This is a genomic window from Cellulomonas chitinilytica, from assembly GCF_016862675.1.
In the GTDB taxonomy this organism is placed as follows: domain Bacteria; phylum Actinomycetota; class Actinomycetes; order Actinomycetales; family Cellulomonadaceae; genus Cellulomonas; species Cellulomonas chitinilytica.
In genome coordinates, this window is record NZ_BONK01000009.1 from 113056 (window position 1) to 223173 (window position 110118).

At 74.3% G+C, this 110118-nt stretch carries 116 protein-coding genes (2 of these 116 cut by a window edge); 71 read left to right on the forward strand and 45 right to left on the reverse strand.

Annotated features, from left to right (window positions below; all coding sequences use genetic code 11):
• The 8 genes in view from Cch01nite_RS13755 to Cch01nite_RS22750 are tightly spaced (at most 49 nt apart) and all read left to right on the forward strand, a layout consistent with a single transcriptional unit that may run on beyond the window.
• Window positions 1–304, forward strand: partial view of a hypothetical protein gene (locus tag Cch01nite_RS13755; RefSeq protein ID WP_203755783.1) — the end only. It extends 3398 nt beyond the left edge of the window; only the last 304 of its 3702 coding nucleotides appear in the window; its start codon lies off the left edge, out of view; it ends in the stop codon at window positions 302–304.
• A 49-nt stretch (window positions 305–353) separates the two neighbouring features.
• Window positions 354–800 carry a phage tail protein gene (locus Cch01nite_RS13760; protein WP_203755786.1) on the forward strand — a complete coding sequence of 149 codons (447 nt, stop codon included), beginning with the start codon at window positions 354–356 and terminating at the stop codon, window positions 798–800.
• The gene (locus Cch01nite_RS13765) at window positions 797–1657 is read left to right on the forward strand and encodes a CIS tube protein (RefSeq protein WP_239070524.1); all 861 of its coding nucleotides are present in this window, start codon (window positions 797–799) and stop codon (window positions 1655–1657) included. Before Cch01nite_RS13760 ends, Cch01nite_RS13765 begins: the two co-directional genes overlap by 4 nt.
• Window positions 1644–3482 carry a VgrG-related protein gene (locus tag Cch01nite_RS13770; RefSeq protein WP_203755788.1) on the forward strand — a complete coding sequence of 613 codons (1839 nt, stop codon included), beginning with the start codon at window positions 1644–1646 and terminating at the stop codon, window positions 3480–3482. Before Cch01nite_RS13765 ends, Cch01nite_RS13770 begins: the two co-directional genes overlap by 14 nt.
• Before the next feature lie 9 nt (window positions 3483–3491).
• A complete protein-coding gene (locus Cch01nite_RS13775; RefSeq protein WP_203755790.1) occupies window positions 3492–3905 on the forward strand; it encodes a GPW/gp25 family protein in 414 nt (137 codons plus the stop codon).
• A 2-nt stretch (window positions 3906–3907) separates the two neighbouring features.
• Window positions 3908–5854, forward strand: coding sequence for a putative baseplate assembly protein (locus Cch01nite_RS13780; protein ID WP_203755792.1), 1947 nt, complete (start codon window positions 3908–3910; stop codon window positions 5852–5854).
• A gap of 10 nt (window positions 5855–5864) precedes the next feature.
• Window positions 5865–6395, forward strand: coding sequence for a phage tail protein (locus tag Cch01nite_RS13785; RefSeq protein ID WP_239070527.1), 531 nt, complete (start codon window positions 5865–5867; stop codon window positions 6393–6395).
• Window positions 6392–8233 (forward strand): zinc ribbon domain-containing protein, encoded by a 1842-nt coding sequence (locus Cch01nite_RS22750; protein ID WP_239070530.1) that lies wholly within the window; start codon window positions 6392–6394, stop codon window positions 8231–8233. Before Cch01nite_RS13785 ends, Cch01nite_RS22750 begins: the two co-directional genes overlap by 4 nt.
• A gap of 56 nt (window positions 8234–8289) precedes the next feature.
• Here the strand turns inward: Cch01nite_RS22750 and Cch01nite_RS13795 are convergent, their stop codons facing one another.
• On the reverse strand, window positions 8290–11244 hold the full coding sequence (locus Cch01nite_RS13795; RefSeq protein WP_203755806.1) for an AfsR/SARP family transcriptional regulator: 2955 nt from the start codon (window positions 11242–11244) through the stop codon (window positions 8290–8292).
• A 153-nt stretch (window positions 11245–11397) separates the two neighbouring features.
• Window positions 11398–11973 carry a dihydrofolate reductase family protein gene (locus Cch01nite_RS13800; RefSeq protein WP_203755809.1) on the reverse strand — a complete coding sequence of 192 codons (576 nt, stop codon included), beginning with the start codon at window positions 11971–11973 and terminating at the stop codon, window positions 11398–11400.
• A 268-nt stretch (window positions 11974–12241) separates the two neighbouring features.
• Here Cch01nite_RS13800 and Cch01nite_RS13805 point away from each other — a divergent pair, with 268 nt between their 5' ends.
• Both Cch01nite_RS13805 and Cch01nite_RS13810 read left to right on the forward strand, forming a co-directional pair.
• On the forward strand, window positions 12242–12583 hold the full coding sequence (locus Cch01nite_RS13805) for a YciI family protein (protein ID WP_203755813.1): 342 nt from the start codon (window positions 12242–12244) through the stop codon (window positions 12581–12583).
• On the forward strand, window positions 12580–13872 hold the full coding sequence (locus tag Cch01nite_RS13810) for an RNA polymerase sigma factor (RefSeq protein WP_203755815.1): 1293 nt from the start codon (window positions 12580–12582) through the stop codon (window positions 13870–13872). The genes Cch01nite_RS13805 and Cch01nite_RS13810 overlap by 4 nt, the downstream gene beginning before the upstream one ends.
• 66 nt (window positions 13873–13938) lie before the next feature.
• Here Cch01nite_RS13810 and Cch01nite_RS13815 read toward each other — a convergent pair whose 3' ends face one another.
• Entirely contained in the window at window positions 13939–14583 is a 645-nt protein-coding gene (locus tag Cch01nite_RS13815; protein WP_203755817.1) for a nitroreductase family protein, read from the reverse strand.
• A gap of 178 nt (window positions 14584–14761) precedes the next feature.
• Here Cch01nite_RS13815 and Cch01nite_RS13820 point away from each other — a divergent pair, with 178 nt between their 5' ends.
• The gene (locus Cch01nite_RS13820; protein ID WP_203755819.1) at window positions 14762–15139 is read left to right on the forward strand and encodes a DUF5655 domain-containing protein; all 378 of its coding nucleotides are present in this window, start codon (window positions 14762–14764) and stop codon (window positions 15137–15139) included.
• 72 nt (window positions 15140–15211) lie between these two features.
• Here Cch01nite_RS13820 and Cch01nite_RS13825 read toward each other — a convergent pair whose 3' ends face one another.
• Together Cch01nite_RS13825 and Cch01nite_RS13830 are read right to left on the reverse strand one after the other, a co-directional pair.
• Entirely contained in the window at window positions 15212–16459 is a 1248-nt protein-coding gene (locus tag Cch01nite_RS13825) for an RNA polymerase sigma factor (RefSeq protein WP_203755821.1), read from the reverse strand.
• A gap of 24 nt (window positions 16460–16483) precedes the next feature.
• Window positions 16484–16915, reverse strand: coding sequence for a YciI family protein (locus Cch01nite_RS13830; protein ID WP_203755822.1), 432 nt, complete (start codon window positions 16913–16915; stop codon window positions 16484–16486).
• Between the two features lie 139 nt (window positions 16916–17054).
• Here Cch01nite_RS13830 and Cch01nite_RS13835 point away from each other — a divergent pair, with 139 nt between their 5' ends.
• Entirely contained in the window at window positions 17055–18017 is a 963-nt protein-coding gene (locus Cch01nite_RS13835) for an EamA family transporter (RefSeq protein WP_203755824.1), read from the forward strand.
• A gap of 19 nt (window positions 18018–18036) precedes the next feature.
• On the opposite strand, the gene Cch01nite_RS13840 is transcribed toward Cch01nite_RS13835, so the two are convergent.
• From Cch01nite_RS13840 to Cch01nite_RS13860, 5 genes are all read right to left on the reverse strand, one after another.
• Window positions 18037–18579: a hypothetical protein gene (locus tag Cch01nite_RS13840; protein ID WP_203755826.1), complete on the reverse strand. Its 543-nt coding sequence runs from the start codon at window positions 18577–18579 to the stop codon at window positions 18037–18039.
• A 73-nt stretch (window positions 18580–18652) separates the two neighbouring features.
• Window positions 18653–19423: a class I SAM-dependent methyltransferase gene (locus Cch01nite_RS13845; RefSeq protein ID WP_203755828.1), complete on the reverse strand. Its 771-nt coding sequence runs from the start codon at window positions 19421–19423 to the stop codon at window positions 18653–18655.
• Window positions 19424–19693: 270 nt separating this feature from the next.
• A complete protein-coding gene (locus Cch01nite_RS13850) occupies window positions 19694–21508 on the reverse strand; it encodes a pectate lyase-like domain-containing protein (protein ID WP_308439281.1) in 1815 nt (604 codons plus the stop codon).
• A gap of 274 nt (window positions 21509–21782) precedes the next feature.
• On the reverse strand, window positions 21783–22622 hold the full coding sequence (locus tag Cch01nite_RS13855) for an LLM class flavin-dependent oxidoreductase (RefSeq protein WP_203755833.1): 840 nt from the start codon (window positions 22620–22622) through the stop codon (window positions 21783–21785).
• Window positions 22619–23035: a DUF3224 domain-containing protein gene (locus Cch01nite_RS13860; RefSeq protein ID WP_203755836.1), complete on the reverse strand. Its 417-nt coding sequence runs from the start codon at window positions 23033–23035 to the stop codon at window positions 22619–22621. Before Cch01nite_RS13860 ends, Cch01nite_RS13855 begins: the two co-directional genes overlap by 4 nt.
• 89 nt (window positions 23036–23124) lie before the next feature.
• Here Cch01nite_RS13860 and Cch01nite_RS13865 point away from each other — a divergent pair, with 89 nt between their 5' ends.
• The gene (locus tag Cch01nite_RS13865) at window positions 23125–23643 is read left to right on the forward strand and encodes a tetratricopeptide repeat protein (RefSeq protein WP_203755839.1); all 519 of its coding nucleotides are present in this window, start codon (window positions 23125–23127) and stop codon (window positions 23641–23643) included.
• Window positions 23644–23652: 9 nt separating this feature from the next.
• Here the strand turns inward: Cch01nite_RS13865 and Cch01nite_RS13870 are convergent, their stop codons facing one another.
• Window positions 23653–24510 (reverse strand): helix-turn-helix transcriptional regulator, encoded by an 858-nt coding sequence (locus Cch01nite_RS13870; RefSeq protein WP_203755851.1) that lies wholly within the window; start codon window positions 24508–24510, stop codon window positions 23653–23655.
• 112 nt (window positions 24511–24622) lie between these two features.
• Between Cch01nite_RS13870 and Cch01nite_RS13875 the strand changes: the two genes are divergently transcribed.
• Window positions 24623–25432: an SDR family NAD(P)-dependent oxidoreductase gene (locus Cch01nite_RS13875; RefSeq protein ID WP_203755860.1), complete on the forward strand. Its 810-nt coding sequence runs from the start codon at window positions 24623–24625 to the stop codon at window positions 25430–25432.
• A 102-nt stretch (window positions 25433–25534) separates the two neighbouring features.
• On the opposite strand, the gene Cch01nite_RS13880 is transcribed toward Cch01nite_RS13875, so the two are convergent.
• From Cch01nite_RS13880 to Cch01nite_RS13890, 3 genes are read right to left on the reverse strand one after another with little or no spacing between them, the layout of a single operon-like run.
• Window positions 25535–26131: a hydrolase gene (locus tag Cch01nite_RS13880; protein ID WP_203755862.1), complete on the reverse strand. Its 597-nt coding sequence runs from the start codon at window positions 26129–26131 to the stop codon at window positions 25535–25537.
• A complete protein-coding gene (locus tag Cch01nite_RS13885; protein ID WP_203755875.1) occupies window positions 26128–27573 on the reverse strand; it encodes an MFS transporter in 1446 nt (481 codons plus the stop codon). Before Cch01nite_RS13885 ends, Cch01nite_RS13880 begins: the two co-directional genes overlap by 4 nt.
• Window positions 27570–27998 carry a MarR family winged helix-turn-helix transcriptional regulator gene (locus tag Cch01nite_RS13890; RefSeq protein WP_203755878.1) on the reverse strand — a complete coding sequence of 143 codons (429 nt, stop codon included), beginning with the start codon at window positions 27996–27998 and terminating at the stop codon, window positions 27570–27572. The genes Cch01nite_RS13885 and Cch01nite_RS13890 overlap by 4 nt, the downstream gene beginning before the upstream one ends.
• A 109-nt stretch (window positions 27999–28107) precedes the next feature.
• On the opposite strand from Cch01nite_RS13890, the gene Cch01nite_RS13895 reads away from it, so the two are divergent.
• Window positions 28108–28629 (forward strand): GNAT family N-acetyltransferase, encoded by a 522-nt coding sequence (locus Cch01nite_RS13895; RefSeq protein WP_203755881.1) that lies wholly within the window; start codon window positions 28108–28110, stop codon window positions 28627–28629.
• A gap of 1566 nt (window positions 28630–30195) precedes the next feature.
• On the opposite strand, the gene Cch01nite_RS13900 is transcribed toward Cch01nite_RS13895, so the two are convergent.
• Both Cch01nite_RS13900 and Cch01nite_RS13905 read right to left on the reverse strand, forming a co-directional pair.
• Window positions 30196–31020, reverse strand: a complete 825-nt coding sequence (locus tag Cch01nite_RS13900) for an alpha/beta fold hydrolase (RefSeq protein WP_203755899.1) — start codon at window positions 31018–31020, stop codon at window positions 30196–30198.
• A 52-nt stretch (window positions 31021–31072) separates the two neighbouring features.
• Window positions 31073–31792 carry a hypothetical protein gene (locus tag Cch01nite_RS13905; protein ID WP_203755902.1) on the reverse strand — a complete coding sequence of 240 codons (720 nt, stop codon included), beginning with the start codon at window positions 31790–31792 and terminating at the stop codon, window positions 31073–31075.
• Between the two features lie 206 nt (window positions 31793–31998).
• On the opposite strand from Cch01nite_RS13905, the gene Cch01nite_RS13910 reads away from it, so the two are divergent.
• From Cch01nite_RS13910 to Cch01nite_RS13925, 4 genes are all read left to right on the forward strand, one after another.
• Window positions 31999–32484: a GNAT family N-acetyltransferase gene (locus Cch01nite_RS13910; protein WP_203755916.1), complete on the forward strand. Its 486-nt coding sequence runs from the start codon at window positions 31999–32001 to the stop codon at window positions 32482–32484.
• 41 nt (window positions 32485–32525) lie between these two features.
• The gene (locus Cch01nite_RS13915; protein WP_203755919.1) at window positions 32526–32969 is read left to right on the forward strand and encodes a YciI family protein; all 444 of its coding nucleotides are present in this window, start codon (window positions 32526–32528) and stop codon (window positions 32967–32969) included.
• On the forward strand, window positions 32939–34231 hold the full coding sequence (locus Cch01nite_RS13920; protein WP_239070532.1) for an RNA polymerase sigma factor: 1293 nt from the start codon (window positions 32939–32941) through the stop codon (window positions 34229–34231). Before Cch01nite_RS13915 ends, Cch01nite_RS13920 begins: the two co-directional genes overlap by 31 nt.
• 91 nt (window positions 34232–34322) lie before the next feature.
• Window positions 34323–34586: a hypothetical protein gene (locus Cch01nite_RS13925; protein WP_203755922.1), complete on the forward strand. Its 264-nt coding sequence runs from the start codon at window positions 34323–34325 to the stop codon at window positions 34584–34586.
• 44 nt (window positions 34587–34630) lie between these two features.
• Here Cch01nite_RS13925 and Cch01nite_RS13930 read toward each other — a convergent pair whose 3' ends face one another.
• Complete coding sequence (locus Cch01nite_RS13930; protein ID WP_203755925.1) at window positions 34631–35884, reverse strand: MFS transporter; 1254 nt, start codon at window positions 35882–35884, stop codon at window positions 34631–34633.
• Window positions 35885–35941: 57 nt separating this feature from the next.
• Between Cch01nite_RS13930 and Cch01nite_RS13935 the strand changes: the two genes are divergently transcribed.
• Entirely contained in the window at window positions 35942–36325 is a 384-nt protein-coding gene (locus Cch01nite_RS13935) for a MerR family transcriptional regulator (protein ID WP_203755928.1), read from the forward strand.
• Here Cch01nite_RS13935 and Cch01nite_RS13940 read toward each other — a convergent pair.
• Window positions 36322–38106 carry a lipase family protein gene (locus tag Cch01nite_RS13940; RefSeq protein WP_203755931.1) on the reverse strand — a complete coding sequence of 595 codons (1785 nt, stop codon included), beginning with the start codon at window positions 38104–38106 and terminating at the stop codon, window positions 36322–36324. The genes Cch01nite_RS13935 and Cch01nite_RS13940 overlap by 4 nt on opposite strands.
• A gap of 129 nt (window positions 38107–38235) precedes the next feature.
• Here Cch01nite_RS13940 and Cch01nite_RS13945 point away from each other — a divergent pair, with 129 nt between their 5' ends.
• The 6 genes from Cch01nite_RS13945 (at window position 38236) to Cch01nite_RS13970 (ending at window position 42286) form a co-directional block, all read left to right on the forward strand.
• A complete protein-coding gene (locus Cch01nite_RS13945; RefSeq protein WP_203755934.1) occupies window positions 38236–38751 on the forward strand; it encodes a hypothetical protein in 516 nt (171 codons plus the stop codon).
• 119 nt (window positions 38752–38870) lie between these two features.
• Complete coding sequence (locus tag Cch01nite_RS13950; RefSeq protein WP_203755936.1) at window positions 38871–39734, forward strand: DUF2510 domain-containing protein; 864 nt, start codon at window positions 38871–38873, stop codon at window positions 39732–39734.
• A 2-nt stretch (window positions 39735–39736) separates the two neighbouring features.
• Window positions 39737–40276, forward strand: a complete 540-nt coding sequence (locus Cch01nite_RS13955; RefSeq protein WP_203755939.1) for a DUF2510 domain-containing protein — start codon at window positions 39737–39739, stop codon at window positions 40274–40276.
• Between the two features lie 12 nt (window positions 40277–40288).
• Window positions 40289–41008, forward strand: coding sequence for a transmembrane-type terpene cyclase (locus Cch01nite_RS13960; protein ID WP_239070535.1), 720 nt, complete (start codon window positions 40289–40291; stop codon window positions 41006–41008).
• 11 nt (window positions 41009–41019) lie between these two features.
• On the forward strand, window positions 41020–41784 hold the full coding sequence (locus tag Cch01nite_RS13965) for a metallophosphoesterase family protein (RefSeq protein WP_239070538.1): 765 nt from the start codon (window positions 41020–41022) through the stop codon (window positions 41782–41784).
• 19 nt (window positions 41785–41803) lie between these two features.
• A complete protein-coding gene (locus Cch01nite_RS13970) occupies window positions 41804–42286 on the forward strand; it encodes a GNAT family N-acetyltransferase (RefSeq protein ID WP_203755945.1) in 483 nt (160 codons plus the stop codon).
• Window positions 42287–42317: 31 nt separating this feature from the next.
• Here the strand turns inward: Cch01nite_RS13970 and Cch01nite_RS13975 are convergent, their stop codons facing one another.
• Window positions 42318–44129: a threonine/serine exporter family protein gene (locus Cch01nite_RS13975; RefSeq protein WP_203755948.1), complete on the reverse strand. Its 1812-nt coding sequence runs from the start codon at window positions 44127–44129 to the stop codon at window positions 42318–42320.
• A 187-nt stretch (window positions 44130–44316) separates the two neighbouring features.
• On the opposite strand from Cch01nite_RS13975, the gene Cch01nite_RS13980 reads away from it, so the two are divergent.
• Window positions 44317–45828, forward strand: a complete 1512-nt coding sequence (locus Cch01nite_RS13980; RefSeq protein WP_239070540.1) for an MFS transporter — start codon at window positions 44317–44319, stop codon at window positions 45826–45828.
• A 75-nt stretch (window positions 45829–45903) separates the two neighbouring features.
• Window positions 45904–46557, forward strand: coding sequence for a TetR/AcrR family transcriptional regulator (locus Cch01nite_RS13985; protein ID WP_203755953.1), 654 nt, complete (start codon window positions 45904–45906; stop codon window positions 46555–46557).
• Between the two features lie 3 nt (window positions 46558–46560).
• On the opposite strand, the gene Cch01nite_RS13990 is transcribed toward Cch01nite_RS13985, so the two are convergent.
• Both Cch01nite_RS13990 and Cch01nite_RS13995 read right to left on the reverse strand, forming a co-directional pair.
• Window positions 46561–47265: an alpha/beta fold hydrolase gene (locus Cch01nite_RS13990; protein ID WP_203755955.1), complete on the reverse strand. Its 705-nt coding sequence runs from the start codon at window positions 47263–47265 to the stop codon at window positions 46561–46563.
• 155 nt (window positions 47266–47420) lie between these two features.
• Entirely contained in the window at window positions 47421–48368 is a 948-nt protein-coding gene (locus tag Cch01nite_RS13995) for a helix-turn-helix transcriptional regulator (RefSeq protein ID WP_203755957.1), read from the reverse strand.
• A 61-nt stretch (window positions 48369–48429) separates the two neighbouring features.
• Between Cch01nite_RS13995 and Cch01nite_RS14000 the strand changes: the two genes are divergently transcribed.
• Window positions 48430–48843: a VOC family protein gene (locus Cch01nite_RS14000; RefSeq protein WP_203755966.1), complete on the forward strand. Its 414-nt coding sequence runs from the start codon at window positions 48430–48432 to the stop codon at window positions 48841–48843.
• Window positions 48844–48848: 5 nt separating this feature from the next.
• Here the strand turns inward: Cch01nite_RS14000 and Cch01nite_RS14005 are convergent, their stop codons facing one another.
• Window positions 48849–49775, reverse strand: a complete 927-nt coding sequence (locus Cch01nite_RS14005) for a quinone oxidoreductase family protein (RefSeq protein WP_203755968.1) — start codon at window positions 49773–49775, stop codon at window positions 48849–48851.
• Window positions 49776–49856: 81 nt separating this feature from the next.
• Between Cch01nite_RS14005 and Cch01nite_RS14010 the strand changes: the two genes are divergently transcribed.
• Window positions 49857–50309 (forward strand): MarR family winged helix-turn-helix transcriptional regulator, encoded by a 453-nt coding sequence (locus tag Cch01nite_RS14010; RefSeq protein ID WP_203755977.1) that lies wholly within the window; start codon window positions 49857–49859, stop codon window positions 50307–50309.
• Between the two features lie 28 nt (window positions 50310–50337).
• On the opposite strand, the gene Cch01nite_RS14015 is transcribed toward Cch01nite_RS14010, so the two are convergent.
• Entirely contained in the window at window positions 50338–50898 is a 561-nt protein-coding gene (locus Cch01nite_RS14015) for a TetR/AcrR family transcriptional regulator (protein WP_203755979.1), read from the reverse strand.
• Between the two features lie 95 nt (window positions 50899–50993).
• Between Cch01nite_RS14015 and Cch01nite_RS14020 the strand changes: the two genes are divergently transcribed.
• Window positions 50994–51836: an alpha/beta fold hydrolase gene (locus tag Cch01nite_RS14020; RefSeq protein ID WP_203755981.1), complete on the forward strand. Its 843-nt coding sequence runs from the start codon at window positions 50994–50996 to the stop codon at window positions 51834–51836.
• A 72-nt stretch (window positions 51837–51908) separates the two neighbouring features.
• Here the strand turns inward: Cch01nite_RS14020 and Cch01nite_RS14025 are convergent, their stop codons facing one another.
• Window positions 51909–52253, reverse strand: coding sequence for a hypothetical protein (locus Cch01nite_RS14025; RefSeq protein ID WP_203755984.1), 345 nt, complete (start codon window positions 52251–52253; stop codon window positions 51909–51911).
• Window positions 52250–52525: a hypothetical protein gene (locus Cch01nite_RS14030; protein ID WP_203755997.1), complete on the reverse strand. Its 276-nt coding sequence runs from the start codon at window positions 52523–52525 to the stop codon at window positions 52250–52252. The genes Cch01nite_RS14025 and Cch01nite_RS14030 overlap by 4 nt, the downstream gene beginning before the upstream one ends.
• A 166-nt stretch (window positions 52526–52691) precedes the next feature.
• Between Cch01nite_RS14030 and Cch01nite_RS14035 the strand changes: the two genes are divergently transcribed.
• The 3 genes from Cch01nite_RS14035 to Cch01nite_RS14045 all read left to right on the forward strand — a co-directional run bounded on the left by Cch01nite_RS14035 (window position 52692) and on the right by Cch01nite_RS14045 (window position 54885).
• The gene (locus Cch01nite_RS14035; RefSeq protein ID WP_203756000.1) at window positions 52692–53825 is read left to right on the forward strand and encodes a sensor histidine kinase; all 1134 of its coding nucleotides are present in this window, start codon (window positions 52692–52694) and stop codon (window positions 53823–53825) included.
• A complete protein-coding gene (locus Cch01nite_RS14040) occupies window positions 53822–54487 on the forward strand; it encodes a response regulator (RefSeq protein ID WP_203756002.1) in 666 nt (221 codons plus the stop codon). The genes Cch01nite_RS14035 and Cch01nite_RS14040 overlap by 4 nt, the downstream gene beginning before the upstream one ends.
• Window positions 54488–54558: 71 nt before the next feature.
• Window positions 54559–54885 (forward strand): SHOCT domain-containing protein, encoded by a 327-nt coding sequence (locus Cch01nite_RS14045; protein WP_239070543.1) that lies wholly within the window; start codon window positions 54559–54561, stop codon window positions 54883–54885.
• A 19-nt stretch (window positions 54886–54904) separates the two neighbouring features.
• On the opposite strand, the gene Cch01nite_RS14050 is transcribed toward Cch01nite_RS14045, so the two are convergent.
• Complete coding sequence (locus tag Cch01nite_RS14050; RefSeq protein ID WP_203756004.1) at window positions 54905–55198, reverse strand: DUF1905 domain-containing protein; 294 nt, start codon at window positions 55196–55198, stop codon at window positions 54905–54907.
• A 53-nt stretch (window positions 55199–55251) separates the two neighbouring features.
• On the opposite strand from Cch01nite_RS14050, the gene ligD reads away from it, so the two are divergent.
• The 4 genes from ligD to Cch01nite_RS14070 all read left to right on the forward strand — a co-directional run bounded on the left by ligD (window position 55252) and on the right by Cch01nite_RS14070 (window position 60134).
• On the forward strand, window positions 55252–56724 hold the full coding sequence (gene ligD, locus Cch01nite_RS14055; RefSeq protein WP_203756006.1) for a non-homologous end-joining DNA ligase: 1473 nt from the start codon (window positions 55252–55254) through the stop codon (window positions 56722–56724).
• 123 nt (window positions 56725–56847) lie between these two features.
• Complete coding sequence (locus Cch01nite_RS14060; RefSeq protein ID WP_203756008.1) at window positions 56848–58461, forward strand: methyl-accepting chemotaxis protein; 1614 nt, start codon at window positions 56848–56850, stop codon at window positions 58459–58461.
• Between the two features lie 154 nt (window positions 58462–58615).
• Window positions 58616–59344: an alpha/beta fold hydrolase gene (locus Cch01nite_RS14065; protein ID WP_203756010.1), complete on the forward strand. Its 729-nt coding sequence runs from the start codon at window positions 58616–58618 to the stop codon at window positions 59342–59344.
• Window positions 59345–59417: 73 nt separating this feature from the next.
• On the forward strand, window positions 59418–60134 hold the full coding sequence (locus tag Cch01nite_RS14070) for a GNAT family N-acetyltransferase (RefSeq protein WP_203756011.1): 717 nt from the start codon (window positions 59418–59420) through the stop codon (window positions 60132–60134).
• A 46-nt stretch (window positions 60135–60180) separates the two neighbouring features.
• On the opposite strand, the gene Cch01nite_RS14075 is transcribed toward Cch01nite_RS14070, so the two are convergent.
• The 3 genes from Cch01nite_RS14075 to Cch01nite_RS14085 all read right to left on the reverse strand — a co-directional run bounded on the left by Cch01nite_RS14075 (window position 60181) and on the right by Cch01nite_RS14085 (window position 62481).
• On the reverse strand, window positions 60181–60696 hold the full coding sequence (locus Cch01nite_RS14075) for a GNAT family N-acetyltransferase (RefSeq protein ID WP_239070546.1): 516 nt from the start codon (window positions 60694–60696) through the stop codon (window positions 60181–60183).
• A complete protein-coding gene (locus tag Cch01nite_RS14080; protein ID WP_203756038.1) occupies window positions 60693–60968 on the reverse strand; it encodes a type II toxin-antitoxin system TacA family antitoxin in 276 nt (91 codons plus the stop codon). The genes Cch01nite_RS14075 and Cch01nite_RS14080 overlap by 4 nt, the downstream gene beginning before the upstream one ends.
• Window positions 60969–61029: 61 nt before the next feature.
• Entirely contained in the window at window positions 61030–62481 is a 1452-nt protein-coding gene (locus Cch01nite_RS14085; protein ID WP_373309938.1) for a lipase maturation factor family protein, read from the reverse strand.
• 216 nt (window positions 62482–62697) lie between these two features.
• On the opposite strand from Cch01nite_RS14085, the gene Cch01nite_RS14090 reads away from it, so the two are divergent.
• The 5 genes from Cch01nite_RS14090 to Cch01nite_RS14110 all read left to right on the forward strand — a co-directional run bounded on the left by Cch01nite_RS14090 (window position 62698) and on the right by Cch01nite_RS14110 (window position 68599).
• Complete coding sequence (locus tag Cch01nite_RS14090) at window positions 62698–64617, forward strand: ATP-binding cassette domain-containing protein (protein WP_203756044.1); 1920 nt, start codon at window positions 62698–62700, stop codon at window positions 64615–64617.
• Complete coding sequence (locus Cch01nite_RS14095; protein WP_203756046.1) at window positions 64614–66395, forward strand: ABC transporter ATP-binding protein; 1782 nt, start codon at window positions 64614–64616, stop codon at window positions 66393–66395. Before Cch01nite_RS14090 ends, Cch01nite_RS14095 begins: the two co-directional genes overlap by 4 nt.
• A 145-nt stretch (window positions 66396–66540) precedes the next feature.
• Complete coding sequence (locus tag Cch01nite_RS14100; protein WP_203756055.1) at window positions 66541–66930, forward strand: GntR family transcriptional regulator; 390 nt, start codon at window positions 66541–66543, stop codon at window positions 66928–66930.
• Window positions 66927–67838, forward strand: a complete 912-nt coding sequence (locus Cch01nite_RS14105) for an ATP-binding cassette domain-containing protein (protein WP_203756058.1) — start codon at window positions 66927–66929, stop codon at window positions 67836–67838. Before Cch01nite_RS14100 ends, Cch01nite_RS14105 begins: the two co-directional genes overlap by 4 nt.
• Window positions 67835–68599: a hypothetical protein gene (locus Cch01nite_RS14110; protein WP_203756061.1), complete on the forward strand. Its 765-nt coding sequence runs from the start codon at window positions 67835–67837 to the stop codon at window positions 68597–68599. The genes Cch01nite_RS14105 and Cch01nite_RS14110 overlap by 4 nt, the downstream gene beginning before the upstream one ends.
• 62 nt (window positions 68600–68661) lie before the next feature.
• Here Cch01nite_RS14110 and Cch01nite_RS14115 read toward each other — a convergent pair whose 3' ends face one another.
• A complete protein-coding gene (locus tag Cch01nite_RS14115; protein WP_203756074.1) occupies window positions 68662–70428 on the reverse strand; it encodes an alpha/beta hydrolase in 1767 nt (588 codons plus the stop codon).
• Window positions 70429–70933: 505 nt separating this feature from the next.
• Between Cch01nite_RS14115 and Cch01nite_RS14120 the strand changes: the two genes are divergently transcribed.
• Window positions 70934–71434 carry an FBP domain-containing protein gene (locus Cch01nite_RS14120; protein WP_203756077.1) on the forward strand — a complete coding sequence of 167 codons (501 nt, stop codon included), beginning with the start codon at window positions 70934–70936 and terminating at the stop codon, window positions 71432–71434.
• 24 nt (window positions 71435–71458) lie between these two features.
• Window positions 71459–72601, forward strand: a complete 1143-nt coding sequence (locus Cch01nite_RS14125; protein WP_203756086.1) for a hypothetical protein — start codon at window positions 71459–71461, stop codon at window positions 72599–72601.
• A gap of 20 nt (window positions 72602–72621) precedes the next feature.
• On the opposite strand, the gene Cch01nite_RS14130 is transcribed toward Cch01nite_RS14125, so the two are convergent.
• Window positions 72622–73035, reverse strand: a complete 414-nt coding sequence (locus Cch01nite_RS14130) for an NUDIX domain-containing protein (protein ID WP_203756089.1) — start codon at window positions 73033–73035, stop codon at window positions 72622–72624.
• A 207-nt stretch (window positions 73036–73242) separates the two neighbouring features.
• Between Cch01nite_RS14130 and Cch01nite_RS14135 the strand changes: the two genes are divergently transcribed.
• Window positions 73243–74913, forward strand: coding sequence for a glucuronyl esterase domain-containing protein (locus Cch01nite_RS14135; RefSeq protein WP_203756100.1), 1671 nt, complete (start codon window positions 73243–73245; stop codon window positions 74911–74913).
• 267 nt (window positions 74914–75180) lie between these two features.
• Window positions 75181–75828, forward strand: coding sequence for an Imm5 family immunity protein (locus Cch01nite_RS14140; RefSeq protein WP_203756102.1), 648 nt, complete (start codon window positions 75181–75183; stop codon window positions 75826–75828).
• An 8-nt stretch (window positions 75829–75836) separates the two neighbouring features.
• Here Cch01nite_RS14140 and Cch01nite_RS14145 read toward each other — a convergent pair whose 3' ends face one another.
• A complete protein-coding gene (locus Cch01nite_RS14145; RefSeq protein ID WP_203756104.1) occupies window positions 75837–76583 on the reverse strand; it encodes a hypothetical protein in 747 nt (248 codons plus the stop codon).
• A 106-nt stretch (window positions 76584–76689) separates the two neighbouring features.
• Between Cch01nite_RS14145 and Cch01nite_RS22935 the strand changes: the two genes are divergently transcribed.
• Genes Cch01nite_RS22935 through Cch01nite_RS14165 form a run of 4 tightly spaced genes read left to right on the forward strand, consistent with a single transcriptional unit; the run spans window position 76690 to window position 78848 of the window.
• On the forward strand, window positions 76690–77307 hold the full coding sequence (locus tag Cch01nite_RS22935) for a TM2 domain-containing protein (RefSeq protein WP_203756106.1): 618 nt from the start codon (window positions 76690–76692) through the stop codon (window positions 77305–77307).
• 42 nt (window positions 77308–77349) lie between these two features.
• On the forward strand, window positions 77350–78141 hold the full coding sequence (locus Cch01nite_RS14155; RefSeq protein WP_203756108.1) for a MerR family transcriptional regulator: 792 nt from the start codon (window positions 77350–77352) through the stop codon (window positions 78139–78141).
• A 46-nt stretch (window positions 78142–78187) separates the two neighbouring features.
• Window positions 78188–78496 (forward strand): hypothetical protein, encoded by a 309-nt coding sequence (locus Cch01nite_RS14160; RefSeq protein ID WP_203756110.1) that lies wholly within the window; start codon window positions 78188–78190, stop codon window positions 78494–78496.
• Between the two features lie 19 nt (window positions 78497–78515).
• Window positions 78516–78848: a YnfA family protein gene (locus Cch01nite_RS14165; RefSeq protein ID WP_203756113.1), complete on the forward strand. Its 333-nt coding sequence runs from the start codon at window positions 78516–78518 to the stop codon at window positions 78846–78848.
• Between the two features lie 3 nt (window positions 78849–78851).
• Here the strand turns inward: Cch01nite_RS14165 and Cch01nite_RS14170 are convergent, their stop codons facing one another.
• The 3 genes from Cch01nite_RS14170 to Cch01nite_RS14180 form a co-directional block, all read right to left on the reverse strand.
• On the reverse strand, window positions 78852–79121 hold the full coding sequence (locus Cch01nite_RS14170) for an HPr family phosphocarrier protein (protein WP_203756115.1): 270 nt from the start codon (window positions 79119–79121) through the stop codon (window positions 78852–78854).
• Window positions 79122–79201: 80 nt separating this feature from the next.
• The gene (gene ptsP, locus Cch01nite_RS14175) at window positions 79202–80884 is read right to left on the reverse strand and encodes a phosphoenolpyruvate--protein phosphotransferase (protein ID WP_203756117.1); all 1683 of its coding nucleotides are present in this window, start codon (window positions 80882–80884) and stop codon (window positions 79202–79204) included.
• Window positions 80881–82209: a PTS transporter subunit EIIC gene (locus Cch01nite_RS14180; RefSeq protein ID WP_203756119.1), complete on the reverse strand. Its 1329-nt coding sequence runs from the start codon at window positions 82207–82209 to the stop codon at window positions 80881–80883. The genes ptsP and Cch01nite_RS14180 overlap by 4 nt, the downstream gene beginning before the upstream one ends.
• Window positions 82210–82436: 227 nt before the next feature.
• Between Cch01nite_RS14180 and Cch01nite_RS14185 the strand changes: the two genes are divergently transcribed.
• The 11 genes from Cch01nite_RS14185 to Cch01nite_RS14235 all read left to right on the forward strand — a co-directional run bounded on the left by Cch01nite_RS14185 (window position 82437) and on the right by Cch01nite_RS14235 (window position 90294).
• A complete protein-coding gene (locus Cch01nite_RS14185; protein WP_239070553.1) occupies window positions 82437–83444 on the forward strand; it encodes a GntR family transcriptional regulator in 1008 nt (335 codons plus the stop codon).
• Entirely contained in the window at window positions 83441–83686 is a 246-nt protein-coding gene (locus Cch01nite_RS14190) for a PTS sugar transporter subunit IIB (RefSeq protein ID WP_203756121.1), read from the forward strand. The genes Cch01nite_RS14185 and Cch01nite_RS14190 overlap by 4 nt, the downstream gene beginning before the upstream one ends.
• A 37-nt stretch (window positions 83687–83723) precedes the next feature.
• Entirely contained in the window at window positions 83724–83954 is a 231-nt protein-coding gene (locus Cch01nite_RS14195; RefSeq protein ID WP_203756122.1) for a PTS sugar transporter subunit IIB, read from the forward strand.
• On the forward strand, window positions 83954–84412 hold the full coding sequence (locus tag Cch01nite_RS14200; RefSeq protein WP_203756124.1) for a PTS sugar transporter subunit IIA: 459 nt from the start codon (window positions 83954–83956) through the stop codon (window positions 84410–84412). Before Cch01nite_RS14195 ends, Cch01nite_RS14200 begins: the two co-directional genes overlap by 1 nt.
• A gap of 207 nt (window positions 84413–84619) precedes the next feature.
• Window positions 84620–86086, forward strand: a complete 1467-nt coding sequence (locus tag Cch01nite_RS14205) for a Tat pathway signal sequence domain protein (protein ID WP_239070556.1) — start codon at window positions 84620–84622, stop codon at window positions 86084–86086.
• A gap of 158 nt (window positions 86087–86244) precedes the next feature.
• Window positions 86245–86724, forward strand: coding sequence for a nucleoside deaminase (locus Cch01nite_RS14210; protein ID WP_203756126.1), 480 nt, complete (start codon window positions 86245–86247; stop codon window positions 86722–86724).
• Between the two features lie 34 nt (window positions 86725–86758).
• Entirely contained in the window at window positions 86759–87103 is a 345-nt protein-coding gene (locus tag Cch01nite_RS14215) for an HIT family protein (protein WP_203756134.1), read from the forward strand.
• A complete protein-coding gene (locus Cch01nite_RS14220; RefSeq protein WP_239070565.1) occupies window positions 87100–88053 on the forward strand; it encodes an NAD-dependent epimerase/dehydratase family protein in 954 nt (317 codons plus the stop codon). The genes Cch01nite_RS14215 and Cch01nite_RS14220 overlap by 4 nt, the downstream gene beginning before the upstream one ends.
• Window positions 88054–88082: 29 nt before the next feature.
• On the forward strand, window positions 88083–88721 hold the full coding sequence (locus Cch01nite_RS14225) for an RNA polymerase sigma factor (protein WP_239070569.1): 639 nt from the start codon (window positions 88083–88085) through the stop codon (window positions 88719–88721).
• Window positions 88722–88723: 2 nt separating this feature from the next.
• Window positions 88724–89623, forward strand: coding sequence for a hypothetical protein (locus Cch01nite_RS14230; protein WP_203756136.1), 900 nt, complete (start codon window positions 88724–88726; stop codon window positions 89621–89623).
• Between the two features lie 68 nt (window positions 89624–89691).
• The gene (locus Cch01nite_RS14235) at window positions 89692–90294 is read left to right on the forward strand and encodes a hypothetical protein (protein WP_203756138.1); all 603 of its coding nucleotides are present in this window, start codon (window positions 89692–89694) and stop codon (window positions 90292–90294) included.
• 39 nt (window positions 90295–90333) lie between these two features.
• Here the strand turns inward: Cch01nite_RS14235 and Cch01nite_RS14240 are convergent, their stop codons facing one another.
• The 3 genes from Cch01nite_RS14240 to Cch01nite_RS14250 all read right to left on the reverse strand — a co-directional run bounded on the left by Cch01nite_RS14240 (window position 90334) and on the right by Cch01nite_RS14250 (window position 93405).
• Window positions 90334–91440 (reverse strand): hypothetical protein, encoded by a 1107-nt coding sequence (locus Cch01nite_RS14240; RefSeq protein WP_203756152.1) that lies wholly within the window; start codon window positions 91438–91440, stop codon window positions 90334–90336.
• Window positions 91434–92351, reverse strand: a complete 918-nt coding sequence (locus Cch01nite_RS14245; protein WP_203756154.1) for a C40 family peptidase — start codon at window positions 92349–92351, stop codon at window positions 91434–91436. The genes Cch01nite_RS14240 and Cch01nite_RS14245 overlap by 7 nt, the downstream gene beginning before the upstream one ends.
• Before the next feature lie 82 nt (window positions 92352–92433).
• A complete protein-coding gene (locus Cch01nite_RS14250; RefSeq protein WP_203756156.1) occupies window positions 92434–93405 on the reverse strand; it encodes a prenyltransferase/squalene oxidase repeat-containing protein in 972 nt (323 codons plus the stop codon).
• A gap of 128 nt (window positions 93406–93533) precedes the next feature.
• On the opposite strand from Cch01nite_RS14250, the gene Cch01nite_RS14255 reads away from it, so the two are divergent.
• From Cch01nite_RS14255 to Cch01nite_RS14265, 3 genes are all read left to right on the forward strand, one after another.
• Complete coding sequence (locus tag Cch01nite_RS14255; RefSeq protein ID WP_203756158.1) at window positions 93534–97652, forward strand: hypothetical protein; 4119 nt, start codon at window positions 93534–93536, stop codon at window positions 97650–97652.
• Window positions 97653–97729: 77 nt separating this feature from the next.
• Window positions 97730–99715 (forward strand): SH3 domain-containing protein, encoded by a 1986-nt coding sequence (locus tag Cch01nite_RS14260; protein WP_203756160.1) that lies wholly within the window; start codon window positions 97730–97732, stop codon window positions 99713–99715.
• Window positions 99712–100143 (forward strand): hypothetical protein, encoded by a 432-nt coding sequence (locus Cch01nite_RS14265; protein WP_203756162.1) that lies wholly within the window; start codon window positions 99712–99714, stop codon window positions 100141–100143. The genes Cch01nite_RS14260 and Cch01nite_RS14265 overlap by 4 nt, the downstream gene beginning before the upstream one ends.
• Here Cch01nite_RS14265 and Cch01nite_RS14270 read toward each other — a convergent pair.
• A complete protein-coding gene (locus Cch01nite_RS14270) occupies window positions 100103–100870 on the reverse strand; it encodes a DUF899 family protein (RefSeq protein ID WP_203756164.1) in 768 nt (255 codons plus the stop codon). The two genes, Cch01nite_RS14265 and Cch01nite_RS14270, sit on opposite strands and share 41 nt — an antisense overlap.
• A 181-nt stretch (window positions 100871–101051) precedes the next feature.
• Here Cch01nite_RS14270 and Cch01nite_RS14275 point away from each other — a divergent pair, with 181 nt between their 5' ends.
• The 4 genes from Cch01nite_RS14275 to Cch01nite_RS14290 are packed head-to-tail and all read left to right on the forward strand — an operon-like array spanning window position 101052 to window position 103301.
• Window positions 101052–101594: a dihydrofolate reductase family protein gene (locus Cch01nite_RS14275; protein ID WP_203756166.1), complete on the forward strand. Its 543-nt coding sequence runs from the start codon at window positions 101052–101054 to the stop codon at window positions 101592–101594.
• A 1-nt stretch (window position 101595) separates the two neighbouring features.
• Window positions 101596–102207, forward strand: a complete 612-nt coding sequence (locus Cch01nite_RS14280) for a winged helix-turn-helix domain-containing protein (protein ID WP_203756168.1) — start codon at window positions 101596–101598, stop codon at window positions 102205–102207.
• A gap of 2 nt (window positions 102208–102209) precedes the next feature.
• The gene (locus Cch01nite_RS14285) at window positions 102210–102944 is read left to right on the forward strand and encodes an SRPBCC family protein (RefSeq protein WP_203756170.1); all 735 of its coding nucleotides are present in this window, start codon (window positions 102210–102212) and stop codon (window positions 102942–102944) included.
• 24 nt (window positions 102945–102968) lie between these two features.
• A complete protein-coding gene (locus Cch01nite_RS14290; RefSeq protein WP_203756172.1) occupies window positions 102969–103301 on the forward strand; it encodes a DUF1801 domain-containing protein in 333 nt (110 codons plus the stop codon).
• Here Cch01nite_RS14290 and Cch01nite_RS14295 read toward each other — a convergent pair.
• A complete protein-coding gene (locus Cch01nite_RS14295) occupies window positions 103282–104025 on the reverse strand; it encodes a class I SAM-dependent methyltransferase (RefSeq protein ID WP_203756174.1) in 744 nt (247 codons plus the stop codon). The two genes, Cch01nite_RS14290 and Cch01nite_RS14295, sit on opposite strands and share 20 nt — an antisense overlap.
• 256 nt (window positions 104026–104281) lie before the next feature.
• On the opposite strand from Cch01nite_RS14295, the gene Cch01nite_RS14300 reads away from it, so the two are divergent.
• Window positions 104282–104872, forward strand: coding sequence for a hypothetical protein (locus Cch01nite_RS14300; protein WP_203756176.1), 591 nt, complete (start codon window positions 104282–104284; stop codon window positions 104870–104872).
• Between the two features lie 383 nt (window positions 104873–105255).
• Here the strand turns inward: Cch01nite_RS14300 and Cch01nite_RS14305 are convergent, their stop codons facing one another.
• The 4 genes from Cch01nite_RS14305 to Cch01nite_RS14320 all read right to left on the reverse strand — a co-directional run bounded on the left by Cch01nite_RS14305 (window position 105256) and on the right by Cch01nite_RS14320 (window position 107957).
• A complete protein-coding gene (locus Cch01nite_RS14305) occupies window positions 105256–106065 on the reverse strand; it encodes a hypothetical protein (RefSeq protein WP_203756179.1) in 810 nt (269 codons plus the stop codon).
• Window positions 106062–106610, reverse strand: a complete 549-nt coding sequence (locus Cch01nite_RS14310; protein ID WP_203756182.1) for an RNA polymerase sigma factor — start codon at window positions 106608–106610, stop codon at window positions 106062–106064. Before Cch01nite_RS14310 ends, Cch01nite_RS14305 begins: the two co-directional genes overlap by 4 nt.
• A gap of 198 nt (window positions 106611–106808) precedes the next feature.
• Window positions 106809–107519, reverse strand: coding sequence for a VIT1/CCC1 transporter family protein (locus Cch01nite_RS14315; RefSeq protein ID WP_203756185.1), 711 nt, complete (start codon window positions 107517–107519; stop codon window positions 106809–106811).
• 27 nt (window positions 107520–107546) lie between these two features.
• A complete protein-coding gene (locus Cch01nite_RS14320) occupies window positions 107547–107957 on the reverse strand; it encodes a nitroreductase/quinone reductase family protein (protein ID WP_203756198.1) in 411 nt (136 codons plus the stop codon).
• A gap of 133 nt (window positions 107958–108090) precedes the next feature.
• On the opposite strand from Cch01nite_RS14320, the gene Cch01nite_RS14325 reads away from it, so the two are divergent.
• Window positions 108091–109068 (forward strand): LacI family DNA-binding transcriptional regulator, encoded by a 978-nt coding sequence (locus Cch01nite_RS14325; RefSeq protein ID WP_275407213.1) that lies wholly within the window; start codon window positions 108091–108093, stop codon window positions 109066–109068.
• A gap of 135 nt (window positions 109069–109203) precedes the next feature.
• Here the strand turns inward: Cch01nite_RS14325 and Cch01nite_RS14330 are convergent, their stop codons facing one another.
• Window positions 109204–110118 carry the final stretch of a glycosyl hydrolase gene (locus Cch01nite_RS14330; RefSeq protein WP_203756203.1) on the reverse strand. It continues 2454 nt past the right edge of the window, so only the last 915 of its 3369 coding nucleotides appear in the window; its start codon lies beyond the right edge, outside the window; the stop codon is at window positions 109204–109206.

Here is a 110118-nt window from a genome sequence, read left to right on the forward strand (position 1 = left end):
GTCGATGACCGTCGTCCAGCCGCCGCCACCGCCCGCCGCACCCGCACCTGCCCCGCCGAGCGAGCCGCCGGCCCCGGTGCAGCGCGTCGACGACGCACCACCGCCCCCGCCGGCCGCACCGGCGTCGGGCGGGGGCGGCGCGCCCGCAGCTCCCGGTGGGGCCGCGCACGGGGGGCCGTTCGCCGGCGCGTCCGCGGCCGACCTGGACGACCTCGCCCGCCGGCTCACGGTGCCGATGCTGCGCCGGATGCGCGGGCAGCTCCTCGTGGACCGCGAACGCCGCGGGATGAGGGCCGACGCATGACCCGCCGACGCACGACCCGCCGACGCACGACCGAGGGGAGGTGCTCGCGATGATCGACGAGGAGGCGGCCGTCGCGATCGGCATCCGCTACGAGGTGAAGATCGACAAGACCGACCTGGGCGAGTTCACGTCGTGCGAGGGCCTGGGCGCGGAGGTCGTCATGGAGACGCGCGAGGAGGGCGGCAACAACACGCTCGTCTGGCAGCTCCCGACGCGGATCAAGTACCCGAACATCAAGCTGACCCGGCCGCTGGGCAAGTCCACGGAGAAGGTCGCGGCGTGGATCTCGTCGATGGCGACGGGCTTCACGCGGCACACCGGGTCGATCGTCGCGAAGAACGCGCACGGCGACGTCATCGCGACGTGGTCGCTCGAAGGCATCGTGCCGGTGCGCTGGACGGGTCCGTCGATGCAGCCGGACAACTCGAAGATCGTCACGGAGACCGTCGAGATCGCGCACCACGGGTTCACGAAGGCGAAGGGGGGCCAGAATTGAGTCCGTCCCCGGTCGGGTTCAGCGCCGCCGGCGCGTCGAAGGGCGGCGGCAGCCTCGTGCACGCGTCGCTCAAGATGAACGAGCCGTCGACCGACGGCGCGCTCGACAAGGCCGGCCCGTCGCTCGGCGAGATCGCGTTCCAGTTCAACCCGAAGGAGCTGGCCCTCACCAAGACGGTCTCGTGGACCCGGCCGACGACGAAGGGCACCAACCGGGCCTCGCCGCCGCAGTTCCAGGGGCCGCAGCCGTCGAAGCTGACCATCGAGATGTTCTTCGACGCGTCGGACACGCACGACGACAGCGTGGTGAAGAACGTCGAGAAGCTGTTCGAGTGCTGCGTGCCGACGCCGACGTCGCTCGCCGCGAAGAAGGCCTCACCGCCGTGGGTGCAGTTCCGCTGGGGCGGCCTGACGAGCTTCCTCGCGTACGTGTCGACGGTGTCCGCGAAGTACACGTTGTTCACGGCGGAGGGGCTGCCCATCCGGGCCACGTGCTCGGTGACGCTCGAGGAGCTCGCGGGCGCGCCGCCGAAGACGAACCCGACGTCGGGCGGGCAGGCACCGCACCGCGAGCACGTGCTGGTGTCCGGCGACACCCTGCCGGCCATCGCGTACCGCGAGTACGGCGACCCGGGCCTGTGGCGTGCCGTCGCGGCGGCGAACGGGATCGACGACCCGACCCGCCTGCGGCCCGGCGGGCGGCTCCTGCTCCCGGCGCAGAGCGACCTGCTGCACGACCCGGGGCGCCGTTCCGGCCCGGTCGAGCAGGCACCGCCGTCGACACCGAGCGGGCCCGTCGAGCAGCCGACCGCGGGCCTGCCCGCGCGCACCCTGGAGGTGGCCGATGCCGTTCGGTGAGGAGCACGCCGCGACACCGCTCGTGCAGGTCGACGGCACGGCGCTGCCCGACGACATCGCACCGCTGCTGTCGAGCGTGATCGTCGACTCGAGCCGGAACGTGCCCGACATGTTCGTGCTGCGGTTCCTCGACGAGCAGGCGATGGTGCTGACGAAGGCGGGCCTCAAGATCGGTGCCGAGGTGGCGATCACCGTGCAGTCGAGCGGTCCGGGCGGTCCGGTGCCGCTGCTCAAGGGCGAGGTCACGGCCGTCGAGGCGGAGCTCGACCCGGACGGCTTCCACACGGTGGTGCGCGGGCTCGACAAGTCGCACCGGCTGTTCCGCGGCCGCCGGATGGAGGCGTACCTGAACATGACGCCCGGCGACATCGTCAGGAAGGTCGCGGGCCGGGCGGGCGTCGCTCTCGGGTCGGTGACCGCCGGGAGCGTGCTGGAGCACGTGGCGCAGGACAACGTGAACGACTGGGACTTCCTGCAGTCCCTCGCGGAGCAGATCGGCGCGACCGTCCGGGTCGTCGACGGCAAGCTCAACTTCGCGGTGCCGACCCTCGCGACGACAGCCCCGTCCGGCAGCGACGGGGCGCGCGAGAACCCGCTGGTGCTGGAGCGCGGGGTCAACCTGCTGTCACTGCGCGCGACCGTCACGGCCGCCGGGCAGGTGCCCGAGGTCGAGGTGCGCGGGTGGGACGTGAAGAGCAAGAAGGAGGTCGTCGTCGCCGTCCCCGCGAAGACGTCGAGCGCCGAGCTCGCGGACGTCACCCCCGTCAAGCTCGCGAACGCGTTCGGCAGCCCGAAGTTCGTCGAGGCCGCGCCCACCCTCGTCACGACCGCGCAGGTGAAGAGCCGGGCCGAGTCGCTCGCCGACCGGCTCGCGTCCGGGTTCGCCGAGCTGGAGGGCGTAGTGCACGGCAACCCGCAGATGAAGGCCGGCGAGGCCGTGACGCTGCGGCAGATGGGCAGCCCCTTCGACGGGAAGTACACGCTCAGCGCCGTCCGGCACGACTTCTCGGCCGACACCGGGTACGTCACGTCGTTCACCGTCGCGGGCGCCTCCGAACGGTCGCTGTTCGGCGCCGTCACCGGCGCGACCGTGAACGGGCACCGCGGCCAGCAGGGCGTGATGCAGGCGATCGTCACCGACATCAAGGACCCCGAGAACCTCGGCCGGGTCAAGATCAAGCTGCCGATGTACTCCGACACCTACCAGAGCGGCTGGGCGCGGGTCGTGGCGCTCGGCGCGGGGCAGACCCGTGGCACGTACGTGCTGCCGGAGGTCGGCGACGAGGTGCTCGTCGCGTTCGAGAACGGCGAGACCGACCGGCCGTACGTGCTGGGCGGGCTCTACAACGGCAAGGACAAGCCCGAGACCGGGCAGTACGGCAACCCCGACGGCAAGGTGCAGAAGCGGGTGTTCCTCTCGCGCACCGGCATGCGCCTCGAGTACATCGAGACGCCCAGCGCCGAGGAGCTCGTGATCTCCACCAGCAGCGGCGCGCAGAAGATCCGCATGGTGCAGAAGAGCCAGGCCCTCATCGAGATCCTCTCCGAGGGGCCGCTCAAGGTCGTCGCGAAGCAGGACGTCACGGTCGAGTCGAAGAAGAACGTCGCCGTGACGACCTCGGCCGGCAACGTCAGCGTCAAGGGGATCGACGTGTCCGTCGAGGGCACGAAGTCGCTCACGCTCAAGGCCCCACAGGTCACCGTGCAGGGCACGGCCACCACCGACATCAAGGGTGCCCAGGTCAAGGTCGCCGCCGACGCGCAGGTCGAGGTCTCCGGCAACGCCATGGCGACCATCCGCGGCGCCATCGTGAAGATCAACTAGGGGGCCGCCATGGGTCAGGAGTTCATCGGCGCCGGATGGTCGTTCCCCGTGCGGTCGGACGCCACCGGGCGCGTCGCGCTGTCCCGGGAGGGGCACGAGATCGAGGAGAGCATCCGGCTCATCCTCGCGACGGCCCCCGGGGAGCGGCCGATGCGCCCCGAGTTCGGGTGCGCGGTGCACGACTACGTGTTCGCCCCCGCGGACGCCACGACGGCCGGCGCGATCGCCTACGCCGTCCGGGTCGCGCTCGACCGGTGGGAGCCGCGCATCGAGCTGCAGGACGTGCAGGTCCGGTTCGACGACGTCGACCGGGGCGTCCTCTACATCGACGTGGGCTACTCGATCCGCGGCACGAACGACCCGCGCAACCTCGTCTTCCCCTTCTACACGATCCCCGACGAGCGACCCCTGACGGGAGCCTGACCGTGCTGCCCTCCCCCAACCTCGACGACCGCCGGTTCCAGGACCTGGTGGACGACGCGAAGCGCATGGTGCAGCGCCGCTGCCCCGAGTGGACGGACCACAACGTGTCCGACCCGGGCGTGACGCTCATCGAGACGGTCGCGTTCATGGCCGACGAGCTGTTCTACCGGCTCAACCGCGTGCCCGACCGCCTGTACGTGGCGTTCCTCGAGCTGCTCGGCGTCACCCTGCACCCGGCCGGGGCCGCCACGGTCGACGTCGTCATGTGGCTGTCCGCACCGCAGGACGAGGTCGTCGTCGTCCCCGAGGGCACCGAGGCCGCGACGAACCGCACCGAGCGCGACGAGGCCGTGGTGTTCACGACCGTGCGCCCGCTGGAGATCCCGCCGCGCAGGCTCGTCCACGTCGCGACCCAACGGCCCGGCGGCGACCTGGTGAACCGCGACGACCAGCTCGGCTCGGGCGACGCGTTCCCCGTGTTCGCCGACGTGCCGCAGGTCGACGACCTGCTGCTGCTCGGCCTCGACGACCCCGCACCGTCGTGCGTCGTCGCGCTGCGGTTCGACTGCAGCGTGCAGGGCGTCGGCGTGGACCCCCGCCGGCCGCCGCTCGCGTGGGAGGCGTGGGACGGCAAGACGTGGGTCGCGTGCGACGTCGACAGCGACGGCACCGGCGGCCTCAACCGCGCCGGCGACGTGGTGCTGCACGTACCGCCGACGCACACCGCGTCGGTCCTCGGCGGCACCCGGGCCGGGTGGCTGCGGTGCCGGGTGACCGAGCCCGACGAGGGCTACCCGACGTACGGGGCGTCCCCGACGGTCCGCGAGGCCGGGGCGTTCACCATCGGCGGCACCGTCGCCGCCGTGCACGCCGAGACGGTCCGCGACGAGGTCGTCGGCCTGTCGGAGGGGGTGCCCGGGCAGGCGTTCCCGCTGGAGCACCGGCCCGTGGTCGCCGGGCCGCCGACGATCCTCGAGGTCGCCACGGGGGCGGGCTGGGCGCAGTGGACCGAGGTCGAGTCGTTCGCGGGCCACGGGCCGGACGACGAGGTGTTCGTGCTGGACCGCGCCGCGGGCGAGATCCAGTTCGGGCCCGCCGTGCGCGAGCCCGACGGCACGCTGCGCGCGTACGGCGCGATCCCGCCGAAGGGCGCCCCGCTGCGGCTGCCGCGCTACCGGACCGGCGGCGGACCCGACGGCAACGTGGCCCCCGGCACCGTGCAGGTGCTGCGCGGCGGGCTGCCGTTCGTCGACCGGGTCTCCAACCGCCGGGCCGCCGCGGGCGGTGTCGCCGCCGAGACCGTCGACGAGGCCAAGGAACGCGGGCCCCTCGCGCTGCGCGTGCGCGACCGCGCCGTGACCGCGGAGGACTACGAGCACATCGCCCGGGCCGCCGCCGTGGACGTCGCCCGCGTCCGGGCCGTCGCCGCCGGCGACGGGGCCGACGCGGGCTGCATCCGGGTGCTCGTCGTGCCCGCTGCCCAGCCCGACGCCGAAGGGTCCCTGCGCTTCGAGGACCTCGTCCCGTCCCCCGACTCGCTCGCCGCCATCGCGGAGCACCTCGAGGAACGCCGCCCCGTCGGCGCCCGCGTCATCGTCGAGCCGCCGTTCTACCAGGGCGTCACCGTCGTCGCCCGGCTGTCACCCCGCCCGCGCGCGGCCGTCCCGATGCTCGAGGCGGAGGCCGTCCGCGCCCTCAACCGGTACTTCGACCCGCTGCGCGGCGGGCCCGACGGCGACGGGTGGCCGTTCGGGCGGCCCGTGCAGGCCGGCGAGGTGTACGCCGTGCTGCAGCGGCTGCCCGGCACCGAGATCGTCGAGGACGTCAAGATCTTCGCCGCCGACCCGCTCACCGGCCGCCGCGGCGACCCCGTGCAGCGCATCGACATCGACAAGCACGCCCTGTGCTTCTCGTTCCGGCACCAGGTGCGCGTCGTGGCGGCGAGCTGACGTGCGCGGCATGGTCGAGGGGCTCCAGTCGCCCGTCCCCGTCGCGGGACGGCTCCCGGTCGTGCTGCAGGACGACGACTTCCTGCAGCGCTTCACCGGCGCGCTCGACGACATGCTCGCGCCCGTCTACCTCACCCTCGACTCGCTCGCCTGCTACTTCGACCCCCAGCTCGCGCCCGACGACTTCCTCGAGTGGCTGTGCGGGTGGGTCGGCATCGAGCCCGACCAGACGTGGAGCACGCAGCGCCGACGCGACATCGTCGCGCGCGCGGCCGCCGTGCACCGCTGGCGCGGGACCGCCCGTGGGGTCGCGGAGGCGGTGGGGCTCGTCGTGGACGGCGAGGTCGAGGTCAAGGACAGCGGCGGATCGGCCTGGTCGCCCGCGCCCGGCGGGAACCTGCCCGGCTCCGCGACCCCGTCGATGACCGTGGTGGTACGGGCGTCGGGGCCCGTGGACAGAAGCCGCGTCGAACGCGTGATCGCGGCGGTCAAGGCGGCTCACGTGCCGCACACGCTCGAGGTGCAGGAGGTGGGCAAGTGATCGTGTGCCCGGAGTGCGGGACCCGGAACGAGGACGGCGAGCTGTTCTGCGGTCAGTGCGGCACGTACCTGGAGTGGGGCGAGGAGGGCGCACCGGTCGAGACGCCCGTCGAGGAGCCCGCCGCCGAGCCGGCCGCCGCCGAGCCCGCCCTCGCGGAGCCGGTACCCACCGAGCCGGTCGAGACCCCCACGGCGGGCGCCTCGCCGCTCACCGACGCGCCCGCGGGCCGGTGGGGGGTCGCGGCCGAACCCGCTGGTCCCGAACCCGCTGGTCCCGAGGTCGCTGCTCCTGACGTCGCTGCCGCCGAGCCGGTCCGCGCCGAACCGTTCGCCGCGCAGGCGGGCGGCCCCGACGCCGTCGGGGTGGCCGGCGCAGCAGCCGTCCCCGACCCCGTCGTCGCCCCGGTCGAGGACGGCACGTCCGACGCGGGGCTGGAGGTGCCGCACCCCCGCGTCGCGTCGCACCGCGCCGAGGCGGCCGGCGTCGCGCTCGCCGACGCCCCGCCCGCGGCCACGTCGGGCCCGACGACGTCGCGATCCGGACCGGACGCACCCACGGGCGCAACTCCCGCTGCCCCGGCCACCGCAGGCCCCGCCGGCGCTGGCCCCGCCGCTGCTGGCCCCGCCACGGCGAGCCCCGCGGCATCCACGACGGCGTCGGCACCTGCGTCGGCCCCGGCCTCAGCCTCGGACGCGGCGACGGCGGCCGCCGCCGCGGTGACCGCCGGCTCGCGCGCCGAGTCGGGCACGGGGCCGAGCTCGGGCGCGGGCTCCGGGCACGGCGGCGCGTCGACCCCGGTCGACCGTCCGCCCGTCACCGAGCGCCTGCGTCCGGCCGAGGAGACCGCAGCGATGGTCACGCCGTCCTCCGCGCCCCCGGCGACCCGCCCGGGCGACGCCCCCGCCCGCCCGACGACCCCGACACCACCCCCGCAGACCCCCGACGCACGGATCGCGGCCGCCGCGGCCCTGGTCGCCCCGCCGCCGCCCCCACCCGCACCGCGCACCCCGGCGGCCCGCCAGCCGGCCGCCGTCCGGCCGGGCGTGCCCAAGCCGCCCCCCGCCCCGAAGAAGGTCGCGGCCGACGAGCCGCCGCCGGCGCCCGGCGACCTGATCTGCGGGAGCTGCGGAGCGGGCAACACCCCGAACCGCAAGTTCTGCCGCCGCTGCGGCGCGAGCCTCGTCGACGCGAAGGTGCAGGCCCGGCGCTCCTGGTGGAGCCGCCTGTGGCGGCCGGAGCCGAAGCACGGCCCCGCCGCCGGGTACCGGCCGCGCGCTCGCCGCCGGTTCCCCACCCGGCCCGTCGTGTCGATCTTCATGATCGGTGCGCTCGTCGCGCTCGTGCTCTCGTTCCGGCCCGAGATCAACCAGGCCCGGATCACGGTGCTCGACCGGATCCAGGGCAACGTCACGGTCAACCCCACCGGCGAGATCGCGTCGAGCGAGGCGCCCGGCCACGAGGCCGACAAGATCCGCGACGGCGCGACCAACCTGGCGTGGAGCCCGGCGGCGCCCGGTGACGGGGTGGGCCAGTTCGTCGACTTCACGTTCGCCGAGCCGTTCCGGCTGACACGGCTGCTCGTGACCCCGGGCGCGTCCGACGTCGAGAAGGACTACCTCGCGGGGTCGAGCCCGAAGACGTTGTCGCTTGTCGTGACCACGTCGGCCGGTACCCAGCAGAGCGTCGACGTGCCGCTCCAGGACAAGGTGGGGCTGCAGAACACGTCGTTCGGGATCGACGACGTGGTCGCGATCCGCATGGCCATCGCCGCGACGTACCGGGCGACGCCGGACACGTTCGTCTCGATCGCGGAGGTGGAGTTCCGCGGCAGGACGTGACGGCGCGGCCGGACCGGACGGCAGGGCCGGACGGCGGGGCGCGGTGCGCCGAGCCGTCAGGCCGAGGGCGAGATCCTGCGGGTCACCCGGCCCCTCACCGGCGGCGCGGCGGTCGCGACCCGCGAGGTCAGCGTGACCGGGCCGCTGCGGCGCGCCACGTCGAGGACCCCGAGGTCGTCGAGCATCGCGGTGTAGCCGCGGTGCGCCCGGTGCGCCGCCGCCGTGTCGCCCGCGGCCGTGAGCGCCGCGACGAGCAGCCGCCACGCGTGGTCCCGGCACTCGTCGAGCTCGATGCTGCGGGTCGCGGCAGCGCCGGCCGCCTCGAACCGGCCCGCCTCGAGCTCGACCTCGGCGAGGTCCGCGGCCGCCTCGGCGGCGAGGGTCCGCACGCGGTCGCGCGGCCCGACGACCCAGTCGGCGGGCCCGTCCTCGGGGAGCAGGTCGCCGGCGTACAGGTCGAGCGCCTCCCGCCACCGGGCCGCCGCCACGTCGAGGTCGCCGCGGACGCGGGCCCGGGTGGCCTCCTTGCACGCGCGGTCGAACTCGACGTGGTCGCACACCGAGCCGGGGCTGAGGACGAGCGTGTACGTCTCGCCGTCACGGACGATGAGGCGGCTGGACCGGGTGGGCACCGACGGTTCGAGCGCGCGGCGGACCGCCGAGATGCTGACGTGCAGGTTGTGCATGGCCGCGGTCGGGTCGAGGTCCGGCCACAGCGCGTCGGCGAGCTGCTCGCGGTGCACGGGCCGGCCGGCGTGCAGCGCGAGGAACCGCAGCGCGCTCCGGGCCCGGGGGCGCACGCCCGACAGGTCCACGGGCACGTCGTCGACGACGACCCGGAACTCACCGAGGCACCGCAGGCTCGTCGTCGGCACCGCCGGGCGCTCGTCGTCCACCGGTCCGGTGTCGAGCGTGCCGCGCCGCGGACCGGGGAGCCGGGTGCGTCGCACGCTCGTCCCGGTCACGCCCAGGCGCAGCCGACGCAGGTCGACGCCGTGCTCCTCGGCGGTGGACCGTGCCAGCGCCGCGAGCTCCCCGGTGTCGGCGCCGTCCTGCGCCCCGGCCGCGAGCGCCGCGTACGCGACGGCGAGGGCACCCGGGACGGCCGCCGAGCGGGCGAACGCCTCGGCGGCGCGCGCGTCCTGGACGGCTTCGGGCAGCTGGTGCTCGGCGGCGGCGAGTGAGTAGAACGCCCGGGCCCACACGGCCGCGACGGGTGCGTCGAGCGCGTGCCAGCGCCGCACGAGCGCCTCCCACTCGTCCGGGTCGGCCACGCCCTGGCTGAGGGCGACGAGCCCGCTCCACGACGCGACGAGCGCGGCGCCCCACGGGTCGTCGATGCGGTCGCAGTGGGCGACGAGGGCCGCGACGTCGGCGCGCGCCCGCTCGGTGCCGTCGAGCGCGACGACGACGCCGTGGGCGAGCCGGGCGAGCCAGGTCAGGCCGCGGCGCTCGGCGTCGGCGTGCACGCGGTCCGCGGTGCTCAGCATGGCGGCGCGCGAGGTGCCGGTGAGGGTCGCGTCGACGAGCGTCGCGCCGAGCACGACGCCCGCGGAGCCGTCGGGGTCGGCGGCCGCCCGCCGCAGCGGTTCCCGCGCCGCGCGCTGGTCGCCGGCGAGCAGCAGGCACAGCCCGTCGGCGAGCGCTCGCTCCGCACCGGTCAGCCCGCTCGCGGCGGGCAGCGCGCCCAGGGGGTCCCTCCGGGTGGCGGCGCGGACGACGGGCTCCCACGACGACGCCGGCGCCTGCGGGTGCTCCGCGTCGGGGGCGGTCGGCGCCTGTGGCTGCTCTGCGTCGGGGGCGGTCGGCGCCTGCGGGTGCCCCCCGCCGTGCGACAGCGACGCGGTGGCCGCCCCGACCCACGCCTCGACCCGGCCGCCGGTGTCCGCGGTCGGCAAGGTGTCACGCAGCCGCTGCGCGTCCGCGTCGTCGCCCGCCCGCCGGTACGCCTCGGCCGCGGCGGCGAACGCGTGCTCGTCCTCCAGGATGTGCGCGGCCCGGCGCTGCCACGAGCTCGCCGCGCTGCCCAGGTGCTCGGTGTGCGCGGTCAGCAGGTGCCGGCGCAGCACGCGCGGCAGCGTGTAGTGCACCCCGTCGTCCGTGGCGGCGAGCGACCAGCGCACCTCGAGGTCGCGCAGGAGCTCGCGGCTGCCCGTCGCCGCCATGAGGGCGTCGCAGCGCGCGGCCGTCATCCGGTCGAACGCGGCGCCCCAGTGCAGGAGCTCGACGAGCGGGCGGTCCAGGCCCGCGAGGATCTCACCGGTCAGGTAGTCGTGCGCGTACCAGGAGTCGCCGCGCAGACCCCGGACGGCACGGCGCCGGTCGGCGGGCAGGAGCCCGGCCGTCGCCCGGTGGAACAGGTGCACCGCGACGGCCCACCCGTCCGTCTCGCGGGAGACCGTCTCGACGTCCTCCAGGGTCAGCGGCTCGTCGTAGACGTCGCGGAACAGCCGGTCGACCTCCCAGGGCCGCAGCCGCAGGTCGGCGGCCGTGAGCACCGTGGGCGGGCTGATCTCGGAGCGGGCGAGGTTGAACGTGGGGCGCACCCGGGAGCCGACGAGCACGTGGACCGCGGGCAGGACGTCCAGCAGGAGGTGCTCCAGGTCGCGTTCCGCGGGGCGGCCGATGAGCTCGTGCGCGTCGTCGAGCACCAGCAGCACCGACCGGTCCGTCGCGCGCCCGACGATCCGGTCCGGCCCGGTCGTCTGGAGCATCCGGCCGAGCTCCTCCGGTGTGAGGCACATCGCGGCGCCCGCCCCGGGTGTCCGCACGACGACCCCCGCCTTCGTGCACCGCCCCCACACCACGGGGAGACCGGTCGTGCGGGACCACTGCGTCATGACGGTCGTCTTGCCCGACCCCGGCGGGCCGACGACGAGGCCGAACCTGCTGGTCACGACGTCGTCGAGCCGCTGCATGAGTGCCCGGCGGACCACGCTGCCGTTCTGGGGCGCGCCGGACCGCGTGCGTGGCCCGTTCGCCAGCACGACGGCACGGCCCCCCTGCGCCATCACAGCCTCCGACCCCCTGAGCCCCCCGACCTCGACGGCGTGGGCGCCCTGGGGTCGATCCTGACAGCCGTACCGCGATGTGATCTACACCATAGTGGGCGAAAATGTGCGTATCGGGACGGGCCGTATCGATTCGGGCAGCGCGCCGGCCCCTCAGGAGCCCTCCGCGGCCCCCGGCGGACGCACCTCGTAGCGCAGCAGGACGGCACCGTTGCCGAACCGTCGCTCGTCGACCAGCCGCAGGTCCAGCCGGACGTCGCCGGGCAGGAACGCCGTGCCCCCGCCGACCACCACCGGGCTGACCAGCACCTGGAGCTCGTCGACCAGTCCCGCCCGCAACGCGTGCGCGGCCAGGCCGGGGCCGCCCACCGACAGGTCGCGCGCCGACGACGCCTTGAGCTCCGCCACCGCGACCGGGTCGAACGTGCGCTCCACGCGCGTCCGGCTCGTCACCGGGGCGTCGAGCGTCGTCGAGTACACGACCTTGTCGGCCGCCCGCCAGATCTGCGCGTAGTCACGCTCCACCGCGGGCGAGTCGTCGGGGGCGGTCTCCCAGTACGCCATCACCCGGTACATCCGCCGCCCGTACAGGTACGTGCCGATCGGGCGTTCCAGCTCGTTGACCGCCGCGTGCACCTCCGAGTCGGGCGCGGCCCAGTCGAACCGTCCGTCCTGGTCCGCGACGTAGCCGTCGAGCGAGGTGATCGCGGTGTACAGCAGCCGGGCCATGCAGGTCCCTCCGTCGTCGGTGCGGGGCGGTCGTCCCAGGATGTCGGGCCGGGACCGTCGGCGCACCTGTTTCGTCGTCGTTCCTGCGCTGGTCACGGGCACGACGCGTCGCGCCGGCCGACGTGCGGCGCGACCGGGACCCGACCGGGAGACTGGTCCGGTCCGTGCCGGTGGCGGCCGCTGCGCCGCCGGTGTCGATCCGGGCCCGCACCGTTCGTACAGAGGGTGAGGACCGGGACCCGCCCGGGACACGGCACCAGGAGGAGACATGGCCCAGTACCTGCTCAGCGTGATGGAACCCACGGGCGGCACCCCCGACCCCGACCTCCTGCGGCAGGTGGTGCAGGACGTCGAGGCGCTGGACCGGACGATGCACGACGAGGGCGTGTGGGTGTTCGCGGGCGGGCTGCACTCGCCGAGCACCGCGACCGTGCTGCGCGCCCAGGACGGGCAGGTCGTCGTGACCGACGGACCGTTCGCCGAGGGCAAGGAGCACCTCGGAGGGTTCTCGGTCATCGACGTCGACGACCTCGACGCCGCCCTCGAGTGGGGCAGGCGGCTCGCCGTCGCGACCACCCTGCCGATCGAGGTGCGACCGTTCCGGTCATGACCGCGCACGGGGCGCCGGACGGGCCGGGCGGCGGACCGACGGACGCCGAGCGGCAGGTCGCGGCCGTGTTCCGGGCGGAGCACGGCCGGGCCGTCGCGATCCTCACCCGGCAGCTCGGCGACCTCGGCGTCGCGGAGGAGGCGGTGCAGGAGGCGTTCGTCGTCGCACTGCGACGCTGGCCCACCGACGGCGTCCCCCCGAGCCCGGCCGGCTGGATCCTCACGACCGCGCGGCACCGGGCGATCGACCACCTGCGCCGCGAGTCCTCCCGGGCCGACCGGCACGCGCAGGCCGCCCTGCTGCACGCCCGCGACGAGCCGCCGGAGGTGGGACCCGTGCAGGACGACCGGCTCCGCCTCGTGTTCACGTGCTGCCACCCGGCGCTCGCCGTCCCCGCGCAGGTGGCGCTCACCCTGCGGCTGCTCGGTGGCCTCACGACGGCCGAGATCGCGCACGCGTTCCTCGTGCCCGAGCCGACGATGGCCCAGCGGATCGTGCGCGCCAAGGCGAAGATCCGCGACGCACGCATCCCGTACCGGGTGCCGCGCGACGAGGACCTGCCCGACCGGCTGACCGGGGTGCTCGCCGTCGTCTACCTCGTGTTCACCACGGGTCACACGGCCGTCGCGGGGGACTCGCTGGTCCGCGAGGACCTGTGCGCGGAGGCGATCCGGCTGGGACGGCTCCTCGTCGAGCTCATGCCCGACGAGCCCGAGGCGCTCGGCCTGCTCGCGCTCATGCTGCTCGTCGACTCCCGGCGCGCCACCCGGGTCGGCCCGGACGGGCTCGTGCTTCTCGCCGACCAGGACAGGTCACGCTGGGACACGGCCGAGATCGCCGAGGGCCAGGCGCTCGTGCGGCGGTGCCTGCGGCGGGGTCGGCCCGGGCCGTACCAGGTGCAGGCGGCGATCCAGGCGGTGCACGCGGACGCACCGACCGCGGCGGCCACGGACTGGCGGCAGGTCGTTGCCCTCTACGACCAGCTCCTCGTGCTCGCGCCGAGCCCGGTCGTCTCGCTCAACCGGGCGGTCGCCGTCGCCGAGGTGGACGGGCCCGCCGCGGGGCTCGCCCTGGTCGACGACCTCCCCCTCACCCGTTTCCACGTGTTCCACGCCGTGCGGGCCGACCTGCTGCGCCGGCTCGGCCGGTCCGCGGAGGCGGCCGACGAGTACGCCGCCGCGATCGCCGCCACGGACAACGCCGCCGAGCGCGCCCACCTGACCCGCACACGCGACACCCTGCCGCCACCCACCCCGGCGGCCGGTGCCGAGTCCGTCAGCTCGGGGTGAGAACGGCACGTCAGAGTCACGTTCTCGCCCCGAAGTCACGGTCTCGCGTGACCCCTCGGGCCGGGGTCACCAGCCGTCGACGTGGAGGACCTCGTCGAGCGGGAGGCGGGGGGCCGGACGGAACGTGTCGCCCGTGTAGTACGCCGTCGGGATGAGGACGCCCTGGCGGACGTCGTCGGGCAGCCCGAGCACGGTGGCGACCTCCTGCTCGTGCGCGAGGTGCAGCGTCGTCCAGGCCGTGCCGAGGCCGCGGGCACGCGCCGCGAGCATGTAGCTCCACGCCGCCGGCAGCAGCGACCCCCACAGACCGGCCTGGTTGCCCGCGCCCAGGTGCCGGACCGTGAGGCACGGGATGACCAGGACCGGGACCTCGCCCAGGTGCTCGCCGAGGTACGCGACACTGTCGCCGATCCGCTCCTGCACCGGCGCCCGGCCCGGGTCGTCGCTGAACAGCCTCCCCGCGTAGCCGGGGGACGCGACGTACGCCTCGACGGACCGCCGGTACACGTCACCGATCGCGGCGCGCTTCTCGGCGTCCGTCACGACCAGCCAGTGCCAGCCCTGCCGGTTCGAGCCCGACGGCGCCTGCAGCGCGACGTCCAGGCACTCCCGGACGAGGTCGAGCGGGACGTCACGGGTCAGGTCGAGGCGCTTGCGCACCGACCGGGTCGTGGTGAGCAGCTCGTCGGGCGTGAGGGGCAGCGTCGCCATCCCGCCAGGCTAGGTGGCCCGGACCAGCCGCGCCGGGTGCCGTCGACCAGGGGCCGAGACCGTGACTTCGGGGCGAGAACGTGACTCTGAAGTGCCGGTCTCACCCCGAACCGACGGTCTCGCCGTGGCTGCGGGGGCGGGGGTGGGGCGTGGGGTGCCGGACGACGATGATGGGGGGATGACCGACGCGCACGTGTGGACCGTCGACGACCATCTCCACGGGGCGTCCCCCGAGCACGTCGCGCTGTGGCGGGAGGTCGCCGGGCTCATCGAGGCGTGCGGGCCCGTCGAGGTCGTCGTGCACAAGACGACGATCACGTTCAAGGGGACGCGGCGCGGGTTCGCCGGGGCACGGCCGGACGCCGGCGGCGTCGTCGGGTTCCTCGACCTGATGCGCCCCGTCGACACCGACCCGCGGATCACGAGCGTCGCCCCGTACACCCACCGGCTGTTCGTCAACCACTTCCGGGTCCGGTCGACCACCGACCTCGACGACACGTTCGCCGAGTGGGTCCGGGAGGCCTACGCGGTCGGCGCCGGCGCCCACCTGGACTGACCGCCGGACGGGTCCGCCGGGCCGGTCAGCCGGGCCGGTCAGCCGAGCCGGTGAGCCGAGCCGATCGGCCGGTCAGCGGGCCGCGCCCGCCGCGTCGCGGGCCGTCGCCGCCCGGCCGCGCAGCAGGTCGCGCTCGTGCGGGGTCGGGGCGAGCAGGGCGGCGCGCTCGAGCTCGACCGCCGCCTCGCCGGGCCGGTCCAGGCGGAGCAGGACGTCGGCGCGGACGGCACCGAGCAGGTGGTAGCGGGCCATCCGGGGGTCGGCGCGCAGGGCGTCGACGGCGACGAGCGCGGCCTGCGGACCGTCCGCGTGCAGCACCGCGACGGCCCGGTTCAGCTCGACGACGGGTGAGGGTGCGACCTGCGCGAGCGCGTCGTACAGGGCGACGACGGCCTCCCAGTCGGTGTCCTCGAACCGGGCGGCGCGGCTGTGGCACGCGGCGATCGCCGCCTGCAGCGTGTACGGGCCGAGCGGGCGGCCCAGGGCGACGGCCCGGTCCAGCGACGCGATCCCGTGCATGATCAGCGTCCGGTCCCACCGGGAGCGGTCCTGGTCGGGCAGCAGCACGCCGTCACGTCGGGCGTCGAACCGGGACGCCTGCAGCTCCAGCAGGGCGACGAGGCCGTGCACCTCCGGCTCGGCCGGCAGCAGCGCGGCGAGCACCCGCGCCAGGCGCATCGCGTCCTCGGCGAGGTCGCGACGGACCCACGCGTCCCCGGTCGTCGCGTTGTGGCCCTCGGTGAAGATCGAGTAGACGACCTCGAGGACCGGCCCGAGGCGTGCGGGCAGCTCGTCGGCCTGCGGGACCTCGAACGGCACGTGCGCCTCGGCGAGCGTGCGCTTCGCCCGGGAGATGCGCTGCCCGATCGTCGCGGACGGCACGAGGTACTTGCGGGCGATCTCGTCCGTCGTGAGGCCGCCGAACAGGCGCAGCGTGAGCGCGATGCGGGACTCGCGTGGCAGCACCGGGTGGCAGGTGAGGAAGACCAGGGAGAGCAGGTCGTCGCCGACGGGGTCGTCGACGACGACGTCCGCCGCGGGTGCGTCGGGCAGCGTCCGGGCCAGGACGGCGTACTTCGCGTCGCGGTTCTGCTCACGACGGATCAGGTCGATCGCCCGGTGCCGTGCCGTCCCGAACAGCCACGCCCCCGGCTTGTCGGGGATCCCGACCGTCGGCCACTGCTCGAGAGCGGCGACGAACGCGTCCTGCGCGAGCTCCTCCGCGAGGCCGACGTCCCGGACCAGCCGGGTGAGCGAGGCGACGAGGCGCGGCGACTCGATGCGCCAGACGGCGTCGAGCGTGCGTCGTGCGTCCGTCATCGCCCCGCTCCCCCGGCGGTCGGGTCACTCGCCGTGCTGGTCGCGGATCGTCGCGGCGACCTTGTCCTCCTGCGCGGCGACCTCGGGCGTGTACGCGGCGCCGAAGTCCTCGACCGAGTACAGCGGCCGGATCTGCAGGGTGCTCGTGAGCTCGTCGCCGTGCGGGCACCGCTTGGCCCACTCGACGGCCTCCTCGAGCGAGCTGACCTCCCAGATCCAGTAGCCCGCGACGATCTCCTTCGCCTCCGTGAACGGGCCGTCGACGACCGTCGTCGCGCCGCGCTCGAAGACGACCTTCGCGCCCTTGCTCGTCGGCTGCAGACCCTCGCCGCCGAGCATGATGCCCGCCTCGGCGAGCTGCTGGTTGTACGCGTTCATCTCGACGAACATCTGCTCGGTCGGGGCGACCTTGTCCTCGTCCGCGCCGCTGCCCGTGATCATGACCAGGACCTTCATGGTGGTGCTCCCTCCAGGGTTCGCCCGCTCGACGCTAGTGCCGGAGCGGGGCCTTCACCACGTCGTCGAACGGGGACCGGCCGTCTTCGACACGGGCACGCGATCTCTTTCGGGCGGCTGGTCCGGTTACCGTGCCCGGGTGCAGCATCGCCTCCCCGCGCCGCTCGGCGTGCTCGCCGTCGTCGTCGGGGCGTTGCTGTTCGCCGTCAACGGGACCGTCGCGAAGCTCGCCATGGAGGCCGGGCTCACCCCGACCCGGCTCGTCGAGATCCGGTGCGTCGGGTCCGCGGTGGTGCTGGTCGCCGCGGTGCTCGTCGTCGGTGCGCGGCGGCTGCGGCTGCGCGACCGCCGCGAGCTCGTCTCGCTCGCCGTGCTCGGGGTCGTCGGGGTCGCGCTCGTCCAGTGGTGCTACCTGTCGGCGATCGCGCGGCTGCCCGTCGGGATCGCGCTGCTCATCGAGTACACCGCTCCCCTGCTCGTCGCGCTGTGGGCGCGGTTCGTGCTCCACGAGGCCGTGCACGCACGCGTGTGGTGGGCGCTCGCCGCGTGCCTCGGCGGGCTGACGCTCGTCGCGCACGTCGGCGAGGGGGTGGTGCTCGACGTCGTCGGGCTGCTGTTCGCGTGCGCCGCCGCCGTGTCGCTCGCCGCGTACTACCTGCTCGGCGACCGTCTCCTCGCCGAGCGTGACCCGCTGTCGACGCACGCGTGGACGATGACGTTCGCCGCCGTGTTCTGGGTCGTCCTGCAGCCCGTGTGGACGTACCCGTACGGGACGCTGACCGTGCCCGTCGCGGTGCCTGGCGCGGTCACGCCGCCGTTGTGGGTGCTCGTCGTGTGGATCGTCGTGCTCGGCACCGTCGTGCCGTACCTGCTGTTCCTCGTCGGCATCCGGTCCCTCGGGCCCGCCCGGGCCGGGCTGCTCGGGATGGTCGAGCCCGTCGCCGCGTCCGCCGCCGCGTGGGTCGTGCTCGACGAGGCGATGACGGCGGTGCAGCTCGTCGGCGGGGCCGTGGTGCTCGGCGGGGTGGTGCTCGCGGAGACGGCCCGACGACGGACGGTGGCCGCGCCCGGGGCCGTGCTGCCGGACGGGGTGGCCCCCTAGCCTCGCCTCGGCGCGCCGGTCAGGTCAGGCTCGCGCACGCGTCGCGGACGAACTCGTCCACGTCCGTCACGACGGGCGCCCAGTCGCCCAGCTCGCCGTCGTCCGTCCAGGCCTCGTACCGGACCTGGCCGGGCTCCATGCCCGCGAGGTCGTCGACCGTGAACGGGACGTCGATCGCTGACCAGCTGTTGTCGTTCGTCCAGCCGTACAGCGAGTACTCGACGCCCGGCTCGAGCGGGCTCAACGGCGTCTGCGTGCGCCAATCGTCCGGGGCCGCCAGCGACCAGGTCGCGGACTCGGAGACGGCGGACGGCGCGTCCCACGATCCGTCGCTCACGCTCGGGTTGCTCACCGAGTCGGCGTCGGGGTCCGGCTCGACGGAGTGATAGACCGTGGCGCCATCGATGTGCCCCTCGCAGACCTGGAGGTACCCGACGGGCCTTCCCTGGTCGTCCACGCCGACACCGGCGATGGCCCCGCCCTCCACCGTGCAACCGCTCAGCGCCAGGCAGCCCACGACGACCGCGCCGACGGGCGGGAGGGCGGAGGCTCGGCGGCGCATGGTGGTGACCGTAGGGGACGACGCCGCCCGCGGGGTCTCGGTGCAGTCACAGCTCGGTACCGACCCGCACACGTCAGGCCGGCTTGCGGGCCTCGATGAGGAACCGGGTCGAGTGGGCGACGAACGGGCCGTCCTGCAGCTGCTCGTGCAGGTCGTGGAGCTGCGGCAGGTAGGCCTCGACGGTGAAGCCGGGCACCATCCAGACGACCTTGCGCAGGAACCACACGACCGCGCCGATGTCGTGGAACTCGATGCGGAGCTCCTCGTCGCGCACGTCGGCGACCTCCAGCCCGGCGGCACCGGCTCGGGCGACGTCGCGGTCGGGGTGCCGGCCGTTGCGGGACGACTCCGGTTGTGGGCCGAGGAAGTGCTCGACGACCTCGAACACGCTGTGCGGGCCGACGTGCTGCGCGAGGTACGTGCCACCGGGTCGCAGGACGCGGGCGATCTCCTCCCACCAGACGGTCACGGGGTGGCGGCTCACGACGAGGTCGAACGCGGCGTCGCCGAAGGGCAGCGGGGGCTCGTCGGGGTCGACGACGAGCGCGACGCCGAGCGGGTGCAGCCGTGCGGTCGCCGTGACGACGTTGGGCGGCCACGACTCGGTCGCGACGACGAGCGCGGGCCGGGCGGAGGCCGCGCCGAGGGCCGTCGCGAGCACCTCGCCGCCGCCCGTCTGGATGTCGAGCACGGCCTCCGCACCGCCCAGCCGTCCGGCGAGTGTCCGGGCGTAGCCCCACGACGGGCGCTGCTCGGTGGCCCGGCCGTCCAGCCACGAGAAGTCCCAGCCCTCCATCGGCGCGGCGGCGGCCTCGGCCACCAGGTCGTCGAACGTCCTCGTCATGCCGGCCATCGTGCGCGACGGTCGCGACGCGACGCGAGCCGACACCCGGCGCGGGCCCTGACGCCGGGCTGCCAGACGGTGACGGCGAAGACGTCGTGGCGCCCGGTGCGACGAAGTCTTCGGTCTCGCGGCCGGACCGTCGGTCGGTGGCGGGCGCCCACGACGACGGCCCCGCGCTCGTCGTGCAGCGCGGGGCCGTCGTCCGTTCACCGGGACGGGAGGTGGAGGTCACCCGTCTCCGGCTTCGCCGTGGGGCCGGTCAGCGACGGCTCACGGGAACTCCGCCACCACCGCCGGGCCGAGGAAGTCGGGCGTCACGGCGTCGCCGGTGTCGTTCACGACGTGGTCGATCGTGCCCGCCTTGTTCAGCGAGATGGTGATCGCGTTGTGCAGCTTCACCCCGGACGTCACCGGCACCTCGAAGCCCCGGCGGGCGTGCAGGGTGGGGTTGACGTTCGTGTAGATGTAGCTGCCCAGCCCCCACGCCTCGTGCGTCTTGACGGTGTCGGCGACCTTGTACGCGGCCCAGCCGGGGATGCCGTCGTGCTGCCAGGCGGCCTGGTCGGGGGCGTCGTACGGGAGCTCGTTCTGGAACATGATCGTGCGGCCGCGCTCGCCGTTCCAGATGAGGTTGTACTTCTGGTAGTGCTCCGCGAACAGGCCCGTGGCCAGCACGTCGTTGCCGTTGACGACCACGCCCGTGTCGGCCGTGTTCACCGTCCAGCCGACGCCCGTGCCGTGGTCGGCCCGCCACGCCCAGGTGTGGTCGATGACCGCCTGGTTGACGTTGACGACGAGGCTGTTCGTGGCCCGGCCGACGTGCTCGCCGCCGATCCGGAAGAACACGTCCTGCACGGCCGTGGGGTTGTCCGGGCTGCTGAGCAGCGGCCGCTTGAGCTTCGCGTCGAGCGACGACAGCTTGGTGCCGAGCTGGAGCAGCGCCGGGCTGGTCTTCTCGCCCGCGTCGAACATGATCCCGGCGATGTCGATGCCGGGGACGTCGAGCGTCTGCATCGCGACCACGCCGTTGTCCGGGACGATCGTCGCCAGGCCGAGACCGAGGACCACCCCGTTCGGGTACAGCACGGTGAGCGGCTTGTTCACGTGGTAGACGCCGGGCGTGAGCAGCAGGTTCTTGCCGAGGGCGAGCGCCGTGTTGATCTTCGACGCGCTGTCGCCGGGCTTGGCGACGTAGAAGCTGCTCAGCGGCAGCGACTTCCCGGGCGTCGACCCGTCGGCCCACGTCACGCCACGTGCGTTCTTCTGCGTCGACGGGACGAAGACCTGGTACTTCCCCTTCGCGTCCACGTACAGGTACGGCCGCTCGCGGGTGACCGGGGTCGTGTCGAGGGTCGTGTACTTGTTCGTCACGAAGTCGGCGGCCGGGGCACCCTCGACGCCCGCGAACACCTGGTTCCAGACGCTGTTCGTCCAGCCCGTCACGCTGCTGTTGCGGACCAGGAACTGCTGCTGGCTGCCGTTGACGACGTTGCCGAACGTGGAGTCGGCGATGAACCCGCCGCTCGCGTACTGCGGGCCGGCCGAGCAGTAGTCCATGAGCGAGAGCTGCCCGCCGGTGATGTTCACGCGGCGCATCGGGGCGGCCTGCGACACGGCCCAGAAGTTGGTGCCGGAACGGCAGCCGGTCTGCCCCGCGACATTGATCGTCAGGTTCGACAGCGACCGCCAGAAGTTCACGAGCGCCGTGCAGTCGGTGGGGGCACCGGGCGCCGTCGGGAAGCACTGGTTGAAGACCTCGATGGACCCGTTGACGACGACGTCGCCGGGGTTCTGCCCGAGGCCCGCGACCTCGGTGTAATAGCCGACCTGGAACTTCAGCGGGTGCTCGGCGGTGCCGTACGTGCCGGGCTTGAACAGCAGGGCGTACCGGCCGTCGCCGAACTGGGACGGGACCTGCTGGGCGGCGACCGCGTCGACCGCGGCCTGGATCTGCTCGACCGGCATGCTCGGGTCGAAGACCTGCACGTTCGGGCCGAGGTCGACGCCCGGGGCCGTGGTGGCGAGCGGTGCCGCGGACGCCGCGGTGGCGGGGACGAGGGTCCCGGCGACCACGAGGCCGAGCACCGCCGCGACCGTGCGGCGACCCCTCGACCGTCGTGAGCTGATGTGCGTTTCGGGCATGACGATGGAACCCCTTTGTCCGCGTCCACTGCCGATGGCGGCGGCCGGCAAGAAAAAGGTGCACCGCCATTGGCGCCGATGCTCACCGGACAACTGTCCAGTGAGCAGGACAAAACGTACTCGTCGTTTGACACGTGTCAACCCTTACCGAGCGGTAAGTGTTCGGAAAGCGTGCGTCGCGCTCGGCACCGCCGAGCTGCGGACCGCACGGGCGGCGTCAGAGGATCGGCGGTCCCTGCCGGATGCGTGCCGTCAGCACGTCCGGCGTCGCCGTCTTCGGGTCCCACCGGGACTCGATGAACCACGTCGCCCCCGCCTCCGCCAGCGCCCGCGACGCCGCCACGGCCTCCTGCGGGTCCTCGGGCAGCACCCCCTGGATCACCACGTCGTACGGCACAGGCCCCGGCTCGCGGTGCGCGCGCACCCACCCGACGACCTCCGCCACGTCCGCAGGCGTCATCGGGTCCATCGCCCGGTCACCCCGCAGCTGCGGCACGACGCCGTCCCACCGGGCCGCCCGGCCCATCGACCGCTCGCTCGGGTACGACCCCACGACCCACACGGGGATCCGCGGCTGCTGCAACGGGCGCGGCAGGAGCCGCATGTCCGTGACCGTGTGGTGCTTGCCGCTGTACGAGAACGTCTCGCCTCTGAACGCGTGCTCGAGGATGGCGAGGTCCTCGTCGAGCAGCTCGGCGCGCTCACGGACGGTCGGCGCCTCGGCCGCGACGCCGGACACCGCACGGTCGTCGGGCACCCCCAGCCCGACGGGCAGCACCACCCGGCCGCCGGAGAGGTGGTCGACGGTCACCGCCTGCTTCGCGAACACCCACGGCCGCCGCCGGGGCAGCGCGAACACCAGCGCCCCGAGCCGGATCTTCGACGTGCGCACCGCCGCCGCGGCGAGCACCACCCACGGGTCCCACGCCTCCTCCAGGCCCTCCAGCGAGATCCCGTCCCACGTGAAGAACCCGTCCCAGCCGTGCGTCTCCGCCTCGACCGCCATGTCGACGACCTCGACGACCGACCCGAACGACCCGACGAACCCGAACCTCATGACGTCCTCCCAGGCAGGTCGTAGTCGAACCGCACGCGGTGCGTGCCGTCGTCGTCGATCCGCATGGACCCGGCGCCCGTGATCCCCTCGAGCCCGCCGGTCCCGCTGGACGGCACGATGGTGAACAGCAGGTCCACCCGGTCCGTGCCGCTCGTCGACGCCGCGTGGACGAAGTTGAACGTGCCGCCGGCCTCGCCGAGCGCCCCCTCGAAGGACTCCAGCGCGACGTACGTCCCGACCCCGGCGGCAGGGTCGAACGCCGAGGTGAACAGGGTCGTCGAGCGGCCCTGGACGGCCCCCGCGTACTCCTTGACCATCGTCGCCACCCCCACCCCGAGCGCCGTGACCACCTGCTCGGCCTCGACCGCCACCGGCGCGAAGCCGTCCACCTGGAACGTCCCGTCCGCGATCATCTCGGCACCGTACCGACGCCGTCCGACACCTGCTCCCTGAGCACGCGAGCCCGCCGCTCGCCACGACGTCCGGCTCTACCATCGCGCCCATGGCGCACACCGTGACACCCGAGCTCGAGGCCGCGATCGCACTCGGCTACGAGCGCCGTGACCGCGGCGACATGGCGCCGACGATCGCCTACTTCGAGGAGCTGCTGGCGCAGCACCCGGGTCATCCGGTCCTGACCTACGAGGTCGCAGGCGCCTACGACACCGCGGGGCAGGAAGCCGACGCGCGGGTGCGCTACGAGGAGGCGCTCCGCCTCGGGCTCGCGGGCGAGGACCTGCGGCGCTGCCTGTGCCAGTACGGCAGCACGCTGCGCTGGCTCGGTGAGCACGAGGCCTCGCTCGCGGTCCTGGACCGTGGCCGCTCCGAGTTCCCGGAGTCCGACTCCGTCCGGGTCTTCCGTGCCCTCACCCTCCGCGAGCTCGGGCGCGACGACGAGGCCGTCGCCGAGCTGCTCACCGTCGTCACGAACCACGCCGAGTTCACCGACCTGGGCCGCTACGCGCCCGGACTGGCGGGGCTCGCGGGCTGGTACGGCGAGGGCCGTCCGTCGGGCGAGTAGCGGCCCGACCTACGAGACGACGAGCGACTGCGTGCCGATCACCCGCAGCAGCGCGAGCGCCTCGGCCTCCGGGCTGCCGGCCGCGGCCGAGTACACGATCAGCGCCTGGTCGCTGGCCGGCACGTGCAGCGAGTCGCAGTCGAGGGTAAGCGGCCCGAGCGTCGGGTGCTCGATGGTCTTGCGGTGGCTCCGCCACGTCGACGCGCCGCCCGCCTGCCAGAGGCGCTCGAACTCCGCCGACTGCTGCCGCAGCTCGTCGACGAGGGCCGCCAGCGGCGCGTCCTTCGGGTAGCGGGCCGTCGCCGCGCGCAGGGCCGCCACCGACTGCACGGACGTCTCGTCGCGCTCCTGCGGCGTCATCGCGACGCGCGACCCGTTCCCGTACCGCGACGTGCCGAGGAACCGGATCCGGTTGATGTTGCGCTCCCGCTCCGGCACCGCCGACCAGTCGCCGAGCAGCGCCGACGCCATCGCGTTCCACGCGAGCACGTCGCCGCGGGCGCTGAGGAGCATGACGGGCAGGTCGACGAGCCGGTCCATGAGCCGCTGCACGCTCGGCCGCACGACGTCGTCGACCGTGCCGGGCAGCGGCGGCGCCGAGCCCGCGAGGTGGAACAGCTCGGCGCGCTCGTCGTCGTCCAGCCGCAGCGCCCGTGCGAGCGACCGGAGCACCTGCGCGGACGGCTGCGGACCGCGCCCCTGCTCGAGCCGCACCACGTAGTCGACGCTCACGCCGGCGAGCAGGGCGACCTCCTCGCGGCGCAGGCCCGCGACCCGGCGACGCTCCCCCGCGGCGAGCCCGACGTCCTGCGGGGAGAGGCGGCCGCGCGCACGACGCAGCACGTGGGCGAGCTCGGCACGGTCCATGCGGCCCAGCATGCTCCCCCGCGGTCGCGCGGCGGGGGCGTCAGCGTAGGACGGGCGGTCCCAGGCTCGGCCGGCCCTGTCGCCGCCGACGCCACGCACGGAGGCTGAGCGCATGGACACCACCACCGCCCTCGTCACGGGGGCCACCCAGGGAATCGGGCGGGAGACCGCCCGCCGCCTCGCCGAGCTCGGCTGGACCGTGTGGCTCGGCGCACGCGACGTCGACGCCGGGGAGAAGGTCGCCGCCGACCTCCGCGCCGAGATCGCCACCGCCGGCCCGGGCGCAGGCACTGGCACGGGCACGGGCACGGGCACGGGCACGGGCACGGGCGCGAGCTCCACCGTCACCGACGTGCGCACCGACGTCCGCGTCGTCCAGCTCGACGTCACCGACGACGACTCCGTCGCCGCCGCCGTCCGGACCGTCGACGGCGCGGGCGGCCGGCTCGACGTGCTCGTCAACAACGCGGGGATCGCGGGCCCGTGGATCGGCCCGCGCGAGACCGTGCCCGCCGACTTCCTGTCCGTGTACGGCGTCAACGTGCTCGGGCCCGTCCGGACCACGCACGCGTTCCTGCCGCTGCTCGACCGCTCCGCCCAGCCCCGCGTCGTCATGGTGTCGAGCGGGATGGGCTCGTTGGGCGTCACGACCGACCCCGCCCGGTTCGAGTCGACCCTGCACAACATCGTCTACACGTCGTCGAAGTCGGCGCTCAACATGGTCGCCAGCCAGTACGCGAAGGCGCTCGACGGATACCAGGTGCTGATCGTCGACCCGGGCTACACGTCCACGGCGTTCAACGGGTACAACGGCACCCAGACGGTCGAGCAGGGCGCCGAGGCCGTCGTCGCGGCGGCGACCTCCGCGCCGGACGCCCCGACCGGGACGTACCGCGACGCAGCGGGTCCGGTGCCCTGGTGACCGGGCACCCCTGACGGCCGCGGCCGACCCGACGGCCGTCGGGTCGGCCGTCGGATCGGCCGCCTGCCAGCCGGCCCGCAGGTCAGCCCGCCGGGCCGCTGGTCAGTCGAGTCCCGCGGCGGGATGCGAGCGCGTCAGGAGGTCGAGGATCTCCGCGGTCGTGCCGCGCTCGCCGAGGCGGGGGAACACCCGCTCCACGCTGTGCGTGTGCGACTCGGCGCTGAGGTCGGCCATCGCGTCCGTCGCGAGCGTCACGTGGTAGCCGTGCTCGTGGGCGGCGCGGGCGGTCGACTCGACGCCGATGCTCGTCGCGATGCCACCGAGGACGACCTGCGTGATGCCGCGCCGACGCAGCTGGACGTCGAGGTCCGTGCCGTAGAAGGCGCCCCAGTTGCGCTTGGTGACGACGACGTCCGACGGGTGCCCGGCGAGCTCGTCGACGATCTCGTCCCAGCCGGCCGGGCGGTTCGACGGGCGCTGCGCCTCGGTCCGGCCGGGCACCGCGTCGGACCCGTCGGGCCGCGTCGACACCCGGACGAGGACGACGAGCAGGCCGCGGGCGCGGAACGCGTCGGCGAGCGTGGCGGCCCGGGCGACGACTTCGGGGCCTGTGAACGGCTGGGTGGCGCCGCCGGCGATGCCGCGCTGCAGGTCGACGAGGACGAGGGCGGTGCGCTCGTCGAGGGTCGTGAGGGTCATGACGTGCCTTTCGGTGCGGACGGGACGCCGATCCGGCCGAGCGACTGGTCGACGAGGGTGAGGACGAGGAGCGCGGCGGCGCACGCCATGACGAACACGCTGAGCTCGTGCAGCCCGGCCGTGTCGGCACCGCCCGCGAAGAACGACGCGTTCGCCGCCGCGGCCGCGAGCGCACCGAGGTAGGTGAACGTCCGCAGCAGCCCGGCGGCGGACCCGATCCGGGCGGGATCGGCCTGGTGGTACAGCGCGTTCTGGTTCGCGAGCCCGTTGAGCCCTTGCGGGATCCCCGCCACGACGGCGACGAGCACCAGCACCCAGATCGGCGTGGCCGACCCGACGACGAGCAGCAGGACGAGGCACGCCGCGATCTGGGCGAGGCTCCCGACGACGAGCTTGCCGCGGACCTTCGGCCGCCGGCCGGCCGTGCTGGTCGCGACGATCCCGGTGACGAACATCGGCAGGAGCAGCAGCCCGGCGGCCGACGCGCTCAGCCCCCGGCCGGCCTCGAGCCACTGCGTGTACCCGTAGAGGAACGCGTACGACACCGTGAACGTCAGGACCTGCCGCAGGTACGTGGCGATGAGGGGGCGGTTGCCGCCGAGCAGCCGCAGGTCGATGAACGGGTCGGCCGCCCGGCGCTCCCGGAGCACGAAGCCGACGCCTGCCGCCGCGGCGACCACCAGCAGGTACGCGTGGGCGGCCTGCGGGTCCATCAGGAAGAGCATCGCCGAGGTGAGCGTGGCGGCGAACAGCACGACGCCGGGGACGTCGAGCCTCGCACCACGCGCGAGGGACGGCGCGCCGTCGGCATCGGACGGCTCGGCGTCGGCGGCGACGCGCGCCCGGGGCAGCCGTCGCCAGCCGAGCACCAGGCTCGCGGCGGCGAGCGGCACGTTGACCGTGAAGATCGTCCGCCAGCCGCCGACGCCGATGAGCAGCCCGCCGAGCGTCGGCCCGATCACCGCCGTGACCTGCGTGGCGACGGACAGCGCCGCGAGCACGCCGCTCGGGCTGTTCCGCCCGGTGCGCTGCCCCTCGCTGCGGATGAGGTACATCGCCGCCGGGTAGCCCGCGCACGTCCCGAGCCCGATGAGCACACGCGCGACGACCAGCACCGGCAGGTTGGGGGCGACCGCGCCGAGCGCCCCGGCGAGCCCGACGAGCGCAGCGCCCGTCAGGTAGAGGGGACGCGGGCCGTACGCGTCGACCAGCCGCCCGACGACCGGCTGCCCCACCGCCGTCGCGAGGTACAGCGCCGACACGAGCCAGACGGTGTCGGACGGCGGTGCCCCGAGCGCGAGCCCGATGGGGATGAGCGCGACCGCCAGCATCGACGAGTTCACGGGGTTGAGCAGCGACCCCAGGATCATCGGCGGGATCAGCCTGCGGTCGAACGCGCCGGCCGGGGCCGACGTGCGGGGCTCGCGGTGCAGCAACGTCACGACTGCGTCAGCTTGTCCAGCAGGGTCAGGGCGTCCGCGATGGTGCGCCGCTCGGCCTCGGTGTACTCCCCCAACGCCCGGGTCAGCCACTCCTCACGGGCCTGCCGGGTGCCCTCGGCCCGCTCCCGGCCGCTGTCGGTGAGCTGCACGAGCTGGCGGCGGCCGTCGTCCGGGTCCTGGTCGCGGCGGATGAACCCGCGCTGCTCGAGCGGCGCGAGCGTCGCGGCCATCGACTGCGGCCGGACCCCCTCGGCGCCGGCGAGCCCGCTCGCGGTGGCGGCACCGTCACGCAGCAGCCGGCTCAGGGCGGACGCCTGCGACGGGGTGAGGTCGTCGGCGTCGGCCACCTCGCGCAGCCGGCGGCGAAGGCGCCCGAACACCACCTTGAGGTCGCGGGCGACGTCGGCGGCATGGGCGGTGGACACCCCTTCACGGTAGATTCGACAGTTCAGACTGTCCAGTTGTGACTGTCGAACTCGTCGCGACGCGGAAACCGGTCATCGCGGGGACGACCCTTCTGCGAGCCTGAGACCTGTGACGGACCGACTCCTGCTGCGCCCGCTGACCACCGACGACGAAGCGCAGGCGTGGCAGGCGCACGACGAGCTCGCCCGGGAGGGGTTCGACTTCCTGCTCGGCGGGCGTCGCGACGACTGGGCCGGCTACCTGGCCCACCTGGACCGCGAGCGCGACGGCGTCGGTCTGCCCCCGGGCTGGGTGCCCGCCACGTTCCTCGTCGCCGACGTCGACGGCGTGATCGTCGGGCGCGTGTCCGTCCGGCACGAGCTCAACGAGTGGCTCACCCGTGTCGGCGGTCACATCGGCTACGCCGTGCGACCCGCGTTCCGCCGGCGCGGGTACGCCACCGAGATCCTGCGTCAGTCGCTCGCCGTCGCCCGGTCCGTCGGTGTGGCCGCCGCGCTGGTGACCTGCGACGACGACAACGTCGCCTCCGCCCGGACCATCGAGCGCTGCGGCGGTGTGCTGGAGGACGTCGCGCTCGTCGAGGGGGGTACACCGAAGCGCCGGTACTGGGTCGACACGGGTGGCGACTGACCCACCGCCTGCAGCACCCCCCGCGCCCGCGCGGAGCCCGGCGTCCGACCGAGCGGCACCTCGTCGGGCAGCTCACCGCGCGGCTCGGCCAGGATCCGCCCGTCGGGTGCGACGAAGCGGTAGAGCGCCGGTCCCGGATCGACGTGACGGCGACGTGGCCTCCGGGTCAATCGCTCGATCCGGGCGTCGTACCGGTGGACCTCGTGGTGGTGGAAGCTGCACAGGAGCACCCCGTTGGACACGTCGGTGCGTCCTCCGTCGCGGTCCCACCAGGCGATGTGGTGGATCTCGCCCCAGCGGGCGGCCCGGTCGCAGTCGCCCCACCGGCAGGAGCGGTCGCGGGCGATGACGGCCCGCCGCTGCACACCCGTGTAGAGCCGAGCGGTGCGCCCGAGGTTGACGGGCTCGTCCGCGGCGTCGACGACGATCCGGGTCAGCTCGCAGTCGCAGAGCACCCGGGCGATCTCCGACGTCGCGACCGGCGTCCCGTCCTCCAACGTCGCCGGAGGGACCTCGCCGGCCACACCCTCGCCGGCCGCTCCATCACCGGCCACACCCTCGCCGACCACACCCTCGCCGGCCGCTCCATCACCGGCCACACCCTCGGCGCGGGCGCCACCCCGGCGGCGCCGCAGCGCCGCGAACGTCTCCTCGCGCACGAGGAACGACACGTGCGGGCGCACCGCCGCCCCGGACGCGGTGCTCGGCAGCGACAGGACCGTCGAGGCGAGCGCATCGAGCGCGTCGGCCCGCGCCTGCTCGGGCGTCCTCCCGTCCGACGGCACCTCACCGGTCGACTCGAGCGCCCGGCGCAACCGTTCGCCCGCCACCGCGTCGACCAGGCCCGAGATCCGCGTCCCGTCCGGCCGGACCGTGACGTGCAGGTACCGCGCGTGACGCTGGGCCTGGTACTCGTCCTCGACGCGGTCGGGGTCGCGCTCCGCGACCCAGCGGGCAAGCGCTCGTCGAAACCCCGGCGCCGGATGCGCGCGTGCGAGGCGCAGGGCGGCTTGTTGACCGTCCGGCGACCTCAGCGCGTCGGCGACCCCGCCCGACGCGCCGGCGAGAGTCCGCCCGATCACCTCGAGGTGCTCGCCCGGCAACGCACCCGTGCGCACGGCGACCGCGATGGCGGGCAGCTCGGCCAACGCCTGCGCCTGCTCCACCCGCCGGGTCGCCGCACCCAGCCCGGTCCTGCCGTGCCGAGCCAGCGAGGCCTCGAACGACGGATCCCCCGCGACGACCGACGTCCCCGCGTCCCGCTCCGCCAGGAGCCAGGCCGACCGCGCCGCCGTCAGCGCGCCGCCGACCCGTTCGAGCGTCGCGAGGACCCCGCGCCGCTCAGCACCTGCGAGCCCCAGGGCGTCCCGCGCGAGCGTCTCGATGTGCGCCAGGCTCTCCACCGCACGGGCCGCCAGGACTTCCGCGCTCCCGACCGCACCGGCACAGCCGGCATCGCCGGCATCGCCAGGCGGCGCGAGCGCAGATTCGAACATGTGTTCGATTCTACGCGAACCGAGACATCCCGCACAACCCTGACCTGCACCGATGCGCGCACCGGCGCCCTCAGCGCAAGGCCAGCAACCAGTCCAGCCCCACCGGAACGGCGTCGAGCACCGCGACGTGCCCGTCGCGCGGCCGCAGCCACAGCTCCCCGAACGGCAGCTCCCGCACCAGGTGCTCGGCGTGCGCGGGCGGCACCACCCGGTCGCGCCCGCCCTGCACGACGAGGACCGGCACGCGCACGTCGCGCAGCGCGAACCCCCACGGCGACACGAAGGCGACGTCGTCGTCCACCAGCCCGTCGGCGCCGTCCGCCTCGGCCCGCTGCGCGTCCTGGCCGAGCGGTGCCCACGCGCCGGACAGCGCCGCCCAGTCGGGCTCGACGAAGATCGACGGGTCGAACTCGTCCGTCTCGGCGAACAGGGCCCGGGCGTCGCGCCCGTGCACGGCGGCCCGCAGCCCGCCGGGCGCCGCCATGCCGTCCCACCAGTCGTCCTCGTCGGTGAAGGGCGCGATGCCGGCGAGGACGACCGCACCGGAGACCCTGTCGGGCAGCAGCGCCGCGCAGGCGAGCGCGTGCGGCCCGCCCCCGGACGCCCCCATCACGCCGACCCGGTCGACGCCGCACGCGTCGAGCACGCGCTCCAGGTCGGTGCCGACCGAGGCGACGTCCCGCCCCGGCTGCGGCGACGACCCGCCGTAGCTGGGCCGGGCGGCGGACAGCACCCGCATCCCGCGCGCGGCGGCAGCCTCGACGACCGGTGCGAGCAGCGCACCCGTCTGCGGCGACCCGTGGTGCCACAGCACGGCGGGCGCCCCCGCCTCGCCGGTGTCGTGGACGACGACCACCCGGCCGTCCGAGAGGAGCACGTGCTGCTCGTGGGGCATGGCCGGGACTCTAGGCCGGACCACCGACGCGTGCCGGGAACCCGATGCTCGGCTACCCCAGGGCGGCGCACGCGGCGATGTTCGCGTCCGGGTTCTGCACCGCGTACTCACGGGTCTCGTCACCGACCCTGCGCTTGACCGTGCGGATCGGCTCCAGGCTCTCGAGGTCGTCCAGCTGGTACCCCATGCTCATCGACCCGTCGGGGAACTCGACGGTCCAGGAGGAGCCGTACCCGAACGTCTCCAGGGTGCACGTCGCCTTCACGGTGGCCGTCCAGCCGTCCGGCGGAAAGCTCCCTCCCCTGGAGCCAGCAGACGCGGGCGGCTCCTCGGCGGCCGACCCCGCGCTGTTGGCCTCGACGAGGGCCCGGGACACCTCCAGCTGGGCGGCGCGGACGGCGTCGGACGCGGCGTCGACCGCGGGCAGCGCCCCGCTCTCGATGGCGGCGCGCAGGGCGTCGACCGCGGCCGCCAGCGCCGTCGCGTCGACCTTCCCGGCCGCGGCGGCGGCGACCACGGCGGCAGCGTCGTCCGCGACCTTCGTCGCGGCCCCGAGCTTCGCGTCGCGAGCCGCCGTCGCGTCGGCCTCGGCGGCGGCGGCCTCCTGCTCCCGGAGCAGGTCCTGCGCGGCCACCGCAGCCGCGTGCGCGCGGGCCTCCGCCGCCGCGCCGGCGCGCACCCCGACGACGACGGAGGCGGCAGCGAGGGCGACGAGGAGGACCACCACGACGGCGGCGACCTTTCCCGAGGTGCTCGACACGATGCTGCTCATGCGTGGGCCCGCTCTCCGAGTCGTGAGGGTGGTGGGGGTCGCGAGAGGGAGCCCCGTCGAGTCCTCTTCGGTCGCGTGCGCCTGTGCCCTGAACCGGTCCCGAGCCGTTCACCTGCGTGCGCGCGGAGCGTGAGGACGACGCACGTGAGGACGACACGCGTGAGACCGCCCACGGCACGCGACCGCGCCCCGGCACTATGTCCGCCATGACCACCGTGCGACGTGCGACCCCGGCCGACCTCGACGCGGCGACCGCCCTGTTCGGCCAGTACCTGCGGTTCTACCGTCGCGAGCACGCACCCGCGGCGGTCCGTGCGTTCCTGGCCGCCCGGATGGACGCGACTGACGGCGTCCTGCTCGTCGCGGAGGTGGACGAGACGCCCGTCGGGCTGGCGCACTGCTACCCCACGTGGTCGTCGCTGAGCCTCGCGCGGGCGTGGGTGCTCAACGACCTGTTCGTCGACCCGTCCGCCCGCGGCACGGGGGCGGGACGCGCGCTGGTCCGGGCGGCGAAGGCCGAGGCGGCGGCGGCCGGGGCGGTGTACGTGGCGCTGGAGACCGAGCGGACGAACGTCGTCGGGCAGACGCTGTACGCGTCGGAGGGGTTCGTCCGGGACGACGAGAACCTGCACTATGCGGCTCCGGTCGGCGACGATGTCGAGACGGCGTCACCCGCTCCGTTCTCCGGGTGAGAGGCCCTCAGCCGAGGGCCGACGACGAAGGAGGCACGACGATGACCAGGTACCTGCTCACGGTGAACTTCCAGCCGGGCGTCGTGGACACGCCCATGGAGGAGTGGGCGCCCGAGGAGATCACGGCCCACCTCGACTACTACGCGGCGCTGCGGCGCGAGCTGCTCGCGAGCGGCGAGGTGGTCCAGTCGGAGGTGCTGGCCGGGCCGGACGTCGCGAAGATCGTGACGTCGGACGGGATCGGGGCGCCCGTCGTGACGGACGGGCCGTTCCAGGAGTTCAAGGAGTGGCTCGCGGGCTTCCAGGTCGTCGACGTGGAGTCGGAGGCCCGTGCCGTCGAGATCGCCGCGAAGCTGTCGGCCGTGCCGGGTCCGGGCGGCCGGGCGACGCAGCAGCCGATCCACGTGCGGCAGGTGCTGGACGACTCGCCGTCGGACGTGACGGAGATGGAGACGTGGCTGGAGCAGGCGGACGGGGTCCGCTGAACGTCCCGGCCGAGGTCGAGGGCCTGCTGCGCGAGCTCGCGCCGCAGGTCCTCGGCCTGCTGACCCGCCGGTACGGGGACTTCGCGTCGGCCGAGGACGCCGTGCAGGAGGCGCTGCTCGCGGCGGCGACGCACTGGCCGCGCGACGGCGTGCCGGGCAACCCGCGCGGGTGGCTCACGCAGACGGCGACCCGCCGGATGATCGACGCGTGGCGCGCGGACCAGGCGCGGGCGGCCCGGGAACGCCTCGTCGCGGGCGACCCGGTGCGGGGTGGATCGGGGCCGGGTGCGTCGGGGCCGGAGGGGTCGGACGGGTCGGATGCGCCGGGGCCGGACGCGTCGGAGCAGGACGACACGCTCGTCGTGCTGCTCCTGTGCTGCCACCCGTCGCTCACCCCGGCGTCCGCGATCGCGCTGACGTTGCGCGCGGTCGGCGGGCTGACGACCGCGGAGGTCGCCCGGGCGTTCCTCGTGCCCGAGCCGACGATGGCGCAGCGCATCAGCCGTGCGAAGCGGACGGTCTCCGGCGTCCGGTTCGAGCTCCCCACACCCGACGAGCTCCCCGCGCGGCTCCGCAGCGTCCGGCACGTGCTCTACCTGATGTTCAACGAGGGCTACGCCGCGACGGGCGGCCCGACGCTGCACCGGGCGGAGCTCTCGGACGAGGCGATCCGGCTCACGCGGGTGCTGCACGCCGTGCGGCCCGACGACGGCGAGACCGCCGGCCTGCTCGCCCTGATGCTGCTCGACGACGCCCGTCGCCCGGCCCGCACCGACGCGTCGGGCGCCCTGGTGCCGCTGCCCGACCAGGACCGGTCGCTGTGGGACCGCGCACTGATCGCGGAGGGGACGGCGCTGCTGGAGGCGAGCAGCGGGCACGGGGTGGTCGGCGAGTACCGGCTGCAGGCCGCGATCGCGTCGCTGCACGACCACGCGGCCCGCGCGCAGGACACGGACTGGCCGCAGATCGCCGCGCTGTACGGGCTGCTGGAGCAGGTCACGGCGAACCCGGTCGTCACGGTGAACCGGGCGGTGGCGACGGCCATGGTGGACGGCCCCCGGGCGGGGCTGGCCCTGCTCGACGGCGTGGACCTGCCCGGTCACCGGCTCGACGCGGTCCGTGCGCACCTGCACGAGATGGCCGGGGACGTCCCGGAGGCCCTCGCGCACTACGGCGCGGCGATCGCCCGGGCCACGAGCGTGCCGGAGCGGGAGCACCTGGTCGCCCGGGCGGCCCGGCTGCGCGCGTCGACGGCCGGCTGACCGTGCTGCGGGGACGAACGTCCTCGCGGATCCACAGGATGCGGACGTATCGTCAGGCCCGAGAACTTGGACAGGTGATCAGGAGGCGGCCGTGGCGGTCACGCTGCGCACGGAGCTGGAGACGCTGCGCGACCGGCAGTGGATGTGGTCGTTCCTCGCGCTCGTGCTGGTCATGCCGTGCGTGGCCGTCGGGCTGCTGCTGGACGGGTTCGTCGTGCGCTCCGTCGTGGTCGGCACGACCCTGCTGCTCCTGCTCGTCGGCACGGTCCTCGCCCGCTGCGCGCGGGAGCTCGAGCAGCTCCTCGGCGCGACCGCCTCCGTGCCACGACCTCGCCGGGGCCGCCTCGACGTCTGACGTCCCGGCTCACGACGGGCACGGCTCGGCGAGCGGGTCCCGGCTCACGACGGGCACGGCTCGGCGAGCGGCCGCGCGACGCGGGCCTGCGGGACCCCGGCGACGTCCCGCCGCGGCCGGATCCCCGCGACGAGCCCGACGGCGGCGACGGCGACGACGAGCGCGGACGGCACGGGCAGCGCCCCGGGCCCGGCCCGGTCGACGAGGAGGCTGCCGAGCGCGGCCCCGACGGCGATCCCTCCGTTGAACACCACCGGGATGACGGTCCCCGCGGTGGTGCGGTGCTCGGGACCGGCGACCCGCATGATCAGGGTCTGCGCGAGCGGCGGCAGGGTGCCGGAGGTGAGGCCCCAGACGACGAGCACGGCGAGCCCCGCCACGGGACGCCCGCCGACGACGGCGAACGCGAGCAGGGACGCCGCGACGAGCCCGGTCGCCGCGACGAGCACCGGGCCGGTCCACCCGTCGCGGACGCGCCCGACGAGGGCGAGCCCGACGGCCGACGACGTCCCGAGCACGAGCAGCGCGGTGCTCATGCCGCCGGGCAGCGCGGTGGCCGCGTCGGCGGCGAGCCGGGTGACGAACGTGAACGCGGCGAAGTGCCCGACGAGCACGAGGCCGACGAGCCCGGCGACCACGAGCACGGGGCGCAGCTGCCCGGCGGGGGCGGCGGCGCGCTCGTCGTCCGGCGCTGTGGTCGCGCCGCCCGCGGTCCCCGCGCCGACGACGACGGCCCGCACGAGCCCGGCCGCCACGACCCCGAGCACGGCGAGCGCCGCGAAGGCCGCACGCCAGTCCCAGGTGCGGGCGACGAGGCTCGCGAGCGGGACGCCGATGACGGTGCCGAGGGTCGCCCCGCCGAGCACGACGGACACGGCGGTGGCGAGCCGGCGCGGGTCGACGATGTCGGCGGTGTGCGCGTTGACGGTGGCCCACAGCAGCCCGCAGACGGCGGCGCCGAGCAGCCGCCCGGCGACGGCGACCTCGTAGCCGGGTGCGGCGGCGGTGAGCGCGGAGGCGAGGGCGAACACGACGAGCGCGCCGGTGACGACGGTGCGACGGTCCCAGCGGCGGGCGAGCCGGACGAGCGGGAACGTGGCGACGACGACGGTCGCGGCCCACAGGGAGACGAGCAGGCCGGTGCGCGCCTGGGTGACGCCGAGGTCGGCACTCATCTGCGGGAGCACGGCGGTGGGCAGCATCTCGCCGGTGACCATGACGAACGTCGCGCCGCCGAGCACGGCGAGGCTCGGCCAGGGCAGCCCGGTGCGGGCGGTGGAGGTCTGGGTGAGGGCCATGTCTGCGACGCTAGACTTTGACATCAGTGTGAAGGTCAAGCGGACCGGAGGACCGGCATGAAGATCGGTGAGCTGTCCCGTCGCACCGGCGTCTCGACCCGGCTGCTGCGGTACTACGAGGAGCAGGGGCTCATCGCCCCGGCCCGGTCCACGAACACCTACCGCACGTACGACGAGCAGGACGTCGCCCGCGTCGAGCAGGTCGTCGGGCTCGTCCGCGCCGGGGTCCCGACCCGGCTGGCCCGGGTGCTGCTCGACCTGGAGGACGTCCGCGCCGACGACCTCGCCCCGTCGTGCACCCGGCAGGTCGCCGAGATGCTCGCGGAGGAGCTCACCGGGCTCGACGAGCGCATCGCGTGCCTGACGAAGAGCCGGCGCACCCTCCTCGACTACCTGCAGCGCACCGAGCACGCGACGAGCGTCCTGGAGGGTGCGCGCTAGCTCCCCGCGCCGCACGTCGGCGTCGCCACCCGCCCGGCCAGCCGGTCCTCGGTCCACGCCACGAGCTCGGGCACGAACGGCGAGCCGCTCTCGACGATCGGCACGTGGTCGAGCCCCGGGTAGGTCCGGTAGTCGACGGCCTGCCCGGTCGCGCACCACTGCGCGACGAACGCGTCCTGCGGCCCCGGCAGCACGAGCCGGTCCGCCTCCCCCTGCCCGACGAGCACGGGCGCCGCGCTCGTGCCGTGCGGGGAGTTCTCCTCGAGCAGCCGGCCGGTCTCGCCCTCCAGCGCGGACGGCCGGATCACCGGTCCGGACAGCTGGGTGCTGAACAGCACGTTCGCCACGGCGTCCCGCCCCCACAGGCACCGGTCCGCGACCCGCCGGACGACCGGCACGTACCCGGGCGCGACGATCGAGGTCAGGTCGAGGTCGTACACGTCGCTCCACGCCTGGGCGAGGTACGCGCTGACGACCCGTCCGGCCGCGGTGTTCTTGACCCCGGCCGCGAGCGCCGCGAGGTCGGCGGCCGGTGCGGCGGCGGCGACCCCGAGCACGTGCACGTCGGGCGCGTACCGCGGGGCGACGATCCCCGTCCACAACGCGGCGCCGCCGCCCTGCGAGTGCCCCCACACCACCGTGTCGTCGCCGAGCTCCAGGTCGTCGAGCGCACGTGCGGCCCGGACGGCGTCGAGCACGTCGTACGCCTCGGCGGTCCCGACGAGATAGGGGTGCGGCCCGGCCGTCCCGAGGCCCTCGTAGTCGGTCATGACGCCCGCCCAGCCGTCGTCGACCATCGTCGACAGGGTGCGCTCCAGGCCGGTGGCGAACGGGTCGTCGAGCAGCGACGGCGCACAGCCCGGGACGACCCCGGTCGTGCCGTGCGCGAGCGAGAGCACCGGCAGCGGCTCGCCGGTCCGGTCGGCGGGGGCGAGCACGAGGGCGCTCGCCACGGTGGGCTCGTCGTGCGCGCCGGTGGTCGTGTAGAGGATGCGCCAGCCCTCCTGGCCCGCCCGCACGCCGTGCGTGAACGGCTCGCTGCGCACGAGGCTGCCGGGTTCGACGGGGACGTCGCGGGGCGGCGTGTAGAACGCGTCCGGGACGAGCGTCGGGTCGCCGGCGCGCAGCCACGCGCTGAGTCCGAGCACGAGCGCCGCGACGACGAGCGCCGCGACCGCGCCCAGGAGCTCTCGCCGGGGACGTCGTGGCGCGTCCCGGCGGCGGGTGCGCCCGCGCCCGACGAGCTGCCCGACACCCGCGAGGACGTCCCGGACGCCGAGCAGTACGAGCCACCCCCCGAGGGCGAGCCCCACGAGAAACACCGACAGCCGCGGCCACAGCAGCACCAGCAGCCCGACGAGCACCTGCGCGACCCCGAGGACCACCGCCGCCGCCCGGCGCTCGCGCGTGCCGACCAGGCCGCCGACCACGGCCGTCCCGCCGACGACGAACGACGCGACCGCGAGCGTGACCGCGAGGAACGGCACGGTCGTCCCCTGCCACACCAGCGACACCACCGCGAGGACGAGCAGCAGCGCCGCGAGCACCCGCTCCAGCCGTGGCAGCGGCGACCGGAACGACCACACCGCCCGGTCGGCGGCGACGAGCATCAGCCCGATGCCGACGAGCACCGACAGCACCGCGACCGACGCCGTCAGGTGCACCACGAGCACGACGCCGACGCCGACGAGCGCGGCCCCGACGAGCAGACGCCCCCACCACTGCAGCCGGGCGTCCCGCAGGCGCACCAGCGGCGTCGTCGCCTCCGAGGTCTCCGCCACGCGCCACCGCCTCGCCGGGCCGCCGCCGTCGGGCCCATTGTGGCGTCGCCGCCGGACCCGTGCCGGGTGTCGTGCGGCCTGCCCGTGCGCCACGATGGGCGCGACCCACCTCCGTCCCGGGAGCGGCCGATGTTCCTCCACCGCCAGCGCAAGCACCTGCACCGGTTCGACGCGTTCATGCGCTCCTCGGGGCCGGCCGAGGTCCTGTACGGCGCGGTCGTGTCCGGCGCGGTCCTCGCGGTGACGAGCGCGCACGTCGAGGCGGGCGAGAACGTCGTCGTCTCGACGGCGATCGTCGCGGTGACCTACTGGCTCGCGCACGTGTACGCGGAGGCGATCGGCGGACGGTTCGAGGACACCGAGCACAGCACCGGGCACCGGCTGCGGCACGCCCTCGGGAACAACCTCGGGGTGCTGTACGGGAGCGCGGCACCGCTGCTCGCGTTCGTGGTCGTGCGCCTGTTCGGGCAGGACGTGTCGACGGCGGCGCTGCGGGCGCTGCTGTTCACCGTCGTGCTGCTCATGGGCTCCGCCGCTGTCGCGGCCGGCAAGGCGGGGGCGCGCGGCTGGAAGCTCGTCGGCGAGACGGCCGTCGCGGGCGGGTTCGGGCTCGTCGTGATCCTGCTGAAGATCGTGCAGCACTGACTTCACCCGCGGGTCCGGGGGGACGTTCCCCGCCACACCGGGACGGATCGGACGCCGTCGCCGGACGTCCACCCCACGGGCCCTGCCGACCGCACCGCACCCGCCCCTACGGTGCGCTCGTGACCCAGCCCCAGCCTCCCGCCGGCTACTACCCGGACCCGTCCGGCGCCCCCCAGCAGCGCTTCTGGGACGGCACCGCGTGGACCGCGCAGACCCAGCCGTTCGGGCCACCCACGGCCGTCCCGACGCCGTCGGGCCCGGGCACGCCGCCCGGCTTCGCCACCCCGGGCGCGCCCGCCGCCGCGATCGGCTCGCTCGTCGGCACCCTCCTCACGGCCGCCGCCGAGCAGGCGGCGCACGGCCGCACCGCCGTCCAGGACCGGGGGGTGCTCGGCGCCGGCCAGGACTTCTACCGCGGCCACCAGCAGACCGTCGACACGGTCGCGGGCGGTGCGCTGCTGGCCGAGGGCCTGGTGGGCCTCGACAAGCCCGGGAGCGACAGCCGTCCGGGGATCTTCGGCGCGCTCAAGGGGGTCGGGTTCGGCCTGCTGCTCGCCGCCATCTCCCTGGGCATCGCCCTGCTGTCGATGCCGAAGGACATCCCGCACGCGGTCTCGACGTCGGCGAAGGTGATCGACGTGTACACGTCCTCGTCGACGTCGGGCGGTCGCTCCTGCGGCATCCGGGCGGAGTACGTCGTCGACGGGACGACCTACCAGGTCAGCCCCGGCTACACGTCCTCCTCTCTGTGCAGCAAGGGCCGAGGCTCGTACGTCGACGTCAAGTACGACCCCGCCGACCCCGGCAACGCCGAGGTGCCTGAGTCGCTCGGCATGCGGCTCATCCCGTGGGGGATGTTCGCGCTCGGCCTCGTCATCACGGTGGTCTCCGCGGTCCGGTTCGTCATGCGGGCCGCGGCGCTCGGCACGGGCGGCTGGCTGCTGTGGCGCGGGCTCCGCAGCCGGGCCACGCCGCAGGGCTGAGCATGACGGACGACGCCCGGCTGCCACCGAGCGGCTTCTACCCGGACCCGTCCGGCGCCTCCTTCGAGCGCTACTGGGACGGGTCCCGATGGACCGCCGACTCGCGGCCGTACCCGCCGCCGGCCGACGCGTGGCGAGCGCCCCACGAGCAGGGGCCAGGTCACAGGACGACGTTCGTCGGGCTCGCGACGGAGCCCGGTGACGCGGAGGCGGCCCGGCGGGCGCGGCTCCTGGCCCGGTACCGCAGGCCCACCGTCGGCAGGGGGCTGTACATGGTCCTCTTCGGGACCGTCTGGACGCTCGTGCTCTCCGCGGCCCTCACGGGCGAGCGCGCGCGCGACGACGGCCCGACGCTCTGGATGGCGGTCGCGCTCGGCGTGCTCATGGTGGTCAGCGGAGTGGCCCAGGTCATCGCCGCGACGGCTCGACGACGACGGCGGCGCGAGCGGGGCAGCGCCGGAACGACCCTGGCGGCGTACACCAGGGTGACCGCCCCCACGGAGACGCCCGGGCTCTGGGAGGGCCAGGTGCCCCGGGTCTGAGCGTCGCGCGGGGTGGCGGACCGGGCGAACGGCCCGGGAGACTGGCCGCACGGCCTCACCCACCTCCAGCCGTCCGGGAGCGCGATGGACCTGTTCCTCACCCTCGTCAGCGGCGTGGCCTGGACGGTCGTGTACGTCGCGGCGATCCGGATCGGGTTCCGGCAGCGGACGTACGCGATCCCCGTCGCCGCGCTCGCGCTGAACTTCGCGTGGGAGGTCGTCTACACGGTCCAGAGCCTGTCGGACGTGGACGTGCAGACGTTCGTCAACGCGACGTGGGCGCTCGCCGACGTGGTGATCGTCGTGACGTTCTTCCGGTTCGGCCGGTCGGAGCTGCCGGGGTTCGTCACCCGCGGCCTGTTCGTCGGGTGGAGCGTGCTGCTGTTCGTGACGGCGTTCGCGGTGCAGCTGCTGTTCCTCGACGAGTTCGGCGCGCACGACGCGGCCCGGTACTCGGCGTTCCTGCAGAACCTGCTCATGTCCGGGCTGTTCGTCGCGATGTTCGTGGCCCGCCGCGGCCTGCGGGGGCAGTCGCGGACGATCGCCGTCGCGAAGCTCGTCGGCACGGCCGCGCCCACGGTCCTGTTCGGGGCGATCGAGGGGTCGGCGTTCATCCTCGGCCTGGGCGTGCTGTGCGCGGTGCTCGACTCCGTGTACGTGTGGCTCGTCTGGCGCGCGCCCGCCGTGGTCCGCTCGCGGGAATCCGCTCCGGCCGTCCCGGCCGGGGTGTGAGGATGTCCGGCGTGGAGCGCATCGCGGTGCTGTCCGACGTGCACGGGAACCTGACGGCGTTCGAGGCGGTGCTGCGGGACGTCGACGCCCGCGGCATCACCACGGTCCTCAACCTCGGGGACGTCGCCGGGAAGGGTCCGCGGGGGTCCGCGGCGGTGGCCCTGAGCCGGGCGCGGTGCGCGGTGACGGTGCGCGGCAACTGGGACGACTTCCTGCCCGACGTGCCGCCCGACCACGAGAGCCCCGGGCTGGCGTGGTGGAACGCGGAGCTCACCGACGACGACCGCCTCTGGCTGCGGGGCCTGCCGCTGGTGCACGACCTCACGCTGAGCGGCCGGCGGCTCCGGTTCCTGCACGCCTCCGCGGCGAGCCTCTACACGAAGGTGTTCTTCCACCACACGGACGACGAGTTCGACGGGATGTTCGCGGCGACGGAGCTCACGGGGGACGGCCCGACCCCGGACCTCGTCGCGTACGGCGACGTCCACGACACGTACGTCGAGGTGCGCGACGGCCGGACGCTGCTCAACGTCGGCAGCGTCGGGAACCCCCTCGACGAGCCGACGGCCGCGTACGTGATCCTCGAGGGCACGCCGGGCGGGACCACGTCCGACGTGTTCGGCTACCAGGTCGTCCGCGTCCCGTACGACATCGAGGCGGAGATCGCCGTGGCGACCGCGGCCGGGATGCCGGAGCTCGCGGCGTACGCCGTCGAGCTGCGCACCGCCGTGTACCGGGGGCTGCACGCCGAACGAGGGCTGCTCACCGACGCCTGACACCCCTACGGTGGTCCCCGTGCACCTGCGAGACGCGACCGACGACGACCGCGACCTCCTGCTCGACGTGCTGCTGGAGGCCTACAACTGGACCGGCGAGCCCCGGTTCACGCGCGAGTGGCTCACCACCGACCCGCACACCGTCCGCTACCTCGGCGGCTGGAAGCGGCCCGACGACGTGGGCATCGTGGCGGTCGACGACGACGGCGTGGTGCTCGGCGCGATCTGGGCACGCCCGCTGCCCGCCACCGAACCGGGCTACGGCTGGGTCGCGGACGACGTGCCCGAGCTGACGATGGCCGTCCTGCCGGGTGCGCGGGGCCGCGGTGTCGGGTCGGCGCTCCTCGCCGGGATCCTCGACCGGGCCCGTGCGCTCGGCGTGACGGCGGTGAGCCTGAGCGTCGAGGACGGCAACACCGCCGCCCGGTCCCTGTACGTGCGGCACGGCTTCGTGGTGGTCGGCCGCAACGGCGGCTCGGACACGATGCTCCGCGAGCTCTGACCCGTCCGGGCGGCTGCCGAGCCCGGTGCCGTCAGAACTTCGCCAGGCCGGGGTTGCCCGGGCGGCCGATGGCGGAGCCGAGGGCGATGCCCGCCAGCACGCCGAGGGAGATCGCGACCATCGTGATGCCCGCGGTGACGACCGTGGAGAGCGCGTCGGCGCTGTCGCCCAGGATCGACGTGACTCCCACCAGCCCGAGCGCCCCGGGCACCAGCAGCCAGAAGCCGGGCAGGAACCCGACGAGCGTCGGCGGTCCCGTCGGGCGGGTCGCGGCGAACATCGCGACGGGTGTCATGAGCAGCGCCCCGACGAACGCGGAGAACGCCCCGCCGAAGAACAGCCCGCCGAGCACCTGGCCCGCGTAGGCGACGACGAGCACCAGCAGGATCCACGGCAGCGCCGGCCGCCGCGCGCAGTGGTGGAACACGACGCCGACGCCGAACACGAGCACCCCGAGCCACGGCCCGAACCACCCCAGCAGCGGCTCCGCGGCCGCGCCGAGCTCCGCCGCGGGGACCCCGACGAGGGCCGCGGCACCCGTGATGCCGAGCGCGAGCAGCACGAGCTGCATCCCGCCGGCGGCCAGCCGTGCGGACCCGGCGATCATCTGCCGGGTGGCGAGGTCGATCGCCGCGGTCGTGAGCAGCGCTCCCGGCAGGAACGTGACCAGCGGCGCGACGAGCGGGGCGAGCAGCCCGATCCCGAGACCCGTCCGCGCGAGCAGGAACACCGCGCCGGACGCGACGAACGCGCAGGTCAGCACCACGAGCGCCTGGTAGGCGGCGGGCATCCGGGCGGCCGCGAGCTGGATGCCCGCGATGACGGCGCCGAGCACGGCCGCGACGACCGCGTCGAGCACGCCGCCACCGAGGATCATCGCGAGCCCCGCGCACACCGCCACGTACCCGAGGACGCGGGTGCGGCCCCGGTACAGCGGCGGCGCCTCGACGGCCTCCCGGATGCGGGCCGTGCCCTCGACGGGTCCGATCGCCCCGCTCTCGGCGAGGTCCGCGACGGCGAGCACGTCCTGCACCTGGTGCAGCCGCAGCTGCCGCCAGCCCGCGGTCGACGCCGCCGTCTGCGTGGTCGTCCTGCCCGGCACCGAGACGAGCAGGGCGGTGGGCAGCGCGACGACCTCGGCGTCGGGTGCGCCGTTGATCGCGCCCACGCGCTCGAGGGTCTGGGTCACCTGGACGACGGGCGCGCTGGAGTCGACCATCGCCTCGCCGAGGACCAGCAGGAACCGGACCGTGTCGATCGCGGGGTCCCGGTCGGCGGGCACGGGCCCGGTCCTCGTGGGGTCGGCGACGGGCACCGCCCCCAGGACCGTCGTCGGTTCGTCCGACGAGGACCGCGGCAGGACGACGGTGGGCCGGGTGTCGGCGTCGAGCACGCCGATCGCCGTCGTGAGGGCCGCCGGCTCCCGGACCCCCACCCTCCCGGTGACCGCCCGGGCGGCCCGGGCGCGTCGCACCGCGAGCGTGAGCGCGACGGCGGCCCCGACGAGCACCAGGACCGCCACGACGATGGCGCCGAACGGGATGTCCGACTGCTGCACGGCGGGGTCGCTCGTCCACGGCACGTCGACGGTGGAGGTGGACGTCGGCGCGGGCTGCGACGGCTCCTGCGAGGCCGACTGCTCCGGGGTAGGCACGGGCTCCGGCGCGACGGCGGACTCGGTCGGGACGACCACCTCGGTGGGTTCGGGCGTGACGGTCGGCACCTCGGGAGTCGGCGTGGGCGTCGGCTCCTCCGGCCCGACCGTCGGCGTCACCGCGTCGGCCGTCGAGACGGGCGTGGGCACGACCTGCGCGCCGAGCACCCCGCCCGTGGACCGCGTCACGATGCCTCCGCCTGCCGGCAGCCGGACCCCGCCGGACCCGGTGCACCCGGCCCTTCGGACGGTACCGGTGGACGACGCGCCGCTCCTGGCGAGCGTGGTCCTCGGCGCAAGTAAACACACGTTGACATCGGCTCGGGCCGGACGTACCGTGCGTTGTAATCACTCGTTTACTTACCGGGAGTCCGCTGTGAGTTCCACCCTCGTGCAGGAGCCGGAGGCCGCCCCCACGCGCCCCGCACGCTCCGGTCGGCACGCGAACACGACGCTCGTCGTGCTGTTCCTGTCCCTCGGCGGCCTGTCCTTCGCGCTGCTGCAGTCGCTCGTCGCCCCGGCGCTGCCCGCGATCTCCGCCGACCTGCAGGCGTCCGTCACGGACATCAGCTGGATCATGACGGCCTACCTGCTGTCCGCGTCCGTCCTCACGCCGATCCTCGCGCGGCTCGGCGACATGGCCGGCAAGCGCAAGATCATGCTCGTCGTGCTCGTGCTCCTCGCCGCGGGCACCGTCGTCGCCGGCCTCGCGACCTCGCTCCCCGTGCTCGTCGCGGGCCGCGTGCTCCAGGGCGCCGCCGGTGCGATCCTGCCGCTGTCCATCGGCATCGTCCGCGACGAGCTGCCGAAGGAGCGTGTCAGCGTCACCGTCGGCATGCTGTCCGCCATCTCCGGGATCGGCGCGGGCCTCGGCATCGTGCTCGCCGGCCCGATCGTCGACCACCTCTCGTGGGAGTGGCTGTTCTGGCTGCCGCTCGTGCTCGTCGCCGCCGCGCTCGTCGGTGTCGCGGTCGGCGTCCCCGAGTCGCCCGTCCGCACCCCCGGCCGGCTCGACCTCGTCGGCACGTTCGTCCTGTCCGTGTCGCTCGTGTCGCTCCTGCTCGCCATCAGCAAGGGCCGCGCGTGGGGCTGGGACTCCGGGCAGACGCTCGCGCTGTTCGCCGTCGGGGTCGTCGGCCTCGTCGCGTTCGTGCTCGTCGAGCTCCGCGTCCGCGAGCCCCTCATCGACATGCGGCTCCTCGCGATCCGTGGCGTCTGGCCCGCGAACGCCGTCGGCCTCACCTTCGGGTTCCTCATGTTCGGCACGTTCCTCGTGATCCCCACGCTGCTCGAGCTCCCCGCGGCCACCGGGTACGGGTTCGGGAAGTCGATCACGCAGGCCGGGCTGTTCCTGCTCCCGACGACGCTCATGCTCATCGTGTTCGGTCCCGTCGCGGGCATCCTCGCCCGCAAGTACGGGGCGAAGCTCCCGATGGTCCTCGGGGCCGTCGCCGGCACCGCCGCCTACGCGCTGCCCGCCGTCGCGCACGACCAGCTCTGGCAGATCGTCGCGTCCGGCCTGCTCAGCGGTGCCGCGATCGGCCTCGTGTTCGCCGCCATGTCGAACGCGATCATCGCCGCCGTCCCCGCCACCCACACCGGGCAGGCGACCAGCGTCAACGCGATCGTCCGGACCGTCGGCGGCTCCATCGGCACCGCCGTCGTCGCCGCCGTCATCGCGTCCGACGTCACCCCGCAGGGCATCCCCACGGACCACGCGTTCACGCTCGGGTTCGCGGTCTGCGCCGCCGTCGGTGTCCTCGCGATCGCCGCCGCGCTCGCCATGCCGAGCCGTCGCGCCCGGGCCGGCGCGTCCGACGAGGCCGGTTCCGCCGGCTCGGCCGACGACGTCGACGCCGAGCTCGACGCCCTCACCGCCGGGCACTGACCCGGCGCACGCGGGTGGCCGGGCGACCCCGGCCACCCGCGTTACGGTGACGACGGCCGAGCACAGGAGGACGACGTGGCGCAGCGACACAGCACCGACGAGCCCACCGCGGCCGTGGCACCCCCGGCACCGGACACCGCTCGCCGCCGGGACGCCGCGGCCACCCGCCGCGACCTGCTCCAGGCCGCCCGCCGCCGCTTCGCCGACCAGGGCTACGCCGCCACGACGGTCCGCCAGGTGGCCGACGACGCCGGCGTGAACGTCGCCCTCATCAGCCGGTACTTCTCCTCCAAGGAAGGCCTGTTCGAGGCCTGCCTGCACAGCGCCGCCGAGTCCTTCGCGGACACCGGCCCTGACGTGTCGGGGCTCGACGACGTGGTCGCGGTGCTGAGCGGCCAGGTGACCCGGTCGCTGTGGGGCGAGGAGCCCGGCCACGTGCTGCGCCTGCTGCTGCGGACCTCCGGCGACGAGAACGCCGAGCGCATCCGCGTCGAGGCGCTGTCCCTCATGGGTCAGCGGCTCGCCGACGTCGCCGCACGGCAGGGCACCGAGCAGCACCCCGACCTGCTGCTGCGCTCGCAGCTCGTGGTCGCGACCGCGCTCGGCATCGCGATCCTCCGCAAGACCCCCGGCGTGCACCCCCTCGGCGACGCGACCGCCGCAGAGCTCGAGGCGCCCCTGCGCGACCTCGTCACGGGCCTCTTCGAGGTCCGCCCGACGACGGCCTGACGCCTACGACGTCCGGTCCACGGCCGCGACGATCGCCGCGGCGAGCTCGACGGGCTTGGTGAGCTGCGGCCAGTGGCCGGTGGGCAGGTCGACGATCTCGTAGTCCTTCATCCGCGACAGCTCACGCACGTACGGGTGGCCTCCCGCGATGAACTGACGCAGCAGGTCGCCGGGCGTGGACGTGGCGATGACCGTGGTCGGCACGTCGTACCGGCGCTCGTCGGTGAGGTGCAGCGGGTCCGTCGAGACGCGCTCCGGCGACGGGATCGCCATCGCACGGAACCGGGCGGTGAGCGCCTCGTCGAGGTCGCGCAGCTCGGGCTCCTCGAAAGCCCCCAGGTCGGGCAGCGGGATCTCGCCGTTCTCGGCGGGCAGCTCGTCGTTGACGATCCCGCCCTCCCCCGCCGGCCCGGCGTCCACGTAGATCGCGCGCGCGACGCGGTCCGGCCGTGCGTCGGCCGCGCCTGAGACCACCGACGCGCCCCCGGAGTGCCCGACGAGCACGACCGGCCGGTCGGCGGCGTCGACCCGGGCGACGAGCGCGTCCACGTGGTCCTGCAGCGTGATGCCCGAGCGGTCCGCGTCGCGCGACTCGAGACCGGGCGGCGTCACGGCCTCGGCGACGTGCCCCGCTGCTTCGATGCCCGGGACCACCTCCGCCCACGACGCACCGTCGAGCCACAGTCCGGGCACCAGGATGATCCGCATCCCCCGACGCTAGGCCGGCCCACCCACATCCCGACCCCCGCCCGCAGGCAACGCCCGCAGGCAGGTCACCGAGAACGTCATTTCGGGGCGAGAACGTCACTTCAAAGTCCCGTTCTCACCCCGAAGTCACGTTCTCAGCCGGCGGGAGCGAGCGGTCACCCCGGCGGCGCGTTGCGGGCCAGCAGCTCCGCGCCCAGTGCCGCCAGCTCGGACCGCACCTCGGGCGGCGAGACCACCTCGACGGCCGCCCCGAACCCGGCGAGCTGCTCGGCGACGGACCGCACGGTGTGCGACGAGACGCGCACGAGCACCCGCCCGTCGTCGGCGTCGCCGAGCACGCTCGCGTGCCGCCCGAGCCGGTCCCGCAGCACGCGGACGAGCGGCCCGGCCACGGCGACGGTCGCGGAGACCCGTCCGCGCCGCGCCTCCAGCTCGTCGACGACCTGCTCCCAGACGGCCGCGACGTCGAGGCCGTCGGGCCGCGCCGCCGGCGACCCGAGCACCGTCAGCGCCCGCACACGGTCCACCCGGAACGTGCGCCGCCCGGCGGGGGTCCCGGCGACGAGGTACCAGACGTCGTCCTTGTCGACGAGGCCCCACGGGTCGACCGTCCGCTCGGTGACCCCGGCTCGCCCGTCGTAGGTGAGCGTCACCTGGCGGCGCCGGACGACGGCGTCCTGCAGCTCGTCGACCCACGGCGGCCGCGGCCGCACGGCGGCACCCCAGCCGGCGGGGTCGACGACCACGGCCCGCCCGGCGGCCTCGGCGTCGGCCCGGAACGTCTCCGGGAGCGCCCGGACGAGCTTGCGCAGCGCGGACGTCGCCGCCGCGGACCGTCCCGACGTGGGCCCGACCAGCAGGAACAGCGCCTGCGCCTCCGACGCGGTCAGCCCGGTGAGGTCGGTGCGGGCGCCGCCGACGAGCGACCAGCCCCCGCCGCGGCCGGGCTGCGGGTAGACGGGCACGCCGGCCGACGAGAGCGCCTCCAGGTCACGTCGGGCGGTCGCGACGGACACCTCGAGCTCGCGCGCGACCTCGGCGGCGGTCACCCGACCGCGCTGCTGCATGAGCAGGAGGGTGGCCACGAGCCGGTCCGCGCGCATACGTCGAGAATCCCATCAGAAGTGCTCAGAGGGTGAGCACTTCACCGCGGAGAGTGGAGACATGGACACCACGACGCACACCACGACCCACTCGTTCCGCGGCCTCACGACCGTCTCGTTCTTCGCCGACGACCTCGCGGCCGCCCGCGCCTGGTACACCGAGCTGTTCGGCATCGAGCCGTACTTCGTCCTCGACGCGTACGTCGAGTTCCGGGTCGGCGACCACGAGGACGAGCTCGGGATCGTCGACCGCCGGTTCGCCCCGGCGTCCGGCGGCCCGTCCGGCGCGATCGTCTACTGGCACGTCGACGACCTCGCCGGCACCGTCGAGCGGCTGCTCGCCCTCGGCGCCACCGTGCACGACCCGGTCCGCGAGCGCGGGCACGGCTTCACGACGGCGTCGGTCGTCGACCCGTTCGGCAACGTCCTCGGCGTGATGACGAACCCGCACTGGGTGGAGGTCGCGTCCGCCTGACGCACCTACGGCACGAGCACGAGCCGCTCGTCGGTGTCCGCGGTCCACGCGGCCGCGACCTCGGCGAGCGGCACGGCCCGTGCCCGCACCTCGATCGCGCCCGCCGTGACGGCGGCGGCGAGGTCGGGGAGCTCGGCGACGATGTCCTCGGCCGGCACGGAGCCGATGCCGCTGCCGACGATCTGCAGCCGGGCGGACCGCAGCGCGACGGACGGGACGGGCGCGGTCGGGCCGGCCATGGAGCCGATCTGCACCCACGTCAGCGGGGCCTGCCGGTCGGCGCGCGCGGTCAGGATCGCGACCATGCCGTCGGCGGCGGGCTCGCCCCACACGTAGTCGAGGACGACGTCGACGTCCGCCGCCCGGTCGAGCTGGTCGAGGGTGCAGGTCTCGTCGGCGCCGAGGGCGGCCAGGGGGGCGAGGCGGCCCGTGTCCCGTCCGGCGGCGACGACGTGCGCGGCGCCGAGCAGCTTCGCCACCTGCACGGCCATGCGTCCGGCGTTGCCCGTCGCGCCGATCACCAGGACGCGCTGCCCCGCCGTGAAGCCGATGCGGCGGCGCAGCGCGACCCAGGACGACATGCCGGGGTTCATCGCGGCGGCGATCTGGACGGGGTCGACGCCGTCCGGCAGGAGCACGCTGCGCCGGACGTCGATCACGGTGCGCTCGGCGAACGTGCCGGCGGTGGTGTCGTCGAGCACCACGTACCGGAGGCGTCCGGACGGGTCGCGGACCACGGCGTCGACGCCGGGCACCCGGGGGAACGTGCCGGTGCTGCTGTAGTGCGCGCCCGTGGCCCGGGAACGGGTCAGGTGGTGCACGGCGGCGGCGAGGACCTCGACGACGACCTCGTCGTCCCGTGCCGTGACGGGCTCGGGCTGCTCGACGTAGCCGGGGACGGCGTCGGGGGCGGACAGGACGGCAGCACGCATGATGACCTCCGGAGATGGTGTGGATTACCAACCAATCCAGAATGGTGTGGATTACCAACCAATGTCAACTAGTCTGGGCGCATGAGCTCCGAGGACCCGGTCGACGCGCTGCTCGACGCCCTCGTCCGCACCACCTTCGAGGTGACCGGCGTCCTGACCCGGCTGGCGGCGACGCACGACCTGTCCCTCACGCAGGTCCGGGTGCTCGGCATCCTGCGCGACCGGCGGGCCCGCGTGACCGACCTGGCGGCCTACCTGGGCCTGGACAAGTCGACGATGTCCGGTCTCATCGACCGCGCCGAGCGCCGCGGGCTGCTGGCCCGGGACAGGAACCCGCACGACGGGCGCGCCGTCGACGTCGTCCTCACGCCCGCCGGCCACGCACTCACCCGGACCGCCTTCCTCGACGTCCGGGACGCGCTCACGCCCACCCTCGACCGGCTCCCGGGTCCGCAGCAGGCGCAGCTCCTCGACCTGCTCGGGACCCTCCTGGGCGACGCGCCCGACGGGTCCGACGGCCCACGGCCGACCTGACGCCCGTCGCGCGCGGCCCGGTGCAGGCTCAGGCGACCGCGGCGTCGATCAGCACCTCGGCCGCGGCGCGGGCCTGCGCGGCGGCGCGCGAGTCGCCCGAGATCGCGGCGGTGCTCTGCGCGCCCTCGGCGAGGATCGCGAGCTGCGCGGCGAGCTGCTCGGACGCGCCGACGTCGGTCACGAGCGCCGCCATGTACCGCTGGAACGCGGCCTTGTGGTCGCGGACGATCCGGGCCACCTCCGGGTTCGTCCCGCCGAGCTCGCCGAACGCGTTGATGAACGCGCAGCCACGGAAGCCGTCCGTGCAGAACCACTGCTCCAGGTAGGAGTAGACGGCCAGCAGCCGCCCGCGCGGGTCGTCGCCGGCGGCCCGCACCGCGTCGGCGAGGGTGGCTTCCCACTCGTCGTGCTTGCGCGTCAGGACGGCCTCGACGATGTCGTTCTTGGACGGGAACAGCGTGTACAGCCGTCGCAACGACACGCCGGCCGCCGCGCGCACCTCGTCGACGCCGACGGCCGCGAAACCCTTCGCGTAGTACAGGCCCTCCGCCGCCGCGAGGATCCGCTCGCGCGCCTCGGTCTCGTCCATGCCCGCAGTCTACTTGACGCGAGAACGACCGTTCTCTACGGTGGGCACATCAGGCGAGAACGTTCGTTCTCGCAGGTCGCAGAGGGGAACTGACCATGGGCTACATCACCGTCGGCACCGAGAACAGCACGCCGGTCGAGCTCTACTACGAGGACCACGGGACGGGGCAGCCGGTCCTCCTCATCCACGGCTACCCGCTCGACGGGCACAGCTGGGAGCGCCAGACGCGCGAGCTGCTCGCCGACGGCTACCGCGTCCTCACCTACGACCGCCGCGGCTTCGGCCGGTCGTCGAAGGTCGGCACCGGGTACGACTACGACACGTTCGCCGCCGACCTGAACACCGTCCTCGAGACGCTCGACCTGCGCGACGTCATCCTCGTCGGCTTCTCGATGGGCACCGGCGAGCTCGCCCGCTACGTCTCCACCTACGGGCACGAGCGGGTCGCGAAGCTCGCGTTCCTCGCGTCCGTCGAGCCCTTCCTCGTCGCACGCGACGACAACCCCGAGGGCGTCCCGCAGGAGGTGTTCGACGGCATCGCCGCCGCCGCGAAGGCCGACCGCTTCGCGTGGTTCACGCAGTTCTACAAGGACTTCTACAACCTCGACGAGAACCTCGGCACCCGCATCAGCGCCGAGGCCGTCGCCGCCAGCTGGAACACCGCGATCGGCAGCGCGCCCGTCGCCGCCTACGCCGTCGTGCCGTCGTGGATCGAGGACTTCCGCGCCGACGTCGACGCCGTGCGCGCGAGCGGCAAGCCCGCCCTCATCCTGCACGGCACGAAGGACGGCATCCTCCCGATCGACGTCACCGCGCGCCGCTTCCGTCAGGCGCTGCCCGACGCGCAGTACGTCGAGGTCGAGGGCGCGCCGCACGGCCTGCTGTGGACGCACGCCGACGAGGTCAACGCCGCGCTGACGTCCTTCCTGGCCGGCTGACCGGCCGTCGACCGGCGCGAAGCGCCCGGCGGTGTGCACATGTGCGCCGCCGGGCGCTCTGCCATCGCGGCGTCAGGCGCTCTGGCGAGCGGACAGGTCGCCGCCGTGCGAGGCATCGAGCTCCTCGACGTGCACCTCGACGAACTGGCGCACGAGCTGCCGCGCGAGCGCGGACGGCGTGGTCCCCCGATGCTTCGCCAGCTCTGCGAAGACCGCCTTCTCCACGGCGGTGAGCCTCACCTGCTGGGTCGCGGACAGCCGCTCCCCCTCGGGCAGCGGGGGCCGTCCCATCGACCGCTCGACGAGGTCGCGACCGAATGCAGCGGCTGCCTCCGCGCGCAGCGCGCTCGACGAGCGCTCCGGCAGCACCATGTCCCGTTCCGCCCAGTCGGCGGCTGCCTCGTAGTCCTTGCTCACGGCTGATCCTCCATCCGGTCGAGATGCTTCTGTCGTGCGTGCATCACGTGGAACACGAACAGGTCACGTGGCGGGCTGATCTCGACCATCACCTCCAGGAGCGGCGCCCCACGGCGCCGCTGAGGACCGATGAAGAGCGTGGGCCTGATCCGCCCCGGGATCCGGGGCTCGTCGAACTCCGTCTCGACGTACACGGCGTGCTGGATCGCGTGGAGCGTGTCCTCGTGGGCGATGCCGTGCCTATCGGCGCTGCCCGCCCAGGAGATCGCCACCAGACATACGGTACGACAAGAACTCGACTTTCTGTAGTGCGGAAAGACGCCATCGCTGTCCGAGCCGGCCGGACGCGGAGGCAGGTGTCTCCTCGTCCGGAAAGAGCGCCGGCGACGCTCCCCGCGGAGGACGCGCAGCTGCTCCGCGCGTGGCTACGGTCGACGGATGACGCCCGCGCCCGCTCCGTGGACCGGACCACCGTGGGGGCGACGCGGCCGGAGCGGCTGGATCGCGGTCCCCGCCGCCTTCCTCGGCATGTTCACCGTCCTCGGCTGCGCCGGGGCGAACGCGTGGCACCCGCAGGACCGTGCGTTCGACGGGCTCGCGGTCCTGCTCCTGCTGCTCGCGCCCGCGGCGCTCGTGCTCGTCGTCCGGCGTGGCGCACGGGCCGTCGTCGGGGCGTGCCTCGCCGTCGCGGGGCCGGTGACGTACCTGGCGCTGGGGTACGAGCCCGGGCCGGCCGTCGTCCCGCTCTGCTTCGTCGTCGTCGCCCTCGGGGCCACGCGGCGGCGCGCGCTCGCCTGGGCCGCGGGGACGGCGGGCGCGCTCGCGGTCGGGGTGCTGGCGGTCCGGCCCGACGGGCCCTCGCCGGTCTACGCGACGCTCACCGTCACCGGACTCCTGATCGCGATGCTCCTCGGCGAGGGCGCGCGGGGCCGTGGCGAGCGGATGCAGGCGCTGCGGGCCGCCCGCGTCTCACGTGAGGAGTCGGCCGTCGCGGCGGAGCGGCTGCGGATCGCGCGCGAGCTGCACGACGTGCTCGCGCACTCCCTGTCGGGCATCACGGTGCAGGCGGGGGTCGGGCTGCACCTGATGGACCGGGAGCCGGAGGCGGCCCGGCGCGCGCTGGTCGAGATCCGCGACGCGAGCCGTGACGCGCTCGACGAGGTCCGGGACGTGCTCGGCGTGCTGCGGGCCGACGGGGAGGCGCCGCGGAGCCCGGGCAGCGGCCTGTCGAGCCTCGTCGACCGGGCGCGGGCCGACGGGCTCGTCGTCGACGCCGAGGGACTCGACGCCGTCGTGCCGGCCGCCGCCGCACCCGTCGTCCACCGGGTGCTGCAGGAGGCGCTCACCAACGTCCGGCGTCACGCCCCGGGTGCGACCGTGCAGGTCAGGCTCACGGTCGGCGAGACGGTCGTCCTCGAGGTGCGCGACGACGGGCCGCCGGTCGACGAGCTCGTCGAGGGGTTCGGCCTGCGAGGGATGCGTGAGCGGGCGCAGTCCGTGGGCGGCGCCCTGACCGTGGACCACCGGGCCGAGTTCCTGGTCCGGCTCGAGATCCCGGGGGCGGCGCGATGATCCGCGTGCTGCTCGCCGACGACCAGGCGCTGGTCCGGGGCGGGTTCCGGGCGCTCGTCGACGCGGAGCCCGACATGACCGTCGTCGGCGAGGCGGCGACCGGGGACGACGCGGTCCGGCTCGCGCTCGACCTGCTGCCCGACGTCGTCCTCATGGACATCCGCATGCCCGGCACCGACGGGCTGGCCGCGACCCGGCGGATCGTCGAGGAGCCCCGCGCGCACGGCGTCCGCGTGGTCGTCGTGACGACGTTCGAGCTCGACGAGTACGTGGCCGAGGCGATCCGCGGCGGCGCGTCGGGGTTCCTCGTCAAGGACACCGAGCCCACCGACCTCCTGCGGGCCGTGCGGGTCGTCGCGGCCGGTGACGCGCTCCTGTCCCCCACGGTCACGCGCCGGCTGCTCGCGACCGTCGCGCGCGCGACCCGGGAGGTGCCCGAGCCGTCGGCGCTCGCGGACCTGACGGCACGCGAGCGGGAGGTCCTGGTGCTCGTCGCCGAAGGGCTCTCGAACGACGAGATCGGGGAACGGCTGTTCCTCAGCCCGCTCACCGTGAAGACCCACGTGCTGCGGGCGGCGACGAAGCTCGGCGCGCGCGACCGGGCGCAGCTGGTGGTCGTCGCGTACGAGTCGGGTCTGGTCCGCCCCGGCTGGGCGGGCTGAGGCGCTCCGGACGGAGCGGGCAGGACGGTCCGCACGGACGACGACCGCGAGGCCGGCCACGGGAGACGGTGGTGGTGCGGTCGACAGCCGGCCGCCACCCGCACCTGGAGGTCGTCATGCTCACCACGCTCGCGTCCCACCCCGTCGGCTGGGGCTGGGGTTGGGGTCCCGGACCCTGGTTCCTGCTCTTCCCCCTGTTCTGGTTCGGCCTGATCGTGCTGTTCTTCACGCTCATGAGCCGGCGTCGTCGACACTGGGGCGGCTGGGACGGCGACGGCCGCGGGACCAGCGGTGCGCGCTCCGTGCTCGCCGAGCGGTACGCGCGCGGCGAGATCGACGAGTCCGAGTACCGCGCCCGGCTCGAGGTCCTGCTCGCGTCGGAGGCGCCACGGTCCTGACGACGAGGGAGCGGACTCGTCACCGTCGCGGCCGGACCTCCAGCCCGACCGTCACCACGTCGCCGACGTCCAGGCCCTCGGCGGCCCGCACCTCGTCCTTGATCGGGACGACGTACAGGCCGTCCTTCGGGAACAGGGACGTCTCCCACGTGGTGCCGCCGATCTGCGCGACGACGGGGATCATCCCCCACCCGTACGTCACGTCGCGGGCGACGTCGTGGATGTCGTCGCTCTGCGGCTCCGGCACGGTGACGTAGTGGTACGGCGCAGGCCCGCGCCAGTACCAGATCTCGCCGCGCACCAGCAGGTCCATGCCGGCCAGGGTCCCGCATCGCCTCCGTCGTCGACCAGCGGCAGACTCGGCGGGTGCCCGAGCGTCGTGAGCGGCTGGCCGAGTACCGCGCGAAGCGCGACCTCGCGCGCACGCCCGAGCCCGTGCCCGCGGCCGACCAGGTGCTGCCGACCGGGGACGGCAGCACGTTCGTCGTCCAGGAGCACCACGCCCGCGCGCTGCACTGGGACGTCCGTCTGGAGCGCGACGGCGTGCTCGTCTCGTGGGCCGTCCCGAAGGGCCTCCCGCAGGACCCCGGCACCAACCACCTGGCCGTGCACACCGAGGACCACCCGCTGGAGTACGCGACGTTCGAGGGCCGGATCGGGGCCGGGGAGTACGGCGGCGGGCAGGTGACGATCTGGGACCGCGGCACGTACGAGACGCTGAAGTGGGAGGACCGCGAGGTGCAGGTCGTGCTGCACGGCGAGCGCGTCGAGGGCCGGTACGTGTTCTTCGCGACGAGCACGAAGGGCAGGCCCGACGACGGCCGGAGCTGGATGGTGCACCGCATGGACCCGCCGGCGCGCGACGACTGGACCCCGCTGCCCGACCTGGTGCGCCCGATGCTCGCCACCCCGGGCGAGCTGCCCGAGGACGACGACGGGTGGGCGTTCGAGATGAAGTGGGACGGCGTGCGGGCCGTCGCGTACGTGGACGGCGGGCGGGTGCGGCTGATGTCGCGCAACGACCTGGACGTCACCCGGTCGTACCCGGAGATCGCCGGGCTCGGCGAGCAGCTCGGGTCGGTGCAGGCGGTGCTGGACGGCGAGCTCGTCACGTTCGACGAGCGAGGCGCGCCGCACTTCGGGCGGCTGCAGCAGCGGATGCACGTGCAGGACCCGGCGGCGGCCCGGCGGCTCGCGAAGACGGTCCCCGTCGTCTACCTGGTGTTCGACGTGCTGCACCTCGACGGCCGTCCGACCGTGGACCTGCCGTACGACGAGCGCCGGGCGCTGCTCGACGGCCTGGGGCTCGCGGGCCGGTCGTGGCAGACGCCGCCGTCGTTCGACGGACCGGGCGCCGACGTGCTCGCGGCGAGCCGGGAGAACGGCCTGGAGGGTGTCGTCGCGAAGCGCCGCACCGGTCGCTACCGCCCGGGGAGCCGGTCGCCGGACTGGCGCAAGGTGAAGCACGTCCGGATGCAGGAGGTCGTGGTCGTCGGGTGGCGGCCCGGCAAGGGCGCCCGCGCAGAGACCCTCGGGGCGCTGGTGCTGGGCGTGCACGACGGCGGCGGGGTCCTGCGGCCGGCGGGGTCGGTCGGCACCGGTTTCACCCGACGGATGCTCGACGAGCTGCTCGCCCGGCTCCGTCCGCTCGAGGTGGCCGGGTCGCCGTTCGAGGAGCGGCTGCCGGGCGCCGAGACGCGCGACGTGCACTGGGTCCGGCCGCAGGTCGTGGGCGAGGTGGCCTTCGCGGAGTGGACGTCGGACGGCCGGCTCCGGCACCCGTCGTGGCGGGGGCTGCGGCCCGACAAGGCCGTCACGGACGTCGTCCGGGAGAGCTGAGCGGCACCTGGACGCCCGTTCAAAAACGATTCAAAACGGGTCCGACCTCTCAGCACGCCGATCACGGTGCCGAACGGACGGGTGCGCACACGGAGGCGCCCGAGCACCGACGAGAGGCGACCCATGGCCCGCAAGACGACTTCGCGACGCACGACGGGCTGGTTCGCCCGCCGCGGCCTGCAGGCGAAGATCCTGCTCACCTTCGCCGTCGCGGGCGCCGTCGCCCTGGCGTCCGCCGGGTTCGCCGCCACCGTGCTGCTCGGCGCGAAGGCCGACATGGCCACCATCGCCGCAGGTCAGCGGGACATCGTCGACGTCCGTGGCCTCGTCCACCAGGACCAGATCAAGGCGCGCATGATCGTCGCCCAGATCGCCGCGTCCGTCGACGCGAAGAGCAAGGCCGACTGGCAGGCGCGGCTCGTCGACAACGACGCCGAGCTCCAGGCGGGGATCGACGCGTACGGCACCACCGCCGCCGGCTCCGACCCGCGGTGGAAGCAGTTCCTCGCGGACTACGAGGCGTTCCTGACGATCCGCGACGGGCAGCTGGTCCCCGCCGCGACGAAGGGCGACCTCCTCGCCTACGGCCGGATCCGCGACAACGCCGCGCAGCCCGCGATCGAGACGTACGTCGCCGACCTCGACGCGGTCGCCGAGCAGAACACCGCGCTCGTCGCCGACGTCGCCGCGCAGTCCCAGCGCCAGGCGGGCACTGCCGTGATCGTGCTCGTCGGCAGCCTCGTCGTCGCGCTCGGGCTCGCGCTGGCGCTCACCTACCGCGTGACCCGCGGGATCCGCCGGTCCGTCGACGAGGTCAGGAACGCGCTGCAGGCCATGGCCCGCGGCGACTTCACCGTGACCGCGCAGGTCCGCTCGGGCGACGAGGTCGGCCAGACCGCCGAGGCGCTCGCCGTCGCGCAGGCGGCGGTCCGCGAGACCCTCGCAGGCGTCGTCGAGACGTCCCAGACCGTCGCCGCCGCCGCCGAGCAGCTCTCCGCGGCCTCCCAGCAGGTCGGCTCCGCCCAGGACGAGACCAGCGCGCAGGCCGGGGTCGTCGCCGCCGCCGCCGAGCAGGTCTCCCGCAACGTCCAGTCCGTCTCCCTCGGCTCCGAGGAGATGGGGTCCGCCATCCGCGAGGTCGCGCAGAGCGCGTCGGAGGCCGCCAAGGTCGCCGGCCGCGCCACGCAGATGGCCGTCGTGACCAACGAGCGGGTGCAGCGCCTCGGGCTGTCCAGCCAGGAGATCGGCAACGTCGTCAAGGTCATCACGTCCATCGCGGAGCAGACGAACCTGCTGGCCCTCAACGCGACGATCGAGGCGGCCCGCGCCGGGGAGGCCGGCAAGGGCTTCGCGGTCGTCGCCGGCGAGGTCAAGGAGCTCGCGTCCGAGACGGCCCGTGCCACCGAGGACATCGCCCGCCGGGTCGAGGCCATCCAGGCCGACACCACCGGCGCCGTCGACGCCATCGCGGAGATCTCGGCGATCATCGACTCGATCAACGACTTCCAGATGAGCATCGCGTCGGCCATCGAGGAGCAGACGGCCACCACCAACGAGATGTCCCGCGGAGTCGCGCAGGCCGCCGCCGGGTCCGGCGACATCGCGGACAACATCACGGGAGTCGCCACCGCGGCGGCCGTGGGTGCGAGTGCGCTGAACGAGATGGGGGCGTCGGTGGCGGAGCTCGCCAAGCTCGCCGCCGACCTGCGCGGCCGCGTGGAGACGTTCACGTACTGACGCGGCTCTCCCGCTGTGGCACTTCCGGACGGGTTCCGTCCGGAACGGTGCCTACCGTGGCGGTCGTCGGGAACGACGGACGAGGCCGGGGAGTGCACGCATGCGGGTCGACGCAGGACGGACGAGTGGTCGCCGAACGGCCCGACGCGGGCTGGTGATCGGCATCCTCGGTCTGGCGTCGTCGCTGGTCGCAGCCTGTTCGACCGGCGGCGACGCGGCGGGTCCGGCGGCGACCCGGGCGGTGCCCGTGACGTCCGCGGCAGCGGTCGAGCGCCCGGCGTGCGCCGCGGACGCCGGCGGTGAGCTCGTCACGGCCACGACCAGCACGGGCGACCCCGTCGGCATCCTCGTGATCGGCGCGGGCACCGGAGGTGTGGTGCTCGGACCGCACGACGACGGCGACATCTGCCAGTGGCTCCCGTACGCCACGCGCCTGGCGGCGCGGTACCGGGTCGCGCTGTACGACTGGGCGGACCCGAGGACCGACCTGCCGGCGCTCGCGGCCGCCGCGCTGCGCGACGCCGGTGCGCAGAAGGTCGTGCTCGGGGGCGCGTCGTACGGAGGCGCCGTCGCGCTGTCGGAGGCGTACCGGGTCCAGCCGGCGCCGTCCGGCGTGCTGACGCTGGGCGGCGAGATCACGCTGCCCGGCCTGGACGGCACCGCGGGGATCGCGCAGTGGACGGGTCCGCTGCTGCAGCTCGGCAGCACGGACGACGACTTCTTCGACAGCGACGACGCCGAGCAGCTCCGGTTGCTGCACCCGGGCGACGAGACGATCGTGATGTTCCCGGGGACGGCGCACGGCCTCGAGCTCCTGAGGGGGCACGACCGTGACGCCGCGTGGGACGCGATCGACCAGTTCCTCGCCGGCGTGCTCGGCTGATCCGCCGCGAGCGCGCACCGGGCGAGCGTGTCCGTCGTGGTGCTCCGCGTCCCGGTGCCGCCAGACTCCTCCCGTGCCCCGACCGCTGAGCGCCGCCGCCGAGCGGACCGTCCTCGACCTCTGGGCGGCCCGCCTCCGGGTTCCTCGGACCACGTTCGACGCCCCTGGCACCACCTTCGTCGAACGCCCGGCTGACTTCCCCGCGGTCGTGGTCGTGGAGCTCGGCGGAGCGGTCGTCGTCACCGGGCCGGGTCCCGCGCTCGCCGACCTCCGGCCGCTGCCCGACGGTGCGCTGCTCGACGGCTCCGCGCTGCTGCGAGCCCTCGCCGCACGCTCCCCGCACCTCGTCGGTCGCGCCCGGCTCGCCTACGCCGACGCCTCCTCGTTCGTCGAGCCGCACCTCGCACCCGGCCTGGCGGTCCGCCCCGCGCTCGGCCCCGACCTGGAGGACGTCCTCTCCCGCCTCACGCCCGAGGAGCGCGAGGAGTCCGGCCTCGACGACGCGACCGACGCCCAGGTGCTCACGGACGCCACCGGCCGACCCGCGGCGGCGTGCGGGTACGAGGTCTGGGACGACGTGATGGCGCACGTCGGCGTCGCCGTCGCGGCCGACCGCCGAGGTCAGGGGCTCGCCACGACGGTGGCAGCAGCCGTCACCCGGCAGGCGACGACCGCCGGTCTGGTCGCCCAGTGGCGCGCCCGCCCCGAGAACGTGGCTTCCGTCCGGGTCGCCGACCGACTGGGCTACGTCCGGCTCGGCACGCAGGTCGCGGTGAACCTGGGCGGCTGACCGCTCGCCTCCGGGCAGCCGCCGTCCCGCGGCGGCCGGCTCGTCGTCACGGCACCACCTCGCGGATGCTCTCATACACCGCCTTCATCGGGAGGAACAGGGTCTGCTCGTCGATGGGCGACGCGGCGAACCCGTGCCGCCGGTAGAACGAGGCGGCAGCGTCGTCGATCGCGTGCACCAGGACGGCCCGGACACCGACGACGTCGGCCGCGACCGCGATCCGTCTGATCGCGTCCTGCAGGAGGGACGCACCGAGGCCGGCTCCCTGGTGACGGTCGTCGACGGCGAGGCGGCCCAGGAGGATCACCGGGATCGGGTCGGGCATGTTCCGACGGACCGGTCCGGGCGCGTCGGACAGCTCGACGGACGACGAGGCGAGGCTGTAGTAGCCGACGACCGGCCCGTCGACGCCGTCGAGCGTGACGAACGTCCGAGACCCACCTGCGGCCTCGTTCTTCAGCGCCCGGTCGTGGAACCAGCCGTCGAGCGCTCCGACACCGCACCGGAACGCCGAGCGGTCGTGGTGCGCCAGCAGAGGAGCGGGTCGCGTGTACCTCGTCACTCGTCGAACACGGACTTGTGCTGCAGCAGCTCCACGAGGGCGGGGACCGGCCGCGCCGGAGCGTCGAGCGCGGCCACGAACTGCTCCCATGCCGCCTCGCCGACCGCGAACGTCCGACGGTCCGACAGGACCTCCTCGGCGCGTTCGGTGAGCACCTGGACGCTGAAATCGGTCGTGTTCCGGCCGAGGACCTCGGCGGCACGGTCGATCGTGCGCTTCTGGTGCCTGGTGACGCGCAGCGCGATCCGCTCGTCCTTCGGTGCCGCTCGCATGGGATCAGACTGTACGCCTGAGAGGCACACGAGGTCGAGGGGGCGCCCTCCGCTCCGGGAGTCACCGTGCCCGCGTCCGTCGGGCGAACGTCTCGAGGCTCAGCGCGTCCACCATCAGCCCCGCGTCCTGCCGCACCCACCGCGCCCCGGTGGCCCGCCGCTCGTCGGGCTTCGCGTACCGGTAGCGGTAGAGCCGCGCCCGCACCCACCGGGGCCGCTCGCCGCCGAACGGGTCGGACGCGAGCAGCCGCAGCGTCGGCGGGTCGGCCTCCAGGAGCCGCAGCAGGAACGGCAGGAACCAGCGCATCTGGATCGACGAGCCGAGCGCGAGGAACCACATCAGCCAGTCCAGGCGCAGGTGGTACGGCGCGAACTGCCGGGGCAGGCGGAGCACGTCGCCGGGCTTCCCGCGGAACCCGTACTCCTCCCACGCCGCGTCCAGGCTCGGCTCGGGGTCGAGGGTGCCCTCGACGACCACCTCGGTCCGCCTGCGCCCGATGGTGCCGAAGGCCCCGTACGCGTTGACGAGGTGCCACACGTTGAACGACGCGTTCATGAGCTGGTGCCGCGAGAAGAGGTTGCGCAGCGGCCACCAGCTCAGCACCACGCACAGCGCGGACACGGCGAGCACGACGGCGACGAACCACCCGGGCGAGGCGCCGGCCGGCCCGCCGGCGTGGACGCCGAGGACCGTCGACCACACCCGGTCGTCGACCGCGGAGAACGCGAGCACGATCGTCAGCCAGTTCAGCCAGGCGAAGTTCCCCGACAGGACGAGCCAGAGCTGGGTGGCGATCATCAGCCCCGCCGCGACGGCCTGGACGGGCCCGGGGACCAGCAGGAACAGCGGGACGACGAGCTGCACCACGTGGTTCGACGCGACCTCGACCCGGTGCATCGGCCGCGGCAGCAGGTGGAAGAGGCGGCTCAGCGGGCCGGGCATCGGCTGCGTCTCGTGGTGGTAGTAGAGGGCCGTGAGGTCCCGCCACGCCGGGTCCCCGCGCCACTTGATGAGGCCCGCCCCGAGCTCGACGCGCAGCACCAGCCACCACAGCAGCACGAGCACGGTGACCGGCGGCGCGACGTCGTCGGACCCGAGGAACGCCGCGAGGAACCCGGCCTCGAGCAGCAGCGACTCCCACCCGAACCCGTAGAACGTCTGCCCGACGTTCACCACCGACAGGTACAGCCCCCACAGCAGCAGGAACGCGGCCATCGGCACCCACGGCGCCGCCCGCTGCGGCAGCCCCGCGACGAGCGCGAGCCCGACGACGACCCCCACCCACCCGACGGCCACGACCAGCCCGTCGGAGTACCGCCACTGGAACAGGCTCGGCGCCCGCCGCCACGGCACGCGCGCGACGAACGCCGGCACCGGAAGCAGCCCGTGGGACCCGAGCAGCGGCCGGAACTGCCGCAGGACGACGACGAACCCGACGACGAACACGGCCGCGACCCCGCGCTGCACCACGGCACGCGCCACCGTGTACCGCTCGGCGTCGAACCACTCCACCGCGACCACCACCTGCACCCCGACCCGACCAGCGTCCCGGACCCCCCGCCGCCCCGCGAGCCCACCCGTGCCGCCCCACCCCACCGCCGCCCGCCAGACACCCGCCCGCCCGGCCCGTCACGTGGCGGCGCAGGTGGGGAAACTCCCTGTCGGAGCCGGCGTCTTTACCGGTAACGTCTCGCGCGGCCGGACGGGACGAACCAGACAGGAGACATCGTGACGGGAACCGCGAGCGTCGCGGACATGGACCAGCTCGGTGCGGACGTCGCCCGGCCCACGCTGCGCGGCCTGGGCGCTCGCTGGCGGCAGCGCCGCACGGCCGCCGCCCAGCTGCGCCACCTGACGACGTACGCGGGCCGGCCGCTCGTCGCGCTCACGACGACGGTGCACCTGCTCGCCGGCGCCGCCCCGGTCGTGTTCATGATCGGGACGGGCGCCGCGCTGCAGCACCTCGACGACGGCGGCGCGATGCCGTGGCTGGCCCTCGCGATCGGCGCGTTCCTCGGCCAGCAGCTCCTCGCGCCCGTCCAGCTCGTGCTGTCCAAGGCGGTCGCCCGCCGGGTGGACGCGGCGTGCCTGACGCGGTTCACGGCGTTCGCGCTGCAGCGGGCCGAGCTCGCGACGCTCGAGCGGCCGGAGGTCGCCGACCGGCTGGCGCAGGCGGACGAGGCGTTCGAGCAGTGGACGCTGACCCCGGGCGCAGCGGTCGAGGGCGGTCTCGCGCTCGTCGCCCGCTACACGCAGCTCGTCGGCGCGGTCGTCGTCCTCGGCGTCGTCGCAGGTCCGTGGGTGGCGCTCGCGGGGGCCGTCGTCGCGCTGGTCGCCCGGGCCGGGCAGACGGAGGCGTTCTTCCGCTGGGGCCAGCTCATCCGCGGGTTCCAGCCGCTGCGCCGGCGCGCGACGTACGTCCGCGAGCTCGCGACGAGCACCCGCGCCGCGAAGGAGATCCGCACCCTGGGCCTGGTCGACTGGCTCGACGAGCGGTACGCGGCGGAGAACCGGGCGGTGCTCGACCCGCTGTGGCGGTGGCGGCGGCGCGTGTACGGCGTCCCGTTCCTCACGTACGCGGCGGTCGCGCTGGCCGGGTCGGTCGCCGGGCTCGTCGCGATGGCGCGGTCCGCGGAGGCCGGGCAGGTCGGGGCCGCAGCGGTCGCGGTGCAGGGCCTCGTGCTGTGCGCGCGGTTCGGCGTGATGTTCCCCGAGTCCGACGTGAAGCTCGTCTACGGCCGCAGCGCGTGGGAGGCCCTGCTGGAGTTCGAGGCGCAGGCGCAGCACGACGCAGGCCCGCAGGCGGCGCCGACTGAGGGCAGGATCACGCCCGCGCAGGCGATCACCGCACGTGAGGTCCGGTTCGGCTACCGACCCGACCGTCCCGTGCTCGACGGGCTCGACCTGGACCTCCCGGTCGGCACGTCGACGGCGCTCGTCGGGGTCAACGGCGCGGGCAAGACGACGCTCGTCAAGCTCCTCACCGGCCTGTACCGGCCGGACGGCGGGACGGTCGCTGTGGACGGCGTCGACCTGCGCGACCTCGACGCGCACGCCTGGCAGCGGGCGTTCGCCATCACGTTCCAGGACTACCTGCGCTACGAGATGCCGTTGCGGGAGAACGTCGCGATGGGCGCGATCGAGCACCGGGACGACGACGACGGCATCGCGGCGGAGGTCCGCCGGGTCGGTCTCGGCGACCTGCTCGACGGGCTGCCGCTGGGCCTGGACACGCCGCTGACCCGGGCGCTGCCCGGCGGCCGGGACCTCTCCGGCGGCCAGTGGCAGCGGCTCGCGCTGGCCCGGTCGCTGTTCGCCGTCCGGCACGGGGCGTCGGTGCTGGTCCTCGACGAACCGACCGCGCAGCTCGACGCCCGCGGCGAGGCCGAGTTCTACGACCAGTTCCTCGACCTGACCCGCGGGGTCACGAGCCTCGTCATCTCGCACCGGTTCTCCTCCGTGCGTCGGGCCGACCGGATCGTCGTGCTGGACGGCGGCCGGGTCACCGAGTCGGGCAGCCACGACGAGCTCGTCGACCTCGGCGGCACGTACGCGCGGATGTTCGAGGTGCAGGCGAGGCGCTTCGGCGGGACGGACGGCAGCAGCACAGGCGCGGGCGACGACGAGATGCGGACGGTGCAGGCATGAGGGACGTGGTGTTCTGCCTCGGGCGGCTCTTCGCGATCGGGTGGCGGCTGGACCGGCGACGGCTGCTCGTCGGCGGTGGCCTGCTGCTCCTCGGCTCGGTCGCGACCCCGCTGGTCGCCGTCGGCGCGGGCCGGCTCGTCGACGCGGTCACGGCGGGGGCCGTCGGAGACGCGACGACGTGGGCGGTCGTCGTCGCCGTCGCGCTGACGGGCGAGCTCATGCTCGGCCACTTCGCGCACCTGTCGTACTTCGAGCTCGCGGAGCTCACCGAGGAGCGGTTCAACCGCGACCTGCTGCGGCTGGTGAACGGCCCGGAGGAGCTCGCGCACTCGGACGACCCGGCGTTCGCGGACCGTGTCGACCTGCTCCGCCAGGACGTCATGCAGCTGCGCTCGACCGTGCAGTTCGGCCTCCAGCTCGGCGCGCTCGTCGTCCAGGTGCTGCTCACCGCGGTGGTGCTGGGCGCGGTGTCGCCGTGGCTGCTCGCGCTCCCGTTCGCCGCCGTCGTGCCCGTCGTCCTCGGCCGTCGCGCGGAGGCGGGCCTGCAGGCCGTCCGCGAGGCGCAGTCGCCCACCACCCGCGGGATCCGGTACCTGCGTCGGCTGGCCGCGAGCCCCGCGTCCCAGAAGGAGGTGCGGCTCGCGGGCGGCGCGGGCTTCCTGCTCGACCGGCAGGCCGCGCTGCTCGACGCGTACGGCACGGCGATGGCGGCGGCCGACCGCCGGCACGCCCTCCTGCGGGCCGCGGGCCAGCTCGTGTTCGGGCTCGGCTACGTCGCCGCCGTGCTGTGGGTGTACGAGCTCGCGCGAACCGGCCGGGCCAGCGCGGGCGCGGTCGTCCTCACGGTCACGCTCGCGACGCAGCTCGGGTCGCAGATGTCGTCGGGCGTCGAGCTGCTCGGCTCGGTGCACCGCGCGGCCGCCGGCCTGCGCAGGTTCGTCACGTTCGACGACGAGGTCACGCGCGCCGCCGGCCCGGCGCGCACCGGCGAGGTCCCGGCGACGACGGGCGACGGCCTGCGTCTGGAAGGCGTCACGTTCCGGTACCCCGGGGCGGACGGCGACACGCTGCACGAGGTCGACCTGCACCTGCCCGCCGGCACGTCGGTCGCGCTCGTCGGCGAGAACGGCGCCGGCAAGAGCACCCTTCTCAAGCTGCTCACCGGCCTGTACCGGCCGACGGGCGGCCGCATCCTCGTCGAGGGCGTCGACCTGCGGGACGTCGCACCGGCCGCGTGGCGCTCCCGGACCGCGGCGCTGTTCCAGGACTTCGCGCGCGTCGAGCTCTCCCTGCAGCACAGCGTGGGGATCGGGCGGCTGACCGACGTCGACGAGCCCGGCGCGGTCACGGCCGCGGTCGCGCGCGCCGGGGCGACCGCGACGGTGGAGCGCGTCGGCCTGGACGGGGTGCTCGGCCTCGGGTACGCGGACGGCGAGGACCTGTCCGGGGGCCAGTGGCAGTCGGTCGGCTTCGCCCGGACCCTCATGCGCACGGACCCGTTGCTGCTCACGCTCGACGAGCCCGCGGCGGCCCTCGACGCCCTCGCCGAGCAGCGCCTGGTCGACGCGTACCAGGCGACGGCCGCCGAGGTCGCGGCGACGGTCGGCGGGGTGACGATCTTCGTCACGCACCGCATGTCGACCGTGCGGCTGGCCGACCGGATCGTCGTCCTGGACGGCGGCCGGGTCGTGGAGCAGGGCGCGCACGCCGACCTGCTGGCCGCGGGCGGCCGCTACTCGGCCCTCTGGACCCTCCAGGCAAGGGCCTACGCCGACTGACACGGCCACCCGCCGGCCCCAACCCCGCCAGCCCCGCCAGCCCCGCCAGCCCCGCCGAGACGATCCCTCTTGTCCCGATCGCTGGTTCTGTGGTTCATTAGTCGAGTAATGAACCACAGAACCTCACGACGGCAGGAGGCGGCAGATGTTCGACGGCCGTGAGCCCCTGTACGTCCAGATCGCCGACCAGATCCGCGACGACGTCCTCAGCGGCGCCCTCCAGGCCGAGGAGCAGGTCATGTCCACCACGCAGTACGCGACGACCTTCCGCATCAACCCGGCCACCGCCGCCAAGGCGTTCGCCGAGCTCGTCGACGAGGGCGTCCTCTACAAGCGCCGCGGCGTCGGCATGTTCGTCGCCCCCGGGGCTCGCGAGACGCTGCGCGCCGAGCGCCGCGAGTCGTTCTTCACCGACGTGGTCGACCCGGTGCTCGCGCAGGCCCGCGTGCTCGGCATCGACGTCGACGAGATCGTCGCCCGCCTGCGCGAGCACGCCGCCCACGACCACCCGACCCCCCAGGCAGGCACCCGATGACAGGCTTCGGCGTCCAGGTCCGCGACCTCACGGTCCGCTACGGCCCCACGACCGCGCTCGACCAGGTCTCCTTCGAGATCCGCCCCGGCGTCATCACCGGGCTGCTCGGCCGCAACGGCTCCGGCAAGACGACGTTCCTGTCGGTCGCCGCCGCGTTCCGCCGAGGCACGTCCGGCGCCGTGCTCGTCGACGGCGAGGACCCGTGGGAGAACGCGCGCGTCATGGGCGGCACGTGCCTGGTCCGGGAGAGCGGCGACGTCGTCGCCGACGAGCCGATCACGGAGAACCTGCGCTTCCTCGCCGAGCGCCGGCCGACCTTCGACCGGGCGACCGCCGAGTCGCTGCTCGACCGGTTGGAGATCGACCCGTCCAAGCGCCCCGACAAGCTGAGCCGGGGCCAGCGGTCGGCGTTCGGCGTCGTCGTCGGCGTCGCCACCCGCGCTCCGCTCACGCTGCTCGACGAGGTCCACCTCGGCATGGACGCCCCCGCCCGGTACGCGTTCTACGACGCGCTGCTCGCCGACTGGATGGCGCACCCCCGCACGATCGTCGTGTCGAGTCACCTGATCGACGAGGTGGAACGGCTCCTCGAGGACGTCGTGATCCTCGACCACGGCCGTGTCCTCGCCGCCGACGACGCGGCCACGCTCCGCGAGCAGGGCCTCACGGTCACCGGTCCGGCCGACGAGGTCGACGCGTTCGTCACGAGCCGCCGGGTCGTCGCCCGGCAGACCCTCGGCCGGACGGCGCAGGCCACCGTCATCGGCACTGCCCCCGATGACGAGGCCCGTGCGCGGGCCGCCGGGCTGGAGCTCGGTGCCGTCGGGCTGCAGGACCTGTTCGTCCACCTCACCGACCACGCGGGCGACCGCGCCGCCGCGCCCCTCACCCCGCAGGAGTCCCGATGACCGCCGCCGCGTCCTTCGCCGCCCCGACGACGGCCGGCCCGGGGTACCTCGTCGGCCAGGTGTGGCCGACCGCCCGCTGGTTGCTGGGCCGGTCGCTGTTCCTCGCGCTGTGGTTCTGGGGGCTGGTGGTCGTCGCCGTCACGGCCGCGACCGTCGTCGTCGCCGTCGTCGGCGAGCCGGCGATCAGCATCCTCGCGTTCGCCCGGCACGGTGCGATCTGGTTCCCGTTCGCGGTGTTCATCACCGTCTCGGGCGCCTACCTCCCGGTGCACGTCGCGGCCGGGCTGACCCGCCGCAGCATGGCCCTCGGCGCGATCCTGGCCGCGGCCGCCACCGCTGTCGTCTACGGGGTCGTGTTCTCGGTCCTGCTGGTCGTCGAGCGGGCGGTCTACAGCGCGGCGGGCTGGCAGTGGCAGTTCTTCGACGACCTGTCCGCGGGCGCCGGGCCGGGCACGTTCGTCCCGGCGTCGCTGGTCACCTCCCTCGTGGCCAACCTGTCCGGGCTGCTCGTCGGGATGGCGTTCCAGCGCGGCGGGGGCTGGTGGGGCACCGTGACGCTGCCCGTGACCGCGGGCCCGATCCTGCTCGTCTCCGCACTGTTCGCCGCCGACACCGGACCGATCGCGACGGACACCTGGTTCGGCGGCCGTGGCCTGTCGGTCCCGGTCGCCGTCACCGGGGGCCTGCTGGTCGCCGCCGCCATGGCGTTCGCGTTCGACCGGCTGGCCCGTGGCGCGACCGTGCCGGTCCGCGCCACCTGACCCGCCGGTCGGCCGGCCTGACCCGGGCAGGGGGACGACGTGTCGTCCCCCTGCCCGAGCTGTCAGGACCGGGGCAGCGCGCCGGGGAGCGGCGGCACCACGGGCGGCAGCGACCGCTCGGGAACGGCGGTCCGCGACCGGGCACCGGCGCCGAGCGGCTCGGTGAACGGCTGCGCGTCACCGGTGCAGAGCGCGCCCTTGGCCGGCGGCGTGCCGGTCAGCAGGTACGAGTCCACGGCGTCCGTCACGCACGCGGACGTCCCGTACGCGGTGTGACCCCAGCTGTCGCTCGACAGGAGCCGGCTGTTCGGCAGCAGGCTCGACGCCGCGACGGCGCCCTGGTAGTTCGTCGCCGGGTCCCAGTAGTTGCCGACGACGAGCACGGGTGCGGACGTCCGGTGGCTGTACGTGCCCCAGTAGGCGTCCTCGTCGCGCACCGTCCACGTGGACCGGGCGCACGGGGCCGACGCCCACGTCCACAGCGGTCCGAAACCCGGGGCGTCCGCGTCGGCGCGGGCGGCCGCGGGCACCCAGCTCTCGGCCTTGGCGGGGTTCTTGCCGTCCGTGCACAGCACGGACTGGAACGCCTCGGGCGAGTTGTCGTACGGGAACCCGAGGTTCGCGAACGCGTCGCTGCGGGCCGCGGGGGCCTGCAGCGCCTGGTACTTCGCGAGCAGCCCCGCGCGGGCGGCGGCCACGTCACCGGTCGCCGGGTGGAGCAGCGAGTACACGGTCGACAGGTCCAGGTCGACGTACGTGCTGCCCTCGGGGGCGTACAGGTCACCGAGCAGGAACGACGTGAGGATGGCGTACGTCAGCTCGAACACGGGCTCGCCGTTCTCGTCGGTGATGACGAGCGGCTGCTCCTTGAGCGACGCGACGATCTCGGCGTAGATCGTCGCCGGGTCGCCGAGGCCCGCCGTGACGCAGTAGTCCGGCCCCGCCGTGGCGCAGCGGGCGAGGATCTCGGTGAGGGCCTTCGACGCGCCCTGCCCCGACTTCAGCCGTTCCGTCTGCGGGATGCTCGCGGTGGCCGGGGTGCCCGCCCACGCGACCGGGTCGAGGACGCCGTCGATGACGACCGCCCGCACCCGGTCCGGGAACAGGTTGGCGTACACGTTGCCCAGGTAGGTGCCGTACGAGAAGCCCAGGTAGGTGAGCTTCTGGTCGCCGACGGTCCGGCGCAGCACGTCCATGTCCCGGGCGACCTCGGCCGTCGACATCGACCCGGACAGCGGCGTGCCGGTCGTCGAGCAGCCGACGCCGAACGCCTTCGACGACGCGATGTACGGACCCGTCTCGGCGTCGCCGACCGGGAACGGCACGTTCAGGCCGGCCAGCGCGTTCGCCTGCGCACCGAGGTCCTTGAAGCAGCGGACGTTGCTGCTGTAGTTCGTGCCACGCGGGTCGACGCCGACGACGTCGAACCGTTCCAGCAGCGCCGGCGAGAGGAACTGCGACGCCGCCGCGGCGATCTGCACGCCGGAGCCGCCCGGTCCGCCGGGGTTGACGAACAGGGAGCCGATCTTGTGGGCCTGGTCCGTCGCCGGGATCTTGAGCAGCGCGACCTCGGTGGTGGCGCCACCCGGCTCGTCGTAGTCGAGCGGGAGCTGGACGGTCCCGCACTGGGCGCCGTCGGCGAACGCCGCCGCACAGTCGAACCACTGCGGGTCGGGTGCGGGGACCCGGTCCACCCGGGCCGCCTCGTAGGGGCTCGTGCGGTCGGTCTTCGGTGCCGCGTTCGCGGCGGTGGCGCCGACGGTGACGGTCAGGCTCAGCGCGACGAGCGCGACGAGCGTGCTGCGGGCATGGCGATGTCTACGTGTCATGCGTTCCCCCTGCGTATGGACCCGCCGGCCGTGCGCCCTTGCGTCCGGTCCGACCTCTGGGCCGCTCCCACCCTCCCGAAGCCCGCGACGGCCGGACAAGGCACCAATTGTGAAGAATCGGGGGAAATGTGAGCGCTCACCGTTGCGGTTGCCATCCGTGGCACCGTCTACCCTGGACGAGCGCCCGCCGAGCCGGCGGCGCACCATCCCGGGGCCGAGCCCCGGACCGTCGACCACGGAGCGCATCACGATGCAGCGGGGAAGCGAGGCGGCCGTCCTGGCCTGCTCAGCCGCGGGCCGGACGCCCGCCGAGCACGCCTGACGCCTCACGGCACCGCCGCCGGACCCTCGGTCCCGCGGCCTCGTCGGCGCCCCTCGCCGGGCGGCACCGACCGGTCGGCCGCACCGACCGGTCCGTTCGCCACCGCCGTGCGCACGCGTCCCGACGACGACCGTCGGGCACGCCCGCGCGCGCACGGCACCCGTCGCACGAGAGCCGAGAACCATGGACCCCCTGACCGAGAAGCAGATCCGTTCGTCCTTCGTGAACTGCTCGCGCCGCGAGGCCGCGCAGCTCACCCTCCCCGCCGACCTCGCCGAGCTCCGGTGGGACCGCCTCGACTACCTGGGCTGGGTGGACCGCAAGGCACCCCTGCGTGCCTACGTGGTGCTCACCGTCGACGACACCCTCGTCGGCCTGACGCTGCGCTCCCCCGACGGCGTCGCGTCCCGGCGTCGTGCCGTGTGCGCGTGGTGCGAGGACGTCTACGCGACCGGTGACGTGTCGATGTACGTCGCCCGCCGCTCGGGGGCGGCCGGGCGGAACGGCGACACCGTCGGCACGCTCGTCTGCACCACGTTCGAGTGCTCGGCCAACGTGCGCCGCAAGCCCCGGATCGTCGAGGCGGGCGAGGACCCGGCCGGGCTGGTGCTCCAGCGGATCGCCGGCCTGCGCGAGCGGTCGCAGCGGTTCGCCCGGGAGATCCTCCGCGAGGTCAAGGTCTGACCTCGGCGGGCCGATGAACGCGAGGTGACCGGGACACGCCGCGCAGCCGGGCCGGCCCGACGTCTCCTGCTCGTCGCCGCCGTGGTCGTGGGCGCCACCGCCCTGCTGTCGTCCTGCACGAGCGCCGTCGGGGGACCCGCCGCCACGTCGGAGCCGCGACCCCACCGGTCGCGGGCGGCGGCCCCCCGCGCGCCCGCGACGGGCGACGGCGCACGGCAGGTCCCGGCCGTCTCGCTGGACCCTGCCACGCTCCCGACGCGTCCCGTCGAGCAGGCGCTGCTCGCGGCCACCCTGTTCGACACCGAGGCCGGGCGACGACTCCTCGTGGTCGTCGACGCGGCGACCGGTGAGTGGGTCCGCCCCGACGTCCCGGAGCCGGTGGCGCAGTCCGTGGGGGTGCTGCCGCTGCTCGCCCCGGACGGGCGGTCGTTCGTGCAGACCACGTGGGTCACAGACCACGTCGAGGTCGAGGTCGTCGACCTGCGGACCGGCTCGGTGCGCAAGGTCCCGGTCGTCCTGCCGGACGACTGCGTCGTCGACTCCGTCGCGTGGGCCCCGGACGCGCAGCACCTCGGGGTCGTCACGTACTGCTCGACGCCGAACGAGTACCCGACGGAACCCACGGGATGGGTCGTCGTCGAGGAGGTGGCGATCGGGACGGGCGCCTTCCGTCTCGTCGAGCACGTCTCGGACGCGGTACCCGTCGAGACGTATCCCAGCTACTCCCCCGACGGGAAGCTGTTCGCGTACGGCATCGCCCACCCGTCCGACTCCACGGACGACGACGAGGTGTGGGCGTCCGCGCGGGTGGTCGGGACCCGCGGCGGCGTCGACACGCACGAGTGGTCGATGACGCACATGGTCTACGGGGACCCCTGGCGTGACGCGCAGACGCTGCTCGGCTGGGACGAGAACGCGTCGGTGACCGGTCCCGACTCGCACGCGCTGCTCTCCGTCACAGGCTCCAAGGAGCAGTACGGGTTCGACGGCGCGACGAACCTGGACGGGTTCGTCGGGGGTGCGCTGGTGGGTGAGGTGCCCGGCCTCTGCCCGGCCGCCCTGTGCACCATCGACCTCGACACCCACGCGGTCGCCCCGTGGCTGACGCTGCCGGACGGCGTGCTGCCGGGGAGCATCAGCCCCGCACGCGCCCTGCTCGGAGGCTGACCGGCGCCGGACGTGCGCGCCTAGGACTCCGGCCGCGGCGCCAGCGCGGACCGGACCAGCCCGAGCAGCTCGGGGTGCGCCAGGTCGGCGGTCGCGGCCTGCGCGGCGGTGAACCAGCGGAGCTCGTCGTGCTCGTCGGGGCATCGGTTGGTCGGTTCGCCGACCCATGAGGTCACGCGCCAGACGTCGATCTCGACGGCGTCCTCGCCGGGCAGGTGGACGCGGACGCGCCAGTGGTCGTCGGCGGCGACGACGGCGACGTCGAGCTCCTCGTCGACCTCACGGACGAGCGCGTCCCAGCCGGACTCGCCGGGCTCGACGTGCCCGCCGGGCAGGTCCCAGACGTCCGGGTACCAGCGCCGGGTCGGGGTGCGGTGACCGAAAAGGACGCGGTCGCCGTCGACGAGCAGGGCGCCGACGACGTGGATCGTCATGGCGCGGCGGGTGCGCGCCGAGCGGCGACGCGGGTCGGGATCATGCGGTCATCGTCGTGCATCGATGGAGATGCCCTCCCGGCCCTTCATTAAAGGGTTCACATCTTGCCCATCGTCGAGGGCCCGCTCAACAGTGACGAATCCACAGGTAGCGCTCAGGTTTCCGAAAGTATCGAACGTCGCCTCATCACCCAACGGAGGGTTCTGATGATCAGCCCGGGCCGCCGCACGCTCCGCCCCGCCGTCGTCGGGATAGCCGTCGCGGCTCTCACCGCCACGGCGTCGCTCACCGCCATCCCGCTCGCGAGCAGCGCCCAGGCGGCCACGTACACGGCCGCCGTCGAGGACGAGGGCGCCGACTGCGCCGTCCCGACGCTGCCCGACGCCGGGTCGCTGGCGACCAACGCCAAGCTCCCCGACCCGTTCAAGCGGCTCGACGGCTCCCGGATCGCGACGAAGGCCGACTGGCGCTGCCAGCGCGAGCTCACCAAGCGCCTCGCCGAGAAGTTCGTCTACGGCGAGAAGCCCGGCAAGCCGTCGGTCACCGGGACCGTGTCGTCGTCCAGCATCTCGGTGACGTCCACGTACCAGGGCAAGAGCTCGACGTTCTCCGCGAGCGTGTCTCTGCCGAGCGGGACCGGCCCGTTCCCGGCGGTCATCGTGTACGGCGGCTTCGGCGCCGACACCGCCACCATCAAGGCCGCGGGCGCCGCCGTCATCAGCTACGACCCGTACACCGTCGGCAAGGAGGGGACCGCCCGGAACAACAAGCAGGGCGCCTTCTACACGCTGTACGGCGCGCAGAGCAGCACCGGCCTGCTCATGGCCTGGTCGTGGGGCGTCAGCCGGATCATCGACGTCATCGAGCAGTCCGGCGGGTCGATCCTCAAGGCCGACGCCACCGGCGTCACCGGATGCTCCCGGTTCGGCAAGGGCGCGTTCGTGGCTGGCGCGTTCGACCAGCGCATCGCCCTGTCGATGCCCATCGAGTCCGGCAGCGCCGGCGCCCCGATCTTCCGCGGCATCCCCGGCGAGGGCGCCCAGTCGCTGAGCAGCGCCTACGGCGAGCAGCCGTGGCTCGGCGACGCGTTCAGCACCTTCACGAGCAACCCGAACCGGCTGCCGATCGACACCCACCAGGTCGTCGCCCTGACGGCGCCGCGCGGCCTGTTCATCATGGACAACCCGCACATCGCGAACCTCGGCCCGAAGTCCGCCTCGGTCGCCGCCCTGGGCGGTGCGGAGGTCTACAAGGCGCTCGGCGCGGGCGACAACATCACGTACTGGTCGGACATCACCGACGGGAACCACTGCGCCATCCGGAACGAGTGGAAGACGCCGCTGCAGCAGAACATCCAGAAGTACCTGCTGAAGACGGGCAGCGCCGCGGGCACCATCCGGATCTCCAGCAAGGCGCAGGGCCGGCTGTCCGACTGGGCCGACTGGCAGACGCCGGTGCTGAGCGACGGACCCAACCCGACACCCACGCCCACGCCCACGCCCACCCCGACACCGACGCCCACCCCCACACCCACGCCGACCCCCACGCCGACGCCGACACCCACCCCGACCCCCACGCCGCAGCCGGGCGGCTGCACCGCCACGGTCTCCGTCAACCAGTGGTGGGGCGGCTTCGTCGCCACCGTCCGCGTCAACGCCGGCTCCTCGGCGGTCAGCCGGTGGAACGTCGGCCTGACGCTCCCGTCGGACGTGACGATCAGCAACGCGTGGAACGCGAACCGCAGCGCGAGCGCCGGGGCGGTCCAGCTGACGAACGTGGCCTGGAACGGGGCGCTCGGCGCCGGGCAGGCCACCGAGTTCGGCTTCCAGGCCACCGGCACCGCGGGCACGCTCACCCCGACCTGCAGCGCCGGCTGAACGGCCCCTCGACAGCGCCCGGTGCGGTGGGCGGAGCCGCCGCACCGGGCGCACGTCTGCGACGAGCGGGTCCGGCGCGGCGGCAGGCGTCCCGATGGGCCGTACCGGTGAGGTCCGGGCAAACCGGCCCGACGGTTCCGGGCATCTCGGTACAGTTCGGGCGCCGGCCCCACGGAAGGTGTCCCCCATGCCTGACCTGCACGTCTCCCCCGCTGCTGCCCCCGACCAATCTCTGCTCACCTCGCTCTCACCCGCCCCGGTCCGCGCATGACGGCCCCGGTGGACCTGCCCCCGACGCTCGTGTCCGGCCTCGTCCGTGCCGCCGCCGCGATCGACGCGGACGGCGAGCTCCCCGCCGCCGCCCGTGGCCGGCTGCACCGGCTGCTGGAGGACGCGGCCCGACGGACCCACCCCGAGGCCGGCCGGTACCTGCGCGCCAAGCTCGCCGTGACGTGCGCGTACGCCGCCCTCCCGGTGCTGCGCGAGCACCCCGGGCTGCACGCCGAGGCGGAGCGGCTGACCGCCGCGGCGGCCGCCGTGATGCGCGGCGAGCTCGGCACCGACGTGCTCGCAGACCTGCACGACGAGGCGTCCGCGCGGGCGAACGGCCTGTTCGGGACCGTCGACCCGCGCGCCGTGCACGCGCTGCTCGCGTGCGTGGCAGCCGTCGCGACGGTGCTGTACGACCCGCCGCTCGACGAGCTGTCCGTCCCCGAGAAGGAGGCCGACCCGACGGTGTGGGAGTCGTCCTTCTACGCGTCGCTCGCCTGGACGGGTGGCGCGACGTGGGAGGGGATCGGCGACCCGCAGGTCCGGGCACGGTTCTGGGAGTGGTACCTGCTCGTGGCGGTGCCCTTCGCGTGGGACGTCGACTCGCCGCTGGTCCCTTACCCGACGGAGCCGCCCCCGCTGTGACCGCGCGGCTACGCGTACGCGGCGATCTGCTGCTCCGGACCCACCTCGAAGCCCTCGAGGCCGCCGCAGCCTACGACGTCGCCCACCGCGGACTCCGTCCCGCCGACGACCGTGGAGTCGAGGTCGACCTCGGTCGAGATGCACCACTGACGGTCCTGCGGCCAGATGAGGCTGGGCGACCGGTACCAGCCGGCGTCCGCACCGTCGTCCCGGGCCGTCGCGACCGCTGACCTCAGCGCGCCCCGCACCACGTGGTACTCGCGCCCGGGGAGGTGCAGCGTCGGCGCGTCGCGCTCCTCGGCGGTCAGCGTCCGGACCTGGGGGCTCGACGCGCCGAGCGGGGCGACTGCCGGGCCGCCGCGCAGGTGCGCCCAACCCGCCCAGAACGCGAAGCAGCAGGCCTCGGGCGTCGCGGTGTGGTCCGCCAGCACGTCGACGAGCAGGGCCAGGGTCTCGGGCGGAAGGACTCCCAGATCGGGAGGTCCGATGCGCGGCGCGTCCGCGGGGGCCGCGAGGCCGGCGGCGCGCTCGACGTCGGACCAGTGGCTCGCCGCCGTGATCGTCGCGCCGACCTCCTGGGCGACGTCGGCCCACCGCGTCGGTCGACCGAGCACCGTCGCCGGGTGCAGCACGCGTGCGTACCGGGCGAAGCCCGCCGGCGCGTACGTGCTCGCGGACAACGGCGTGCGCGGCTCCCGGTCGAGCCACCGGCCCACCTGTGGTCCGTCGACCGGCACCGCCCATGCTTCCCACACCCGGCCAGTCTGTTGCGGGTGGGCCTCGCCGTCGACGCCGCGGACGCCCGGGCCTAGGCTCGGAGGATCCGCCGCCGCCCGCGGCGCACGACCCACGGGAGCCCCCGTGACCGACATCATCGACCGGCCCTCGCCCCTCGACCTCGACGACGTGCTCGAGCGGCCGGTCGTCACGCGCAGGCCCGTGCGTCGGCCCGCTCTCCCCGGCCCACCGATCTCCGCCACGTTCCGGTACCCGCCCGGTCCGGTGCCGGACGTCGAGGACGCACCGCGGGCCCCGGAGCCGCCGGACGTGTGGGCGTGGCCGTGGCAGGCGTGGTTGGTCCGCGGCGCGTCGGGCCTGTGGGGCTCGCGCGGGCAGTGGGGCCGGTGGGGCGCGTCCGGGCAGTGGCGTGGTGCGACGTCGTGGGGGCCGCCGCGGGCACCGGTTCCCACCGCGCCGCGTGCGTCGAGCGAGGTCAGGACCTGGTCCTGGCAGCGGTCGCGGGTCGCCGCGGGTCTGCTCGGGGTGTTCCTCGGCGCGTTCGGCCTGCACCGCATGTACCTCGGGTACTGGCGCCGCGGCCTGACGATGCTCGCCATCACCGTCGTCGGGGGGTTCTTCACGCTCGGGCTCGCGGCGCTCGTCATGGCCGTGTGGGGGTTCTTCGAGGGGCTGCTGTACCTGTCGGTGCGGCGCGGCCGGTTCGCCCGGGACGCACGCGGGCGGCCGTTGCGCGGCTGACCCCTTGACCTTCGAGTCGGGTCGAAGGTTTACGTTCGCTGCATGAGCTACCGCATCGCCGAGGCCGCAGGCCTGGTCGGCGTCGCACCGACGACGCTGCGCTACTACGAGGACATCGGGCTGCTCGAGAAGCCCGCCCGCGGCAGCAACGGGTACCGCGCGTACGACGAGGACGACGTGGCCCGCCTGCGGTTCGTGACGGCGGTGAAGAACCTGGGCATCCCGCTGTCGGACGTGCGCGAGCTCGTCGCGGCCTACGGCGTCGAGGACTGCTCGACGGTCGCGCACCACGTCGTCGAGACGGTCGCGGCCCGGCTCACCGAGACCCAGGAGCGGATCGGCGAGCTCGTCGCCCTGGCCGCGCAGCTGCAGACGGTCGCCGCCCGGCTGGCGGACGCCCCGACCGGCACGGCCTGCGGGGACGGCTGCCCGTGCGCGACGGTCGCGACCGCACCCCTGCCGGACACCCGGACGCTCGTGCCGCTGACCCGGCGACCCGGGCCGGACGTAGGTCGCCCCGACGGCTCTGCACCCGCCGACGTGCCCGTCGCCTGCTCGCTCGCCCCGGCCGCCGTACCGGGTCGGGTCACCGACTGGCAGGGGCTGATCGCGTCGGCCGTCCGCCGTGAGGCGGTCGACGGCGGCACCGCCCTCGTCTTCGACGCCGCCCCGGGCCTCGCCGCCGACGTGGCCCGCCTCGCCGCCGCCGAGCAGGAGTGCTGCCCGTTCTTCGACTTCACGGTGCGGCTGACCACGGGGCAGGTCCGCCTCGAGGTCCGCGCACCGGCCGACGCGGCCGACGTCGTCGCCGCGATGTTCGGCGCCCCCGCATGACACCCACGCCCGACCCCCGAACCCGACGGACGAACCGGAGCCGACCATGACCCTCACCCACGACCGCACCGAGCCCACGACGACGCACAGGACGACGCGCAGGACGACGCTCCTCGGGATCGGCGTCGCCACCGCGTGCGCGCTCGCCTGCTCGCTGCCGCTGCTCGTGGGCGCCGGCGTCGTCGCCTCCGGGGCGGCGTTCCTCGCCGGCTCCGGCGGGCTCGCGCTCGCCGTGCTGGCAGTCGCGGGCGCAGGCGTCGCTACGGCGCTCGTCGTCCGGCGTCGCCGTGCCGCGGCCGCTCCGGCATCGGCCGGTGCCGGGTCGTGCGGCTGCGGCGGTGCCTGCGCGGGCTGACGCCCGGCACACTCCCCTCATGACCACGCTGCGCTCCGTCGCGCTGTTCGTCCTGGCCGCCGTCGCGGAGATCGGGGGCGCCTGGCTCATCTGGCAGGGCGTGCGCGAGCACCGGGGCGTCCTGTGGATCGGCGCGGGCGTGCTCGCGCTCGGCGCCTACGGGTTCGTCGCGACCCTGCAGCCGGACGCGAGCTTCGGCCGCATCCTCGCCGCGTACGGCGGGGTGTTCGTCGCCGGGTCGCTCGCGTGGGGCATGGCCGTCGACAAGTTCCGCCCCGACCGGTGGGACCTGATCGGCGCCGCGGTGTGCCTGCTCGGCGTCGCGGTGATCATGTACGCCCCGCGGTCCTAGCCCCTACTCGACGGCCACCCGGTGCAGGAAGTCCTCGAGCGCGTCGAGCGACGCGAGCGCGCTGTCGTCGTCGGCCGGGGTCTCCAGGACGACCTCGTCGCCCGCGCCGATGCCGAGCGTGATGACCGACAGGATCGACCGGGTCGACGCGGGCCCGGAGCCGTTCTTGGCGATGGTCACGGGCGCGGGCTGCCGGGCGGCCTCCGCGACGAAGAGCGCGGCGGGTCGGGCGTGCAGCCCGTCCTGGATCGCGACGACGACGGAACGCTGCATGGTCTGCCTCCTGCTGGTCGACGATGACGAGACCAACCTACTGGTCTAGACCACATCCCACCAGAGGAAGCGGGGCCGGATCAGAGACCTAGGTCCTCCAGCACGGGCAGCATCGCCCGTACGGTGTCCCGTGCGGCCTCCGCACCGTCCGCCGCCAGCGCGGCGTCCGCCAGCTCCCGGCACCGGTCCGCCGTGACCGTCGCGAGGACCGCCGCCACGTCCGGCAGGGCCCGCGGCGTCATCGACAACGACGAGACCCCCAGCCCCACGAGCACGGGGGCGAGAGCGGGGTCCGCCGCGGCCTCGCCGCACACGCCCACCGGGCGCCCTCGGAGCGCACCGCCCGCGCACGTCGCCGCGACGAGGTCGAGCACGGCGGGCTGCCACGACGTCGACAGCCGCGCGAGCCGCGCCAGCTCCCGGTCGGCCGCCATCGCGTACTGCGTGAGGTCGTTCGTGCCGATGCTCGCGAACCGCGCGTGCACCAGCAGGTCCCGGGCCCGCAGCGCCGCCGACGGCACCTCGACCATGACGCCCGCCTGCGCGAGCCCGTGCGCGGCGCACCGCTCGACGAAGTCGCGGGCCTCCTCGGCGGTCGCGACCATCGGCGCCATCACCCACACGTCCGCGTCCTCGACGGCCGCCGCGCGGGCGATCGCCGCGAGCTGGTCGTCGAGCACCTGCGGGTGGTCCCACGCGGTCCGCAGGCCGCGCACGCCGAGGGCCGGGTTCGGCTCGTCGGGGGCGGTGACGAACGGGAGCGGCTTGTCCGCGCCCGCGTCGAGCGTGCGGACCACGACCTTGCGGCCGGGGAACGCCGCGAGGACCTGCCGGTAGGCGTCGACCTGCTCGTCGACGCCCGGCGCGACGGTCCGCCCGAGGAACCGGAACTCCGTCCGGAGCAGCCCGACACCCTCGGCGCCGGCGGCCGCAGCCGCGGCGGCACCGGCGGGGTCGGCGACGTTCGCGAGCAGCGCGACGGGCATCCCGTCGGCCGTCGCACCCGGCGCGCCGAGCCGGGCTGCGCGGCGCACGGTCCTGCCGGCACGCGCGACGGCGTCCTCGTCGGGGTCCGGCGTGACGGACCCGAGCGCGCCGTCGACGAGCACGGTGTCCCCGTCGCGCAGCGTGCCCGCCCCCGCGACGGCGACCACCGCGGGGATGCCGAGCGCTCGGGCGAGGATCGCGGTGTGGGACGTCGGGCCGCCGCCCTCGGTGACCAGCGCGAGCACGAGGTCCGGGTCGAGGCGGGCGGTGTCGGCCGGCGCGAGGTCGCGCGCGACCAGCACGAACGGTTCACCGGGGTCCGGCACGCCCGGCATCGGCGCACCCGTGAGCGTCGCGACGACGCGGTCCCGGACGTCGTCGACGTCCCGCGCACGCTCCGCGAACAGGCCCCCGAGCGCGAGGAGCTGGTCGACGACCACCGCCGCCGCGTCCCACACCGCGCGCTGCGGCGTCGACGCCTGCTCGACGACCCGGCGCCGCGCCTCGTCGACGAGCGTGGGGTCCGCCGCCATCTCGGCGGTGACGGCCAGCACGGCCGCACCCTCGCCGCGGGCGGTGGACGCCGCCGCGAGCAGCGCGTCGTGCACGACGGATGCCGCGGCGCCGATCCGGTCCGCCGCTGCCGCCAGGTCCGTGCCCGGCGGCAGCGGCTCGGTCGACGGAGCCGGGAGGGGGTCGGGCATCCGCGCGACCACGCCTGCGCGGCGCCCGGGACTGACCCCGACGCCGCGCAGGACAAGGGTGGTGGACGTCATCGGGCGCCGTCGGTCACGGGAGTCGGCACGCCGACCGGTCGCGACGGTGCGTCCACGACGTCGGCCGTCGGGTCCACCGCGGTGGCGCTGTCGTCGTCCTCACGCCCGGGGGTCCGCAGCTGCCACTTCGTGATGACCCACCGGAACAGGAAGTAGTAGACGACGGCGTAGCCGAGGCCGATGACGATGAGCAGCAGCGGCTTCTCCGCGATCCGGAAGTTCAGCGCGTAGTCGATCGCACCGGCGGAGAACCCGAACCCGTCACGGATGCCGAGCGCGTTGACCAGAGCGAGCGACGTGCCCGTGAGCACCGCGTGGATCGCGTACAGCGGGTACGCGACGTACACGAACGCGAACTCGAGGGGCTCGGTGACGCCCGTGACGAACGAGACGAGCGCGGCGGAGCCCATGATGCCCGCGATGACCTTGCGGTTCTTCGCCTTCGACGTGTGCACGATCGCGAGGGCGGCAGCCGGCAGGGCGAACATCATGATCGGGAAGAAGCCGGTCATGAACGTGCCGGCCGTCGGGTCGCCGTGCAGGAACCGGGCGATGTCGCCGTTCCAGACGTCGCCGTTCGCGTCGGTGTACTCACCGAACTGGAACCACGGCATCGAGTTGAGCAGGTGGTGCAGGCCGATCGGCACGAGCAGCCGGTTCGCGGTGCCGTAGACGAAGCCGCCGAGGATCGTCGAGCCCGTGACCCACTCGCCGACCGCGGTGAAGCCCGCGTCGAACACCGGGTAGATGAGCGAGGCGACGACGGCGATGAGGATGGCCGCACCGGCGGTGACGATCGGCACGAAGCGCCGGCCGCCGAAGAACGCCAGGTAGGGCGGGAGCTTGATCCGGTAGTACTTCTGGAACAGCAGCGCCGCGACGAGGCCGATGACGATGCCGCCGAGCACGCCGTAGTTGATGAGCTCCTGCGGCTTGCCCTCCGCGGGCTCGCCGAGGATGTACGGCGACAGCGCGTCCGTGACGCCCTTGAACACGAGGTAGCCGATCAGTGCGGCCAAGCCCGTCGAGCCGTCCGACTTGCGGGCGTACCCGACGGCGACGCCGAGCGCGAACAGGAGCGCGAGGTTGGCGAACAGGGCGTTGCCCGCGGCGGCGAGCACGGAGGCGACGGGGAGCATCCACTCCCAGGTGCCGCCGACGCCGGCCTTGCCGAGCATGTCGTCCTGCCCGAGCCGCAGCATGAGCGCCGCGGCGGGCAGGGAGGCGATGGGGAGCATGAGGGAGCGGCCGATGCGCTGCAGCTGCGCGAGGCCGGGGATGCCCTTGCGGGGTGTCTCGACGGGGTCGACGACGGCGGTGGTCATGGAGCACTCCTCGCTGAGGTTCGATGAGTAGCCGGGTGCGGGGGTGGTACGAAGACGGTCTGGGAGCGTTCCGGGGGGCCACGCTCTGTCCTGGTCTGGACCAGTTGCGCTCAGAGTGGTCTAGACCTCATCATGTGTCAAGGGTCACACCGCGACGACGCGGAGCCGCCTCCGGAACACCCGGGGCGGCACAGCCCGACGCCGTAACGAAGGAGTGGACCCTGGACGTGGACCAGCCGGCGCAGGACGACCCGACGGGCGTCCCCCTGGCAGCCGACGCGCCCCCGGACACCGGCGACAGCACCGGGACCGGCGACGGCGCCGCCAACGACACCCCCGTCGCGCACAAGTACCTCGCCGTCCGCGACCACCTCGTCGGCCTCGTCGCCCGCGAGCTGCGCGTCGGCGACGCGATCCCCTCCGAGCGCACCCTCACCCAGCAGTTCGGCCTGTCCCGGATGACCGTCCGGCAGGCCGTCGACGCCCTCGTCACCGAGGGCGTGCTCGTCCGGGAGCAGGGCCGCGGCACGTTCGTCGCCCCCCAGCGCATGGACTTCGAGATGCGCCTGACGACGTTCGGCGAGGAGATGCGCCGGCGCGGCATGGAGCCCACGACCGCGGTGCTCGCCGCCCAGACGGTCGCGGCGACCCCCGACGTGGCGGCCGCCCTCGAGATCGAGCCGCGCGCCAAGGTCCACTACCTGTACCGCGTGCGCAGCGCCGACGGCGACCCCATGTGCATCGAGCAGGTGTGGGTGCCCGTCGCGCTCGCCCCCGGCCTGCTCGCCGACGGCCCGCCGCCGAGCATGTACGACGCCCTGCGGGCCCTCGACCTCGGCCCCGAGTGGGGTGAGGACACGCTGTCCGCCGACGAGGCCACCGACACCGAGGCGTCCCTGCTCGGCCTCGGGGAGCGTCGTGCGGTGCTGCGGGCCGCCCGCCGGACCTACAGCGCGGCCGGCGCGACGATGTACTCGCGCTCCTGCTACCGCGCCGACCGCTACACCGTGTGGGTCCCGCTCAGCGCCCCCCGCCCGTCCCTCGTGCCGCGCCGCCGCACGCCCGACGGCCCGGACGCACCCGACCACGCCGCGGCACCGCACCCCGACGCCCCTGGCGGCGACCAGGACGGCACCCCGAGCACCGACGGACCGACCCCCGCCGGGGCCCCGGCGACGCCCACGACGACGAGGCGCGCACCCGCGGCCGCGGCAGCACGAGGAGAACGTCCATGAGACCGGAAGGCATGGAGCAGGCCGCGGCGATCCTCGCGGCGCTCGGCGGCGTCGACAACATCGACGAGATCGAGCCCTGCACCACACGGCTGCGCTCCCTCGTGCGGGACACGACCCGCGTCGACGCGGCGGCCCTGCGCGCCGCGGGTGCGTTCGGGGTGATGATCTCCGGCCGCGTCGTGCAGGTCGTCGTCGGCCCGAACGTGGACACGATCGCGAGCGACCTCGACGACCTGATGTGACCCCCGACCCCCTCTTCCCCCTGACAAGGAGCACGAGATGAGCAAGGCAGCACAGATCCTCGCGGCGCTCGGAGGCGACGCGAACGTCGTCGACCTGGAGCCGTGCATCACGCGGCTGCGCGTCGAGGTCGAGGACCCGTCGCGCGTCGACGAGGTCGCACTCAAGGCGGCCGGCGTGATCGCGGTCGTCCGCTCGGGGATCGCCCTGCAGGTCGTCGTCGGCCCGGAGGCGGACACGCTGGCGTCGGACATCGAGGACCTGCGCTGATGACGCTGCAGATCCTCGCGCCCGTGACGGGTGCGGTGCTGGCGCTCGCCGACGTGGACGACCCCGTGTTCGCGGGCGAGCTCGTGGGGCCGGGCCTCGCGGTCGACCCGTCGCTCGGCGGGACGTGCGACGTGATCGCCCCGGTCGACGGGACCGTCGCCAAGCTGCACGCGCACGCGTTCGTCATCGAGACCGCGGACGGGCGCGGGCTGCTGGTGCACCTGGGCATCAACACCGTGCAGCTCGGCGGCGAGGGCTTCACGCTGCACGTGTCCGAGGGCGACGCCGTGGCGGCCGGCCAGGTGCTGGTCACGTGGGACCCGGCGGCCGTGCAGGCCGGCGGACGCTCCCCGGTGTGCCCCGTCGTCGCGCTCGACGCAGCGCCCGGGGCGCTCACCCGACGGGCCAAGCCGGGCGACTCCGTGACCGCCGGGGAGCCGTTCCTGGAGTGGTCCTGACGCCGGTGGGAGGCCGTCCGGAAGCGGCGTGAGCGGACACGTGTCACCCACAATCGGGAAGCGCGGGTCGACGCGTGTCACCCTTCCGGGTGGGAGCGTGTCCATATCCGATCCGTCCAGATCTTCCGTTGTGCCCGTTGCGTCCCTACGGTGGTCACGGGCCGCACCGTCGCGGCCCGCTCGCCTGCCCTGGAGGGGGTCTCCGCGATGCCGGACACCACGATCGATCCCGTCACGACCGACCAGTCACACCGCACCCGTCCCGCCCTGCCGCCGCTCACCCGGCGGTCGTTCCTCGTCCTGACCGGTGCGGCCGCCGCCGTCGCCGCCGGGGCGACCAGTGCCGCCGCACGCCCCCTGCCCGCCACGGTCCCCGCCCACGGCCCGGCCACCCACGGGCACTCGCACGGCAACCCGAACGCCGCCCGCCGGGCCGCCGCCGACTTCATCCAGGCCGCCACGAACGCCTACCCCACGCTCAACACCGGCCCCCGCCTCCCCCAGAGCTACGCCGACGAGCTCGGCCTGTTCAGCACTGCGTTCGTGTACGACTCCGCCCTCGCCGTCATCGCGCTCCTCGCCGACGGCCGCCGCGCCTCCGAGCAGACCGCCCGCGTCATCGGGGACGGCCTGATCTACGCCCAGGAGCACGACCCGAACTACTCCGACGGCCGCCTGCGCCAGGGGTACAACGTGGGGCCGTACACGTTCTACGACGGCAACCCGCAGCCCAACGGGTTCATCCAGCCCGACGGCACCGCGAACATCGGCTGGCAGTTCGGGTTCCTCGGCACCGCCGTCGGCGACATGGCGTGGCCAGGCATCGCCCTGCTCCAGCTGTTCGACCGGACCCGCGACCGCCGCTACCTCGACGCCGCCGTCCGCATCGGCACCTGGATCACGACCAACACGTGGTCCACCCAGCCGCTGGGCGGGTTCTCGTTCGGCGTCAACGGGTCGAACGTGCCGATCCCGAACGGGTCGACCGAGCACAACATCGACTGCGTCGCGTTCTTCTCGATCCTGCGCGACCTCACCCGCGACAAGCAGTGGGGCAAGGCCGCCGACCACGCCCGCGCGTTCGTCGACCGCATGTGGGACCCGGTGGCCGGCACGTTCTGGACCGGAACCAACGACGGCGTCGCGATCAACACGTTCCCCGTCCCGCTCGACACGGCGACGTGGAGCTGGCTCGCGCTGCGCGACAGGAAGTACGCCCGCTCCCTCGACTGGGCCGGCTCGGCGCTCGCCACCACGGACGACGCGAGCGCGACGAACTCCCAGCTCCCTGACGGCGAGACGATCTCCGGCGTCACGTTCAGCAGCGCGAGCCTCACGTCGACCGCGCAGTACAACGGCATCACCGTCAACCAGCAGGGCGTGTGGCTGGAGGGCACGAACCAGCTCGCGACCGCGCTGCTCGACCGGGACCGCCGGGGCGACAAGCCCACCGCCGACGGGCTGCTCGCGCAGGCCAGGCACGCGCAGGACGTGCTCGGCGTCGGCCAGCACCTCGGCGGCGTCGTCGTCGACGGCGGTGTCGTCGCGGCGTCCAGCCTGCTCGACACCGGGTTCGGCTTCGGCTACTTCCAGGTCCAGCACGTCGGTGCCACGTCCTGGTTCGTCTTCGGGTCCACCCGGACGAACCCGTACCGGCTGCGCCGCCTGAGCTGAGCCGACGACGCACGGAGGGGTGCGCTGCCTGACGGGCGGCGCACCCCTCCGTGCGTCAGGCGGCGAGCCTCTCGACGGCAGGGCGCGGGTCGTCGTCGGTCGCCCTTGGTGCACCGCCCGTCTGGCGACCTCGGCCGGCCCGCTGCGAAGGTGGGGCGATGACGCTCTCCGAGACCGACCTGACGCACCTGGCCCGGGCCGTCGAGCTCGCCCGTGAGGCCCTCGACGACGGCGACGAGCCGTACGGCTCGGTCCTCGTCGACGCGCACGGCTCCGTCCTGTTCGAGGACCGGAACCGCGTGAAGGACGGCGACCAGACCCGGCACCCGGAGCTCGAGATCGCCCGCTGGGCGGCGGGCCACCTCGACCCGGGCACGCGTGCGGCCGCGACGGTCTACACGTCGGGCGAGCACTGCCCGATGTGCGCGGCGGCGCACGCCTGGGTGGGGCTGGGGCGGATCGTGTACGCGGCGTCGTCCGAGCAGATCGCCGCGTGGCGGGCCGAGTGGGGTGTGCCCGCCGGGCCGGTCGCGGTCCTGCCCGTCTCGGTGGTGGCGCCGGGCATCCCGGTCGACGGACCTGCGGCGACGCTCGAGGACGAGGTCCGGGCGCTCCTGCGGCGCGACGCGCTCGCCTGAGCGCCGGGCCGGGCCCGCGTGCGACCCTCGGCGGATGACTGCCGACAGCTGCGTGTTCTGCCGGATCGTCGCGGGCGAGCTCGCGTCGTCCGTCGTCGTCGAGTCCGAGACGGTGCTGGCGTTCATGGACGTCGACCCGGTGACCCCCGGGCACGTCCTCGTGGTCCCGAAGGCGCACCTGCCGGAGCTGGCCGACCTGACCGACGCGGTCGCCGACGAGATGTTCGCGGTCGCACGGTCGGTCGCGGGCGCGCTGCGGTCGTCGCCGCTGCGCAGCGAGGGCGTCAACCTGTTCTACGCCGACGGCGCGGCGGCGTTCCAGGCGGCGCTGGACGACGTCGAGGGAGACGAGGCCCCGGTGCGAGGCGTGCCCGCGTGAGAGCCGTGATCCTCGGTGGGACGGGCGCGGTCGGGTTCGCGACGGCGATGCGCCTTCGTGCGCGCGGCTGGCGGGTCGACGTCACCGCCCGGGGCTCCGGCCCGGTGCCGGCGCCGATGCTCGCGGCCGGGGTGGCGTTCCATGAGCTGTCACGCTCGGACACGACGGGGATCGAGAGGCTGGTCGGTGCGGGCGCGGACCTTCTCGTCGATGCCGTCGCCTTCACGGGCTCCGACGTGCGCCGGCTTCTGCCCGTGCTGCGGTCGGTGTCGTCGACCGTGCTGATCTCGTCCCGTGCGGTGTACGTCGACGACCGGGGCCGCCACGTCAACGGTGCCGAGCGCCCGGACTTCGCCGCGCCGGTCCGCGAGGACAACCCCACGCTCGACCCGGCGGGTGACCGGGCGGATCCGTTCACGCGCGAGGGGTACGCGCCGTGCAAGGTGGCCGCCGAGCACGTCGCGCGCGACAGCGGGCTGCCCGTCACGGTCGTGCGCCCCGCGAAGATCCACGGCGCCTGGGCCCGGAACCCGCGCACCCGGCCGTTCGTCGAGCGCATGCTGCGCGGCGACCCGGTGCTCCGGCTCCGCGGTGCGGACGGCCCCTGCGACCACCTGAGCGCGGCCGCGAACCTCGCGGCACTTGTCGAGCGCTGCGCCGACGTGCCGGGTGCGCGAGTCCTCAACGGCGCCGACCCGGGCACGCCGACCGTGCGCACGCTGCTCGGGTCAGTCGGCGCCGAACTGGCATGGCAGGGAGACCTGCAGGTCGGCTCCGGGCACGAGGACGCCCTCGCCAACCCCTGGGACGCGGTGGGCGGGTTCGCGCTCGACACCACCGCCTCGACGAGGCTGGGCTACGCACCGGTCGGCACGTCCGTCGAGCTGGTCCGCGAGGAGGTCCGCTGGCTCAGGTCGGGTGGCGGCGCATCCGTCCCGGGCCTCGTGTAACCCTCGCGGCCGCCAGGACACTTCCTGGTGTGAGCAACGACGACGACGCCCCAGGCATGACGCCGGCCGACCCGCCCGGGTCCGACGCCCTCCGCTTCGCGGCGCTCTGGGACCGGCACGCCGCCCGCGTGCAGGCCTACGCGCTGCGCCACACCGACCCCGACACCGCGCAGGAGATCGTCTCCGAGACGTTCCTCGTGGCGTGGCGCCGGCTCGCGGACGTGCCGGGCGAGCCGCTGCCGTGGCTGCTCGTCGTCGCCCGCAACACCGTGGCCAACCACCGCCGCTCCCACCACCGGGCGCGGCTGCTGGCGCACGAGATCGCCCGGCTCGAGCTCGTCATGCCGCGGCCGTCGGACGCCACCGACGAGCTCGTGACCGAGCGTGACGCCCTCCTGCGGGCCCTCGCCCGGCTCACGGCACGCGAGCGGGAGGCGCTGCTGCTCGTCGCGTGGGACGGGCTGACGCCGGCCCAGGCCGCGGCCGTCGCCGGGTGCAGCCCGACGGCGTTCAAGGTGCGGCTGCACCGCGCCCGACGACGTCTCGACGCCGCCCTCGTCGTCGACGACGACCCACGCCCGGCGGCCCCACCACCGGCTCGACCACCGGCCACGCCACCGCCCCCCTCACCCACCGCCCCGACGTCCGTCACGACCGCGAGAGGCTGACCATGAACGCCACCGACACCCTCACCCGCCACGCCCCCCGCCTCCCGGTCGACCCCACCGGCCTCGACGCGGCCCACCGCGCGACCCTTGCCCGCCTCGACGACACGAACCTCACGCTCGTCCCGGCACCCACCAGGACGGCCCGGCCGGCCCTGCGTTGGGGGCTCGCCGCCGCGAGCGCCGCCGCCCTGACGGTCGCCGGTCTCACGATCCCCTCCCCCGGCGACCAGCCGGCGTTCGCCGGGTGGCGGGCCGACCCGACGTCCGCCGACCCGGCGGCGCTCGCGGCCAACTCCGACGAGTGCGCCAGGCTCGGCGGCGACCTCCCGGGTGTGCCGGACGGTCCGGTGCGGCTGGTCCTGTCGGAGCTGCGCGGCCCGTACACGTTCACCGTCCTGTACACGGGCGACTGGCTGCGGTACTGCCTTGTGGGCCCGACGCTGCGGTTCGCGAACGCGACCGACCCGGACGGCACGACGGGCTTCGTGGCGGGCGACGGGTCGCAGCAGGGCTCCGGGTCGGTGACGGCGGACGCCGACGGGCTCCGCGACCCCGCGCCGGGCGAGCTGACCCTGGCGACGGCGGGCACGTTCGCCGACGACGCGGGCGACGCGTGGAGCACCGTGCTCGGCCGGGTCGCGCCCGACGTGACGTCGGTCCGGGTCACGCTCACGGACGGGACGACGGTCGACGCGACGGCCGCCGACGGCGTCTACGCCGCATGGTGGCCGGGGAGCGTCGCGCCCGCGGAGGTCACGGGTGTCCGGGCCGACGGCAGCACCGCCCGGGCGGGGTCCGGCGTCGACTGGTCGCACCCCGCGCCGTCGGGGTCGCCGCAGGACTCGGACGAGGTCGGGCGCCAGGACGGCGGCAGCGACTCGGGCACGTCCGAGCTCCCGTAGCCCTGCGGCCCCGGCGGCCCCATCGCTACGATCCGGCCAGGTCACAGGCACGGACGGACGGGGGACACATGGCGGCGCGCTCGACCACCGGACGGGCCTGGACCGCGCTCGCGCTCGCGAGCGCGGTCCTCGTCGGTGCGTCCGCCTGCACGACGGACGACCCCGGCCCGTCACCTCGCCCGACGAGCGCCGACGCCGCACCCACCGCTCCGCCTCCCGTCGCGGTGACGACCCCGGCACCGTCGGTCGCAGCGTCGCCGAGCCCGGCCGCTCCCGTCGCGACGTCCGCCCTCGTCTGCGTCCCGGGCGACGACGACCTCGACCTCACGCAGCTCAGACGGGTCGGCGGGATCCGCGAGGACCTGGCCCCGTCCGACTTCGTGATGGTCGAGGTCGGCCCGGGCAACGACCCCCAGGAGACGTGGTGGGTCGTGGCGGCGCCCAGCTACTCCGACGCGTGGGGCGACCGCGACAAGTACAACCCCGTCAGCTACCTGACGACGGCGCCGAACGGCGGTCCGGCCCCGCGATGGATCTACGTCGGCCGCGCACTCCAGGCACCCGCAGGCACGGCGGACTGGAGCGACGTCGACTGGACCGGCGACCGGCTCGCGCGCGGGCAGCAGGCCCAGGCGCTCGCGCTGTCCTGCCTCGGTTCCCCCTCGACCTGACGCGGCGGCCGATCCGGTCAGTGGGCGCCGCCCGGGCGGTCACCGCTGGGCGGTCTCCCACCGGACGGCCAGCACGGCGGCGCCGGTCGGCCCGGACGACGCGACGAGCACGGTGCCGTCTGGCCCGGCGACGAACGGGTAGGGCGCGTCGGCGCGCCACGCGTGCGGGAACACCTGGTCGGCGAACACCGCGTCGTCGACGTCGATCGTGCGGTGGACCTCGCCGTCACGGAACCACGCCGCGGCCGAGCCGTCCCACACCAGCACGTCGTCGTCCCGCACGGCGACCACGCGGCCCTGCGGCACCCCGGCGCCGGCCAGGTCGAGCACGGCGACGCCCCCGTCGCCACGCGAGACGGACGCCCGGCCGCCCGCGACGGTCGCCGCGAACGCGTCACCGTCGGTCGACAGGCCGGCTCCCGCCCAGGTCAGGTGCGCGGCGACGTCCTCGTCGTCGTACCTCACGAGCTCGCCGACGGTCGACGTCAGGAACGTCCCGGCGCTCGCGCGCACGAGCCGCTCGAACGGTGAGAGCACGCCGGGCAGCGGGGTCGTGCCGAGCGTGCCGTCGGGGGCGAGCCGCAGCACCCGCGCCGGCTCGCCGGCGTCCAGCCGACCGAGGCCACCCCCGAGACCGACGCTGCCGAGCGGGTCCGCCCACGGCGCCCGGACGACGACCGAGCCGTCCGCTCCCACGAGCACCGCCTCGTCGAGCCCGACGACCCACACCGCGTCCCCGTCGGCCGCCACCGCCGCGACTCCGGGCACGGGCAGGGCCGGCCCCGCGACGCCGTCACCCCCCACGGCCCGCAGCCCGTCCGCACCGAGCATCCACAGCCCCCCGTCCGCGCGCGGGGCCAGTGCGAGCGGAGGCCCGGGGAGCGGCACGAAGGTCGACCCGGCCGGCCCGACCCGCACCGCGACCGGCCGGGGATGCGCGTCGGGGTCCAGCACCCGCGCGACGACACCGCCCGGACCGGCCGCGAGCGCGAGCGCCGCCCGCACCGGTACCTGGCGCGGCCCGGGCACCTCGAACGCCCCCCAGCCCGGCTCGGCCCCGACGGTCATGGTCCCGTCCGGCAGGTCGTCGCCCCAGGGGACGTGCGCGACGAGCCGCACGCTCACCGTGTCCGGCGGGTTCACCACGGTGGCCGCGTGAAGTGGATGGTGCCGGCGACGTCCCGGATGCCGATGCGCTGCACCGTGTTGACGCCGTGCGGCTCGGTCCACAGGCTCATGCACTCGCCGCCGCCCATGTAGACGGCGACGTGTGCGGGCACCGCACCGGTCGAGCGCTTGTAGAACACGAGGTCCCCGACCTGCGGCACCCGCCCGGCCGTCGGGTCGTACGTGGGCAGGCTCGACGACCAGCCGAGCTGGGCCCACAGCGCGGGCGTCGGGTCGACGGTCGTCGTCGGGAGCGCGCCGGCGCTGACGTAGTAGTTGCGGATCCAGGCCGCCGAGAGCACGCCCGCGAGATGCGCGGCGTACATGATGCTCTCCCAGCAGTTCATCGTCGCCGTGCCCGGCACCCGGCCGGACTTCGAGTCGACGACGAAGTGCTTGTAGAACGCCGTCGCGGGCGGGTTGTCCCAGGTCTGCGAGCCTTCGAGCAGCGACGACACGATCGACGTCGCCCACACGCCGCTGAACCGGTCGTGGATGAGGTCGAGGACGCCGGTGTCGACGACGGCCGCCTGCCGTTCGGCGACCGACGCGGCCCGGATCGTCGACAGGATCCCCTCGTAGTGCGGCGGCCCGTAGATGCCGATCATCGCGCGCAGGTCGGCCTTGAGGTCCCGCTGGACGGTCCGCCGCCCGTGCTCCGGCAGGCCGAGGAGCCCGTGCAGGTCCTGGACGAGGGACGCCCGCTGCACGTGCGGCCCTCGCTCGCGCAGCAGCGCGGAGACCGCCGCGTTCCCCGCGGTGCGCTGGAGGGTCGCGAGACCTCCGGGCCGGGCGGACGACGTGGGACCGTGCGGTGCGCGTGACGGACCCGCGGCCGCGTGCCGGCCGTGCCGGCCGAGGTCGCCCGTGCGCGCACGCAGGGTTCCCATCCGCTCACGCTACGCGTGCCCGGGGCGACCGGTGGGGCCCTTCGGGCAGCCCTGGGTGCACTCGGGCCCGGACGTGACGGGGTCAGTCCCGGGCCGCGGCCTCGTCCCACCACGCGAGCACCCGGGTGCCGTAGAACGTGAGCCACGGCGACGGCTCACCGGGCGGCACGTCGACGTCGAACCAGACCCGCCCGGGGTAGCGGCGCCCCTGCAGCCACCTGCCGTCGGCCTGCCGTGCGCCGCGGACGACACCGACGGCCTCGGCGATCCGGGGATCCGGTGGCACCGCGTCGTGCAGCGCGGCCGACCGGAACCAGTCGGTCGCGTTGAGCGCGGTGTACACCGAGCGGAACGGGTAGGCGAACCACGTGGTCCACGGCCCGACGACCTCGCCGGTCGTCGCGCGGTGCAGCAGCCGCCGCGAGAGCAGGTACTCCTCGGCGGCGTGCCGGGCCGCCCGCAGCTCGTCGTCTCCCCCGGTCGCCGCCTCGTAGGCGAGGACGCCCTTGAGCGCGTTGAGCGTCGAGTGGAACGACGACCGGACCGACCCGTTCTCCCACTCGCAGTTCCAGCCGCCCTCGTCGGTCTGGTGCTCGACGAACCACCGGGCGATCCCCGAGACGTCCGCGCCGAGCCAGGCGCCGTTCGCGAGGGTCCAGCCGTTGATGCAGCAGTCGACCTCGCCGCCCCAGTACGCCGAGCCGTCGTACTCCCAGCGGCTGTGCTCGGCGAGCTTCTCGGCGGTGCCCGCGAGCGCCGCGGGGTCCAGGCCCCACTCCCGCAGGGCGTTGAGCGACCAGGTCGTCGCGGTCCACGGCTGACCCGGTTCCTCGGGTGTCTCGCCGTGGAAGTCCTGCGGGAAGAACGCGCCGCCGGCCCACTGCCCGTCGTCGTCCTGCAGCGCCAGCAGCCGCGCCCCGAACCCCTCCGTGGCGACGCGCGCCCGGGTCGCGGACCAGACCTCCTCGGGGGCGCCGGCGAGGTCCCGTTCGACCTGCCAGCGCAGGGCAGGGTCGGTGTCGAGCAACCAGTCCAGCAGCGCCGGTTCGACCATGCCCGTCACGGTAGCGACGGCCACCGACGCCCGGGAGGACCGCGACGGCCACCGGTGCCCGAACGGGCAGCGGACCCTGCCCGAAGGGTCCCTTCCCTGCTGCCCGGCCGGGGGTGAGTCTGAGCCTCATGGGGGCGGGCGGATCGGCAGGTTCGGCCGAGCTCGCGGGCGCGACGGTGGTCCGCCCGACCCGCACCGCGCGTCCCCGTGGGAGCGCCCCGAGCCCTCGCCCGGCGGCGCGCGGGCCCCACGCCCAGCTCGTCGCCCTCCAGCGCGCGGCGGGCAACCGGGCGGTGTCCGCGCTGCTCGCGGAGCGCGCCCGACCGGCGCAGCCGGCGCCGGACGTCAGCCTCACGCCCCAGGTCGTCGTCCAGCGCTCGCTCACCAACGACCGGACGTGGGACCCGGTCGAGCCGGTCACGGGCCAGGGCACCAAGGTCGACGCGATCGTCGGACCCCACCACAAGTACGGGTCCGGCCCCACCGCGAAGGTCGGGTTCCGTCCGTACGACTACACGCAGCTGTTCAGCGCGGCGACGGTCGGTGCGGCCTACTGCCAGGGGCACCTGCTCAACGACAACCTCGGCGGTCCGGGGGCGGCGACGGCCCCGCACGCCGACGAGAACCTCACGGCTTTCCCGCAGAAGCCCACGAACAGCGACCACAACAAGGCCATCGAGCAGTGGGTCAAGGCCGCCGCGACGGGGTCGTGGTTCCGGTACGTCGTCTCCATCGGCTACAGCACCGACTCGGCGGCCCGGCTGAAGAAGCGGCTCGGGGGCTCCACGTCGGCGATGACGCAGGCGGGGATCGCCCTGACGGCGACCACGTTCACGTACGCGTCGTCGCTCTACGCGACGTGGGTGGAGCTCGTCGACAGCCCGGGCGCGACGAACGCCGCGCCGACCGTGAAGCCGGGCGGGATCAGCGGGACCCTCGGCATCCTCATCCCCAGCCCGATGACGTTCACGAAGCCCGCGACCCGCTCGCTGGAGTACCCGACCAAGAAGGTCACGTGGGGCCACCTGCCGATCTTCAAGGGCGGGCAGACATCGGTCCGCACCGGTGTGCTGCCGCCGGGCGGTGCGAAGAAGTACCCGCCGAGCCCGGGGCGGTCGCACATCATGCCGGAGCGGTGGAAGGGCATCGACGACGCGCGGGCCGACAAGGCGGCGTCCGGCACCGGGAACGCCGTCTACCTGGCGGGTCACCAGCACTACGGCGAGGGCGTGGACGAGTCGCGCAAGGGGGCGATGTCGACGACCCGGTTCGGCCGCGGCTACCTGATGGGCTACAAGGACTTCGACGACGGCATCGAGCACGGCAGGACGAACGACCTGACGGCCCCGCCCACCGGGCCGAAGGCCACGGTCGACGCGCACAAGGAGTTCTGGGCGGGTGTCACGAAGGGCAAGGCCGCCCTCCTGACGGCCCCGCCGACGGGCAACCGCGCGGAGATCGCCGGGCACGCGGAGTACTGGGAGGGCGTCAAGCACGCCCGGAGCAACCCGAAGACGACGCCACCGGCCGGCAAGGCCGCGCAGAAGGCGGGGCACGACGACTACTGGGCCGGGCTCGAGCACGCCCAGAAGTCGCCGAAGGCGACGCTGCCGCCGGGCAACCTCGCGCAGCAGGAGGCGCACAAGGCGTACTGGGACGCCGCCGAGAAGACGTTCGCGGACCTCGCGTTCGTGCCGCCCGTCGAGCTCGCGGCCGTCAAGGGACGCGACGAGGTGGTCGAGGGGATGACGTTCGTGCGGGCGAACGCCCGCACGACGCCCCACCCGACGCCGACGCTGGTGCTCAAGGACGTGCTGGCCGCGTACTGGAAGGGCGTCGACTTCGCCCGCACGAACGCCCCGCCCGCCGCGTACGCCGGCAAGGAGGCGCCCGCGGCCGCGGCGGTCGTCGACTACCGCACGCACGGCGTCGACCTGGCGGCGAAGGACCTCGCGACGCTCACCGGTGCCGCGCCCGCGGGCGGTGGTGCGCGGGAGGGGTTCGACGACTTCGGTCAGGGCGTGGAGGCCGCCCGCACGGGTCAGGCCGTCGACAAGGCCCGGGCGGGGCACGAGCGCGGCTGGACGGACTGCGCGGCGGGCATCGCGGAGGGCGGCGCGGGCACGGCACCGGCCACCCGCAAGGACGCAGGCTTCGCGGTCGGGTACCTGTACGGCCTCGGTGGCGCGACGGCCCGGGCGGGGGCGCCCGCACCGACGGGGACGGGCACGGAGGACGTGCTGACGGCAGGCGGGCACACCGACTACCTGAAGGGGCTCGAGGCGGCCCGCACGGACCGGAAGGGCACCAAGCAGGCTCCCCGGGCGGCGGCGGTGGGGTTCGACGAGTTCCTGGACGGGATCGCGAAGGCGCAGGCGGGCCTCCGGACGGCACCCCCGGCGACGGGCAGCGAGGCGCGGACCGCCGCGTGGAAGGAGTACTGGGAGGGCGTCGACCTGGCCCGCAAGGACCCGCCCTCCACGGCGTACGCCGGGTCGAGCTCCGCCGGAGCCACGGGGCACGCGGACTACCGGGCCGGTGCCGACCACGCGGCGAAGGGTCTCGACACGCTGACCGGGCCGCCACCGGCCGGCGGTGGCGAGCACCTGGGCTTCGACGACTACCGCGAGGGTGCGGACGCCGCCAAGGCCGGGCAGGTCGCCGACACGGCACGGGTGGCGCACGTGCGCGGCTGGACGGACTGCTCCGCAGGCATGTCCGAGGGTGAGGGGACGGGCGACCCGACCCGGGGCGACGGCGGCTACGCCAGCGGGTTCCTGTACGGGCGAGGCGCGGTGACGGCGCGCGAGGGCAAGCCGGCACCGACCGGCACGGGCGTGCAGGACGTGCTGCTCGGCGGCGGCCACGCCGACTACCTCACGGGCCTCGCCGCCGCCCGGACCGACCGCACCGCCACCCGGCCGGCCGCGAAGGGCGCGGGCCTCGGGTTCGACGAGTACCTCGCGGGCGTCGCGAAGGCGAAGGCGGGGACGCGCACGGCGCCCCCGCCCGCGACGAGCGAGGCGACGACCGCCGCGTGGAAGGAGTACTGGGAGGGCGTCGACCAGGCGCTCAAGGACGCGCCGACCACCGCGTACGCGGGGACGAGCTCGGCGGGGGCGGCGGGGCACGCCGACTACCGCTCCGGAGTGGACGCGGCCCGGGCGAGCTTCGCGGCGCTCACCGGCGCCCGGCCGACGACCGGTGGTGCCGCGCTCGGGTTCGGCGACTACGCGGACGGCGTCGAGGAGCGCAAGGCGGGGGTCCCGGTGGACGCCGGCCGCAGCGGGCACGTGCGCGGCTGGCAGGACTGCGTCGACGGCATGGCGGCCGGACGGGCCGCCGTCGACACGGCGACCGACCAGACGATCGGCGGGTTCGTCAGCGGCTACCTGCACGCGCAGGGCGGTGCGCAGGCCCGGGCCGGACAGCCGGACGTGGACCCGACGACCATGGCCGAGGCCGTCCGGAGCACCGGCCACGTCGCGTACACCGCGGGGATCGCGGCGGCACGGCGCGACCTGGGCACCCCGCCCGCCCGGGTCATGGACCTGGCCGCGTTCGACGAGTTCCGCCAGGCCCTGACGGCAGCCCGCACCGCCGCCCGTGGTGTCCCGCTCGCGAGCGCCGGCGCCGCGGCCGTCGCGGCGGGCACCGACTACTGGCAGGGCGTCGACACCGCCCGGGCGAACCCCCTCGGCACCGTGCTCGCACCCGCCGGCACGGCCGCGGCGGCCGGGGTCGCGGACTACCGGGCCGGGGTCCAGCACGCCGTCGCGCACCCGTCCGGCACCCAGCCTCCGGCGACGACCGCGAGTGCCGAGGGGGCCGCGGACTACTGGGCGGGCGAGGCGCACGCGCTGGGCAGCGCGGTCGCACCGGTGGGGGCGCACGCCGCGGCGACGGGCGCGTTCGGGGACTTCTGGGGCGGCGTCGTGTTCGCGCGGGCGACGCTCGCGCAGCTCCAGGGCGCCCCACCGGCCGGCCGGGTCGCGGGGCAGGGCTTCGCCGAGTACGCGGCCGGGGTCGCCGCCCGGCGCGGGGGTCAGGCGGACGTGCCCGCCCGGGCCGCGTTCAGCCGCGGCTGGACCGACTACACGGCCGGGGAGGGCGACAAGCGCGGCGGCCACCTCGTGGCGCAGCAGACCCACAGCGGCTACGTCGACGGCTTCCAGCGCACGAACGCGCCCGTCGCGAAGCGCGGCGGGGACCCGCTGCAGTCGCCGTTCAAGAAGCAGCACCTCTGACCGGCGGCGGGCGGCGGGTCCTCATGTCTGCCTGATGGGGAAGGCGCCGCGCAGCGCGGCGTGGTGACCCTCGAAGGATGGTGCTGCACGTCCCCGAGCACCGGACGGAGCCGGACCCGGCACGCCGCCGCGCGTCGGCCGCCCGGTCGCCCGAGCGTCCCGAGCCGTCGCCCCGCGGCGGCCCGCAGCAGCGCCTGAGCCTGCTGCAGCGCACCGCGGGCAACCGGGCCGTGCAGGGCCTGGTGGGGACGAGCGGCCCGACCGTGCAGCGGGATCCCCCCACCGCACAGTCACCGGTCGTCACCGGGGGCGTCGACCCGCTCACGCAGAGCATCACCGCCGCCCAGGCGCGCACCCTGAGCGACTCGGAGATCGCCCGGTTCATGCCGCAGCTCGAGGCGTTCCTCGCGATGCCCGCGTCGCTCATGACGGCGGGAGGCGCCCGGCACAACCTCCAGGTGCTGTGGGGCGAGCACAACCGCCGACGCCCCGACGCCGGTCAGGTGCCCGACGGCGGCGACGTGGTCCGCAAGCCCGGGGTCGTGTCGTGGTCGGGCGACCCGGAGCTGCGGCTGCGCACCCACCCGGACACGGGCGACGAGACGAACATCATCCGCACGATGCCGCTCAGCACCCGCCTGCAGGTGCTCAAGCGGTTCCCGGGCGACTGGTACTTCGTCTCGACGAGCGACGGCGACACCGGGTACGCAGGGTCGCAGTACGTCCGCACCGACATGCCGGAGCCCGCGGCCCGTCTGCACCTCGTGGAGGACGGCATCCCCGGCACGGCCATCGCGATCGCGGAGCGCTACTACGGCGACAAGTCCGACAACTGGGGCCAGGACCTGCGGTTCTACGTCAACGTGCTGGCCTGGGCGAACAAGGTCGACGTCCCCGACACCACGGCGGGCTGGAAGTCGGTGCGGTTCCAGGCAGGGCAGAAGATCTGGGTGCCGAGCCAGCCGTTCGCGATCTCGCTCAAGGGCGTCGTGAACTCCGGCTCGTACTCGTACAACGTGGCGGACGCCCTGGGCGTCGCGGACGTGATCGAGCGGATCGGCGAGCTCCTGGAGGACTTCGGCCGCGCGATCGACAAGTCCGGCCAGTACATCCCGGAGTCCGTCGCGCGGCACGTCGACGAGATGCTGCGCGAGGTGCTCGCCGGGCTGGCGAAGATGATGGCGGTCGCCGCCGGCGTCCTGGCCGTCACGACCGCGATCGGCGCCGCGGTCGGCAACGCCCCCGGTGCCGCCGCCGGGTTCGAGGTGGGGCTCGCACTGCTCGAGTGGCTCGGGCTCGGGATGCTCGTCGTGTGGATCGGGCAGTCCGTCGTGGAGATCGGCAGCTCGTTCGCCAAGTTCTTCTCGAAGGTGTGGGACGCCCGCGGCGACAACGAGAAGATCGACAAGGCCGCGAAGCAGTTCGCCGAGGCCGTCGGCCTGCTGATGGCGAAGATCCTCGAGGCGCTCATCATCTACGTGACCGCGAAGGGGCTGCCGAAGGCGACGAAGGCGATGCGCGGCACCCGCCTCGGCGCGGCGCTCGGCGAGACGAAGACCGCGCAGTGGCTCGCGGAGCGCGGCGCGAACGTCTCGGCGGGGACCTCGAAGGTCAAGGGTCCCGGCGCGGTGATCCGCGGCCTGAAGCACAGCGAGGTCACGACCCTGACGAACGCCGGTGCGGAGATGCCCGCCGGGGAGGCGCTCGCGAAGTACAAGCCGGGCTCGGGCTTCTCGGGGGCGTACGACCCGGCCACGGGCAGCTGGGTGGCCGTCGCGAGCGGGGACGCTGCCCTGGTCAGCGGCGACGCGATCGCCACGGTGCCGCAGTACGGCGGGCACGCCGCGGCGGAGTCGTCGCTCATGGGCCGGACCGGGTCGGCGAGCAACGCCAAGAACGTGGGCTTCGTGCTCATCTGGGAGGGCAACGGGAAGCTGACGATCCGCTGGAACTCGGCGACGATCAACGCCCGCAACTTCGGCAACCGCGCGGCGCCCGTGGAGTCCCGGCCGGCGATCATCGAGGCCGTCGAGAAGACCACCGGCTGCAAGGTGAGCGAGTGACGACCGTCCGGGGCCACACGCTGCCGGCGGCGCTCGTCGACCTCCTCGCGACGGGCCGGTGGGGGCCGGGCTCCCGGTCGTCCCGCCTCGCCGACCTGACCGGGGTCGACGAGCTCGACCTGCTCGACCTCGCCGGGATGCACCGCAACACCGACGCGCTGGTCGAGGCGCACGAGAGCGGGGCGGGTGCCGCGCTCGGGCTGACCCGGGGCACGACGGGACCGGGATGCCTCGACGTCGACCAGGCGGTGCTCGTCGCCGTGTCGCTGGAGCAGGACGCGGTCGCGCTCGACTACGCCGGGGCCGCGCGACCTCGGGTCGTCGCGACGGCCGACGGACCCGGCGGGGTGCGGTGGGTGGAGGTGGCGCCGACGTTCGAGGCCCTGGTCAGCAGCACCCCTCCTCCGTCGGGGCCGCGACCGGCGTGACCCCCGGGCGGGTCCACTGCGGGATCGGGCGGCCGTCGCGGCGGAGCCAGCTCTGCGTCGGGTCCTGCGGCCAGCCGGCCGGGGAGTCCTCCCACTCCTCCTGGCGCCCGTACACGGTGACGTCGAGGAGCTGCAGCGCGGTCATCATCACCTCGCAGCCCCGGTCGTCGGTCTCGTACGTCTGGAACACCCGGTCGCCGACCCGCAGGTAGGTCGTGATCCAGCCGTCGGAGATCCCGGGCGAGTCGACGCCGTGCACCGAGTACCAGGGCGTCGGGTAGCCCATGAACTCGCGGTAGGGCGCGAACTCGTCGTACGGGCCCTCGCACCAGACGGCGAACGTGACGCCGCGGGCCTCCAGGTACACCGGGTCCTGGAAGTTCCAGAGGGTGATCGTGCAGCCGCGGCACTGGCCCTCGAACCCCTGGCCGGGGTGCCACATGTGCTTGCAGACGAGGAGCTGGTCGCGGCCGTCGAACATGTCGAGCACCCGGGTCGGACCGTCCGCGCCGACCAGCTCGACGGTGGCGTCGACCTCGACCATGGGGAGGCGGCGGCGGGCGGCGGCGATCGCGTCGCCCTCGTGGGTGTGCGCCTTCTCGCGGGGCAGCAGCGCGGCGCGGGCGCGCAGCCAGGTGTCCCGGTCGACGATCTCGGGCAGGGCGGCCGGTGCGGGGGCCTCGGAGTGGGCGTGGGTTTTCGGGTGGACGTGCGGCTGGGCGGTCATCGGGCGTTCCTTCGACGAGGGACGGGCTGTCGGTGCGATGACGCCCGCGACCCGGTGGGATCGACGGAGTGCGACCGACGATTTTTCTGGTCTGGACAAATCAATCGTTCGGTCGCACACTGGGAGCAGACGACGATCCCGGACCAGCCGGGACGCCACCCACGACGGCAAGGAGAGACCGATGCGGACACTCACGCTGGGGATGAACGTCTCCCTCGACGGCTTCGTCGCGACGCCCGAGGACGGCCTCGACTGGATGTTCCCGAACTTCTCCGACGAGCTCATGGCCGACACCCAGACGCTCCTGTCCGGCTTCGGCACGATCCTCATGGGCCGGGTCAACTACGAGGGCCAGGCCGCCACGTGGCCGCACCAGCAGGGCCCGCTCGCCGACATCATGAACGCGGTCGAGAAGGTCGTCTTCTCGACGACGCTGCAGACCGCCGACTGGCAGAACACCCGGGTGCACGCCGAGGACCCGGCCGTCGAGATCGCCCGGCTCAAGGCGCTCGACGGCCCGACGCTCGGCGCGTCCGGCGGGGCGACGTTCGCGCGGTACCTCACGTCGCACGGCCTGGTCGACGAGTACCGGCTGACCGTCCACCCCGTGTTCCTCGGCAGCGGCAAGCCGATCTTCGCCGAGCGCACCGCGCTCGAGCCGCTCACGTCGACCGACTACCCGAACGGCGTCGTCGTGCGCACGTTCCGGCCGAAGCAGGCCTGACGTGCGCCAGGTCGCCGTCATCGAGGACGCCGCCGCCGCCGAGGCGTCGCTGGACCCGCTGCGCACCCGGCTCCTGCACGAGCTCGTGGAGCCGCTCTCGGCCGCCGCCCTCGGCCAGCGACTCGGGCTCCCCCGGCAGAAGGTCAACTACCACCTGCGGACGCTGGAGGAGCACGGGCTCGTCGAGCTCGCCGAGGAACGCCGCCGCGGCAACGTCGTCGAGCGCGTCATGCGAGCGACGGCCCAGTCGTATCTCATCTCCCCCGCCGCGCTCGCCACCCTGCGGCCCGACCCGCGACGCTCCCCCGACCGGCTGTCCGCCGCGTGGCTGCTCGCCCTCGCCGGCCGGCTCGTCGAGGACGTCGGGGCGCTGATCACCGGCGCCGTCCGCGAGAACCGCTCGCTCGCCACGTTCGCGCTCGACGGCGAGGTCCGCTTCGCCTCCGCGGCCGACCGCGCCGCCTTCGTCGAGGAGCTCAGCGCCGCCGCGCTCGGCCTCGCGTCCAAGTACCACCACGACGACGCCCCGCACGGACGCACGTTCCGGCTGGTCGTCGCCGTCCACCCGAGCACCACGTCCCGCGCCGACCGCGCCGCCCTGGAGAAGGAGTGACCATGTCGCACCGCTACGAGAACCCCGAAGAGCTCACGTTCGACCTCAGCCCCGAGGCCGTGTGGGACGCCATCGCCACCGGCCCCGGGCTCAGCTCGTGGTTCATGGGCGCCACCGAGGTCGACCCCGACGCGGGCCTCGTCCGCACGCAGATGGGCGGCTGGGTCGGCGAGTCGCAGATCGTCGCCCTCGAACCCGGCAAGCGGTTCGCGTTCCGCGGGACCGAGAGCCCCGACGGCCGGTTCTTCGCCATGGAGTTCCTGCTCGAGGCCCGCTCCGGCGGGTCGACGGTGCTCCGCGTCGTGTCGAGCGGCTACCTGCCCGGCGACGACTGGGAGGACGAGTACGAGGCCATGGTCAGCGGCGGGCGGATGTACCTCGGCACGCTCGTCGAGTACCTCACGCACTTCACCGGGCGGCCCGGCGTCGCCGTCACGCCGTCCGCGGCCCCGGGGAACCTCGACGAGAGCTGGGACAAGGCGCGCGCCGACCTCGGGCTCGACGGCGACGTCGTCGTCGGGCAGGCCGTCACGCTGACGCCGACCGGGCTCGACCCGATCGACGGCGTCGTCGACCACGTCGGCACCGACGTGATCGGCGTCCGGTCGGACGACGCCCTGTACCGGTTCTTCCGCGGCTACTACGCGCCGTGCGTCGGCCACCACCTGTTCGGCACCACCGACGAGACCACCGCGACCGCCGCCTGGCAGGGCTGGCTCGCCACCGTCACCGCCTGAGCCCGTCAGCGAAGGAGAACTGCCATGTCCATCGACGAGTACGTCGCCGCCCTCCCCGCCGACCAGGCGGCTGTCGCCACCGCACTGCGCAGCCGGATCGACGCCGGCCTGCCCGACGCCGAGGGCCGCATGTGGCACGGACACCCGGTCTGGCTGCGCGGCGACGACCCCGTCGCCGGGTTCAAGGCGTTCCCCCGCTGGGTGACGCTGCTCCTCTGGCACGGCTCGGAGGTCACCGAGGCGACGGACGCGCTCACCGCCTCGGCCGACGGCACCCGCTGGAGCCTGAAGATCACCGCGCCCGACGAGGTCGACGAGTCCGCGCTCGACGGCTGGCTCACGCAGCTCGCTCGGTGAGCCGGTAGACCGACACGTGGGACGTGGACTCGGCGGTGAACTCGCCGCCGGTCCAGTCCGCGTGCCGGCTCTCCCGCTCGAAGCCGGCGAGCTGCGCCATCAGGTCGAGCTCCGCGGGCCAGACGTACCGGTGGGCGCTGCGGAACAGCCGGGCGTCGCGGCCGTCATCGAAGTGCACGTGGTGCGACACGACGTGCTGCTCGACGACGTCGTACGTGTCGAGGCCGAGGTAGCCGGGCTCGTCGTGCCACACGGTGGCCCGCACGCCGGGCGGCAGGACCCGCAGCTGCGGCACCCACAGCTCGATCACGAACCGGCCCCCGGGCTCCAGGTGCCGGGCGGCGTTGCGGAAGCAGGCGACCTGCTCGGCCTGCGTCAGCAGGTTCGAGATCGTGTTGAACACCAGGTAGACGAGCGAGAACACGCCGGGAGCCCGCACGGTCGCCATGTCGCCGAGGACCACCGGGACGGTCGCGTCGTCGACCTTCGTGCGGAGCTGGTCGACCATCGGCTGCGACAGCTCGATGCCGGCCACCGGCACACCCCGCCCGGCGAGCGGCACGGCCACCCGACCGGTGCCGATCGCCAGCTCGAGCGCGCGGCCGCCGCCCGCGAGCGCGGCCAGCCGGTCCACGGTCGGCCCGAGCACCTCGGGGGCGAACATGCCGGTGCCGGGGGTGTCGTAGCGGGCCGCGACCTCGGCGTCCCAGGTGTCGTCCGGCATGACGCCGACCGTGGCACCGTTCCTCGACGGACGTCCACCGGATTCGCCGCATCCCGCTCCTGCTCGCCTCGCCGAGGTCGAGAGGCACTTTCGGGCAAGACCTGTCACAACGCTTGCCCGAGATAGTCGATACCAAGTTTACTATTGCCGCCGGCATCCAGGTCAGGGCCCTAGCCAAACAACGACATTGAGGACTCTCGATGAACTGAGAACAAGGCTCTTTGCATCTGCTGCTGCCGTTGCCGCCTGCTTGGGCGTGGCGGCCGGCCCGTCGGCCGTCGCTGCGCCGGACGTCGCCAACCTTCCGGTAGCCACCGCTAACCCGGGGCTGCCCGCCAGTGTCATCGCCGGCCTTCCACCGATCGTGCAGAAGTCACACACGAAGCTGAGCCTGGAGAGCTACATCCCGGGCTCGCCGATCGTGTACCCCGACGGAACACCGGTGCCTGGCCAGTCCAAGGCCGCGCTCGCCAAGCTGGACTCGATCGACGCCGCGTCTGGAGGTCTGGCCAGGTTCTCCGGCAACTGGTGCATGACCGCCTACGCCATCGCTGGCGGCGGTTGGAGTCCTCCGTCCGTGTGCCCGGTCGCCGTGTGGGGCTCACCCGGCTGGTCCTACCCCTACAGCTGGGCTCGGATCGAGCACGGAGAGTCGACGGGCTGCCTGCAGGGGCGCGGTTGGACGGTCGTCTCAGGTGGTGGCGGCACGATCGTCCCACTGTGGCGCGGAATCGGGTGCGGCATTCAGAGCGGCGGGGCCGTGAGCTGGGGCAATGTACTCGGCAACCCCGCAGTGATTGCGAAGTCGAGCGTCGCACTCATGGGGTTCGCTGCCAACTGGACCTGACGGTCGAATCAAGCGGTCAATTCTGGAGGGAATCTGTGAACATGCCACCGAGACTTTCGGCATCTCAGTTGTTCTGGTGGGGCCTGGGTCTGATCGCGTTGGCAATCGCTACGTCGGCATTGATGGGCAAGGTGAACTTCCTTGCTGCATCGAGCGGGTACTCGGTCGTTGCAACACTCCACTCGATGTCGTACACCCTCGGGACCGGTGCCTTCCTAGCGTCGTTCATCGTCAGAGCCGTCACACGCGAGCACGACGGTACTGACGAACTCTCTGATTGATCCGTCATCGAATGGCCCCGCGTCGGTGTCCGACGTGGGGCCATTCGAGCGGCCATTGACGACGCCTCGGTATCGCGATGAGAACCCCGAGCTCGCCCTACATCAGGGCTGCCCCGGTGCGATCGTGAGGGAGTACGGGCCGGCGGCGATACTCGCGTGGGGACCAACCGCCTCTGCGGCGTCGGGGTGCCAGATGGGCTGCTCGAAGTAGATGAGATAGTCCCCCGCCGGCAGACTTGCGGCAGTGTTGCCGTCCGGTTCGCAAGTGACGAACTGACCACCCTCGAGGTGCTCGGTCACCTGTTGCCCTGCCGGCATCGCCAGCAGCCGATCAGCGCTTGCGGGGTCCGACGACGGCTGCTGCAGCATGCCGACCACGACGCCGTCCCGCGTCATGTAACCCTTCAGGCTCGCCTGACCAGGCACCTTGGCGCTGACGTCCACCCTCGTCCCGTTGATGATCCGGGCTGCGACACCCAGGCTCTGACCCGCAGGCACCGTGGTGCCATCGATCGGAAGCCACGCGCTCGCGCCTGTTCCACCGTCGGCGCCGATGCTTCCCAGGACTTCGAGATGGAGGTCAGCGCTTCCCTCCGGATCCAGGATCTGCGGCACCGGCTTCCCGCACATGAACGCCCCGCCAGCCGTGACCGTGGGCAGTTGGACGGCGGCTGGCGAGGATGTGGCCGACTGCTGCTCCGCAGGGACCACTGGCCCCTGCCGGTGTCCAAGCTGCGCGGCACCCGCCGCGAGTGCCACCCCGACCGCGAGGACCGTCACCGAACCTGCCGTGACACGGACGGCATGGCGACGCCGTGCCCGCGATCGGATCCTGTCAGTGGCAACAGGAGGCGCCGATGCGGACGCGGCAGAGGCGATGTGTTCCAACGCGTCGTTCAGATTGACCTTCATCTCGCCTCTCCCATCTCGAACGGCACGACGTCGTCGACCGGGGTGCCCGTCACGGGCCCAAGAGCGCTCGCCATGTACTTCATCGCCAGGCTCAGATAGCGCTTCACGGTGCCTTCAGCCAGCCGCATCTGAGCAGCGATCTCGGTGATCGTCATGTCCTCGTAGAACCGCAAGACCACACACGCGCGCTGCTGAGGTGGCAATGTGCGCAGAGCGCGCTGGACGTCAACCTGTGCGCAGCTGACGTCGTCGGTCGGCTCCAGTTCGTCCGCTCTGGCCAGGAGATGGCGGATGCCTTCCCAGCGTCGCCGCCGGCGGTAGCCGTCGATGTACAACGTCAGGATCGCGCGGCGAACGTAGGTCTCCGCCGCACCGGCTTCAACGCCACCGATCCGTCGGAACGTCTTGACGAGTGCGTCTTGGACGAGGTCCTCCGCATCGCGGAGATTCCCCGTGAGCAGGTAGGCATATCCAGTCAGGGCCGGACCTCGCGAAGCCGCGAGAAAGCTCAGTGTGTCGACGCGTCGGTTGCGTCCCTCGTTCACTGGCTACCCCCTTCGTCGGATGCGCTCCCACTGACTAGGACGCTCATCCTCCGCCTTTGGTTGCACCACACATCGCCGATCCTCGGCCTCGAGCCAGCGTGACTCTGGCGTCGCGTTCGGCTGTGGCGCGTAGCAGGCTGGCTCCGCCGCCGACAATTGCCGCGACCGCGACGCCTCTGCCGTTTTCTCAGCGGACCGCTACAGCTCGACCTCCGCCTCGCTGAGGTCCAGCAGGCTGCCGAGCCCGATCGTGATGAGCATCGCCAGCACACCGATCCCCACGGTGCGGACCACGGCCCGGACCGCCGACGTCCGGCCCGAGCGGGCCGCGAGCGTCGCACTCACCACGAGCGCCGCGACGACGACCACCACGGTCAGGGACACCCGGACGGACGGCGGCACGAGGGTGCTGACGAGCAGCGGCAGGACCGCACCGGTCGCGAACGCCGCACCCGCCCGCGCCGCGGACGCCCCCGGGCGGGCCACGTCGGCGGGACCGGCGAGCCGGTACTCGGCGTCGAGCTGGGCGGCGAGCGCGTCGTGCGCGGTCAGCTCCTCGGCGACCTGGCGGGCGAGCTGCGGGCTCAGCCCCTTCTCCTCGTAGATCTCGGCGAGCTCGGCGAGCTCCGCGGCGGGGTCGGTGGCGACGCGGTGCCGTTCGGCCTCGACGAGGGCGTCGTGCGCGTCCCGTTCGTCGGACGCCTCCGCGAACCGGATGCCGGCCACGGTCGCGACGCCGACAAGCACCGTCGCGACGCCGCTGACGAGGATGACGCCCGCGGTCGCGCCGGCCTGCGCGACGCCCTCGACCATGCCCGCGGACGCGATGAGGCCGTCGTTGACGTCCGCGAGCCACTGCCGACGCGCCTGCCCGCGCGCCGGGTCGTCCTCGTCGTCGACCGCCTCCACGACTCGCACGCTACGGCCGTCGCGCGGTCACCGACGGGTGAGGCGGAGCACCGGGATCGTGCGCGTCGTCTTCTCCTGGTACGACCGGAACCCTTCCGAGCGCTGGGTGAACCGCTCCCACGCCGCGTCCCGCTCGGCGCCCTCGAGGTCGACGGCGCGCACCGCGACCGTCCCCTCGTCGGGGTGCTCGATCTCGACGTCGGGCCAGGCAAGGAGGTTGTGGTACCACCCGGGGTTCGTCGGGGCACCGCCCTTCGACGCGGCGACGAACCAGGCGCCCTCACCGTCCGGGATGGCGGCGACGGGGCTGATGCGCTCCTCGCCGGTGCGGGCACCGCGGTGGTGGAGCAGGACGAGGCCTCGCCCGAAGCCCATGGTGGTGACGGTGCCGCCGTTCGCACGGAACTCGTCGATGATCTGCTGGTTCCAGTCGGACATGCCGTCAGTGTGAGCGGGCCGGACGGGTGGCGCACGCCCAGTCCACCCGCCGGTGGTGCCCCGGTCGTGGTGGCTGCCGCACTAAGGTGGGCGGCAGTCCAGCCGGGGGTGTCGAGGAGGAGCTGTGGCGCGGGTGACCAGCGCGGACGTCGCTCGGGAGAGTGGCGTGTCGCGGACGACCGTGAGCTATGTGCTGAACGCGAAGCACGGTGTGACGATCACGGAGGCGACGCGCCTGCGCGTGCTCAGCACCGCCGAGCGGCTCGGCTACACGCCGTCGGCCGCGGCACGGACCCTGCGGTCCGGTCGCAGCGACCTCGTCCTGTGCGTGCTGCCGAACTGGACGGTCGGTCCCGTCATCGACGCGCTCATCGACCACCTCACCACCGAGCTCGCCGACCACGGGCTGTCGATGCTCGTCTACAACGGTCGCTCCAACCGTCCCCTCGCCGAGCTGTGGCGGGCGGTCACGCCGTGCGCCGTGCTCGGCCTCGGGGCGTTCACCGAGGCGGACGCGCAGGCCATGCGCCGCGCCGGGATCCAGGTCGTCGGCTCCGCGCTCGACGAGGACCCGCACCCCGAGATCTTCGTCGTGCCGCAGGCCAACATCGGCGGGCTCCAGGTCGAGCACCTCGCCGAGCGCGGCCACCGCGCCATCGCCTACGCGGCACCCGCCGACGACCGGCTCGCGGCATTCGCCGACCGGCGCCTGCGCGGCGTCGTCGCCGAGTGCGAGCGGCGGGGGCTGCCGGCACCGGTCGTGGAGCGTGTCGACCTCGACGTCGCCTCCGCCGTCGCGGCCGTCCGTGGCTGGCGGTCCGGCGACGAGCCCGCGACGGCCGTCGCGGCCTACAACGACGAGGTCGCGCTCGCCGTCCTGTCCGGCCTGCGCGCCGAAGGGCTGCGCGTGCCCGAGGACGTCGCCGTGATCGGGGTCGACGACATCCCGACCGCCCGGCTGGCGGCGCCTGCCCTCACCACCGTGTGGCAGGCCATCGACGCGCAGGCCTCGTACCTCGTCGCGTCCGTCCTCGCCGCGCTGGACGAGAACGTGGAGCCGCCGCAGCGGCCCGACGACGTGTTCCACGTGATCGAGCGCGACTCGACGTGACCGCCTGGACCCCTGACCGTCACGTCGACGTCGGGACGGGCGCAGGCATGCGTCCACAAGCGTCCACACGCGCGCACGCTCCGGACGGCACGACGCCCCGCCGGTCGTGACCGGCGGGGCGTCGTGTGCGGTGCGTCAGCTGAACGTGAACCAGTTGACGTTGACGAAGTCGGCCGGCTGACCGGACTCGAACGTCAGGTACACGGTGTGGTTGCCGGTGACCCCGGTGATGTTCGTCGGGACCGTCTTCCACGTCTGCCAGCCGCCGGTGTTGCCGATGGCGAAGGAGCCGACGGGCTGGGCGGTGAGGCTGTCGAGCCGGACGACGACCAGGCCGCTGACGCCGCCGGCTGCCCCGGACGCGACGCGGGCGCTGAACTGCGTCCGCGGCGCGCCGCCGAAGGAGACGTTGTCGAAGCGGAGGTAGTCGCCGTTGCTGACCCAGGCGACGTTCTCACCGCCGTCGACGTCGGACGTCGTCTCCTTCGCGATGCCCGTCTGGCCGTTGTATGCCTCGGCCTGAATCCGGGATGTCGCGTCGATGCCGGTGGTGGTGCCGGACGTCGTGACGGACACGGTGCCGCTGTTCGACGAGCGGTTGCCCGCCGCGTCGTACGCCCGCACCGCGAACGTGTACGCCGTGGAGGCCGACAGGCCCGTCGCCGCGTACGTCGTCCCGGTCGCCGTGCCGACCACCGAGCCGTTGCGCAGCACCTCGTACCCGGTGACACCCACGTTGTCCGTGGACGCCGACCACGACAGGTTCGTCGAGGACGTCGTCGTGCCGGATGCGGCCAGGCCGCCCGGGGTCGACGGGGCCGTCGTGTCACCGCCGCCGGCGGACGTCGTCACGTTGACGGACGAGCTGGACGACGAGCGGTTGCCCGCCGCGTCGTACGCCCGCACCGCGAAGGTGTACGCCGTCGAGGCCGACAGGCCGGACGCCGCGTAGGACGTGCCGCTCGTCGTGCCGACGACCGTGCCGTTGCGCAGCACCTCGTACCCGGCGACGCCCACGTTGTCGGTCGACGCCGACCACGAGAGGTTCGT

Bases quoted from the DNA above. Each gene is read 5' to 3' on its own strand.
- Cch01nite_RS13760 (WP_203755786.1), top strand. From the start codon at position 354: ATGATCGACGAGGAGGCGGCCGTCGCGATCGGCATCCGCTACGAGGTG.
- Cch01nite_RS13770 (WP_203755788.1), top strand. From the start codon at position 1,644: ATGCCGTTCGGTGAGGAGCACGCCGCGACACCGCTCGTGCAGGTCGAC.
- Cch01nite_RS13775 (WP_203755790.1), top strand. From the start codon at position 3,492: ATGGGTCAGGAGTTCATCGGCGCCGGATGGTCGTTCCCCGTGCGGTCG.
- Cch01nite_RS13785 (WP_239070527.1), top strand. From the start codon at position 5,865: ATGGTCGAGGGGCTCCAGTCGCCCGTCCCCGTCGCGGGACGGCTCCCG.
- Cch01nite_RS13795 (WP_203755806.1), bottom strand. From the start codon at position 11,244: ATGGCGCAGGGGGGCCGTGCCGTCGTGCTGGCGAACGGGCCACGCACG.
- Cch01nite_RS13800 (WP_203755809.1), bottom strand. From the start codon at position 11,973: ATGGCCCGGCTGCTGTACACCGCGATCACCTCGCTCGACGGCTACGTC.
- Cch01nite_RS13805 (WP_203755813.1), top strand. From the start codon at position 12,242: ATGGCCCAGTACCTGCTCAGCGTGATGGAACCCACGGGCGGCACCCCC.
- Cch01nite_RS13810 (WP_203755815.1), top strand. From the start codon at position 12,580: ATGACCGCGCACGGGGCGCCGGACGGGCCGGGCGGCGGACCGACGGAC.
- Cch01nite_RS13815 (WP_203755817.1), bottom strand. From the start codon at position 14,583: ATGGCGACGCTGCCCCTCACGCCCGACGAGCTGCTCACCACGACCCGG.
- Cch01nite_RS13820 (WP_203755819.1), top strand. From the start codon at position 14,762: ATGACCGACGCGCACGTGTGGACCGTCGACGACCATCTCCACGGGGCG.
- Cch01nite_RS13825 (WP_203755821.1), bottom strand. From the start codon at position 16,459: ATGACGGACGCACGACGCACGCTCGACGCCGTCTGGCGCATCGAGTCG.
- Cch01nite_RS13830 (WP_203755822.1), bottom strand. From the start codon at position 16,915: ATGAAGGTCCTGGTCATGATCACGGGCAGCGGCGCGGACGAGGACAAG.
- Cch01nite_RS13840 (WP_203755826.1), bottom strand. From the start codon at position 18,579: ATGCGCCGCCGAGCCTCCGCCCTCCCGCCCGTCGGCGCGGTCGTCGTG.
- Cch01nite_RS13845 (WP_203755828.1), bottom strand. From the start codon at position 19,423: ATGACGAGGACGTTCGACGACCTGGTGGCCGAGGCCGCCGCCGCGCCG.
- Cch01nite_RS13855 (WP_203755833.1), bottom strand. From the start codon at position 22,622: ATGAGGTTCGGGTTCGTCGGGTCGTTCGGGTCGGTCGTCGAGGTCGTC.
- Cch01nite_RS13860 (WP_203755836.1), bottom strand. From the start codon at position 23,035: ATGATCGCGGACGGGACGTTCCAGGTGGACGGCTTCGCGCCGGTGGCG.
- Cch01nite_RS13865 (WP_203755839.1), top strand. From the start codon at position 23,125: ATGGCGCACACCGTGACACCCGAGCTCGAGGCCGCGATCGCACTCGGC.
- Cch01nite_RS13870 (WP_203755851.1), bottom strand. From the start codon at position 24,510: ATGGACCGTGCCGAGCTCGCCCACGTGCTGCGTCGTGCGCGCGGCCGC.
- Cch01nite_RS13875 (WP_203755860.1), top strand. From the start codon at position 24,623: ATGGACACCACCACCGCCCTCGTCACGGGGGCCACCCAGGGAATCGGG.
- Cch01nite_RS13880 (WP_203755862.1), bottom strand. From the start codon at position 26,131: ATGACCCTCACGACCCTCGACGAGCGCACCGCCCTCGTCCTCGTCGAC.
- Cch01nite_RS13900 (WP_203755899.1), bottom strand. From the start codon at position 31,020: ATGCCCCACGAGCAGCACGTGCTCCTCTCGGACGGCCGGGTGGTCGTC.
- Cch01nite_RS13905 (WP_203755902.1), bottom strand. From the start codon at position 31,792: ATGAGCAGCATCGTGTCGAGCACCTCGGGAAAGGTCGCCGCCGTCGTG.
- Cch01nite_RS13910 (WP_203755916.1), top strand. From the start codon at position 31,999: ATGACCACCGTGCGACGTGCGACCCCGGCCGACCTCGACGCGGCGACC.
- Cch01nite_RS13915 (WP_203755919.1), top strand. From the start codon at position 32,526: ATGACCAGGTACCTGCTCACGGTGAACTTCCAGCCGGGCGTCGTGGAC.
- Cch01nite_RS13930 (WP_203755925.1), bottom strand. From the start codon at position 35,884: ATGGCCCTCACCCAGACCTCCACCGCCCGCACCGGGCTGCCCTGGCCG.
- Cch01nite_RS13935 (WP_203755928.1), top strand. From the start codon at position 35,942: ATGAAGATCGGTGAGCTGTCCCGTCGCACCGGCGTCTCGACCCGGCTG.
- Cch01nite_RS13945 (WP_203755934.1), top strand. From the start codon at position 38,236: ATGTTCCTCCACCGCCAGCGCAAGCACCTGCACCGGTTCGACGCGTTC.
- Cch01nite_RS13955 (WP_203755939.1), top strand. From the start codon at position 39,737: ATGACGGACGACGCCCGGCTGCCACCGAGCGGCTTCTACCCGGACCCG.
- Cch01nite_RS13990 (WP_203755955.1), bottom strand. From the start codon at position 47,265: ATGCGGATCATCCTGGTGCCCGGACTGTGGCTCGACGGTGCGTCGTGG.
- Cch01nite_RS13995 (WP_203755957.1), bottom strand. From the start codon at position 48,368: ATGCGCGCGGACCGGCTCGTGGCCACCCTCCTGCTCATGCAGCAGCGC.
- Cch01nite_RS14000 (WP_203755966.1), top strand. From the start codon at position 48,430: ATGGACACCACGACGCACACCACGACCCACTCGTTCCGCGGCCTCACG.
- Cch01nite_RS14005 (WP_203755968.1), bottom strand. From the start codon at position 49,775: ATGCGTGCTGCCGTCCTGTCCGCCCCCGACGCCGTCCCCGGCTACGTC.
- Cch01nite_RS14010 (WP_203755977.1), top strand. From the start codon at position 49,857: ATGAGCTCCGAGGACCCGGTCGACGCGCTGCTCGACGCCCTCGTCCGC.
- Cch01nite_RS14015 (WP_203755979.1), bottom strand. From the start codon at position 50,898: ATGGACGAGACCGAGGCGCGCGAGCGGATCCTCGCGGCGGCGGAGGGC.
- Cch01nite_RS14020 (WP_203755981.1), top strand. From the start codon at position 50,994: ATGGGCTACATCACCGTCGGCACCGAGAACAGCACGCCGGTCGAGCTC.
- Cch01nite_RS14035 (WP_203756000.1), top strand. From the start codon at position 52,692: ATGACGCCCGCGCCCGCTCCGTGGACCGGACCACCGTGGGGGCGACGC.
- Cch01nite_RS14040 (WP_203756002.1), top strand. From the start codon at position 53,822: ATGATCCGCGTGCTGCTCGCCGACGACCAGGCGCTGGTCCGGGGCGGG.
- Cch01nite_RS14050 (WP_203756004.1), bottom strand. From the start codon at position 55,198: ATGGACCTGCTGGTGCGCGGCGAGATCTGGTACTGGCGCGGGCCTGCG.
- Cch01nite_RS14060 (WP_203756008.1), top strand. From the start codon at position 56,848: ATGGCCCGCAAGACGACTTCGCGACGCACGACGGGCTGGTTCGCCCGC.
- Cch01nite_RS14080 (WP_203756038.1), bottom strand. From the start codon at position 60,968: ATGCGAGCGGCACCGAAGGACGAGCGGATCGCGCTGCGCGTCACCAGG.
- Cch01nite_RS14095 (WP_203756046.1), top strand. From the start codon at position 64,614: ATGAGGGACGTGGTGTTCTGCCTCGGGCGGCTCTTCGCGATCGGGTGG.
- Cch01nite_RS14100 (WP_203756055.1), top strand. From the start codon at position 66,541: ATGTTCGACGGCCGTGAGCCCCTGTACGTCCAGATCGCCGACCAGATC.
- Cch01nite_RS14105 (WP_203756058.1), top strand. From the start codon at position 66,927: ATGACAGGCTTCGGCGTCCAGGTCCGCGACCTCACGGTCCGCTACGGC.
- Cch01nite_RS14110 (WP_203756061.1), top strand. From the start codon at position 67,835: ATGACCGCCGCCGCGTCCTTCGCCGCCCCGACGACGGCCGGCCCGGGG.
- Cch01nite_RS14115 (WP_203756074.1), bottom strand. From the start codon at position 70,428: ATGACACGTAGACATCGCCATGCCCGCAGCACGCTCGTCGCGCTCGTC.
- Cch01nite_RS14120 (WP_203756077.1), top strand. From the start codon at position 70,934: ATGGACCCCCTGACCGAGAAGCAGATCCGTTCGTCCTTCGTGAACTGC.
- Cch01nite_RS14130 (WP_203756089.1), bottom strand. From the start codon at position 73,035: ATGACGATCCACGTCGTCGGCGCCCTGCTCGTCGACGGCGACCGCGTC.
- Cch01nite_RS14135 (WP_203756100.1), top strand. From the start codon at position 73,243: ATGATCAGCCCGGGCCGCCGCACGCTCCGCCCCGCCGTCGTCGGGATA.
- Cch01nite_RS14140 (WP_203756102.1), top strand. From the start codon at position 75,181: ATGACGGCCCCGGTGGACCTGCCCCCGACGCTCGTGTCCGGCCTCGTC.
- Cch01nite_RS14155 (WP_203756108.1), top strand. From the start codon at position 77,350: ATGAGCTACCGCATCGCCGAGGCCGCAGGCCTGGTCGGCGTCGCACCG.
- Cch01nite_RS14160 (WP_203756110.1), top strand. From the start codon at position 78,188: ATGACCCTCACCCACGACCGCACCGAGCCCACGACGACGCACAGGACG.
- Cch01nite_RS14165 (WP_203756113.1), top strand. From the start codon at position 78,516: ATGACCACGCTGCGCTCCGTCGCGCTGTTCGTCCTGGCCGCCGTCGCG.
- Cch01nite_RS14170 (WP_203756115.1), bottom strand. From the start codon at position 79,121: ATGCAGCGTTCCGTCGTCGTCGCGATCCAGGACGGGCTGCACGCCCGA.
- ptsP (WP_203756117.1), bottom strand. From the start codon at position 80,884: ATGACGTCCACCACCCTTGTCCTGCGCGGCGTCGGGGTCAGTCCCGGG.
- Cch01nite_RS14180 (WP_203756119.1), bottom strand. From the start codon at position 82,209: ATGACCACCGCCGTCGTCGACCCCGTCGAGACACCCCGCAAGGGCATC.
- Cch01nite_RS14190 (WP_203756121.1), top strand. From the start codon at position 83,441: ATGAGACCGGAAGGCATGGAGCAGGCCGCGGCGATCCTCGCGGCGCTC.
- Cch01nite_RS14195 (WP_203756122.1), top strand. From the start codon at position 83,724: ATGAGCAAGGCAGCACAGATCCTCGCGGCGCTCGGAGGCGACGCGAAC.
- Cch01nite_RS14200 (WP_203756124.1), top strand. From the start codon at position 83,954: ATGACGCTGCAGATCCTCGCGCCCGTGACGGGTGCGGTGCTGGCGCTC.
- Cch01nite_RS14205 (WP_239070556.1), top strand. From the start codon at position 84,620: ATGCCGGACACCACGATCGATCCCGTCACGACCGACCAGTCACACCGC.
- Cch01nite_RS14210 (WP_203756126.1), top strand. From the start codon at position 86,245: ATGACGCTCTCCGAGACCGACCTGACGCACCTGGCCCGGGCCGTCGAG.
- Cch01nite_RS14215 (WP_203756134.1), top strand. From the start codon at position 86,759: ATGACTGCCGACAGCTGCGTGTTCTGCCGGATCGTCGCGGGCGAGCTC.
- Cch01nite_RS14230 (WP_203756136.1), top strand. From the start codon at position 88,724: ATGAACGCCACCGACACCCTCACCCGCCACGCCCCCCGCCTCCCGGTC.
- Cch01nite_RS14235 (WP_203756138.1), top strand. From the start codon at position 89,692: ATGGCGGCGCGCTCGACCACCGGACGGGCCTGGACCGCGCTCGCGCTC.
- Cch01nite_RS14245 (WP_203756154.1), bottom strand. From the start codon at position 92,351: ATGGGAACCCTGCGTGCGCGCACGGGCGACCTCGGCCGGCACGGCCGG.
- Cch01nite_RS14250 (WP_203756156.1), bottom strand. From the start codon at position 93,405: ATGGTCGAACCGGCGCTGCTGGACTGGTTGCTCGACACCGACCCTGCC.
- Cch01nite_RS14255 (WP_203756158.1), top strand. From the start codon at position 93,534: ATGGGGGCGGGCGGATCGGCAGGTTCGGCCGAGCTCGCGGGCGCGACG.
- Cch01nite_RS14260 (WP_203756160.1), top strand. From the start codon at position 97,730: ATGGTGCTGCACGTCCCCGAGCACCGGACGGAGCCGGACCCGGCACGC.
- Cch01nite_RS14270 (WP_203756164.1), bottom strand. From the start codon at position 100,870: ATGACCGCCCAGCCGCACGTCCACCCGAAAACCCACGCCCACTCCGAG.
- Cch01nite_RS14275 (WP_203756166.1), top strand. From the start codon at position 101,052: ATGCGGACACTCACGCTGGGGATGAACGTCTCCCTCGACGGCTTCGTC.
- Cch01nite_RS14285 (WP_203756170.1), top strand. From the start codon at position 102,210: ATGTCGCACCGCTACGAGAACCCCGAAGAGCTCACGTTCGACCTCAGC.
- Cch01nite_RS14290 (WP_203756172.1), top strand. From the start codon at position 102,969: ATGTCCATCGACGAGTACGTCGCCGCCCTCCCCGCCGACCAGGCGGCT.
- Cch01nite_RS14295 (WP_203756174.1), bottom strand. From the start codon at position 104,025: ATGCCGGACGACACCTGGGACGCCGAGGTCGCGGCCCGCTACGACACC.
- Cch01nite_RS14305 (WP_203756179.1), bottom strand. From the start codon at position 106,065: ATGAAGGTCAATCTGAACGACGCGTTGGAACACATCGCCTCTGCCGCG.
- Cch01nite_RS14320 (WP_203756198.1), bottom strand. From the start codon at position 107,957: ATGTCCGACTGGAACCAGCAGATCATCGACGAGTTCCGTGCGAACGGC.